Raw genomic sequence first — 115,343 nt, forward strand, 5'->3', positions numbered from 1 at the left:
ATTCTCGCGGCGCTGTCGGGACTGTCGCAGGAGAACATGAACCGCGTCGCCGGTTGGCGCTTCCTCGACATGGGCCGTCGCGTCGAGCGCGGCATCAACGCCTGCCGAATGGCCCGAACCTTCGCGCACGACGGTGCCACCACTGATGATCTCGATCTGCTGCTAGACCTCGTCGACGGCCAGATCACCTATCGCGCGCGCTATCTTGTAGGGCTGGCGCTGGTCCCGGTGCGCGATATGGTCGTGCTCGACTGCTTCAATACCCGCGCGCTAGCCTTTCAGGTCCAGACGCTCAAAGATCATTTGCGGGCGCTTCCGGCCCTGCTCGACGACGGTATGCTCGAAGAACAGGAGCGCATCCTGCTGCCGCTCGCCACCGAGGTCGAAACCAGCGAAGCGGCAGCGCTGACGGTCGCGACCATCCTGCGCTTTGAACAGATGCTGATGCGTCTGTCGGGGGCGATTGCCGACCGCTACTTTCTGCAGGGAGCCAAGGCCGTACCGACGATCAAGCTCGCCAGCATGGGATGATCTACACGATCCGCCATTGCACGACTTACGCCTATCAACAGCCGGTAGGTTTCGCGCGCTGCGTACTGCGGCTAACCCCCGGGACGTCGCTGACGCAGACGTTGCTCGACAGCGCGGTCCGCGTTCTGCCTGAACCCGCCAGCATCGTTGTCGGTCGCGGGCCGTTCGGCGAACGCACCCAGACCATCGTCATCGACCGTGAGCACGACGCACTGGTCATCGACGCTCAGTCTCGCGTCGATGTCGAGGCGGGCGAAGGCCGGCAATTGTTCGACGGTGCGGCTTGGGAAGACGTTCGGACCGCCGCGTTCGGAACGACCGCGTTAGAGGCCGATAGCCCTGCGGCGTACCTCTATCCGACGCGGCGGACGCCGCCCATTGCGGCTATCACCGACTATACGCGCGCCAGCTTCGCCGTCGGCCGCCCGATACAAGCCGCCGCCTGCGAGCTTATGGAGCGTATCTACGCCGACTTCACCTACGACCCAAACATCACGACCGTCTCGACCCCAGCGGCGCAAGCTTTCGAGGCGCGCGCCGGGGTCTGCCAGGATTTCGCGCACATCATGATCTCGGGGCTGCGTGGCCTCGGGCTGCCGGCGGCGTATGTCAGCGGCTATCTGCGCACCAATCCGCCGCCCGGCCGACCACGGCTTGCAGGTGCCGACGCTACGCACGCGTGGGTCTCACTCTGGTGCGGTGAGGAGCGCGGCTGGATCGGTTTCGATCCTACCAACGCGGTGGTGGCTCAGAACGACCATATCGTACTCGCCACCGGCCGCGATTACTCCGACGTCGCGCCGATCGACGGCATCATTCTTGCCCCCGGCGGGCAAACTCTGAAGGTCGAAGTCGATGTCGTGCCGGAAGGCGAGCAGGAATCTCGACGCGTTTTGGCGGCCGATCACGCGTGACCGCCCGGCCACGTCTGCTGGGAGCTGACGATCTTCCGCCGGTCGAAATCGTTAATCCTGACGGTTCGTCGAGGCTGCTGCTGATCGGCGATCATGCCGGTAACCTTGTTCCGTCGGCGCTCGGGACGTTGGGCGTCGCCGCCCATGATCTTGCACGGCATATTGGCTGGGATATTGGGGTCGACGCGCTCGGCCGAAGTCTTGCCGCGCGCCTCGACGCCGTGTTCGTGCGCCAGCGCTATTCGCGGCTCGTGATCGACTGCAACCGCGATCCGGCAGCGGCGGCCGCGATACCTGCCGAGAGCGACGGCACCGCTATTCCGGGCAATGTCGGCCTCGATCCCGCCGCCCGGCGCGTCCGCGTGGCCGAAATTCACGAGCCCTATCAGTTCGCCGTAGGGTCGGCACTGGCAGGCCGGCCAGCTTCGGACGTTCTCGTTTCGCTACACAGCTTCACACCGGTTCTCGCCGGCCGCGCGCGTCCCTGGCATCTCGGTGTGCTGCACGCCGGGCACAATGATGCGTTCGCCCGCCGTCTGCTCGATTGGCTAACTCGGTATACCGAGCTGACGATCGGCGACAACGAACCGTACAGGATGGACGCGACCGACCATACCGTGCCCCGTCATGCCTTTGACACCGACCGACCGTACGTTGAGCTGGAGATTCGGCAAGATCTCCTCGAAGGCGCAGCCAACGTGGAGATAGTGGCCAGTTTATTGACGGCTGCACTTGCCGCCACAGTATCCTGATCGCCACTTTCAAATTGAACACTTCGATTGCGCGATCGTTGGGTGCAGGACGGCGCGGCGTCCGGTCACGTTTCCTGCAAGTGCGACGTATCACTGCCTCCGGCGACTATTGGAATTGTCGGGTAATCGGACGGACGCAGGGCGCCCCGCGGCCTCGTGCACTGGCTGGGGCCGACGCCGGATTACCCGCAGACCGGTGACAGCGCGGTGCCCAGCTTCATCGCGGCAACTCGCGACCGGGCCACTGTCAGGCAGCAAGAGCGGCGACAGGATTATCGCCTCGACGTGCTGCGCGCAGGTCCAGCGCCGCGATAATTCGGCCTCAGTGACGGGCGCACCACCAGACCGTCGCGCCGCAACGGCCAGCGCCGTAAGGCACATGGCGATGTTGGCGGCCTCGTCGCGCGCCGGTACCGCGACCACGACGCGCGGCCAGCAGGCCGCACGCTGCAATGCGGGCACGGTGATCTTGTCGACGGCCAGCCACATTGCCGTCAGTGCCGCTGCGCCATAAATTGGGCTATCAATAGACGGTTCGCACGCTCGGCTCGCGCGCCCAGATGCGCCCCGCTGCAGCCGTGTCGGTCAGGGTCGCGGCGTCGCCGCCCTTGGCCAGCGCGACGATCCCCGCATCGGGCTCGACACCTGCCGCATCAAGCAGCGGCTGAGCGGCGGCGGTGTGGCCGATGACCTTCAAATGCGCGAAGGCGTCGTGGACCCAGGACACTGCTGCCGCCTCGCCGAGCAGCGCCGTCGTTCCCGCTTCCGACGCGATAACGGCGACGGTGTCGAACAGTACCGATGGCGCGCCCGCCATCTGAAAATCGGCGGCAAGCGTGCTGCCGTCGTCGAGGACGACGCCGCCAAGGCGCGGGCAGACGATCTTGATCGAGGCACCCGCCGCCTTCGCTGCCTTGATCAGGCCGCCGACGACCTTACTGTCGGCGCCGTCGGTGACCAGCGCGCCGACCAAGCGACCGACGAGGGTGGGCGGGCCCTGCCCGATGATGCTGAGCTTGGGCGATACAGCCAAGTCGGTGCGCGCCGGGATATCGGTCGGCGCGGGCACGATCTCGCCCCGGTGGCCGAGCCCCGCCGCGACCCGCTCGCCGAGGCTGACGTCGATCCGCACGAGGTGACCGAGCATCGTCGAGCGGATGATCGGCAACTCGACCTTGCTCAGCTCGAAGACCAGCGCGGCGACGATATGGTCCTGCTCGGGTTCGGTCTGACTCATGAAGAATTGCCGTGCCTGACTGTAGTGGTCGCCAAACGTCGCCGAGCGCACGCGCGCCTTCGGTTTCTCGACCGCGGCGGGGAAACTGCGGAAGCCCTCGGTGTGGCTTTCGCGCGGGCCGGAGGGGTCGATCAGGCTTGGCGTATAGGCGACGCGGGTCGCCTGCGGGTGCGTCTGCATATGGCCGTCGCGCTGCATGTTGGCGAACGGGCACTTCGGGGCATTGATCGGGATCTGGTGAAAGTTGGTCGATCCGAGCCGGCTGAGCTGCGTATCGAGGTATGAAAAATTACGCCCGTGCAGCAGCGGATCATCCGAGAAGTCGATGCCGGGCACCATGTTCTGTGTGCAATAGGCGACTTGCTCAGTTTCAGCGAACACATTGGCCGGGTTTCGGTCCAGTACCAGTCGTCCGATCGTGCGAAGTGGCACGACCTCCTCAGGGATGATCTTGGTCGAATCGAGGTGATCGAAGTCGAAAGCCGCCGCCTCATCCTCGGTGAAAAGCTGGACGCCGAGTTCCCACGCGGGATGCTCGCCGTCGCGGATCGAGGTGTAGAGGTCGCGGCGGTGATAGTCGGGGTCGGCACCGTTCAGCTTGACCGCCTCATCCCACACCACCGACTGCATGTTGAGGACCGGCGTCCAGTGAAACTTGACGAAGGTTGACTGACCCTCGGCGTTAATGAGCCGGAAGCTGTGGACGCCGAAGCCCTGCATGAACCGCACCGACCGCGGGATCGTGCGGTCAGACATCTGCCACATCACCATGTGCATCGCCTCCGGGGTGCAGGCGATCCAGTCCCAGAAGGTGTCGTGCGCCGACTGGGCCTGCGGGAAGCCGCGATCGGGCTCTTCTTTCACCGCGTGGATCAGGTCGGGAAACTTGATCGCGTCCTGAATGAAGAACACCGGGATGTTGTTACCGACGATGTCCCAGTTGCCCTGCTTGGTATAGAACTTGACCGCGAAGCCGCGCACGTCGCGCGCGACATCGGCCGAGCCCTTGTTGCCGGCGACGGTCGAGAAACGGGTGAAGACGGGCGTGCGCTCGCCGACCTCGGTCAGCACCTTGGCGGTGGTAAAGTCGGCCAGACTGTCGGTCAGCTCGAAATAGCCGTGCGCCGCTAGGCCGCGGGCGTGGACGACGCGCTCGGGGATACGCTCGTGGTCGAAGTGGAAAATCTTTTCGCGGAGAATGAAATCCTCAAGCAGCACCGGGCCGCGCGGCCCGGCCTTCAAGCTGTTGTGGTCATCGCTGATCGGCAGGCCATGGTTGGTGGTCAGCAGCGGCTGCCCGGGGGCTGCGACTTGATGGAGCTCGCCGCCATCGCCGACCACGAATTCCGCAGCGGGCATCGCAGTTTTGGTATTTGGCTTGGCGGCGGCGCGGGGGGCGGTCTTCTTGGATGATGCCATGCTCGTCGATCCTCTCGATTTGAAGACGCAACGCGTTGCGGCGAGCTTTGCCCCGTGCTCGTCGCAGAAAATCATGGAAGTTGGCTTATCCACTCGGACAAGCTCGTGGGCGGTCCGAAATAGGCGAGCTGCATGCAGGCTCGCCAACTTAGAGTGAATGGGGGCGAGCAGATCTGATATGGGGCATCGCCGCTCGCGGATCGGCCAGTTCTAGAAATAGCGTGTCCGCACCAAGCGCTGAGCCGTATCTGATCGGAGTAGTCGATCGCCGCCAGCGCTTTGTGCCGACGGCCCACAATCCGGAAGCAAATCGCTGCGCATCGTCTCGTCGAGCTCGGCGCCGGGGACAAGACGACGGTCGGCGGCGTGGTCAATGATGGCAGCATCGACCTCCACAATCGTTGCTTCCGGTGGAGTTATGGGCTGCATGATGATCCGGCACGCAGTCGGAGCTTGGTGCGGCAGGGAGGCTGGGCTCATCATCAAACCGTCGATCTGGTCTATGATAGGCTCGTCGGCGCGCGAGAACTGCCGCGTGACGAAGTTGATCGAGTCCGACAGGTGCATGAACAATTGGCCGTTCGCAATCATTGCGACGAGTGGCCAGCGATACGAGAAACCTAGTGCGTAGCCGGTTAGCCAGTCCCCATCCTTTTGGATGACCGTGTGCTCGCAATGAAAGTCGTTGGGGCGCCCGAAGGTTGGCATCCAGCTGCGCCATAGTCCGCAATAGCGCGACCCGCGTGTTGCCGTGTCGTGCGTTGCTGCGGCGAAAGCAGGGAGAATGCCGAAATCGGGCACATTTGCGAAGGGCGGGACTGATGGCAGTGTGTGAATAGGCGCTGACAGCGGACCAGAACTGACAGCGTCATCGATACCGAGTCTGCTTGCTAGCCGAGCTGTATCGCTTTCCCAGTCGAACATCGTGAAACCGGGAACTTGCGCCGCGACGAATGCGGTCAGCCGCGACAGATTATGATTGCCGGGGACGGTACCGCCCGACAGCCAGCGCGAAACCAGTGATTTGTCGATCTGCAACTCCGCGGCAAGCTGACCACGCGAGATCGCGCGTGCCTTCAAGACGAGCGCGAGCCGGTCGGCAAACCCTGTCGTCAACGGCCCTCGGCCTCCCGATGCAACTCCGTTCATCATGTTTCACCATGCGGAAGGGCGTTGCAACTCCCGCCGCAGCGCACTTGCGACGATAAGCCCCGACATCGGCTGGCCAGTCCGGTCCGCCAAACAGGGAAAATATTCAGATGCTTAAATCAGTCATTGTGGCTGCCGCCCTCGCTCTGGCCGCCGCCACTCCAGCCAGCGCCGGCATCACGTGGAACGGCATCACATTCAACGGCATCTCGCTTCAGGGCAAGGCGTTCAACGGCATCACCAGGAACGGGATCCTGTTCAATGGTGTCACCCTGCAGGGCAAGTATCTGAACGGTGTCCAGTTCAACGGTCCCGGTGTCGTCCTGCAGGGCAAATTTCTGAACGGCGTTCAGCTCAATGGTCCCGGCGTCGTCTTTCAGGGCACGGCCTCGAACGGAGCGCAGATGACCGACCGGACCGCCGCGCTCGCGCCCGAGCGCATTGACCTGACGCTGGCCGTCCGCACCGTTACGCTCGCCACCGGCGAGACGATCACCGTCGATTGAAGCCCTTGTGGCCGGGGCGCCAGCCTCGGCCGCAACCGGAGACCGTTATGCGCCGCCTCGTGCTTGCCATCGTCACTTTGCTCACTGTCTGGCCCATTTCCGCTACTGCCGCGGCGCAACTGACGGTCGAAGGCGAGCAGTTTGTCCTGATAACCGCTGACGGCCGCCGCCTGACTTCGCCCGATCTGGTTGGCGCGATCCTCGATGTCGACGGCCCCGACGGTATGCCGGCGACCATTCGTATTGACGCGGTATCGCCTGCTGCCGAACGCGCGACAGCGCTGTTGCATGCGCTGAGCATCCGCGACCCGGAGGGTAAGTGGGTGCCGCTATGCGACGCCGACGCGCACGGCCGCAAAGTCGCGTTTCCCGTGGCGGGACGTTGGGAAGCAGGCGGACGTTACGTGCGCGATCCGGCGAAGTGGTTCCTGACCTGCACCTCGGGCAGTCAGGCAAAATGCGTGCTGTGGGGTTACGATCCTTGGGATCCACGCCCCGCGGTCGCAGCGATGTACCAGGCATGCCAACACGTCGCACGCGCCGACTATGACGGCCGGGGCACCGCACACACCCGCGACGGCACCGCTATCGACATCTGGGACAGTCTCGCCATTCAGACCCCCGACCCGAAGATCGGCAACGAGTACCGCTTCGAAGCGGGCTGGGGACCCGGCGGTGCCGTGTGTGTCGCGCGGACGCGGTGGGCCGACCTGCTGCCACTTGACGTATTACTCACGTCCGCGCCGCGTTTGGCTGCGACCCCATGCGACGAGGCAGAAGCGCGGCGGCGCGGAGCAGTCATCTTCACGCGCATTAAGCCTACAGGGACCGCGACTCACTAAACAACGTCAGTATCCGCTATCGGCCGGCAGCCATCGTCAGGGCATCGGTCGGCTCAATGCCACACGCCGACGGGATCCTTGGCGCAAAGCCCGCAGCGTCTCGTCGTCGGCGAACTGTCGCGTATGCAGACGGCAGCCCCGACGATCCAATCCTAGTCGGCAGCGAAAGCACGGACGTAGACGAGGCGGGCTGGATTGGCCTCAACTGCTGAAAGCATGTGCTGTTCTAGACACGCTGACCCTCGATGCGCACGCCAGGCTTCTTCCGGTACCGGAGGAGACGGGAATGCATAATATCCTGAAAGAGCGACCTGCCATCTAACGCCCTTTATAATTTGAGGTTTTCGGCGACGCCGCACGCGGCTTGCTACTCGAGAACGCGTTGGCGGACCCGCGCTGCGCGGCCGGCCTTGGTGTTGACGTCGGAGCTGCACTGGATTTGGCTGAGCGGACTGAGGTCTGGTAAACCCACAAATGGGACGTTCGCGCCACCACTTTTGTACCCAAAACCGACAGTTGCGGCGTGGGCGTGAAGTTTTAGGATCGGTCCGGCGGAGCAAATTTCCGTTGCTGCGTGGGGGAAGATGATGAAGCTGCTGATTCCGACCGCCCTCGCCCTGATACTCGTGCCGCTACTGCCGGCCGCCGCCGCGGCGCAGGCTACCACTGCGCCTGTCGTGCAGGCCGAAGCAGGCCCACCGCGCGGCCGCGGCAGCTATCAGGATCTGCTCAAGCTGTGGGGCGAGTTTCTTGCCTGGCGCGACACCGCACCAGCCGACGGCGTCGGCGACTGGAGCGCGGCGACGATCGCTGCGCAGCGGCAGGCGATGGGCGATTACCTGCGTCGCATCGAGGACGTGAACGTCGCCGCGATGCCGCGTGCCGAGCGGGTCGACTGGCTGGCAGCGCGGTCGAAGATGCTGCAGCATCAGTTCCTGCTCGACGTCGCCAAGCCCTGGGAGCGCGATCCCGGCTTCTACGTCGACCAGATGCTCGACGTGTCGTTCGCCGAGCTGCCCGCAAGCGGCGATAAGCTCGAAAAGTTGCGCAAGGAGCTGCGTGCAATCGCCCCGCTGGCCGCCGCGGCGCGGCGCAACCTGCGCGATGTTCCCGGCGATTTCGCCGATCTGGCGCTGCACAACCTAAACACCGCCGACGGCGTTGGGCACGGCCATCCATATCGTACGGTGCCGCCCGCCGGAGTCATCGGCTGGTTCGACGATCTCGCGGCGCGCGCCCGCACCGCCCAACCGGTGCTGCTGCCCGATATCGCTGCCGCACGGACCGCCGCAGTCGAATTTCAAGCCTGGCTGAAGGCCGGGCGCTCGAAGATGACCGCCAGCGCCGGTGTCGGCGAAGCGCGATTCGACTGGTACCTGAAGAACGTCAAGCTGCTGCCCTATACCGCCCGACAGCTCGAGGTGCTGGGCGCCCGCGAGACGCAGCGCCTGTGGGCGGCTCATGCGCTCGAGGAGCACCGCAACCGCAAGCTGCCGCGGCTCGAACTTCCCTCTACCGAAGCCGAATACGGTCGCCGCAAGACCGATTCGCTGCAGCGCATTCGCGCCTGGATCGCAGCGGAGGAGATCATCACGGTCCCCGAGGACATCGGCGACCTCTACATTAACGTGCCGTGGATCGTCCGGCCGGGCGGCCCGAATTTCTGGGAAGAGATCCAGTACCGCGACCCCAGCCCGGACCTGCTGCACGCAACGCTTCCTGGTCACGCCTTCGACGGCCGGATGGCGAAGCGCGACAAGCGGCCGATTCGCGGCAGGATCGACGATGGGGTGCGCGCCGAGGGCTGGGGCGTCTATCTCGAAGACGCGGCTCTTCGGCTTGGCTTCCTCGAAGATCGCCCGCGCGTGCGCGAGCTGATCGACATCTTCGGCATCTTCCGTGCCGTCCGGATCGCCGGCGACATCGACTTGCAGCTTAACCGCAAGTCGGTGCCGCAGGTGGTCGCCGACTGGCGTAAGCAGACGCCGTGGCTGGATGCCAATGTCGCGCGGGTCGATGCCGAAATCTACCTGCGCCGCCCACCCGGGTACGGCCTTGGCTATACTGTCGGGATGATCGAGATGCAGAAGCTGGTCAGCGACCGGCGCCAGCAGCTTGGCGACAAGTTCGTTCTGAGGCAGTTTCACGACGAGCTGATGGCGACAGGCCGCGTGCCGATGTCGCTCGTTCGTTATGACATGACAGGCTTCGACGACGAGGTTCGAACATTCTGGACGCGCGACCCGCTGCCACCGCGCTGAGCCACTACAGACTGCGGGTTATCGTCTGCAAAGCGAGCTTCATCTCAAGAAAGATGCGTTGCTGCATGTGCTCCATCGACGAACGCCATGACCGACGCCATCGGACGAGCTTTCGCCAAGCTGGCAAGTCTGAGCGATCGGACTTCAACGTCCACGAAGGACATTGTCGAACATTCAACTCATCCGTATCGATTTCGTCGCGACTTGCACCACGGCTACAAAGATCAAGGAGTGACCGTGGATTTGCCTTGCCTCAGCCCCCGCTACCGACATTCATCCGGGAAAGTTAGTACGCTGCGGGCAACGCTGGTTTCATTCACTTTGTCGCGCGATCGCCCGCTTCACCTGCGTGCAAGGCTTTCGCCACGAACTCTCCGCCAATGCGCAGGCCGACGGGGTCAACTGAGTGACCCCCGCCTGGCGAGACGTGCGCTGTCACGACGATGCCAAGATGCTCCAAGTCGCGCTTTGCCGCGTGCAGGGCAGCCACCGGCACCACCGGATCCGCCGAACCATGGACGAGCAGTACGGGTGGCGTGGTGATGGAAGCATGCGATAGCTCCGGCGCGCCGGTCAGCATGCCTGCATAGCCGACGACTGCGGCAACTGGTCGGGTGCGGCGGAGACCGACATGGAGCGCCATCATCGTTCCTTGGCTGAACCCTACGATCGCAAGATCGCTCTCGGTCAAATCATATTGGCCCAGCTTGCGGTCGATAAACGCGTCAACTGCCGGTGCTGCTGCTTTTGCTCCTTGGGCCAAGGCTGCGGGCGTGAAGGCAGACAACGGCCACCATTGATAGCCACCGTTGCCGCACCGCTGCGGTGCGTTCGGTGCTAGGAACAGCGCATCGGGCAACCTTCGCTGCCAATGTGGCGCCAGCGAGATCAGGTCGGCGCCGTTCGACCCGTAGCCATGCAGCAGCAGCACGATGTGCCTCGGCTTGCTGCCGGAAAATGGCTGCAGGCTTGAGCCGTTTACGATCTTGGACAAGTTTGAGGCCTTCATCTTCCGCGCGCCGCCTACGTCAGGAGAGCTACGCGCTATTAATATGGAATGGGAATCATCCCCTTGAAGAATGCCGGCAACAGGATCGGTCCAGATGCCGGCCATTTCTTCGCAAATGTCTGCTAGTGCGAGCTCTGCGCATTTTGCGGCGATGGTGATCGTCACCTGTTCTGAGGAGTGTGACGCTGGATCAAGAACATACGGCGCACTCCGACGATCGCACGCGCGAATGCGGCGATCGTAATTTGACGCAGCATGTCGACACGGCCGTCATGCTCGGCTCGAGCTTGCCAGATGGATTATCCGAACGAAAAGGCAGAGCATGGATAATCTAGCACACACGCTCACCGGTGCCGCGCTCGGCTACGCTGGGCTGAAGGACAAAACCGGGCTCGGTCTGGCGACGCTGATGATCGCGGCCAACCTGCCCGACATCGACGTGCTTGGGCTGCTCGTCGGCGAGAACCTCGCGTGGCGGCGCGGTTGGACGCATGGCCCGATTGCGCTGCTTGTGCTGCCGGTCCTGCTGGTGGCGGCAATGCTTGCCTTCGACCGCTGGCAAACACGTCGGGGCACCAGACCCGAAGCCAGGCCGCCGGTGCGGCCCTACTGGCTCCTGGCGCTCGCCTATGTCGGCATCGTGTCGCATCCGCTGCTCGACTTTCTCAACACCTACGGCATTCGCTGTCTGATGCCGTTCTCTGACCGCTGGTTCTATGGCGACGCCGTATTTATCGTCGACGTCTGGATGTGGAGCGCGCTGGCGGTCGGCGTCTGGCTTGCGCGGCGACGTCAACGGCGGGGGAATGCGCATGCCCGCCGCCCCGCAGTCGCGGCGCTCGCTGCGGTTACCCTGTACGCCGGCGCCATGGGGGCGGCGAGCGCCGCTGCAGAGGACATCGTAGCGCGCGAGGTCGCGGCGCGCGGACTGGGCGTCCCACGCCTCGTGGTGGCAAGCCCCGTCCCGATAGACCCGTTCCGCCGCTTGGTGGTCTTCACCACCGGTACTGCGCTTGGATTCGGCGAACTAAGCTGGCTGCCGACGCAGCACCTGTCGCTCTCTCCCCGCTTGGTCGCGACCAATATGTCGGACCCTGCGGTAGCCGCCGCCGCCGCCCGGGACGGGCGCGTTGCCGACTTCCTCTACTGGTCGCGGCTACCATTCGCCAAGGTGACGCGGCGACCCGGCGAGGCGCGCGTAACGGTGGGAGACGCCCGCTACAATAAGACACCTGAAGGGCGTTTCAGCGTGCATGCGGTCGTGCCGGAATGAGCGACGCAACAAGCAGTGACTGACGAAAAGTGTGTTGCGTAACATCACCGGACAACGCGGACGCTCATGGCGGCACCTTGGCGTGCTTAAGGCTCATCTCCGGACGTTGATCGGCACATCTGCCGCCCCAACTTTGAGCATCATTCATACGCGATCTCTGGCTGGATTGGGCGACATGCCGCATAAGGCGGCTTCTAACCTGCAGGGAAGGCCGACTAACTGACGTCACTGTTCGAGGGTGTGCCGCTCGTGCCGCGCCGATGCAACAACCGAGCTGGCATCCACAGCAGAAGATGGCGATCGTCTAGAAAAGCTGCACGCCCGGCGCGTCATAGCGAGACCAACACGACACGAGGGAAACTTGCCGCTCCTAAGCTGCGTTACACTCGTCCGATCGGAGCGAATGAATGTGTCACGTATTGATGATCGAAGATGAGCCGTTCGTTGCTATGATCATCCAGGATATGCTGGAAGAGGAAGGGGCAACGTCCTCCACGTTCGCCGTAACTCAGGCATGAACCTTCCGCGTGAACGTTCGAAGCACGATAAGTGAACAAAAGACGCCTCGTGATCGCTATGAATCACCGTAAGTAACTGACAATCACGAGGAGATACGCCCTCCGAAGGCAGGGGTCAGGGGTTCGAATCCCTTCCGGTGCACCACCCCTGTTAAGCGATCGTCTTCCACACCGGATCGAGGAACGCCTGGGGATTGCCGAGCAGTTCGGGCTGCGTTGCCGCCGTCGCCTTCAGCCAGGCAGCCGGCAGGTCTGCGACGCGGGCAACGAAGGCGCCTGAGCCGACTGCCAGCATGTGGCCGGGGTGGTCGGCCATTCCCATCCACGACCGCCAGCTGACCGTATTCGTGAAATTGATATCGCACGGCACCCGATTAGCGCCCGGCTTTCTCAGGTCCGCCACCCGCGCACGGTAGGTCACCATTTCGTTGTATAGCGACGCCTTGCCGCCGGGCAGCGGGACCTTCGACGCGTTTCGCTCGAACATCCGGGCGTCGTCGCCGGTCACCTCGATGTCGTGGATGGCATTGGCGAATTCCATGCCCGGCATCTCCTTGATCGAGATGCTGCTGTCGGCCTCGATCCGCACCGGGCTGGGCGGATAGCCGCGCGGCGGCGGCTCCATGATGCGGCCGTCGTACGGGTTGCGGACGCTGCCCACGACCTCGCCGGTGTCGAAGTCGGTGTAGTGCGAGACCTCGCCGCGCGCGCCGATGAAACCGCCGTCCGGGTGGGCGCGGTAGCGCGAGAAGCAGGCGTTGACGACGCCGAACAGCGGCTTCACCTCGCCGTCGACAAGCCCGAAATAGCGGCCGCGCAGCCAGTAGATGACCAGCCGGTCGTCGAGTGCCCCGCGCATCAGCATCAGCGCGCGCAGCTTGTCGGCAGGTGCGGCGAAGGTGGTGGCGGCGGCGGCGGGCGCGACCGCCAGCGCCGCGGCGGTGCCGATCAGGCCGCGGCGGCCGATGATCATCGTCACAGGCCCAGCACCTCGACCGCCGCACGCTCGGCTGATTCGAGCGCGGCCTCCAGCCCGCGCGCGGCGGTCGCGGTATGCTCGCCGCAGAAATGCACGCGCCCCGACGGCTGCGCCATGGTCGGGACGAAGTCGGCGATCTGGCCGGGCCCGAAATAGGCCCAGTCGCCGGCGTTGAAATACTCCTGGGTCCAGCTGAACATGCGGTGCGCCTTCAGCTTGCCCTTGGCTGCGGGGCGCATCTCCTCCAGCTTCGCGACGATGCGTGCCAGCGCGGTCTGCGGCCCCAGCCGGTCCCACACGTCCGACAGCTGCCCGCGCGCCTGGACGACGAAGCCGCTGATCTGGTCGACCGAGCTGCCATAGCGCTGCGGCGTCACCGACCCGAGGATCGAGTCGGTCCACATGCCCGGCGAATGGCCGTCGGCATCCCAGAACGGCGCGCTGGCGGTGATGAAGGCGATCGACAGGCGCTGGTACGGCAGGCTGGCGACGGCGCGCGACTGCAACGGCGTGAAGCCCGGCGTGACATGGACGTTGCGCAGCGTCGAGAAGGGCAGCGAGCAGATGACGCGCGGCGCTTGGTACACGCTGCCGTCGGCGCAGCGCACCTCGGCGACATCGGCACGGCTGTCGATCGCGACGACCTCCTTGCCGAGCAGGATGTCGCCCTTCAGCGTTGCCGCCATCGCCTTGGGCAGGCGCTCGTTGCCGCCCTTGATGCTCCACGAGTTCGGACCCGCCGACAGCTGGTTCTTGACGAAGCCGACGCCGAATTCGAGCATCAGCGCCGAGACGTCGTGCGCCGTCGTGCCGTGGAACGGCGAGACGTCGTTGGCCAGCCGGATCGCGTCCTGGCTGAAGCCCTGCGCGGTCAGGAAGGCGTTGAGCGAGATGTCGAGCGGGCGCGCCGAGGGCTCGAGCCACGTCGTGTAGTCGGTCAGGCGGTTGTGCTTGGCGACCGCGACGCTCGATGCCTCCCACGGCATGAAGGCGCGGTAATCCTTGGGGAAGGGGTTGAGCGGCGACGCCGCCCACTGGTCGCGCGGGATCGGCTTGCCGCCGAGCCACAGGCCCTGCTCCTTGCCCATCCGGTAGCGCTGGCCGACCTCGACCAGTTCGAGCCCTGTGCGCTTGGCCCAGCCGATGCCGCGGCCATAGCCGTCGCCCATCGAGTTGAACCCCATCTCCGGATAGCCGGGCAGGTCGAACAGCGTGTGGACGCGCCCGCCGACGCGCTGGCGCCCTTCGAGGACGAGGACGCGCAGTCCCTCCTGCTCCAGCGTCCACGCGGCGTTCAATCCGGCGACGCCGGCGCCGAGCACGATGACGTCGATCTTGCCGGGGCGGGTGGCGGCACGCAACGGTGCGGCGACCGCGGCGAGGCCCGCCGCTCCAAGCGCGAATGTGAACTGGCGGCGGTGCATGTCGACCATCGAAATTCCCCTGAACCGCCAAATCAGACCAAGTCGCGGACAAGGTCGAGGCGAACTTCGAACCGTATCCGACAAGCGGATAGCATCCGCACGACGAGGATCTGTCCGCCAGTCGGACACCGGACCAAGCAGGGTTACGGTGTGCGCCGCACGCGCTAGTCTGGCAGCGAAACAGAAGGTCACGCCCGTGCTCAACACCTTCCAGCAAGCGATGCACCCGGCGCTGGCGCAGCCGACGCCCGACGAGGGCGCGCGGCAGGAGTTCGCGAAAAGCCTGAAGCAGTTCGTCCAGCAGGGCATCCTGCCGGGGCTGGGGCCGGTGTTCCGGGCGCGCGCGGCGCGGCGCTTCGAGCGCGAGGCCGGGCGCGCCCCCGCCGACCGCCACGACATCCGCAAGGCGATGGTCCCCGATCCGTATTTTCAGCACTACGCCGCGGTGAACCGCGTCGCGCAGGAGTTGCTGTGGGACAGCGTCATCGACAGCGTCGACCGCGACCTGCCCGCGCTCGAGACCCGCACTGCTGCGAACTCGGCGCGCAACCGGGGCAAGCTGCTGATCCCCGACGATTTCGAAGTGCCGCGCTATGTCGCGGCGCTCGACATCCACTGCATGCCCGGCGGCTATTCGGGACGCGGCGCGGACCGCGACGGCATCGCGCTGGGCGCGCTCTACGACCGCGGCGTCTACCTCTATTCGATGGGCTATACCGGCCCGAACAACGACGACATGGGCCGGTCGGTCTGCAACTATATCAAGCGCCGGCTGGACGGCTTCACGCCGAAGCGCATCCTCGACATGGGCTGCACGGTCGGCCACTCGACCCTGCCCTACAAGGAGCTGTTTCCCGACGCCGAGGTGTGGGGCATCGACGTCGCGGCGCCGCAGATCCGCTTCGCCCATGCCCGCGCCGGGGCCTTCGGCCTCGACGTCAACTTCGCGCAGATGAACGCCGAGGCGACCGACTTCGACGACGGCTATTTCGATCTCGTCGTCAGCCACATCATGCTGCACGAAACGTCGGGCAAGGCGATGCCGAAGATCTTTGCCGAATGCCACCGCGTGCTGGCGCCGGGCGGCCTGATGATCCACGCCGACTTGCCGCCGTTCGACCTGATGGACCCGTTCACCCAGTTCATTCTGGACAACGAAACCTATTACAACAACGAGCCCTTCTGGGGCGCGATGCGCGACCTCGACCAGATCGCGCTGGCGAAGGTCGCCGGGTTCCAGGCCGACACCATCCGCTTCGACACCGCACCGATGGCGGTGATGGAGTTCGCAGCCCAAGCCGCCGCCGGCTACAGCGAAGCCGCCGCCGATGCCGTCGCCGACCGCGAGTTTACCGCGGGCGAGTTCGCACCGGGCGGCGGCTGGGAAGTCCTGATCGCGCGCAAGGCCGCTGCGGCATGAGCGAGGGCATGACGCGCAGCGCGCAGGGCAAGCGGCCGCACTTCTACGAGACGCCCGCGCTCGACCAGATGATGTCGATGATCATGGTGCTGGCGGGCGAAGTCTCGGTGCTCGCCGATCACATCGACTCGATCGAGCGGGTCGCGGCGGCGAACGGCCTCGACCTGCGCGCCGGCATCGCGAGCCTCGCCCTCGACCAGGTGGCGCTGGAGGAGCGCGAGGCGCGGCGCCAGGCGCTGCTCGGGCGGCTGTTCTACCTGATGCGCAAGGAGGCCGCGGAGGCCGAAGCCGCGGAGACCGCCGAGGGCTATGCCGCGGTGATCGACGAAATCGCGGTCGGGTGACGCTGCTCGCGACCCGTACCGACGTGCGCGCAGCGCTGGCGGAGATCGTCGGCGATGCGCACGTCCTGACCGGCACGGCCGCGCTGCCGTTCGCGGGCGACGTGTATCGCACGCTCGAACCGCCGCTGGCGGTGGTGCGGCCGGGTTCGGTCGAGGAATTGCAGGCGGTGGTACGCGCGACTGCGGATACCTGCACGCCGCTCGCGGTGCGCGGCGGCGGGGCGTCGTACACCGATGGCTACCTGTCGCAGGGCAGCGGCCATGTGCTGATCGACACGGGGCGGCTCGACCGCATCGTCGCGATCGACCCCGAAGCCGGTTACGTCACCGTCCAGGCGGGCGTGACCTGGGCGGCGCTGCGCGAGGCGCTGGCAGCGCACGACCTGCGCACCCCGTTCTGGGGGCCGTTCTCGGGGCTCGCGGCGGCGATCGGCGGGTCGACGTCGCAGAACAGCACCAGCCACGGGTCGGGCGCCTACGGCATTTCGGCGGAGTCGGTGCTGTCGTTCGATGTCGTGACTGCCGACGGATCGCTGCTGAGTACCGGCTCGGCCGCAGCGGGGCTGGCACCGTTCAGCCGCCACTTCGGGCCCGACCTGACCGGGCTGTTCACCGGCGACTGCGGCGCGCTGGGCATCAAGGCGCGGATCACGCTGCCGGTCATCCGCCGCCGCGCGGCGCACCGGCCGATCTCCTTCGCCTTCCCCGATTTCGCGGCGATGCACGAGGCGATGCGCCGCGTCGCGCAGGAGCGGATCGAGGACTCGCATTTCGCCCTCGATGCGGCGCTGTCGCAGGGCCAGATCGCGCGCCAGGACCGTGCCGGGGCGTCGCTGGCGGTCGCGTGGTCGATCCTCAAGAGCTCGCCGTCGCTCGCGGCCGGCGTCCGCCAGCTCGCCCATGCCGCGACCTCGGCGCGGCGCGTCATCGGGACGTCGGCCTTCATGGTGCACTATATCGTCGAGGGCTTCGACGATGCCGAGGCGCGCGCGCGGCTGCACCGCATCCGGACCCTGACCGCGGGCCTGGGCAGCGAAATCCCGGCGACGGTGCCGGCGGTGGTGCGCGGCATGCCGTTCGCGCCACTGTTCAACACGCTGGGCCCGGCGGGCGAGCGCTGGGTGCCGCTGCACGGCGTGCTGCCGCACGCCGCGGTGCCGGGCTTTCACGTCGCGCTCGAGGCCTTCTACGCCGCGCGCGCCGAAGCGATGCAGGCCCACGGCGTGTGGACCGGCGGCATGTTCGCGACGATGGGGGCGAGCGGTTTCCTGTACGAGATCGCGCTCTACTGGCCCGACGCGTACACCGCCTACCACGAGGCAGTGATCCCGCCCGACTATCTCGCCGGGCTGCCGCGCCACACCGAGAACCCGGCGGCACGCGCCTATGTCCACCAGCTCAAGGCCGACCTGACCGCGCTCTTCGTCGCGCACGGGGCGATCAACTTCCAGCTCGGCAAGGCCTATCCCTATGCCGGGCGGCTGGGTGCCGCACCGCTGGCGCTGCTGCGCGCCATCAAGGCCGAGGTCGACCCCCACGGCCGCCTGTCGCCGGGCAACCTCGGCCTCTGACCGCCAGATGGCCAGATCGCGGCTGGGCCCTCCGTCGCGCGCCGCTGCGGCCTAGGGTCCGTTCCAGATTTCAGGTTCGGGGCTGGAAACCATGACCGACTCGCTTGGCTACCGCATGAAGTTCGCGGTCGTCGCACCGTCGACCAACACCAGCGTCGAGCCCGAATATGCCGCGATGCAGCCGCGCGGCGTGACCAATCATTTCTCGCGCATCGCGATCCCCGACACGCGGGTCACCGACGACGCCAGCTTCATGGTGATGCTCGAGACCATCCGCGCCGCGACCTTCGACGCAGTCGACGTTTCGCTGTCGATGGACCCGGGGTGCATCGTCATGGGCATGTCGGCGGAGACCTTCTGGGACGGTGCCGAGGGCGCCGAGCGGCTGCACCGCAGACTCGTCGAGCGCGCCGGCGGGCTGCCGGTGATCATGGGGTCGACCGCGGTCGACGCGGCGATCAAGGCCTATGCCGCGACCCACGGCGCGATCCGGCGCATCGGCATCATCACCCCCTACATGCCGGTCGGCGATGCCAACGTCCGCAAGTTCTTCGAGGACCAGGGCTATGAGGTGGTCAACCTCGTCGGCCTCAAGTCGCCGTCGCCGATGCTGATCGCGCACGAGAGCAGGCAGGTGCTGAAGCGCGCCGCGATTCAAGTGTCGGAAGGGGTCGATGCGATCATCCAGGCCGGCACCAACCTCGCCTTCGCCGAAGTCGCGGCGGCGGCCGAGTTCTGGCTCGAAAAGCCAGTCATCGCGATCAATACCGCGACCTATTGGCATGCGCTCAGGACCATGGGTATCGCCGACCAGATGGACGGCTTCGGCCATCTGCTGGCCAATTGCTGAGGGGTGCGGGCGATGGACTATGACTATATCCCGCTGCCCGAGCGTCTGCCGCTGCGCTGGCCGAACGGCGCGCGGGTCGCGCTGATCCTGACCTTCAACCTCGAAACCTGGGACCTGACCAAGGATACCGACCGGCCCTATTACGCCGGCGGGCCGTCGATCCTGCCCGATATCCTACCCGGCAACGTGCCCGACTTTCCCAACTACAGCTGGCGCGAATACGGCCAGCGGGTCGGCATCTGGCGGCTGTTCGAGCTGTTCGACGCGCTCGGCGTCAAGGCGTCGTGCACGACCAACGCGGTCACCTTCGAGCGGCGCAAGGCGATGACCGACGCGGTGCTGGCGCGCGGCTGGGAGCTGCTGACCCATAATTGGGAGCAGGGCGAGCTGCTGACCGATTTCGCCAGCGACCCGGCGAAGGAGCGCGAGGTCGTGCTGCGGACGCTCGACCAATTCGAACGCTTTACCGGGCGCCGGTCGAAAGGCTGGCTGTCGTCGTCGCTGCGCGGCACGCTGCAGACCGCCGACATCCTCGCCGAATATGGCGCGACCTTCTACTGCGACATCATGAACGACGATCAGCCGTACCTGCTGCGCACCCCGCACGGGCCGATCGTCTCGGTGCCCTATTCGAACGAGATCAACGACTTCACCTTCATCACCCGCAAGAACTACACCACCGACCAGTTCCGCGACGCGCTGATCGAGGAGCTCGACGTGCTGTACGCCGAAGGCGCCACGACGGGGCGGATCATGAACGTCGGACTGCATCCCCACGTCTCGGGCCGCGCGCACCGCATCCGCGCGCTGCGCGAGTTCATCGAGCACGCGAAGTCGCTGCCGGGCGTGTGGTGGGCGACCCGCGAGGAGATCGCCGACTGGTATCTGGCGAACCACGAGAGCCACATCCCGGGGCAGCTCGGCTGATGCGCGTCCTGATCGCCGGCGGCGGCATCGGCGGACTGACCGCGGCGATCGCGCTGCTCAGGCACGGCTTCGAGGTCGACGTCTTCGAGGCGGCACCCGCCTTTGCCGACATCGGCGCGGGCGTGACGCTCGCCCCCAATGCGATGACCGCGTTCGCGTATCTGGGCGTGGCCGACGCCATCGCCGCGCAGTCGGTCGAGCCGACGCGGCAGCAGGTGCGCCACTGGCAGGACGGCCGCGTGCTGATGACGCTCGATCGCGGCACGCGGATGCGCGACCTGTACGGCGCGCCCTATCTCTACACCCACCGCGCCGACCTGCACGCCATCCTCGTCGACGCGGTCGCGGCGAACGGCGGCCGGCTGCATTGCGGAGCCGCCGTCGTCGCGGCGGGGATCGACGGGGACGAGGCCCGGGTGACGCTGAGCGACGGGGGCGTCGTCGGCGGCGAACTCGTCGTCGGTGCGGACGGGCTCAAGTCGGTCGTCCGCCAGCTGTTCGATCCCGCGCCCGCCCATTTCACCGGGCATGTCGCGTGGCGCGCGCTGGTGCCCGTCGACGCCGCGCTTCGCGACCTCGCCGACAATCCCGGCAACTTCATCGGCCCCGGGCGGCTCGCGGTCTGGTATCCGCTGCGCGGCGGCAGCCTGCTCAACCTCGTGTTCTTCGGACGGCAGGCAGGGTGGAGCGACGAGGGCTGGACGATCCCCGCGCGCCGAGCCGAGCTGGAGGCGCTGTTCGCCGGCTGGAACGACACCCTCCAGCTGCTGATCGCGCGCACCGACGAGGCGCGGCTGTTCAAATGGGCGATCAACGCGCGCGCACCCCTGACCCGCTGGACGATCGGCGACCGCATCACCTTGCTCGGGGATGCTGCGCACGCGATGACGCCCTTCATGGGCCAAGGCGCATCGAGCGCCATCGAGGACGCCGTCGTCCTGGCGCGCGCGCTGGCGGCCGCGGGCACCCGGGCCGAGGGGCTGGCGCGTTACGAAGCCGCGCGGATCGAACGCACGAGCATGATCCAGCTCGAATCGAACGCCAACGCCGACCGGCTGCAGGGCAGCGACGCCGACCTGTTCGGCATGACCAAGCTGCGCAACGAGGAGACGCTCGGCCTGTTCGCCTATGACGCGGGGACCGTAACGGTCTGACGGAGCCTATCCGACTGACGACAAGTTTCGCGGCGGCCGGTGCGGCACCGGTACGGATCGGGTCAGTTTGGCGACAGTCTCCCGCTTCCCGCGAAAGCCCCCTGCCCGCATGTTCGACCCGCAAAGCCCGCTTTCGGACCAGGTCGGCGCGGCGACGCGGGCGTTCCTTGCCAAGCCGCTGCGCCTGCTGATCGGCGGACACTGGGTCGACGGCACGGCGGGCGAGACGCTGGCGACGTCGGACCCCGCGACCGGCCGCGTGCTGGCGCGCGTCGCGATCGGCGATGCGCAGGATATCGACCGCGCGGTCGCGGCGGCGCGCGCGGCGTTCGAGGGGCCGTGGAGCCGCCTGTCGGGGTTCGAGCGCGCGCGCCTGATGCGGCGGCTGGCGGCGCTGATCGAGGCCAATGTCCGGACATTTGCCGAGCTCGAGGTGCTCGACAACGGCATGCCGATCGCGCTGGCGGAGAGGACCAGCGGCATGGCCGCACAGATGTGGGACTATTACGCCGGCTGGGCGGAGCGCATCGAGGGGACCACCACCACACCCCCGGCCTTCGTCGGCGAGGCGCTGACCTATACGCTGCGCGAGCCCGTCGGCGTCGTCGGCCAGATCATCCCGTGGAACGTGCCGCTGTCGATGGCGTGCCTCAAGCTACCGCCGGCGCTCGCGGCCGGGTGCACCGTCGTGCTCAAGCCCGCCGAGGATACGCCGCTGTCGGCGCTGCTGCTCGGCGAGCTGATCCAGCAGGCGGGCTTTCCCGACGGGGTGGTCAATATCGTCAACGGGCGCGGTGCCACCGCCGGCGCGGCGCTGGTTGCGCACCCGGACGTCGACAAGATCAGCTTCACGGGGTCGAGCGACGTCGGCAAGGCGATCGTTCGCGCGGCGGCCGACACGCTGAAGAAGGTCTCGCTCGAACTCGGCGGCAAGTCACCGGTGATGGTGTTCGGCGACGCCGACCTCGACCTCGCCGTTCCCGGCGTCGCGGCGGCGACCTTCTTCCTGCAGGGCCAGAACTGCATGGCGGGGACGCGCATCTTCGTCCACGAGAGCATCCACGACCGGCTGGTCGACGGCCTTGTCGCTCATGTCGCGGCGATGCGGATCGGCCACGGCCTCGATCCCGCGACCGATGTCGGGCCGCTGATCTCCGCAAGGCAGCGCAGCCGGGTCGAGGCCTATATCGCCGACGGCATCGCCAGCGGCGCGACGCTTGCCGCTGGGGGCGAGGCCCTGCCCGGCCCCGGCAATTTCGTCCAACCGACGATCTTCACCGACTGCCGCCCCGACATGAGGATCGTGCGCGAGGAGATCTTCGGCCCCGTCATGGCGATCCAGCGCTTCGGCGACGACGATCTCGACACACTGGCGGCGCGCGCCAACGACAGTATCTTCGGCCTGTCGGGCAGCGTCTGGACGCGCGACCTGTCGACCGCACACCGCATGGCGGGGCGCATCCGCTCCGGCCACGTCTCGGTCAACTGCCACGGCGCGGTCGGGCCCAACATCCCGTTCGGTGGCTACCGCCAGTCGGGCTGGGGTCGCGAGTTCGGCCGCGAGGGGCTCGATCAGTATCTCGAGACCAAGGCCGTCACGGTGAGATTGTAGAGGGAGCTGGGCATGACGTACCGCCTTGGGGTCGATGTCGGCGGCACGTTCACCGACCTGCTGCTGTTCGACGAGCAATCGGGCGCGTTCTGGCGCCACAAGACGCCGTCGACGCCCGCCGACAGCTCGGTCGGCATCCTGACCGGCGTCGAGGCGGTGTGCGCCGCCGCCGGGATCGGCCCCAGCGACGTCGAGATCTTCCTGCACGGCACTACCGTTGCGACCAACGCCGTGCTGGAGGGCAAGGGGGCGCGCGTCGGGCTGATCGTCACCGAAGGCTACCGCCAGATCATGCAGATCGCGCGCAGCTTCGTTCCCGGCGGGCTGGCCGGCTGGATCGTCTGGCCCAAGCCCGTGCCGCTCGCGGCGCTCGAGGACACGGTCGAGGTCGGCGGGCGCATGGGCGCGCAGGGCCGGGAGCTGCGACCGCTCGACGAGGCCAGTGTCCGCGCCGCGCTCACCCGCCTGAAGGATCAGGGCGTCGAGGCGATCACCGTGTCGCTGATCAACGCCTATCTCAACGGTGCGCACGAGAGCCGCATCGGGGAGCTTGCCGCCAAGATCCTGCCCGGCGTGTCGGTGTCGCTGAGCCACGAGGTCCTGCCCGAGATGCAGGAGTACGAGCGCACGCTGACCACCGTCGCCAACGCCGCGGTGCGCCCGATCGTCAGCCGCTACGTCCGCAACCTGCGCGACAAGCTCGCGGCGACGGGCATGGCGGGCAAGCTGTCGCTGCTGCGCTCCGACGGTGGGCTGATGTCGTCCGAAAAGGCCGAGGCGCACCCGGTGTCGCTGCTGATGTCGGGTCCGGCGGGCGGCGTGACGGGCGCGCTGTGGGTCGGCAGGAACAGCGGTCTGCGCAATATCCTGACGCTCGATGTCGGCGGCACCTCGACCGACGTCGCACTGATCGAGAATCTCGAGCCGCGCCGCGTGCGGACGACCGAGGTCGGGCACCTGAGCGTGCGCGCCTCCTCGCTCGACGTGAAGACGGTCGGCGCGGGCGGCGGGTCGATCGCCTATGTCCCCGAACTGACGGGTGCACTCAGGGTCGGGCCGCAGTCGGCGGGCGCGGTGCCGGGCCCGGTCGCCTACGGCAAGGGCGGCGTGCTGCCGACGGTCACCGACGCCAATGTCGTGCTCGGCTATCTGCCCGAGGCGCTGCTTGGCGGCACCTTCAAGCTCGACCGGCCGGGGGCGACGCGGGCGGTGCAGACCATCGCCGACGCGCTCGGCATCGACCTGATGGCGGCGGCGCGCGGCATCATCGATATCGTCAACGAAAACATGTTCGGCGCGCTGCGGATGATCTCGGTCCAGCAGGGCTATGACCCGCGCCACTTCGCGCTGATGGGCTTCGGCGGCGCCGGTCCGCTCCACGTCAACGCGGTCGCGCGGCTGATGGGGTCGTGGCCCGCGGTGTCGCCGGTGTCACCCGGCGTGCTCTGCGCGCTCGGCGACGCGACGACGCGGATGCGGACCGAGACCGCGCGGTCCTTCTCGCAGCTCGCCTGCGCGACGAGTGCGGCGGCGATCATCGCGGCGCTCGACGAGATGGCGGCGCTGACGGGCGCCGAGCTCGCCGCCGACGGGATCGCCGAGGCCGACATCACCAGCCTGTTCGAGGTCGACGTGCGCTACGCCGGCCAGGCGTTCGAGGTGCCGATGACGATCGATGCCGAGACGCTGCGCCGCGACGGGCTGGAGGGGCTGATCGCGCGCTTCGACGCCGAGCATCGCCGGCTGTTCACGTTCAACATGGCGAGCGAGCACGAGATCGTGAACCTGCGCGCCGTGGCGCTCGGCCAGGCGCTCGACTTGCCGGCGGCGCAGCTCGAGCAGGGCAATGGGGACCCCGCCGCGGCTAAGCTGCGCGACCATGAGGTGTGGATCGGCGGCGCGCTGCGGCCGGCGGTGATCTACGACCGCGCCCGGCTGCGCGCCGGGGACAGGATCGCGGGGCCGGCGATCGTCACCGAGATGGACTCGACGACGCTGATCGAGAACGACTGTGTCGGGGTGGTCGACGCGGTCGGCAACATCCTGATCAATCCGGCCTGAAGGGGAACTGCCATGCCGACCCGCATCATCGAGACCGATCCCCGCCCGTTCGTCCATGTGCCGATCGATCCCGTCACCCTCGACATCATGGAGAACGCGCTGCGCAACGCGCGGGTCGAGATGGACACGACCCTCGTCCGCACCGCGATGTCGCCGGGCATCCGCGAGCAGGGTGACGCCTTCCCGCTGATCGCCGACCACCAGGGCCGCATGATCGTCGGCCAGTTCGGCAGCTATATCGGGCCGTTCCTCGAAGGCTATGACGGCACGATCGAGGACGGCGACATGATCTTCCTGTCCGATCCCTATTCGGTCGGCGGCGCGATCAGCCATTCGAACGACTGGCTGGTACTGCTCCCCGTCTTCAAGGACGGCCGGCTGATCGCCTACACCTCGATGTTCGGCCACCAGTCCGACATCGGCGGCATGGTGCCCGGATCGATGCCGATCGACGCGACGACGATCTATCAGGAGGGGGTGCGCATCCCGCCGGTCAAGATCTGGAAGGCGGGCGTCTACAACGAAGACCTGATAAAGCTGGTGATGACGCAGACGCGCACGCCGGAATGGTGCGCCGCCGACCTCAACGCGCTGATCGCCGCGTGCCGGGTCGCGTCCCGCCGCCTCGTCGAGATGTGCGAGCGCTTCGGCGACGACGTGTTCGTGTCCGCAACCGAGGAGCTGCTGGCGCGCAACCACCGCGCGATGAAGGCACTGATCGAGACGTCGATCGGCGAGGCACCCGTCAGCTTCGAGGATTATATCTGCGACGACGGGCTCGGCTACGGCCCCTACAAGATCCGCTGCACGATGTGGCGCGAGAACGGCCGGGTAGTGCTCGATTTTGCCGGCACCGACCCGCAGTCGTCGGGGTCGATCAACTTCTTCCTCAACGAGAACATGATGCGGATGTTCTTCGGGATCTACATGATCATGATCTTCGATCCGCAGATCCTGTTCAACGACGGCTATTACGACCTGATCGACGTGCGGATTCCGGAAGGCTCGCTGCTCAAGCCGGCGTTTCCAGCGGCGCTGTCGGGGCGGACGCATGCGCTGGGGCGGATCTTCGACGTGCTCGGCGGGCTGCTGGGGCAGAAGACGCCCGAGTTCCTGAACGCCGCGGGCTTCTCGTCGTCGCCGCACCTGTTTTATTCGGGTGTCGACGCGCAGGGGAAATATTTCCAGCTGTTCCAGATCGGCTTCGGCGGCATTCCAGGGCGGCCGCTCGGCGACGGGCCCGACGGGCATTCGCTGTTCCCCAACTTCACCAACGTGCCGAACGAGTTCCTCGAGCGCTATTTCCCGCTGGTCATCGAGCGGTACGAGACGCTGGCGGACTCGGGCGGGGCGGGGCTGCACCGCGGCGGCAACGGCATCGACATGGTGTACCGCTTCCTCGAACCCGGCATGATCGCGATCCACGACGACCGCTGGTTCGTCCACCCCTGGGGCGTCAACGGCGGCGAGCCCGGCGCGCGGGCACGCAAGCTGCTCGTCTCGGCGGACGGGACCGAGCGGGTCGTCGGCAACAAGGTCGAGAACCTGCCCGTCGCGGCGGGCGACGTGCTGCACTTCGTCACCTGGGGCGGCGGGGGCTGGGGCGATGCGCTCGAACGCGACCCCGCGCTGGTGCTGAAGGAGGTCGGGCAAGGACTGGTGACGGTTGGCGGTGCGCGGCGCTACGGCGTGGTGATCGCGGGCGGAGCCGTCGATGCGGCCGCGACCACGGCTTTGCGGGCCGACATGCGCGCCAGCCGCCCCGCGGTGCTGCCGGTGTTCGACCATGGCAGCGATATCGAGACGCTGCGCGCCAACTGCCTCGCCGAGACCGGCCTGCCCGCGCCGAAGCAGCCGGTGTGGCGCGTCGCGGCATGACCGGCGACCTCGCGGCGAACTATGCCGGTGCCTTCGACGGGCATCTGCAGCCTGGCAAGCGCCCCGCGCTGCTGATCGTCGATGTCGTGATGGCGTATCTCGACCCGGCCTCGCCACTCTACGCCGGGGTCGAGGCGGCGCTGGCGTCGAACGAGCGGCTGCTCGCGGCGGCGCGCGGGGCGGGGATCCCCGTGGTCTTCACCAACGTCGTCTATGCGCCGGGCGGCGTCGACGGCGGGCTGTTCTACCGCAAGGTGCCGGCGCTCAAGGCCTTCGTGCGCGGGTCGCCGATGGGCGCTTTCCCGCCGAGCCTGCAGCCGCTCCCCAGCGAGATCGTCGTCTCCAAGCAATACGCCTCGGCCTTCTTCGGCTCGTCGCTAGCGTCGACGCTGACCGCGCTCGGGGTCGACACTTTGTTCATCACCGGCTTCTCAACCTCGGGCTGCGTGCGCGCGACGGCGCTCGATGCGCTCCAGCACGGCTTCGTGCCAATGGTCGTCGCCGATGCGTGCGGCGACCGTCACGCCACGCCGCACGACGCCAACCTGTTCGACCTGCAGGCCAAATATGCCGAGGTGATCGACGAGGCCGCCGCGCTGGCGCTGATCGCCCGGCGCTAGCGAGCAATGATTACGCCCGCACAAAATTCGGTCGCGCGCCGAAATATTACGGATAGACTACCAGCCCAGGCTGGAGAGTCGCTGACGATGGAAAAAGGCGTCCCGATCCGATCGTTGAGCCGCGGCATCGCCGTGCTGCAGGCGGTCAATCGCGGCGGCTCGCTGTCGATGATGCAGATCGCGCGCACGTCGGAGGTGCCCTACCCGACCGCCTGCCGGATCGTGCAGACCTTGCTGTTCGAAGGCCTGATCGAGCGCGAGCCGGCGCGCAAACGCTATCGCCCGACGGCGCTGATCCAGACGCTTGCGTACGGCTTCCAGGGCCACGCCCCGCTGGTCCAGGCGGCGCGCGCGCATATCGTCGAGCTGACGCGACACGTCGGCTGGCCGATCTCGCTGTCGACGCACATCGGCCACTCGATGGTCATCCGCGATTCGACGCACGCGCTGACCTCGCTGACCTTCAACCATTATTATCCGGGCTATACGCTCCCCGTGCTCGAGTGCGCGGCGGGGCTGGTCTATCTCGCGCATCTGCCGCCCGAGGAGCAGAGCAACATCCTCCAGTCGCTCAAGCTGATGCGCAACGCGACCTCGACGCACATCATCACGCTGCTGGAGAAGGAGGGCCTTGCGGCCGAAATCCGCGCCCAGGGCTATGCGACGCGGGGCAACAACACCTTCACCGCGAACCCGGGCAAGACCTCGTCGATCGCCGTGCCGATCTTCGAGGGCGGGCATGTCGCCGGGTGCCTGACGCTGGCGTTCTTCTCGTCGGCGATCAAGATGGCCGACGCGGTGCGCCAGTTCGTCGATCCGCTGAAGGCATCGGCCGCGGCGATCGAGGCCGAGTTGTCGCGCGGGAACGTCGCGGTCGCCGCCTAGACGATCTCCGCCTCGCGCTGCAGGCTGAGGATCATCGCCTGGCGCATCAGGTAGGTCCGCCGCCGTTCGTCGTCGCCGAGCAGCGCCTCCAGCTTTATCTCCTGCGCGGTCTTGCCGCCGCCGTTGAGCGCTTCCATCGCCGCCTTGTTCTGGATCGTCTGCTCCTGCACGAATTCGGACGCGATGGTCCGGCGCTGGCGGTCGTAGAGCGACAGCCGCTCCTCGGGCTCGGCGCCGTCCAGCAGGATGTCGCGCAGCTTGGCGGTCAGGTTCCACGCGTCGTGCAGCCCCGAATTCATGCCGAAGCCGCCGAGCGGGTTGTTGAGGTGCGCGGCATCGCCGACCAGCAGGACGCGGCCGCGCCGGAAGGTCTCCGCGACGCGCTGGTGCACGCGATACAGCGTCCGGTGATAGGTCGCGACGCCTGCGCCGTCGCCGACCAGCCCGCTGAACACCCGCGACTTCTTGGCGTCGGACAACAGGCCGGCGTCGGTCTCGCCCGCGTCCGCTGGCACCAGCACGCGCCACAGCGTGGGCACGCGCAGCAGGACGCACCACTCGTCGGCGTCGGCCATGTAGTTGACGTTGGCGAGGTCGGTGAAATGCGCCTCGATCGGGAAGGCGGTCGACAGCGTCAGAAAGCGTTCGGGATAGGTGAAACCATCGAAGCTGATGTCGAGCCACTTGCGCACGGTCGAGTTCGCGCCGTCGGCCCCGACCAGATACTCGCACTCGAAGCGCTCGACCGCCATCGGCCCCTCGACATGGACGACGACGCCGCCCGCCCCCTGCTCGATGTGCAGCAGCCGGCGGTTGAACAGCACCTGGCCGTGCGGGTGATCCGCCAGCCGATCGCTGAGCAGCCGCGCCAGCTTGTACTGCTCGCACTGCAGGCGGAACGGGTGGCGCGTCACGTCGGCGATCTCGGTCAGATCGAGCTGGATGATGTTGCCGCTGCGCCGGTTGCGATACTGGTAGATCGGCGCCTTCAGCCCCTGCGCCAGCAGCGCGTCGAGGATGCCGAGTTCCTCCATCATGTCGAGCGACGGCGGGTGGAAGGTCGAGGCGCGCATGTCCTCGGGGCAGTCGGGGCTCGCCTCGATCAGGACGACATCGACGCCCATCTCCGCCAGCCGATAGGCCGCGACGGCTCCCACGGGGCCGGCACCGACGACGAGCACGCGGGTCCTGACGGTCATCCTCAGGCCGGGTCTTCGAGCAGCCGGATTGTCACGGTCGCGGCATCCACACGGTGCACGCTGGCGGCGCGATAGTCGGGCGACGCGATATAGGCGCGCGCTGCCGCGCCATCGGGAAAGCGGGTGACGACGACGCGCTCGCCGACCGCGGCGTCGCCCTCCAGCACGGCGGTGACGCCGCCCTTGACCAGCGCCTCGCCGCCGAAGCGTTCGCTCAGGCCCGCGATGCCCTTCGCATAGTCGGCGAAGCGCACCGGATCGGTGATCGTCACTGTCGCCACGATGTAAGCCGCCATGTCGCCACCCTGAATGCGATGGCCCGTCATAGGCCGGGGGCGGGCGGGCAATCTTCGCTCGCGCCGGGTTTCTCCGCCTGTCGATAAGTCGCGTCCGCGAAGGCTTGGATTGCGGCGATCCGCGCCCAAGCATGGTCGGGGTCGTCGTAGCGCGGCAGCTCGGTGAAGGTCGCGCCCGACACCAGCGGGGTGAGCGCCCGCGTGTCGTCGCACAGCGGATCGTCCGCCGCTGCGATCAGCAGCGCCGGGATCGCAACCAGCGGCAGGCGCGCCGCCGCCTCCCAGCGAAACGCAGCGTGATAGTTGCGGTGATAGGTCTCGCCCGCCTTCAGCACCTCGGTAACCAGTGCGCCGAGGGCCTCGGCGGACGGCAGCCCGCCGCTGCGCCGCGCGGCACGGCTGCGCTCGTACCAGGGGTAGAATAGCGACTGGTCGCGGCAGAACTGAAAAGCGCGCGCCAGCCAGGCGCCGTCGAGGTCGGGCGTAAACGGGTCGGCATAGCGCGCCAGCATCTCGGCCCGCGCGGCGTCGGTCAGCCGCTGGACGCCGTCGAGGATCAGCCGGTCGATGCGGCCAGGTGCCAGCACGGCGAGCTCCGCCGTGATCGCCGCGCCGGTGTGCGACCCGTAGAGCGCGATCCGGTCCAGCCCGAGCGCATCGATGAAGCCGAGCATGGCGTGCGCCAGATCGACGATCGTCGGCTCCGCGACCGGCAGCGCGGGACTGTCGCCGTTGCCCGGCGTGTCGGGGGCATGGACGGTGAAGCGGTCGGCGAGCCCGGCGATCAGCCCGAGCTGCTGGCGCGAACTGCCCGGCGACATGTGCAGGAGAACGAGCGGCGGTCCCGAACCGGCGCTGCGGTAATGCATCTGGCCGTGCGCCAGGTCGGCGAAGCCGCGTCGGATGATCATCGCGCTTCCCTCGTGGTGCGGGAAGCCGGTCTAGCGCGCCGTGCCGCCCGGCCGGGACGCAGGCTGGCGAATGTCCGACACGCGAGTACATCGCCGCGCAACACTGGCGTCGCCGGCTTCCATGGCGTTTGATCGGGACCGTAACTGTCTGCCGACAAGGGTTCTGGCCGATGAGCGTTTGCGGATATCCTGACAGGTGCGCGTGGCGATGACCGCCGCGGCCGGCAGCATCCGGCCCGCCAGCACGCTGGGGCTCGGCGCGCAGCTCGGCTACGGCGTCGGGCAGATCGCGGGCCAGATCTTCCGCGACGTGCCGTCGCTGCTGCTGCTGTTCTTCATGACGACGGTGCTCGGCATCGCGCCCGCGGTCGCGGGGGTGGCGATCTTCGTGCCCAAGCTGGTGTGGGGCGTCGGTTGCGACATGCTCGTCGGGGTGTTCTCCGACCGCTGGCGGCACCGCATCGCGCGCCGCTACTGGCTGCTCGCCGGAGCCTTCGGCGCACCGGTGGCGATGGTGCTGCTGTTCCACGTGCCCGAAGGCTCGACGGGGCTGCGCGTCGCCTATGTGGCGGGTGTGTTCAGCCTGTACATGGCGGTCTTCGCCAGCTTCTCGGTGCCCTATCTGGCGATCTCGGGCGAGCTGACGTCCGATCCGCGGCAGCGCAATGTCATCATGGCGTGGCGGCTGGTGTTCACTGCCGCAGGCGTCCTGATCTCCGGCATGCTTGCGCCCGCGATCATCCAGGCGCAGGGCGGCGGGCAGGCGGCGTACGAGACGATGGCGCTGGTGCTCGCCATCATTTGCCCGGTCGCGCTGGTCATCGCCTTCTTCGGGGTCGGGCATGCGTCCGCGCAGAGCGCCTATGTCGCGCCAGCGGAGACGCGCACCCGCCTGTCGCCCCGCGCGGCGCTCGGCGTGCTGCTCGTGCCCCGCTTCTCGGTCCTGCTGTCGGCGAACCTGCTGCAGCTGACGGGTGCGGGCATGGGCTATGCCTCGCTGCTGTACTTCCTGACCTACAACATGGGGCGGAGCGACGCCTTCCAGCTGATCGGCGGTATCGTGATGGCGGCGTGCGTCGGCATCGTCGTGTCGCAGCCGCTGTGGGTGCAGGTCGCCGCGCGCATCGGCAAGCGCCGCGCCTATATCGCGGCCACGCTGCTCTTTGCCGCAACCTACGCGGTGTGGGCGTTCGCCGCCGGCTGGGGGACGCTTGCCGCGTACGCCCTGTCGTTCGTCATGGCCGTCGGCAACGCCGGCTGGACGATGCTGGGCTTCTCGATGATGTCCGACATCGCGAGCGACGACGATCGCCACGCCGGGCTGTATTCCGCGGCGTGGATCGCCAGCGACAAGATCGCCTTCGCGCTGGGCGGCACCCTCCTCGTCGGGCTGATGCTCTCGGCGTTCGGGTTCGACTCGGCGAAGGCGGTGGCGGGCCTGCCGCAGTCGCCAACCGCGCTGATCGGCGTGATGGCGGCGTTCGGCCTCGCGCCCGCCGCGCTCAACGTCATCGGCGCGCTGATCATGACGCGCTGGAACAGGAACTGAGATGATCGGCCACCTCCTCCTGCTCGCCGCGGCGTCGGTGCCGGTGGCCTTCGCCGAGCAGACCCCGCCGCCTGCGCCCGACTATGCCCTCGCGGCCTTCTGGGCGGCCGGACCCGCGGGTCCCGGGGCCAGCGCGGCGGTGCCCGAGGGTGCGACGCCGGCTGCCCGCCGGCCGCCGGCCGACGTGTTCTTCATCCACCCGACGACGTTCCGCACGACGACGCAGTGGAACCAGGATGCCGGCGACGCCGCGACCAATGCCTGGACCGACGCGAGCAGCATCGCGCGCCAGGCGAGCGCCTTCAACGCCTGCTGCCGGGTGTTCGCGCCGCGCTACCGTCAGGCATCGTTCCTCAGCAAGGACGACGGCCGCGACCGCGCGCTCGACCTCGCCTATGGCGACATCGAGCGCGCCTTCGACGTCTTCCTGCGCGCCAATCGCGGCCGCCCGTTCATCCTCGCAGGCCATAGCCAGGGCGGGCTGATGGTGGCGCGGCTTGTCGAGCGGCGCATCGACGGGACGCCGCTCGCGAAACGGCTGATCGCCACCTACGCGGTCGGCATGAACGTCGCCGAGGGCGAATTTGGTCGAACGATCAAGAAAGTGCCCATCTGCGACCGCCCGGCGCAGACGGGGTGCATGGTGCAGTGGAACGCCGTGCTGCCGAGCACAGATCTCGCGGCAGCGGCAAAGCGGTCCGAACAGGCCTATCTCGACCGCTTCCACGCCGAGGCGGGCAAGACCACATTGTGCGTCAACCCGCTGACCTTCGACCGCGCGCAACCGTCGGCCGATGCCGAGCGCAGCCGCGGCGCGGTGCCCGGCGATCCGGGTGCAGGCCCGATCCGGCCGCTGGTCCCGCACGCCGTCGCGGCACGGTGCGAGCAGGGGTTTCTGGTCGCCACGCCGAACCCGGCGCTCGAGCTGAAGGCGCTGCCCGGGGGCAGCCTCCACTATCACGATTTCGGGTTGTTCTATGCCGACGTGCGCGCCAACGCGGTGCTGCGGACGCAGGCGTGGCTGAAGGCGCGGCGTTGAAGCGAGCGGTTGTTCTGCTGGCCCTCGTACTGGCGCTGGCGGCCGGGGTTCTGGTCGCGGCGCGGCAGGGCTGGTTGACGCCGGGCGAGGCCGACTTGCGCGCCCGCTATGGCAGCGCGCAGTCGAAGTTCGTCACCATCGATGGCCAAGCCATCCACTATGTCGATCAGGGCGAAGGGCCGGCGGTTATGCTGGTGCACGGCTCGTTCGGCAGCCTGCGGATGTGGGACGACTGGGTGCGCGCGCTGACCCCCGGCCACCGCGTCATCCGCTTCGACCGCCCGTCAAATGGGCTGAGCGGGTCCCCGCCGGGGGGCAGGAGCGACGAGGCGAAGCTGATCGGCGACCTCGCGACGCGCCTTGGCATTGAGCGCTTCGACCTCGCGGCGACGTCGAGCGCGGGGGAGGCCGCCGCGGCCTTCGCGGCACGGCACCCCGAGCGGGTGCGCCGCCTGATCCTCTCGAATATCGCCGCGGGTCCGATGGGCGCGCGCGAACCGGATCATAGCTGGCGTTTCCGCGTGGCGCTCTGGGTCGACCAGTATCTCGGCGGCTGGCACATGCGCATGTTCTGGCGCGAGATCCTGAAGAAGAATTTCGCCGAGCCGGCGAAGGTCACGCCCGCGCTCGTCGCGGAGTGGAGCGACCTCAACAACCGCACGCAGTTCCATCGTCGCGCGCCGCGTGAACAGGGCGTCGTGCCGTTCGCGGGAACGCCCGCCGATCTCGCCGCGATCCGCGTGCCGACGCTGGTGCTGTGGTCGGACCGCGACCCCGAGACGACGCTCGACGTTCACGGGCGCGCCACCTTGCAGCGCCTAGGCTCGACCGACAAACGGCTGCGGGTCGTCGCGAACTGCGGGCACATGATGCCGATCGAATGCGGACCGCAGTCGGCGGCCGAGGCAAAGACATTCCTGGACGAAGGACGGACCGGATGAAGACCCTGATTATTCTGGCCCTTGCGACCGCGACCCCGGCCATCGCCGCCGGGGACCCCGCCGTCGGCGCGCGGCTGTTCCTGCAGTGCCGCGCCTGCCACACGCAGGGCGACCGCAACGGCATCGGGCCGAACCTCAGCGGCATCGTCGGGGCGAAGGCGGCGCAGCGCAGCGGCTATACCTACTCGCCGGCGCTGATCGCCTCGGGTCTCACCTGGACCCCTGAGAACCTCGACAAGTTCCTGACCAAGCCCGGGGTGCTCGTCCCCGGCAACAAGATGACCTTCCCCGGCATCGCGACGCAGAAGGGCCGCGACGACGTGATCGCCTATCTCGCGACCCTCAAGGCCAAGTGACGGCCGTCAGTCGAGCTTGATCAGCACCTTGCCGACGTGCGCCCCGCCCTTCAGGTACGCATAGGCGGCAGGCGCCTCGTCGAAGCCGAACACCTTGTCGACCACCGGCGCGATGCCGCTCGTCTCGACCGCGCGAAGCAGGCGCACCAGCATCGCCCGGCTGCCCTCGGCGATGCCCTTGATCGTCAGGTTCTTGCCGATGATCGTGCCGAAATTGGGCAGGCCGCTCGTCGCCGCCCCGCCCAGCCCGCCGATCAGCACGATCCGCGCATTGGCGGCAGACGCGGTGATCGACTGGCTCAGCGTCGCCTGCCCGCCGGTCTCGACGATGATGTCGGCGCCCTTGCCGCCGGTCTGTGCCAGCAGTTCGGCCGCCCAGTCGGGCGTCGTCCGGTAGTTGATGCAGATGTCCGCCCCCAGCGACCGCGCGAGGTCGAGCTTCGCGTCGCTCGACGAGGTGATCGCCACCCGCGCACCAGCAGCCTTGGCGATCTTGAGCGCATAGATCGAGACGCCCCCCGTGCCGAGGGCCAGCACCAAGTCGCCGGGCTTCATCGCACCGACCTCGACCAGCGCATGCCATGCCGTGAGGGCCGCCGACGCGAGGATCGCCTGCTCGTCGCTGACTGCGTCGGGCACCGGCATCAGCGCGACGCCTGGCACCTTGATCTGCTCGGCGAGCCAGCCGTCGTGGGTTATGCCGAGGTCGGTCGCGAAGGCGGACGGCGAGAAGTCGCCGTCGAGCCACGTCACGAAATGCGCGAAGATCGCCCGGTCGCCGGGCTTCACCGTCGTCACGCCCTCCCCCACCGCGACGACCTCGCCGATGCCCTCCGACATCGGGATCCGGTCCTCGGGCCGGCGCGCGCCGTACGTCCCTTCCAGCACGAGTAGGTCGCGGTGGTTGAGGCCGACCAGCCGTACCTTGAGCACGACCTCGCCGGGCCCCGCGACGGGGTCGGGCCGCGTCGTCGCGGTCAGCGAGGCGAGACCCGTCTGCGGGCCGATCTGATAGGCTCTCAACGTCGCGCTCCTCAGTTCCGCGGGGCCGCCGTGTCGGTGAAGTTCGCCCAGTCCTTCGTCACGAACCGCTCGTCGATCAGCGTGCGCTGATAGCATTCGCCGTCGCGGAACCACTGCCACGTGCGAGCGCGCTTGGTGCGGTCCTCGTTCACCTGGATCATCTCGTACAGATAGATCCCGGGCTCGGCCTGGCGCGTCCAGTTGAGGCAGGTCGAGCGGTTGTAATCGTCGGGCTGCATCGCCGCCGCCCAGCCGGTGATCAGCTCGTTGTCCCACCAGATCCGGCCATTCTCGTACCACGCCGGAAAGTCGCGGACCTCGACGCGGCCGTCTTCCCAGAAATAGTGATTGGTCTGGTGATATTCCTCCGCGCCGGGCTCGCCGATGAAGCGGCAGAACAAGCGCGAGCGGTGCTGGTCGGTCATCGCGCCGGTGTGCGCGTCATAATAGCGGTACCAGCCCTCCCACACGCCCTCGTTGCTGACGAGCAGCGGCATGGCTTCCCGGATGCCCGGCTGCGAGACCTTGTTGACCATGTGCTTTCCCCTTCGCTCAAAGATCGACGACGACCTTGCCCATCGATTGTCCGGACAACAATCGCTCGCTCGCGTCGTAGATTCCGGCAAGCCCCGTGAAGCGCGGTTCGTCGAAGGTGACCGCCAGCCGGCCTTCGGCATACAGCTGGAACATCTCCGCCCGCGCGGCGGGCCACAGCGGCGTCAGCAGGCCGTTCATGAAGCCGCGCACCGATGCGCCCTTGTAGTAGATGGCGTGGGCAATGCGGGGCGCGGTCACCACCTCGGGCCGCCCCTCGAGGTCCGACGCCGCGCCGCCGACGACGAGCCGGCCGTGCGGTGCGAGGTTCGCGAGGAAGGCGTCGAAGATCGTGCCGCTGACGGTGTCGATCGCGACGTCGAGCCCGCGCGGATATTCGGCGGCGAGAACCGCGCCAAGGTCCTCGGTCCGATAGTCGACGACGCGCTCGGCCCCCAGCGAGCGCACGAAATCGCCCTTCGCCGCGCCGCCGCAGACGCCGATGACGCGCGCACCGCGCAGCACCGCGAGCTGCACGCAGAAATGGCCGAGGCCCCCGGCGGCGGCCGAGACCGCGACGGTCTCGCCCGCCTGCACCTGCCCTACATGGTCGAGCGCGAGCAGCGCCGACACGCCGGTCGACGCGAGCGCCAGCCATTCGCGCGTCGCGGCGGGCGCCTTGATGAACTGCGCCTCGGGTCCGACGTTCGCCTCGCGGTAGCCGCCGCTGAAGCGCACCGTTGCCGCCGCATCACCGACCGCGAAGCCGGACACGCCGTCACCGACGGCGTCGACGATGCCGATCGCCTCGACTCCGGTAAAACTGGGCGGCGCGACCTTCACGTAATCGACCGCGTTGCGCGCGATCTGCGTGTCGAAGATCGCGTTGACCCCGCAATGCCGGTTGCGGACGCGGATCTCGCCGGGGCCGGGCAGTGTCAGCGGCAGGCGGACGATATCGACGGCGTCGCGGAAGGTCGGTGCGAAGCGTTCGAGCCGCAGCGCGCCATAGGTCTCGGTCATGGGCCGAAACCCAGCCCGCCGGGGTTGAACTGGCGGTCGGGGTCGGCGAACGCCTTGACCGTGTCGAGCAGCTCGCACGTCGCCTCGTCGCGGCTGGCGCGATAGTCGTAGGCACGGCCGATCTGGAAATGCGCGCCGCCATACTTGCGCGTGATCGCCTTCACGCCGGCGCGGGCTGCCGACACGACCGCGGTCGCGGCAGGATTGGCCGCCAGTTTCGGCAGGCCGGCGATATAGTTCGCGTCCATCAGCGAAGCATGCACCGGGCGATAGCCGTGCGGCCAGAAGAACACGGGCTCGATCGTCAGCGCGTTGGTGCTGAGCGAGGTGAACAGATAGCCCGTGGTGATGCCGTGCGCGGCGAACTCGGGCGCCATCGCGGCGAACATCGCCTGGATGTCGGCGAACATCGCCGGGCCGTTCGACAGCGACACCATGCCGTGGACGGGTGCCCAGCTTTCGCCGTCGGGGCCGAGCATTGAGTTCGGCACGGGAAAGGGCATCGCGCGGATCACGCGGGCGATGCTGTTCGGGGTCTCGACGCCGTCGAAGCGCTTGGCGATGGCGCGCGCTGCAGCGATGTCGGCGGCGACGCCCTCCTTCGACCGCCCCTCGGCGACGATGTGCAGCGGGTAATCGTCGGCGGCGATAAAGTTGCGGCCGCCGAGCGCGACCTTGGCGGCGGCGAGCAGCCCCTTGCCCAGATTGCCCTGCTTGCCGAGCACCGCGCCGAGCGTCTTGACGTCGCTGAGCAGCGACATGCGCCGCATCCGCACCTTCGTCAGCCCGGGGTCGAAGCCGCAGGTTTCGCACGCGATGCCGGCGCGTGCGATCTCGGCGAGCGCCCGCAGCAGCGCCTCGCCGCTCTTGAACGAGAAGGACGCATAATCCTCGAACGGCGGGATACGGATCAGGCGCAGCGTGACTTCTGCCTTGATACCCAGCGTGCCGCTGTCGCCGCAGAACAGCCCGGCGACGTCGGGGCCGTAGTGGCGGTAGAAAGGCGTGTCGCCGTCGGGACCGCGCGCGCCCGTACGCAGCACGCGCCCGTCGCCGAGCACCATGGTCAGCGCGATCATGCTCTCGGTCGAGGTGCCGTAGTGGCCGGCGCCGAACATCGCATTGCCCTGGCTCAGCCCGCCGCCGATCGTCGAGTAGATCCCCGACATCGGCCCCCAGAACGGCGTGCGCAGCCCCAGCGGCTTCAGCGCCTCGTTGAGCGCCAGCCAGGTGCAGCCGCCCTCGACGGTGACCGTCATGTCCTCTGCGCTGATCGCCAGCACGCGGTTCATGCGGCGCATGTCGAGCGAGACAGTCGTGTCGGTCTGCGGCAGGTACGACGCCGTATAGCTCATCCCGCCACCCCGCGGCGCGATCGCGACGCGGGCCTCGTGCGCCGCCGCGACGACGTCGCTCAGTTCGTCGAGCGACCCCGGGGCGACGATCAGCATCGCGGTCAGCGCGGCGGCTTCGTAGATGTCCTCGCTGTGCAGGCGCAGGCTGGCCTCGTCGTCGCGGACGTGGTCCGCACCGACGATGGCCGCGAACACGGCCTTCAGCGCCGCGGCGGGGCTGTTGGGCAGCGGCGCGGTGGCCACCGCGTGATCCTGTCGGCTGGTCATCGGCGAGCCATAGGCCGCACCACGCGCGCCGACAGGTCAAGAGGCGTTTCTATCCGCAGGTCGGATTGCATGCGGCGCGCCCTTGCCGCGCCGGCCCGGCCGGGGTCACGTTGCGCAGTCAGAACGGGATTAGCGCGACATGGCCAGCAGCATCGCTCAGGACACCGAAGCACCCGCCGATTTCGGCGAGTTCCGCCGCGGCTGGAAGGTCGTGCTGGCGTCGCTGCTCGGCATCGGGCTGGGGCTGTCGCCGATGCCCTTCTACACCATGGGCGTCTTCGCGCCGCACCTGTCGAAGGAATTCGGCTGGTCGATCGGGCAGATCATGGGCGGGCTCGCGGTCACCACAATCACCGTCCTCTTCGCCGCCCCCCTGGTCGGCGTGCTGGCGACGCGGATCGGCGTGCGGCGCGTCGCGCTGGCGTCGATGCTGTTGTTCGGGCTGGCGTTCATGACGATGGCGCTGTCGACCTCGTCGCTGACGCAGTTCTACGTGACCTGGGCGATCATCGCGCTGGTCGGCGCGGGCACGCTGCCGATCACCTTCACGCGCGCCGTCAACCACTGGTTCGACCGGCGCAAGGGATTGGCGCTCGGCCTGTCGCTGATGGGCACCGGGCTATTCGCGATGATCTGCAAGCCGTTCCTGGCGATCATCATCGCCGATCATGGCTGGCGCGCAGGTTATCTGGCGCTCGGCGCCCTGCCGCTGCTGATCGCGCTGCCGACGGCGTACCTGCTGCTCCACGATACCGACGACCATGAAGATGCGGCGGTGCGGACGACGACGCCGGGCGGCCTGACGATGCGCGAGGCGCTGCGCGACTGGCGCTTCTGGCTGATCGCCATCGCGCTGCTGCCGATCTCCTTCGCCCTGGGCGGACCGGTGCCGAACCTCGAGACGATGCTGAGCGAAGGCGGCATCGACGCCGGCAGCGTCGTCGCGCTGACCCCGCTGATCGGCCTGTTCGCGCTGATCGGGCGGCTGGTCGGGGGCTGGCTGCTCGACCGCTTCTGGGCGCCTGCGGTGGCGTTCGTCATCCTGTCGCTGCCGGCACTGTCATGCTGGCTGCTGGCCGGCGGCGGGCTCGACATGACGACCGCGGCCATCGCGCTCAGTCTCGTCGGCTTCGCATTGGGGGTCGAGTACGACGTCGTCGCATTCTTCGTGGCGCGCTATTTTGGGCTGCGCAGCTATTCGGCGATCTACGGCGCGCTGTACGTCTCGTTCGCGCTGGGCGGCGGTATCGGGCCGCTGGTGTTCGGCTGGGCTCATGACCGGCAGGGCAGCTATGACGCCGTGCTGATGGGATCTTTGGTCGTGCTGGTCATCGCATCGGCGTCGCTGCTCCTGCTCGGCCGCTACCGCAGCTATGCCGAGGAGGCCATCCGCCCATGATCGCCCTCGACAACGGCTTCGACGAAGCGACGGCGATCGTCCTCGACCTCGATGCGAGCATCGAGCGCCTCTGCCGGGTGTTCGGCTATACGCTGGTCTGGCGCGGCGATGCCGACCCCGGCGCATGCGCGCTGATGGGCATCGCCGAGGGCTGGACGGGGCACGAGGCGCTGCTCGGCGACCCTGCGCAGGAACGCGGGTTCATCCGCCTGTTCGACTTTCCGGGGCGCGAGCTGGGCGTCATGCGCGACGGTGCGCAGCCGTGGGACGCGGGAGGGGTGTTCGACATCAACATCCGGGCGCTGGGGCCGCTGGAAGCGCTGCACGCCCGGATGACCCGCGCCGGCTTCTGCGCCTTCGGGCCACTGACCGCGTGGGAGTTCGGCCCGCTCAGCGTCAAGGAAGTCGTGTCGCGCGACGCCGACGGGCTGGCGATCGCCACGATGCAGCGCGTCGCGCCCCCGCTCGAAGGCTATGAGAACGCCAGCGGCGACACCTCCTATGTCTTCAACTCCACCCAGGTGGTGCCCGACTTCGACGCCGCGAAGGCCTTTTTCGTCGATGCGCTCGGCTGGCAGATCGTCATGGAGTCGGCGTGGACGCACGAGGGCGGCCGCAACTGCCTGGGGCTGCCGATCGACCTCGCGCGCACCCGCGAGCTCCGCGTCGGCATCTACCAGTCGAACGGCCTCAACGAAGGATCGGTGGAGATCCTCTGCTACGGCGGCGAGGCGCTCGACTTTTCCGCTGCCCCCATCGGCCGCGGCTGGGCAGCGCTGCGTTTCCCGATGCGCGACGTCGAGGGGTTCATGGCGCGCGCCGAAGCCGGCGGGTGCACCATCGTCGCGCCGCGCCGAATCACCGTCGCGCCCTATGGCGAAGCGGTGGCGGGCGTCGCGATCACCCCATGGGGGGCGCGGCTGGAGGCCTATTGCCTGTGACCTGCCGCCCCGCAGCCGTGCCGGCGAGCCATCCCAGGGTCACCGCGGTGCACAGGCCCATCGCCGGCAGATAGCCCCAGTGCGCCGGCCCCGAGACGCTGCGCGCCGCGCCGCCGCCGGCGAACAGGTTCGGCAGCGCGCTGCCGTCGCCGCACAGCACGCGCGCCTCGCCGTCGATCTGCAGCCCGCCCTGGGTGTGATAGATCGCGCCGACCACTTTCAGCGCGCGGAACGGTGCCGAGGGGGGCAGGTCGCTGCCCCAGTCGCGGCCTAGCGGATCCGGAACCCCATCGCGCTGGGCGCTGCGTGCGGTGTCGAGCGTCGCCGCCAGCGCTGCCCCATTCACCCCGATCTGCGCCGCCAGCCCTGCAATACTGTCCGCCGTCCGCGCCGCGTTGAGCGCAACCAGCGCGCGGAAATCGGGGATATGTGCGCACCGCGCCTCGATACCCGCATCGTACACCAGCCAGCAGTAGCCGCCCGGTTGCGCCAGCACGGGGCGGACCATGCCGGCGATGTCGGCCATCTCGTCGGTGAAGCGCACGCCGTCCGCATTCACGATGAAGCCGCCCTCCATCAGCACGTTCGGCGGCACGCTGATCCCCTGCGGATCGGTGAGCATCGCATAGCCCTGGTACGCCCCCATGTCGGCGAGCTCGGCGCCGAGCCGGCGACCGATCGTCATGGCGATGCCCTGGCTGCCCTCGTGCCCGATGTTCCGCGCGTCGGCGACCTCGGGCAGGAACTCGGCGACCATCGCCCGGTTCGCGGCAAAACCGCCGCTGGCGAGGATCAGCGCGCCGCAGCCGATGCGCTCGATCGCCCCGCCCGGCCGCGCGATCTCGACGCCCATGACGCGCCCGTCGGGATCGGCGATCACGTCCGCCAGGCGGGCCTGCAGCATTACGTCGACGCCAGCCTCGCCGAGCCGCTGATGCAGCAGCGACACCATATCCGAGCCGCTGTGGTCGGGCCAGCCGTGCACGCGGAGGCGGCTGTTGCCGTAGGAAGGGCGAAAGGCGCGGTCGACCGTCCACGGCAGGTCGTGGGATTCCTTCAGCCAGTCGGCCGCCGGTCCCGAGCCATGAGCGATGGCGCGCGCGACGACGGGGTCGGCGAGGCCGCGTGATTTGGCCATGATGTCGGCGAAGAAGGTCTCGGCATCGTCGTCGATCCCGGCGGCCGCCTGGGCTTTCGTCCCCGCCGCGCAGAACATGCCCTGCGACATGCCCGTCGACCCCATCGGCCGGGCGTCCTGCTCGATCAGCAGCACCTCCGCGCCGGCATCGCGCGCCGCGAGCGCCGCGACACATCCGCAGGCGCCGCCGCCGACGACGAGCACCGGCACATCGGCGTCGAACGTCACTTTGCGCCTAGGCGCGCGGTCCGGCGGGCGGCGGCGGCACGGGCGGCGTCCAGCCCACGGGCACCGGTGCCGGCTGCTGGAAGCGCGCGTAATTCTCGAGGCTCGACAGCGACGGGCCGTAATCCTCGGTCGGCGCGCTCAGCCATTTCGCGTCCATCGCCCGCGCCTTCTCGCGCACGTCGGTGGCCACCCCGGCAACGCTCGGCACGGTGAAGAAACTGCAGTTGTAGACGACATGACCCTCGGCCTGGCCCATCAGCATCCACGGCAGCCACGGCGTGATGCGCGACCATGACCCGACATGGGGAACGTGCGTCAGGCGCGGGTTCGCCACGTCCTCGCGCTTGGCGACATAGGTGAAATGCTCCGACACGCGGTTCATCCAGCCCGACGATTCGCGCGGCCATTTGTCGGGGCGCAGCGCGTTCGGATACATCATGTTGATCCCGGTCTGCAGGACGATCGTGTCCTCGGGGCCGTAGCTCCAGTCGAGCAGATAGGGCCGCTTGGGCGGCTTGACCGTCTGCAGCCCGCCGTACGACGGCGGATCGGGGTAGAATTCACCGATGGTGAAGTTGAACGGGTCGTTGGCGATCGGCACGACGCGCACCGTCTCGTTGCTGTACGGGTTGAGCCAGCTGTCCATCAGCTGCCCGGTTTTCAGGTCGCGGTAGAAGACGATCTCGCGCAGCATCCGGCGCCAGCTGCCGTCGGGCAGGCGCTTGGTCCGGACGACGCTGAATCCCTCGACCCCGAACAGCGGGCGCACCGCCTCGTTGGGCCGCACCCCCATCGCCTGGCCCTTGATCCAGCCGACCTTCTCCTTGGTCGGGTCGAGATCGGCATCGAGCCGCACGAAGGTGTCGCGGTTCCACTTCGGGTCCTTGAAGTCGATCTTCGAGACGAAATCGACCTTGGGCGCCCCAAGCGCGGGCGCGGCGGCGAGCCCTGCGCCGAGCGCGGCCAGCCCCAGCCCGGCACGGCGCGTCAAAAGCAGTTCGGTCATGCGCGGCGCTCCTGTTACGCGATCCTTGCCAGACTGCGGCCGAGACCGTGACGGCGGCAACGTCGATCGCCAACAGTCTCCGCCGTGCGGATAGTGCACGCGCCCAAGCTGGGCACGAAGGCGGATTTGCTGTTCCTGAGCGCATGCATCGGCCTGCCGGACCTTCGCTGACCCGCCGCTCGGTCCTCGCCGGGCTGGCGGTCGCGAGCACTGCGGCGGCGGCACCCGCGCCACTGCTGCTGACCACCGCCGACGGGCGCATTTCGAGCGTGACGCGCTGGCCGGCGCGCGGGCGGCACCGTGGGGTCATCGGCTTCTCGCACGGAGCGCTGTCGGCGCCGTGGAAGTACGCGGCGCTCGTCGAGCCATGGGCGGCGGCGGGGTTCGAAGTGCTGGCGCCGCTGCATGTCGATTCGAGCGACCATCCCGACACCGCGCGCTATCCGGGCCTTGCCAGCTGGGCGGCGCGGATCGCCGACATGCGCGCGCTGGGGGCGCACATCGGCGACGTGCCCTGGGTTGCCGCGGGGCACAGCTATGGCGGACTGACCGCGCTGACGCTCGGCGGTGCGGCGGCGAGCGTGCCGCCGGGCGTCACCGGGCCGCTGCGCGCTAGCGGAGTCAATGCGGTGATCGCCTTCTCGCCGCCCGGCCCGATCCCCGGCCTGATCGATGCGCCCGGCTACGCGCAGCTCGGTGTGCCCGCGCTGATCCAGACCGGCGACCGCGACGTGCCGCCGGGGAGTACCGCCCCCGACGCGTGGCGCACCCATCTCGCCGCCTATGAGGCGAGCGCCGCAGGTGGCGACCGCTACTCGCTTGTCCTCGCCGGGGCCGACCATTATTTCGGCAACCTCATCTGCCGCCCCGAACGGACCGAGGCGCCGCAACGCGCCCAGCTCGACGCCGCCACCCGCGTCGCCGGGCTGTTCCTGCGCGGCTTCGGCGACGGGGACGCCAAGGCGCGCACCCGGCTCGACGGCCAGTTGTCGCCCACCCTGCCCGTCATGCTGATGCGCAAATGAGGCGCGCCTGGCTCCTCGCCGCGGCGCTGCTGCTCGGTGCCGCCGCCCCCGAGGGCGAGGCACTTTACCAGCAGCGCTTCGCCGACCTGATGCGCGACGGCGGCATCGTCACGCGCTACGACCCGATGGAGGCGGTGCCGGGCGCGCGTGGCTGGCGACCGATGGCGGTCACCGCATCGCCGTCGATCGACCCGGCGGCGCTGACCGCGGCCGCCGAGTACGCTGCTGCCAGCAAGGCGAGCGCCTTCATGGTGTGGCGCGGCGGCAAGCTGCAGGCGGCACGCTATTTCGGCGATGTCACCGCGGCCACGCCGCTGCTGTCGAAGTCGCTGTCCAAGCCGCTGTCGGCGATCGCCATCGGGCGCGCCATCGCGCTCGGCAAGATCAAGTCCCTCGACCAGCCGGTCACCGACTTCATCCCCGAATGGCGCGGCACGCCCAAGGCCGGGATGCTGGTGCGGCACTTGCTCGACATGCGGTCGGGGCTGTTGGAGCAGATGTTCAGCAATGACCCCGACCATCCGATCAACCGCGCCTATATCGACCCCGATCACGGCCGCTACATCGTCGATCATTATCCGCTGACCAGCCCGCCGGGGACGAAGTACGGCTATGGCAACGCGGTCTCCGAACTCGTCGCGCTGGTCATCGAGCGGGCCACCGGGCGCCGCTATGCCGACTTCATCGGCCGCGAGATCCTCGCGCCGATCGGTGCGCCGGGGGGCGAAATCTGGATCGACCGGCCGGGCGGGCTCGCGCATTCGGGCTGCTGCATGCGCCTGCCCGCCGAAAGCTGGCTGCGCCTCGGCATTCTGCTCGCGGACGACGGGGTCGCGGGGGGCAAGCGCCTGCTGCCGCGCGGCTATGTTGCCGCGATGGCGACGGGCACGCCGCAGAACCCGCATTTCGGCGCCGGCGTGTGGGTCGCCGGGCCCTATGTCGAGCGTCGCGGCTTCGCCGCGCCGGCGCGGCCCGGGCCGAAGATTCTGCACGGCGAGCCCTATCTCGACCGCGACCTGTTCCTGTTCGACGGCAACGGCTCGCAGGTCGTCTATATCTCGCGCGCGACGCGGCTCGTCACGATGCGGCTCGGCGATGCGCCGCCCAAGTCGCCCGAATGGGACAACAGCGTGCTGCCCAACCTGCTGATTCGAGGGCTTCGGCTGCGGCCGGGCGAAAGCCTGCCGCCGCCGCAAACTCCCTAGCGCTTCGCCGGCCGGACATAGCCCGGCGTTTCGGGCGGGACCGTCGCGGCGTAGTATTCCAGCGTGCCGAGCACGCCTTCGTCGGGGCCGTCGGTCGGTTCGCCGAACAGGTCGGGCCGGTCGCGCTCGACGCGCTTCAGCACGACCTTGGGTACGTCCTCGACGCCGCCGGTGATCTTGTAGCTATGCATCCGGCCCATCAGCACCCCGGGAACTCCGCTCTGTCCCATGCGCATCCACGGCCACCACGGCGCCTGCCTCATGAAGCCGGCGTGATAACGCGCCGATGTCACCGAGCGATCGTCGATCTCCGCAGTCGGCGTGAAGATGGTGAAATGCTCGGACGATTCACCCGCTTGCCGGTCGACGCCTTGGGCCAGCCTTCGGGCGTGACGGGATTGGTGTACTCGTGCGCGTAATCCCAGCCGAGCAGATACTGGTCGCCGATGCGCTGCCACGGCAGCAGGTAGGGATCGTCCGCCTTGACCTTGCCGCCGATGTCGTTGTTGGCGGTCACGCCGTCGCCGACTTTGAACACCTTGCGCGTCAGGCCCAGCGTGCCGCGGAACCTGTCGTTCAGGAACGGGAACACCTCGACGCGCTCGCCGGTCCAGGGATTGTCCCAATGGTCGATGATCTCGCCGGTCGCGAGGTCGGTGAAATAGCCGCACTCCTTGCCGGTGACCTTGACGCTGCCGTCGGCCAGGATGGTGTTGCGGATGTTGCCGAAGCCGCAATAGCCGAACAATGGCTTGGCACGCTGTGACCCGACGATCGCGTACTGGGTGCCCTGATAGCCCGAGAGTACCGCCTTCGGGCCAATCGTTCCCCACATCTTGGCAAAGCCGTAGAGGTTCTCGCGCGGGCTGAGGACGTCGAGCGGGACCACGCCTGGGCGAGATGTCGCGGCAGCGAGCGCCGGGGCCGCAAGCATGCCGCCGAGCGCGCTGCGCCGGCTAAGCCCGGCAAACCGGCGATTGAGGCCGTTATGAAAATCCTCGTAGAACATCGTGCGGCCCCCTTCGCTCGCCCGACGTGAGCCCCGCAGGGCGACGATGGAGAGAGGTTTCGCGGCTTTGGCCACGCTTCGGATAGTCCGTCGATAGCGCGGCTGGGCGGCGGCGATTGCTGGCACCTTGGCCTCCAGGGGAGAGTGCGATGACAAATATCGGACGACGCGGCGCCATCGGCCTGATCGGAGCGGCAGCGAGCCTCGCCGCCACCCGCGCCCCGGCCGCCACGGGCGAGGCGGACCGGCTGCGGACCTATATGCGGATGCGCGGGGCGCTCGACGACCGGCTGGTCATCGGCTGGATCGACGGGCGTTACAGCGGCATCGTCGACGGCGAGCCGACTCCCCTCTACGGCGTCGTCGCGGCGACCTTCGCCCGGCACCGCGCGCGCCCCGGCGGCGGCTTCGAAGCGGTGACTTGGGAGCTGGCGTTTTTCACCGATCTCGCGACGGGCAAGGTGCTGAGCGACTTCCGCAATCCCTACACCGGCGAGACCGTCACGGTCCCGGCCGGCGGCCAGCCCGCGGCGAAGATCGCCTTCCTGCCCGACCTCAGCCTCAAGATCATGCGCGAGATGCCGGGCTTCGCGTTCGATCATCAGGTGCTGCCGTTCGTGACGAGCGGCGACGACCTGTGGATCACCGAGGTGACCCGCACCGCGGCGCAGATTCCCGGCCAGCCGCGCCCGTTCCGCTACAACGAGACGACGATCCTGCACGCGCGGCGCAGCGACCTCGCCGGGCCGGCCAAGCGGGTGCCCTGCCAGACCACGTTCAACGGCGTCGTCAGCTGGCGGCCGTGGCTGATGATGGGCGACCGGCCCGGGCATCTGCTCGGCGTCGGGGCCGGCGTTTATGGCGCGAAGCTCGAGGCGCTGCCGCCGGCGTGGCTCGCGGCGACGCGCGAGCGACGGCCCGAATTGTTCAAGGACCCTGCCGCGGTCCTCGAGCCCCTGTGGAGCAAATCATGAAGCCTCGTGCGATCCTCGCTGCAGCCGCCCTGCTGCTTGCCGCCGCAGCCCCGGTCCCGCCGCAGCTGACCGTGCAGCAGCTGCGCGCGCAATACATGACGCCCGCCGACAAGATCGTCACCATCGGCGGCGTCGAGGTGCGCTACCGCGACCAGGGCAAGGGCCCCGTGCTGCTGCTGCTCCACGGCTCCAACAGCACCCTCGATACCTGGGACGGCGTCGCGGCGAAGCTGGTGCGGAAGTACCGCGTCATCCGCTTCGACCTGCCGCCCCTCGGCCTGTCGGGTCCGATCTCCGACGCGGCGAAGGCGACGCTGTCCGGCCCCGATGCGCTGATGACCGGCTTCCTCGACCATCTGAAGGTCAAGTCGGTCGTCGCGATCGGCGTGTCGAGCGGCGGAACCATGGCCTATTATCTTGCCGCCAAATATCCCGAGCGCGTCCGCGCGCTGATCGTTTCCAACTCGCCGTCGGACCCCGTCGATACCAGCGGCGTCGTCAACTCGCCCGAGCTGGACGCGGCGATCGCCCGCTCCAAGGCGGCCGGCGGCTACCGCGACCGCGAGTATTTTCGCGCCTACTTCCGCTTCCTGTACGGCGACCCGGCGCGCCTGACCGAGACGCAGATCGACCGCGTCTACACGATGATCCGGCGCCAGACCGAGCCGAACTTCCTCCATCTCCACGCGCTGGCCGGTAATAACGCCGAGACGCTGTCGCGACTGGGCAAGGTCAAGGTGCCGACGCTACTGATCTGGGGCACGACCGACAAGGTCCTGCCCCTCAAGGCGGGCTTGCGGCTGCGCGACCATCTGACCGCGACGACACCGTCGATACTGTTGCTCGACGATGTCGGCCACTATCCGCCGATCGAGGTGCCCGACCGTTTCGCAGCGATTGTCGAGGCTTATCTGTCGCAGGTGCTTCCAGCGCCGCAGTAACCGGTGCTCGTTTGTCCGCTTAGTGGATAATTCGAATCGAGCCCCACCGGCCGTCGCGGATTGTGTCATTTTGACGCTGAGGAGCGGGCGAAGACCCGCTGGGACGGCACGATGATCAGCGGCGCGACGGCGGCGGCGGCGGCGAGCTCATGGCTCCCTCACCGCGCACTGCGGCGTCGCATTCAAGGGGGTTGCAGATGCACGGCTTCAAATCCAAGACGCTCACCACCACCGCGCTGATCTCGGCCGTGCTGATGGCCCTGCCCGCGGCTGCCGCAGCGCAGACCGCGGTCGTCGCCGATGCCGCCACCGCCGAAACCACGAGCGCCGAGGACGGCGACATCATCGTGACGGCGCGCAAGCGGGCCGAGGACCTGCAGTCGGTGCCGATCTCCATGAACGTCTTCACCGCGGCCGACCTCGCGGCGCGCAACATCAGCAATTTCGCCGACCTCGCGAATTCGACGCCGGGCGTCGCAATCACCTCGATCTCGGGCGGCACCGTGCAGAACATCTACCTGCGCGGCCTGGCGCCCGCCAACACCGCCAACGACCTCAACGTCGAGGCCAATGTCGGCGTGTTCATCGACGGGATCTATCAGACCAGCCGCAACACGCTCGACATCATCTCGGTCCTCGACGTCGGCCAGATCGAGATCGCCAAGGGGCCGCAGAGCGCGCTGTTCGGACGGTCGACCTTCGCCGGCGCGCTCGCCATCGCGACCAAGCGCCCGTCGCGCGACCTGAATGCCAGCGCGTCCGCTACCGTCGGGGTCGACGATGACTACCGGGTGCGTGCGTCGGTTTCCGCGCCGCTCGGCGGCGGCGTCTACGCGCGGATCGGCGGCGGCTATCTGACCTACGACGGTTTTGCCAAGAATGTCGCCGATCCGAAGAACAACCTCGGCGGGACCGAGAAATACGCGGTGTCGGCCGCGCTCGAGTTCGTAGCCAGCGACAATTTCACCGCGCTGCTGTCGGGCTTCGTGACGCACTCCGAAACCGAACTGACGCCGGCCTATGTGCTGCCGCTCGGCAGTTTCAATTGCGGCACGACCAACGCCGCGACCGGCCTGCCGACGCTGTTCTGCGGGACCCTGCAGAGCCGTGAAGACACCGACACGACCGCCAATGCGCCCGATACCGTGGCCAAGACGCGCCAGCTGTCGCTGGAGCTGAACGCCGATCTCGATGGCGTCACCGTGGTCAGCATCACCGGCTACACGGCGGCCGAGAACCGCGCCTTCAATGACTACGACGGTTCCAGCGGCGGCACGCTGTTCGGCGTTTGCACGCTGGGCGCCGCCTGCTCGCCCGCCGGTGCCTATACCCGCCTGGCGCGCGCCAGCCTGCTCAGCTCGGGCGTCGAACGCGTCCGCACCTTCAGCCAGGAGGTGCGCCTCCAGTCCGACAACAACTCGCCCTTCCAGTGGCTGGTCGGCAGCAACTATTTCAACTCACGCATCCCGGTCGCTGCCGGCGGCATCGGCACCAGCGTCCCCGGCCTCGCCGCGAACGAGCGGCTGCTGCAGGTGTCGCAGACCACCACCCCCGCGGCGACCGGCATTGGCGCCTATGACTTCACCGCCAACCCGTTCCTGGTCGCCGTCTCGTCGCAGTCGCAGCTGTTCAGCAGCTACAGCCGCGCCAGCACCCAGACGATGTCGGTGTTCGGCTCGCTCGGCTATCGCTTCGGCCAGCTGCGCGTGAATGCCGAGGGGCGCTACAACATCGACCGCAAGCGCGCGCAGGTGTTCTCGGTCAGCAATCCGACCAGCCAGCCCGGCTTCAACCAGCCGATCGACGGCACCACGGTGCCCGATACGGGCGTCTTCCCCGTCAACGGTCCGAAGTTCGCGCGCACCTTCGAAAGCTTCGCGCCGCGGATCACCGTCGACTACCAGGCGACGCCCGACATCTTCCTGTTCGCCAGCGCCGCCAAGGGCGTCCGGTCGGGCGGCTTCAACACCGCGAACGCCGTCAGCGCGACGGGCATCCTGGCGAGCGAGGTTTCCTACGAGGAGGAGACCAACTGGACCTACGAGGCCGGCTTCAAGACGCGGCTGTTCGAGGAGCGGCTGCAGCTCAACGGCTCGTTCTTCCACGTCGACTGGGCGAATGCGCAGGTCTCGGCGTTCACCGACAATCCGACCGCGGTCAATCCGGTGCGCATCGTCCGCAACGCGGGCGACATCAAGGTCAACGGCTTCGAGCTCCAGTCGAACCTGACGCTGACCGACATGTTCAGGGTCGGCGGTAGCGTCACCTACTCCGATCCCAAGTTCCAGGCCGGTGCCTATGACGGGTCGACGGTGACCCAGTGCCGCCTCGGCACGACGCCCGCGACCTTCACCTCGGCGCCCGGCTGCCCGGCGATCATCGCGGTCACGACCGGAAGCGGGTCGGTGCAGTACGTGCCGTCGCTGGAGGGCAACCGGCCGCAGCGCGCCGTGCTGTGGCAGTGGAACGTCCACGCCACCGCCGACGTGCCGATCAACGACGCGTGGAGCGCCACCGGCCGGGTCGACGTCAACTATACCGGCCCGGTCTTCAGCAACCAGATCAACACCACCGCATTCGGCAAGCGCACGCTGACCAACCTTCGCCTCGGCGTCGAGAACGAGCGCTTCAGCATCGCGGTCTTCGCCAACAACCTGTTCGACAAGAAGTATATCAGCAATTCGATCAACCAGCCGCGCGCCGGCGTGCCGTTCGCGTTCAGCGTTCCCGAGGTCTATTTGGGCGAGACGCGCCGCGTCGGGGTGACCGCGACGGTCAAGTACTGATGCCCGGCTACAGCTCGACCGCCTCCGCATAGACGACGCGGCCCTGGCGCCGCCCGGCGCGGCCGTTGACGGCGGGTTCGGTCTCGTAGCTTTCGCTTTCGGTGATCAGCAGGCGCAGCCGTTCGCCCGTGCCGCGCTGCGGCAGGTGGAACGTCTCGCGGTGGATCAGCGGCGGGCGGATGATCTCGAGCAGCCCGGGTTCGATCAGCACGCGCTGGAACTCGCCCAGGTCGATCAGGCGCTCGGCCTCGATCAGCCGCGCCTGCGACGGCGCGTCGAGGCGGGCGATGCGCTCGACTTGCTCGAAGCGCTGGGTTTCGAGCGCGCGCGGGATGGCGATCTTGGCCTTGGGGATCGCGACGCGCGCGCCTGCTCCGCCGATCCCGCCCGGCTGTCCCTGCCCGCCGGTCGGCGGCGGTGGCGCCTGATCGGCGGTCTTCCAGCCGAGATCGGGGTCGGCGCCTGCCGGCAGGCGCTGCAGCGTGACGCGGACGTCGCCAGCCCGCGCGCTCACCGCCTGTTCGGGCAGATGGCCGTAGACCTCGACGATCCGCATGTCGCCGCGCTCGCCGCGCGTCACCAGCGCCAGCCGGTCGGGCGTCAGCTGCGCAAAGTCGGCGAGCACCGCGGGCGACAAATGATGCCCCGGGATCGACGCCGGCTGAAAACGCGCCAGCGCCAGGCGGATGAACGGGAAATAGGTTTCGCCCGGACTGACGACGATATCGGCGTACCAGAGGTTGCGGTCGTCGTCGTAGCCGACGGCATGCGGCACGATGTCGACCTGCACCGGCGATCCGGGCGGGCTGTACGGGCCGGCGGCGAAGCCGGGCAGCACCTTGCCGTCCGAAGCCGGGTCGGCGGCGTCGGGGTGATCTTCCGCCGGCAGGTCATAGGCAAGCTGGTTGCCGCTGCGCACGCGTAGCGGGAAATGCACGGCGGCTGGCGCGATCGTCTCGATCCGGTCGGAGACCCAGCCGGGGTCGGCGCCCCATTGCGTGACATGGTTGCGCGCCGGCGTGTTGCCCGGGTCGGCCGCACCCTCGCGCGGCAGGCAGACCGCGAGCATCTCGTTGCTGCCCGAACTGAACCACGGGCGGTCGAGATAGACGCGCAGGCCCCCGCCGCGCCGCCAGCTGCGCCGCCCGGTCGAATCCTGCGTGCGCGTCCAGCCGAAGGTCGGCACGACATAGCGGATGCCCGGCGCGGGCGGCCGGTTGCTGCTCGGCACCCAGATGCCCTTGGGCGCCGAGGTGACGCTGACCAGATCGGGATCCTGGCGGATGTCGAGCGGCATGAATTCGCGGAATCGCGTCGTCGCGACGGCGCGGTAGGTGACGTACCGCGCGCGGGTGTCGGCAAAGACGTGGTTGCCGACGACTTCGAGGCTGTTGGCCGGCGTCTCCAGCCGCGCCAGCTTGCGATCGAAGGCATGCGCACTGAGGCGCCGGACGTGCGGCTTGTCGGGCGTCGTGTCGTCGATCTCGATCCAGTCGCCGTCGATGTCGAGGCGCACGGTCGACTTGGCGTGGAGCGGGGTGCGGAAGGTCAGCCGCGACCGGATCGCCCCAGGGTCGCGGTCGACGAACGGCTTGATCAGCTGCGGCACGATCAGCGGCCGCTGCACGGCATGGACCAGCTCGACCATCCGCGACGGGGTGAACATCCAGTGCTGCCCGGCCTTCACCCGCGGCTCGATCTTGCGCCAGGCATCCAGCCCCTCGCGCACGATGATCTGCTCGCGCAGCTTGAACAGCTCGATGCCCTCATCGGGCACGACCGCGCTGATATACAGCCGCGCACGCTCGGCCCTGGGCAGCGGCACGTGGAAGGTGCGCCGGTCGGGATCCCAGCCGAACTGGCCGCCGTCGGTCGCCACGACCTCGAAGCTCTCGTCCTTGAGCCAGTCGAGCTTGGCGACCGGGTCCCACTCCTTCGCGTAGAAGGGGATGAAGTGCAGCTTTTCGGGATCGATCGACGGCACGCCGGTGACCCGGATCGCGACGCCGCCGGTCAGCGGGTCGGCGGGATACGGCGTCGGCTGACGGCTCGGAGCGTGGCTGAAGACCGTCCTGACCTTGGCCGGCGGTGCGTTCTCGTCGGGGTTCCACGCGTCGGTGATCGCGACGTCGGATTCGAAGTCGTTGTCGCGGTCGGCGAGCGTCTGCCACAGCTCGGCCCGCGGGCGGCCGTCACCGTCGTCGAGCACACCGTGCGTCTCCGCAAAGCGCGCCGCGACGCGCGCCGGGTGCAGGTTGCGCCGCGTCGACATGGTGTTGCGCGCCGCGTCGTCCATCGTGCGCAACGCGGCGCGCGGCATCGACTCGCCGTCGGCGGGGGCGGCGTCGCCGTCGGGCACGGTCAGTACCGGCGTCTCGACGGGTTCGTAGCGCCCGAAGAACAGCTTGTCGGTCGCAACCCCCGGCGCCGCCACCTCGTCGCCCGACTGGCCGGGCCCCCAGCCAGCGAGGTCGGCCGAGCGCAGCCGCGCGCGATAGTGGTGCCCGAAGCGCAGCGTCGGCAGCGATTTCGGATGCGCGGCGAACTCGGTTTCGAGCGGCAGGCCCGCCGGCGCGGTGTTGGGCGCGACCTCGTGGCTGGTGTCGTCGGGCATGATGACCTTGCCCGGCAGCGGCGCCGCGAGGCTCCACCCCGTCCAGCCGAACAACGCCTCGCTCGCCTTCAGGATCTTCTTCAGGGGGTCGGGTGCATCGTCGTCGGCGGTGCCCGTCGCCGACAGGCGCGCGATGCCCTCCTCATCGCGCGTCGCCACCGCGTCGCCGGTATTGCGCAGCCCGTAGCGGCCGTCGAAGCGCATCAGCGACTGCCACTTGCCCTGCTTCTCGGCGTCGTGAATGTCGATGCGCCAGCCCTTGATCAGGTCCTCGGCGAACAGCTCAACAGTGCCGCCGGCGTTCAATTTGTCGTCGAGGCCCCCGGCGCTGGCGAACAGTCCGCGGATCGCACGGTCGCGGCGCACCTGCGCGAACTGGATGCCCGCGGTGCGCAGGCGCGGCGTGCCCGTCGTGTCGACCCTGTCGTGTCCGCCTTCGTCGTCGAAACGCTCCTCGCGGATGCGCGGCAGCTGCGTCGCGAAGTTCTTGATGCTCAGGCCAGCCCCGTCGACGTCGAGCTGGACCAGCGTGAAACTGTCCGACCCGGCGCGCAGCCAGCCGTCGACGACGGTGTTGGTCCGCGGCCGCGCCATGAAGCCGTTGCCCTGCACCGTCGCGTGCGTGACGCAGAAACCGTCGTCGAGCGCCGGGACCGCGCCGTTCTTCCACTGCACGATGACCTGGACCTGCTTCTGGCCGGGGGCGATGCCATCGGCAGGCACGCGCAGCGGCACGACCAGCCCGGTCAGACGCATCAGCGCCGGATGCTGGCCGATCGCCGCGACGATGCGGTGGAAATCGATGACCTCGCGCAGCGTGTCGGGGTCGGGCAGCGGCACGCGCTCGACCGTCCGATAGGTCGTCGCCTCGTGCGGATCGCTGAAATCGGGGGTGCCGTCGTCGTTCAGCCGCTTCTCGGTCTTGCGCATCACCTGCGTCGCGAGCGGCCGGTGATAGGCTTCGAGGAAGGCGAGCATCAGGTCGGGGTCGCTGACCTGCCCCACGCCGTCGCTGCGGCGCAATATGTCGAGCAACTGCGGCAGGTTCGGCTTGGGCTTGTCGTCCTTGGCGCTGGCGAACAGCGGATGGCCGTTGAGCAGCTCGCGCGGGCGCGGCAGCCCCGGCGTCGGATCGGTCGCGAGATCCACGTAAGCGGCCTCGATCGAGTCGGCAAGCGCGGCGAGCGGATAGGTCAGCACGTCGTGGTCGCGCAGGTCGTCGAAGGCGTGCGGGATGACCGGCGTGTCGGTCGGGAACAGCGCCTGCCACACCCGCGAATCGGGCACGAAGTCGCCCTGCACGTCGCGGGGCGGCCAGAAGTCGCCGTCGGGCCTGGCGATCTGCGCCTTGAGCGGGTCGGGGCCGAGGCCCCTGACCGTGAAGCGCGCGCTCGCCAGCGTCGCGGGCCAGTCGTGCCACGCGTCGAAATGGCTGATATCGGTCGGCGCGATTCCGGCGGGCAGGTCGAGCCGCGGTGAGACGTGGAGGTTGATGTGCAGGAAACGCTTGTCGCGGCTGAAGCCAGCCGGGCAGGCGGTCCACACGACGCGTTGGGTGAGGTCGGCCATGCTCAGTCCCCCGTCACGCGTACGCGCTGCAATAGTCGGTCCACGCATCCCGATCGATGAGCTGCGCGAAGCTCGGATCGGCGTCGGACCCGACGAAGGTCTTCTCGACCTTGACCTTGACCGACGCCGAGAAGAACAGGATCTCGATCTCGACGACCAGGGTCGCCTGGCCGAACAGGCGACTGCGCTTGGCGGGAGTGCCGTCGGACTTGGTGCCGTCCTCGATCGCCTCGTAGGCGAGCGACAGATGGAAGGTCAGGCTGACCGAGATCAGCCCGAGGACCGACAGGCGCCCGCCGAGCTCGACGAACCCCTCGAACTCGATCCGTTCGGGCGACAGGGCATAGTGGAAGTAGAAGCCCGCCTTGATGTAGACCGACCCCGACGCGACGCCGAGGTCGATCGCTACCTGCGCGCCGAAATCGAGCTGCGCCTCGATCTCCTTGATGCCGTCGGCGCCGACGACGATCGCGAAGAAGCCGCCGCCGCCGAGCAGTGACACGGTCAGGTTGAAGGTGTTGTGGCGCTCGGCGAAGTTGAAGCGCGCGGTCGGCGCGCCGCCGGTGAACGGCAGGCTGAACGCCGCCCCCAGCGTGATGTTCGACAGGCTGAGCACGCCGACCTGCACGTTCGGCAGGCCGAGGCTGTACCCCGCGGTGATGCCCTGCGGCGTGACCTGCAGGTCGGGCGGGTCGGAAAAGCCGTTCGCCGGGATGAAGTCCTTCAGCCGGTTCATGAACTCGAGCGGGCCGCCGAAGGTGACGCCGGTGTCGGGGTTCAGGTCGACGTCGACATCGGGCTTCGCGCCGCTCTTCTTCAGGAAGCGCAGCCGGTCGAAATGGATAATGATGCAGCCGGCGAGGTTGATCTTGAAGTTGGTGATGATCCCCTCGACCGACTGCTCGGGCGGCACCGCGCCGGCATAGACGCGCATCACCGAGGTCAGGTCGAGGCGGCTCTTGGCGCCGTCGGCGTTGGTGATCAGCGCCGGGATGGAGCTGTTGGGCAACTGCTGACCCAGGCGGAAGATCGTCTCGACGCCCGCCGGCTTGGGCGCGACCGCGGGGAAGTCGGTCGAGGTCAGCTGCGGCGACTCGGGACCGAGGGCGACGACGGGCTTGAGGATGTCCTTGAGGCTGAAGAAGCCGAGAAGCTTGGCATCGGGGAAGAAATCGACGGGTTTGAACAGCCCGTCGGTGAAATCCGACAGACCCGACATGACGCCGTGCGCCGCCGACAGCTTCGACGGATTGAGCGACGGCGCCGCGACCCCGCCGACCGCATCGCTGCCCGTCCCCGACGCGCCGAAGCCCAGCACCTTGGGCGTCGTGAGCTTGAGGAACAGCTCGCCCTTGTTGGCCTCGCCAAAGCCGTGCGCAATGTAGACCGGGTCGAACTCGACCTCCGGGATGATCGCCTGGCCGGTCAGCCGCTCGGCACCCGCCAGCCGGATCGTCGCCGATTTGACGATGGGCTGCTGCTGCAGCGTCGTGCTCTGCCCGGGCGGCACGCCCGTCGACGGAAGTTCGCTCTCGAAGACGATCGCGTTCGTCGGCATGTCGACGTCGGTCGCCCCGCTGCGCGCCGGGGCAAAGCGGATCAGCGCGCCGCGCGTGTCGGCGGTGCGCCGCGCCAGTCGCGGTGCGCCGTTATAGTGCGAGCGCACCTGCTCGATCTTTCCGGCTATATTGACGACCTCCGACACGAACATCAGCGGCATCGCGAACGACACGCGGTTGCCCGCATCGTCGACGCCGACCAGCGGGAAGTTGAACACCACCGACGGATTGGAAAGCGGCGCCGGCCAGAACGCCATGCGCTTGAGGATATCGGCGTTGTAGAAGCCCGCGACGAGCGCCTGGTCGGCCGCCTTCCCCGGCTGCGCGAGATCGGGGGTCACGTCGAGCATCACGTCGACGCGCGCGAACGGCATGGTGCGCCCCTGCTCGGGCTGCGGCGCGCCGTCGGGGTAGGTCCGCGACTTTTCGCGGATGATCAGGAAGAAGCGCTGGCGCAGCACCGCGACGCGGTCCTTCGCCGCCGCCCCGCCGCGCCATTCGAACTTGCGCTCGCTGATCTTCACCAGCGTCGCGGCGTGCCCGAACGGAAACAGGAAGCCCGCGTATTCGACCCGCACGAAGCTGTCGCGACCCTGCGACAGCTTGTGCGTCCACGCCATCATGTCGACGCCCGGCGGCCGCGTCGTCCAGCGCCGGTCGGCCTCGAGCTGCCCGCCCAGCGCGCTCAGCATGACCCGCCGGGCGTTGACCGCGCGCGGCTTGAAGTCGGCGCCGCCGATCGCGTTCTTCTCGTCATAGCCCGCCGTCAGCTTGACGATCATCTGACGGTCCTTGCCGTCGAGGCTGAAGGTCGGGCCAAGCGACGGGGCCGGATAGTCCGGCGACCACAGATAGCGGAATTTCGACGTCGCGCGCTCGTCGATGCGGACGCCGCCGCGGGTCGGGCTGCGCTCGCCCATGCGCGTGTGCCACAGCTCGGTGCGGTTGCCGTGCGTCACCGGCTGCGTCGCGTGGGTGAAGCCCGCATCCGCCAGCGGCGACCCGATCAGCCGCCACGGCATCTCGATCGCGGTGCGATACTTGCTCGGCTCGTGCGGCTTCTGAAGCAGCGCCACCAGCCCCGGCGCCAGCAGCGTCGCCTCCTCGAGAGCGATTCCCGCCCGGGCGAACTCGGTCGCCGAGCGCGCGCCGCTCGCGAGGTTCAGGTACAGGGTCGCCGCCGCCCGCGTGTTCTCGACCGCTTCGCCGGTGCCGCTGACCAGCGCGGTCACCTCGCGCGTCGTCGCGGCGTCGAGGGAGCGCCGCACGAACGGGCGCTTGGCGCGGACGCTCGCGACCTGCTCGCTGGCGATGCGCCCCGCCGCGGCGTCGAGCCCGGCTATCAGGCGCGGCGGCAAGGCGCCGGCCAGCGCCTCGCGCGCGCCGCGCAGGGTGAAGTCGAGCCCCGTGCTGACCGTCGCCCATTGCTCGAGGATGGTCAGCGTGCCCCCATCGGGCCGCGCCGCGCCGTCGAGCGCCAGCGGCCAGCGACGACACGCATCGAGCAGCGCGTCGAGGGTCAGCGGCAGCGACTCCTCGCTGGCGGGCATGGTGAAGGCGAGGCGGCTGGGCCCGGCGGCGCGCAGCGGCACCGGTGTCGTGTAATTCTCGGTGCCGGGCGGAATGACCGGCGGATTTACCGGCGGCACGGACGGGGGGATCGTCTCGCGGCCGCTCAGCTTCGTGTCGGCCGAGTATTCGGGCTGCCCGGTCGTATCGAGATAGGCCCCGTCGGCAATCGACTGCGGCTGATGGGTGACGATCAGGACGCCGGGCTGCCCCGCCTCGCTGCGGATCAGCTTGTCGCCCTGCCGCCGCAGTCCGCGCGCGGTGAAATCGAGGACGACCATGTCCTCGGGCCGGACCGCCCTCGCGCGCCACAGCGCGGCGGCGACATCGGGTCCGTCGTCGATGGTGAAATCGCCAAGCTCACCGAAAAGCCGGGCATCGGAGACCAGAGTGCCCTGCCGCACGGAGCGGATCAGATCGGCGATCGATGCGAAACGTCCTGCCATCGCCGTCTCCCGGAAGAGCTCAACGCGACCCGTTTTATCGTTGCCCGGAGGATGCAGGGATTCGGCTACACTTGCAACCCGGCTTCAGGACATTGGCGCGTCGCCGCCGCGACTGCGCGGAACCGCCGCCGCCGACACGTCGATTGCGACGTTTCTGCAGCAGAACGGCACGTCCGGATTGCGCCGGCGCAGTGCGCCCGGCTACTCAGAAATCGAATTGCGCGCGGGTCACGAACACGTCGACTCCATAATCACGATCGATCAGCGACGCCGGGCTGAGCGGCTCGACCTGCCCCGCGCCGGGGCCACCGTCGATCTCGGCGCGGGTGTACTGGGCTGAGAAACGGATGTTGTCGGTCGGCCACCAGTTGACGCCGCCGAGATAGCCGGTCTGCTTTCCGCCGTTGAGGACGCCGTTGACGATCCCTGCCCCAGTGCCGCCGACACGGTCGGTCAGGTCGAGGTGATCGACGCGCCCGACGAGCTGGAAGGCACCCGGGCCCCCCTTGTGGACGGGGTTGCGGACGCGCGTGCGGTCGAAGCGGCCGCGGGCATAGCCGCGCGTCTCCCCGGTCAGCCAATAGCCCGCCTCGACATACGCCGCCTTGAACGCGGGATTGCCCTCGAGCCGCTGCCCGGTGCTGGCGCGGCCATTGCCCAGCACCTCGCCGGGGGCGATCGCATCGACCTTCACGTAATTCGCCTCGCCGACGACGTGCAGCGGACCGAAGATACCCGCCGCCTCGACACCGAAGACCTGGTCGCCGCTCGCGGCGATGCCGCCCGACAGCGCACCCGTCGCGCTCGCGCCCGCCGTGCCGATGAAGCGCACGTTGCTGATCTGCGCGAACGGCCGCGCCTGGTACAGGAAGCCCTGCGACTGCACGGGGAAGCGCCGGTACTGGTAGTTCGCCGCAAGGTGGAGCTGGCCACCAAGCGCCTTTGGTGCCCAGACGCCGCGCGCCGACACCAGGTAGTTGGTGTTGTTGAAGTTGGCGTTGATGTCGCTGTTGAACAGCCCGGCGTTGAAACGCAGCGTTCCCGACTTGTCGACGAGCCCGAACGACGCGCCCAGCCGCCGCCCGTTCTGGCCCAGCGCGTCGTTGATCTGCGCCCGCTCCGAGAAGGAGATCAGCTTGTTGCTGGTCAGGATGTCGAGGCTGACGAAGGGATAGTGAAAGCCGATCTTAGCCGAGAACGGCGAGCCCTTGGGCTCCCACGCCAGCGACACGTCCTCGTAATCGACCGCCTGCCCCGTCAGGTTGAACTCGATGATGTAGCGGAAGTCACCCGGCAGGTCGCCGTGCGCGCCGATGATGATGCGCCGCGCGCGCCCGTTATAGCCGAGGTTGGTCGTCGCCACCCGCTCGCCGGGGTTTTCGACATAGCCGAAGTCGAACTGCGCCTCCCCGGTCAGCCGGAAGATGCCGCCGCTGCCGGGCTCGCGAAACTCCGGCGAACCGCGGGTCCATACCGGGGGCGGCGCGGCCGTGTCGTTCTTGCGCAGGCTCGCGACCTCGGCTTCGAGCGCACCGATCTTGGCTTCGAGCGCCTCGAGCCGCTTGGCCGAGCGCGCCTCGGCGGCGGCGACGGCCTCGGCGACGGGATCCTGCGCCAGCGCGGGCGCGGCGACCGACAACAGCAACACGGCTCGAAGCATCATCAATCGATCCTGATACCAAAACGCACGATCCGCCCGGGCAGCGGTAGCCCGAGCTGCGGCACGACATTCGCGTCGGTGATGTTGTCCGCCGCCGCGGTCGCCGAGACGCGCATCCCGCCGGGTAGGCGGAACAGCGTCAGGCGGCCACGCACGTTGAACTCGGTCGACGACGGCAGGCGCGCCTCGGTGTTGTCGATGTCGAGGTCGGTGGCGCTGCCGGTCTGCAGCACCTCTCCGGCGATCATGAACTTGTCGTCGATCTTGTAGTCGAGAACCGCGCTGAGCTCGTGGCGCGGGCGTTGCGGCAGGCGGCGGAAGGGGGAGTCGCCCGCGTCGGCGCGTGCGCTGAGTGCAGTACCCGCTAGTGCCAGTCCGATGCGATCGGTCAGCGCCGCCGAGACAGCCGCATCGACGCCATAGGTCTTCGTGCCCTGCAGGTTGAAGCGCTGGCGCAGCGTCGCATTGCCGACGCGCACCATGCGCTGCCCCAGCGTATCCTCGCCGCGGCTGTAGAACGGATTGACGACGATGCTGAACTTCGGCTGGCGATACGCGAGCTCGGCGTCGAACAGCCAGGCGCGCTCGGGCTTGAGGCCGGTGTTGATCAGGAAGCGTCCGAGCGCTTCGCCGTACAGTTCGCGGGGCGTCGCGAAGCGCGTCCGCCGTCCACCCGATACTGTCAGCGTCAGGTCGTCGCCGAAGGCGTGGCGCAGCGAGGCCGAGAACGCCGGGGCGTCCTGCGTCGGCTGGTCGGGCTTGTCGCCGGTCAGCGGCGTCTTGGCGCGGTCGTAGGCGGCGCCCAGCGTCAGCTTCGTCGCGTCGCCCAGCGCGACATCCCCCTCGACGCCCAGGCTGAGCAGGTTCTGCTCGTACTCCAGCCGCGGCCCCGCGACCCCCGGCACCGGCGTGTCGATCTGCTTGTGATTGGCGCGCTGGTACGAGGCGCTCCAGCGCAGGTCGACCGGCCCGATACGGTTGCTCAGCGTCAGCCGCCCGCCGAGCGTATTGTCGTCGTCGAACTGCTGCGTGCGCAGCGCGGTGTAGGCGACGGTCCGATAGGCGTCGATCTGCTGGTCGAACCATTGCCGGTATACCACGCCGGCGAGCACGACATCGTCCGCCAGCTCGGCGCGCACGTTCAGATTGACCTGTGTCAGCAGTATCTTGGGGTAGCGCCAATAGCGCGGCGCGGCGACGTTCGGATCGCGGTCGGATTCGGGGGCAATGCCGCGGCTGGTATCGTTGTGCAGGATGCTGACCCGCGTCTCGACCGCCCCAAAGCGCGCGCCGAGCGCGCCGAAGATGCTGAAGCTGTCGAGATCGGTATTGGTCCGCGAGTCGTCGCCGACCTGGCTGAACGGCAGCGCGTCGCGATCGGCGACGGGCACCGAATCGCGGCTGACATAGCCGCCCGCGATGGTTGCGTCGAAGCGCTCGTCGCCGACCGTCGCGACGCCGCTGGCGTTGATATAGCCCTGGGTGCCAGCCTCGACCGCGCCGGTGAAGCCGCCGCCGCCTTCGCGCGCCGCGCGCCGCGCCTGGAAGTCGACGACGCCCGCGACGGCATTGGTGCCGTATTCGATCGGCACGGCGCCCTTGGTCACGGTGACGTTGCCGATCAGCCCGGCGGGCAGCACGCCGAGGTCGATGCGTCCGTCCCACGCGACGCTGAACGGTGCGCCTTCGAAGAAAACGGCGGTCTGGCGCTCCTCGGCGCCACGGAGGCGCGCGATCGTCTCGCCCCGCGAATTGGTCTTGACCGATACGCCCGGCAGGCCCCGCAGCGCGTCGGCCAGGCTGGTCGGCTGCTTGTCGAGCAGTTCGGCCGAGCCCAGCACGATTTGCGGCGGCAATACGCGGCGTTCGGTAGCGCGCGCCGTGACCACGATATCGCCGGGCTCCGCGGTCTCCTCGGCCCGGGCGAACCCCTCCAGCGACAGCGATGCCAAAGCCCCGATCAAGCTCGGCCGCATCGCACCTGCACATCGCATCATATCTGGCTTGCCCCGCTCCGCCTCGACGACAGGGTTAGCAGGGTCGTTTCGGCAGTGTCGAGCCGCTAAGTCGCTGGCGTTGACGCCTGCTTTGCCTTCCGGCGGGAACGACGGCGTAGGTGCCGGCACCGGCGACGCGCTTTTCGCGCTTCACGACCGCCGGGTCGCATCTGTCGCGCGTCACGCAGCTTGCGGACTCAACCGACGGAATTTCATGTGGTTTTCTGCAATCTTCCCCGGTCGTTCACGACCGGGGAGATGGTGCCGCGTAGAGTTCAAAGACGGGCACTCAGATCATTGGATAATTTTACTGTCGCGCTCCTAGACCGTGTTCGTGTCTGCACCAGCTGTCCGAGCCGGTCCTGATCCTGGGTCGCGTAGCCTTGATGCTCCCCAAGTGACGCGCCGCGACTTCAGGCATCCCCGCGTCGCCCCGAGTGTGTCTTTAACGAGGAGCCGTAGCGATCCTGAAACGAACAGATTGCCGCATCTGCAGCAATCAGTCGCCGCTCGCCTCAATCGCGTCGCAACCGTAATCCTATTGAGCAAGCCTAGTGCAATGTCACGAGCGACAACAGAAGACCGATGCAAGCTTTGTCGCTCTTTGAAGACACGGCTCAGCGCGGGAAAAATTAGTGTGCCCCTGCTGTTCAAACATCTTCGACAGTCGCCAACCAGTCGTCGCCCCAACAACGCACGCCGGTATAATCGATGTGCCTTCTTGTGGACGTGTAGACGGCACCCCATTTATCTTTTGGGTTACTGATGCATACCACCGAGCGGTGGTCTGGAGAAACTAAGTGAAGAAGATTGGCTTTCTTTCGTTCGGCCACTGGTCCGATACTCGCGGTTCAGCCACGCGTTCCGCATCTGACGTGCTGCTCCAGTCGATCGACCTTGCAGTTGCGGCGGAGGAATTGGGCGCCGACGGCGCCTATTTTCGCATCCATCATTTCGCGCGCCAGCTCGCCTCGCCGTTTCCGCTGCTCGCCGCGGTCGGCGCGCGGACCAACCGGATCGAGATCGGCACCGGCGTGATCGACATGCGCTACGAAAACCCATTCTACATGGTCGAGGACGCGGGATCGGCCGACCTTATCAGCCGTGGACGCCTCCAGCTTGGCCTCAGTCGGGGTTCGCCCGAGCAGGTTATGGAGGGATGGCGCCATTTCGGCTATGTGCCCGCCGAAGGCGAGAGCGATGCCGATATGGGCCGGCGCCATGCCGAGACGTTCCTCGACCTGCTTAAGGGGGAGGGCTTCGCGCATCCCAACCTGCGCCCGATGTTCGCCAACCCTCCCGGATTGCTGCGCATCGAGCCGCATTCGGACGGCCTGCGCGAGCGCATCTGGTGGGGATCGGCGTCTGACGCGACCGCGGTTTGGGCGGCGAAGCAGGGCATGAACCTGCAAAGCTCGACCCTCAAGGCGGATGAGACCGGCGAGCCATTCCACGTCCAGCAGGCTAGGCAAATCCGCGCCTATCGCGCCGCATGGGCCGAAGCCGGGCACACGCGGACACCGCGCGTCTCGGTATCGCGGTCCATTTTCGCGCTGACCAACGACACCGATCGCGCATATTTCGGACTTGGCGACGGTTCCGACAAGATCGGCGTCATCGACGACATGCGCGCGGTATTCGGCCGCACCTACGCCGCCGAGCCCGACCGGCTGATCGAGCTACTCCGCGCCGACGAAGCGATTGCGGAGGCTGACACGCTGCTGCTCACGGTGCCCAATCAGCTTGGTGTCGACTACAACGTCCACGTGATCGACAGCATCCTGACGCATGTCGCGCCCGCACTTGGGTGGCGCGACGACGCCGTAAGGCTCGCTGCGGCGGCGTGATCGGTTCTTGCACGTGGCGAGCATCTCGGATGCCACCGGCTCGCGAGAGCGGTGCCTTTCTGCAGAATAAGCTTACTTCAAGCCAAGAATTACTATCTGCGCCGTCGCCTTGGGAGTCGGCCAGATTTTTGAAGTCAGTCCGGTTGATACAGCGACCTTTTGGCCAGCTCCTGTGTCATAGGTGATCACGCCACCAGCAATTGCACCTTTCAGGTTGGTCTGAAACAGCGTCTTGCCAGTGGCGCTGTTCAGCGCAAAAAAATTGCCACCTGCGTCGCCTAACAGGGTCACACCGCCCGCCGTTGGCGTCACCGCGCCCAGCACCGGGTTGGGCGTCTGAAAGCGCCAGTGACGCCTGCCCGAAAGTGCATCGACGGACGTCACCCAGCCAGACCATTTTGCAGGGTCATCCTGCTTGCCGACCCCGTCCGCCGACCCGGTCCAGAACTGCGCAGCTGCAACGGCCTTGGTTGCGTCGTCGGGGTCGAGGCGGATTGTCGAACACCAGTTGACTTGCCCGGAAACGATCGCGTCCCGGCTCGGATCGAAAGCCGGGCCATTCCATTGCGAACCACCTTGCCCGCCAGGACAAAAGCGAGTGCCGGTTGGCAAGATTTTCGCGCTCGATCGCAGCTGTTCGGCCATTGGTAGACGGTAAAGACGCTTCCCGGTCTTGCGTTCGAATGCGTAGATGAAGCCGTCCTTGGGCGTTAGGGCAATCACCTGGGTGCCGTTGCGCGTGGTAAATAGTGCCGGTGCGGACGACAGATCATAGTCGAGGAAATTGTCGGGACCGATCGAGTAGTGGCTGCGATAGTCGCCGGTCCGTGCATCGAGCACTACCAACGACCCTGCGTAGAGGTTTGCGCCCTTGCGCAGATGACTTGCGAACATCGGTGCGGGGTTGCCGCCGGGGATGTAGAGCAGCCCGGTGGCCGGATCGAGCGAATAGGACGACCAGGAGCCACCCCCAGTTATCTCTACGCCAGCGGTGTTTTGCCAAGTCACGGCAGGTGCGTCGACCTTTGCTTGTGGACCGCGGACGGGGTCGTTTGCGGCCTTGGGCACCAGATAGGCCTCCCAGACGATTTTGCCGCTGGCTGCATCAAGCGCGTACGTCCGGCCCTTCACTCCGCGATTATCGCCGCCCGCGATGCCGATGAACACCAAGCCATTCCAGGCGATCGGGGCCGATGGCGCGCTCTCGCCCTTCGATTTGTCGGCTATTTCGGTAGCCCATAGCCGCTTGCCGGTCTTCTCATCATAGGCATAGACAGAGCCGTTCCGGGCGCCGCGAAACACTCGGCCGTCCGCGACGGCGACGCCACGCTGGGAGCTAAGATAGTTTTCGGGGAAGTCCTCGCGCGTGCGCCAGTTCAGCGCGCATGTGTCCGGATCGATCGAAAAGGTATCACGTTCGGTCGTCGCGAAGAGCGCGCCGTTCACCTGCACAAGGCCCGACTGGAACGCCGTCGCCTCGCCGGTATCGAACCGGCAGACTTCACCAAGTTTCGCCGCGTTGGTCGTGCTGATCGATCTGACCGGAGAAAATCGTTCGGACGTTAGCGTCCTGTTGTAGCTTGCCCAATCAGCCTGCTGGGCCAGTGCCGGCCCCGCCGATATTGTCAGTGCCCCACACGCTAACATCAAGGTCTGAGAGATCGACATTGAAGTTGTCCTCTGTGTTTGTTAAGCAATGACGCCTCGATCGGCCCGGAAGGAATGGGTTACGGCGAATGTTGCTCGCAACGTTGGCGTTCCGCGTACGAGTCCGCTGTGGTCTCGCCTTCGTCGGCACTAACGCGACTTGTGCCGACCCGTGCAAAGCATTGCGGTGGTTTGGCCGATACGCCGTTCTTTCGCTGTCTTAATAAATATTGGCGCTGCGTGCGTCGACCAGATTTCCGCCCAAGAAGCTGCACGATGCGTTCAACACTTCGTACGACAGTGCATGATCCGGTTCGGCGGTAGGTTAGCCGATGGTAAGGCCGGATATTGGAGAGGTGCTGTCCGGTTCGAAGTCAATTGTGCCAATCGCCGTTTCCCCGCTAACGACGCCGCATGATTGCGCACGCTGCCTGCGACCGCACCGCTGCCGAAGCTATATCGACCGGCGGCGGAACGGCGCGCCCGCGGCTGGTGCTGGCGGCTACGATCCTCGGCTCGAGCCTGGCATTCATCGATGGCTCGGTGGTCAATGTGGCCCTGCCTGCCATCGGACGCGAGTTGGGCGGCGAAGCCGCTGAGCTGCAATGGGTCGTCAACGCGTACCTGTTGCCGCTCTCGGCGCTGTTGCTGCTTGGCGGCGCGCTGGGCGATCGATACGGGCGGCGACGGCTCTTTCTGCTCGGCATCGCGCTTTTTACCCTCGCGTCGGTGCTGTGTGCGGCGGCGCCAGGCCTGACGGCGCTGCTTGCCGGGCGAGCTTTGCAGGGCGTCGGCGCGGCGCTCCTGATGCCGAACAGCCTCGCGATTCTAGGAAGCGCGTTCAGCGACGAGGAACGCGGCAAGGCAATCGGCACCTGGGCTGCGGCCGGCGCCGCTGCGGGTGCTCTGGGTCCGCTACTCGGCGGCTGGCTGATCGACGATATCGGATGGCGGGCGATTTTTCTCATCAATTTGCCGATCGCCACCGCAGCCGCCTGGCTCGGTTGGCACTATGTCGTCGAGAGGTCCGATGCCGGACGCAGCGCGCTCGACTGGCGCGGTGCGGCGCTGGCCACCGCAGGCCTGGGTGCGCTGACATGGGGGCTGACGACGGGATCGGGTCCAGGCGGCTTTGCCCCGGCGGCAGCCCTCCCGACACTTGCGGGAGCCGCCTTGCTCGCGCTGTTCGTGTGGGCCGAGGGCGCGCGCGGCGAGCGGGCGATGGTGCCCTTAACGCTGTTCGGCTCGGCGAGCTTTGTCGGACTGACACTGCTGACGTTCTTGTTGTACGGCGCGCTCGGCGGACTGCTTGTCCTGCTTCCATATCTGCTGATCGAGGCGGCGGGCTACTCGGCGCTCGAAGCGGGCGCGGCGCTGCTCCCGTTCGCCGTCGTACTGTCTCTTTCGTCGCGCTTTATGGGGCGGCTTGCGGCTAGGGTCGGTCCGCGACTGCCGCTCAGCATCGGGCCGTTGGTGGTTGCCAGCGGTTTCCTGCTGGCAACGCGAATTGGCACGAACGCCAGTTATTGGACCGAGGTGCTGCCCGCTGTCATGGTGATTGCGATTGGCATGGCCGGTGCGGTGGCGCCATTGACCACGGCGGTTCTCGGCTCGATCGATGCCAGGTTTGCCGGCACCGCGTCGGGCTTCAACAGCGCCGTTGCCAGGACCGGCGGTCTTATCGCGACTGCCTTGTTGGGGACGGCGCTCGCGATACGCGGTGAGGCCCTGGCCGAAACTTTCGAACGGGCAGTGCTGGCTGGCGCGGGATTGGCTGCTGCAGCCGGGCTGAGCGCTGCGATGCTGCTGGCTCAGACCAAGCGGTAGCTGCAGCTCTCAGGAGCGGCCAGGTCGTCGGGTGCGTCGACTCGAATTGCCCTCATCGAACTGTCCAATGAATGGTGGAAAGATGACTTGGTCAAACCTTGTCGATCCACGTCACGAGTGCGGCGTTCACGTCCTTGAGACGATCCTGCATGATGGGTACGGAAGGCTATTCGTGACTAGATAGCCGGTATTTTGGTGGAGCAAATGTGAAGCAGTCGCGTCGGGGCGAGCGGCATCGCGACAAGGTGGACTAAGCATCCAACCGCAATCCGGTCAGCAGTGCACGTAGGCCGGCAATGGCCTTGACCGAAGCAGCGTCCGGATCGTTAGAGGTCGCGATCCAGAGCGACGCGTTAAGCGCCGCTCCGTTCACGAGATACGCCGCCGCCTCCGGATCGATTGGCTTAACTATCGCCTGTTCGACCAGTCGCTCGATAGTGTGCTGAGTATCTGCGAGGCACGTACTTTGGTTTGCCCAGCGCGCTTGGTCGCCGAGGACGGCAGGGCCATCAAGCAGCACGATCCGTCGCACCTCCGCTTCGAGCGCCAGCTTCACCCACGCCACATTCTCTTCGACAAAGCCTTCCCATAGCGTCGGCGCCTGCTCCAGAATGTCCTTCAGGCGCTGCGACGTCTCCGCGTCGATCTGCGCTATCACAGCTGCGAGGAGGCCTTTCTTGCCACCGAAATGATGGTACAGCGCGCCACGCGTCAGCTCTGCGTCGGCGGTCAGGTCCTCCATTGCGGTGTCGGCATAGCCCTTGCTCGCGAAGGCCCGTCGACCAGCCGCAATCAGCTTTGCGCGTGTTGCCACGATCATGTCCGCTCGTCGTTGCCGTGTCACACACCTCGCCCCTTAATTCATTGACATACACTGTGCATGTCATTAGCTACTCGCATACACAATGTATGGCGCCCGATCCTTTGCGCAATCCGAAGGAGACTTTGATGAGCACACTCCAGAACCAGAGGGTCGTTCTCGCTTCCTCTCCCGACGGCGAGCTGAAGCCGTCCGACTTCGGCCTCGAGACCGACGCGATGCCTGTGCCCGGCAAGGGCGAACTTCTCCTTGAAACGATCTTCCTATCGATCGATCCGTATATGCGGTTCTGGATGCGTTCCGAGAAATCGTACAATAATCCTATCAAGCCCGGCGACCTGATCGTGGGCGCCACCGTGTCACGCGTCCGCCAGTCGCAGAATCCGGGTTGGCACGAGGGTGAATGGGTGCTGGCATTCTCGGGTTGGCAGCGCTTCGCCATTTCCAATGGCTCTGGCCTGCGTCGGATCGACCCGGCGATCGCACCGCCCTCGACCGCAGTTGGCATCCTCGGCATGACGGGCTTCACCGCCTATGCAGGCCTGCGCAATGTCGGCCGACCCAAACCAGGCGAGACGGTGGTAGTGGCTGCGGCCAGCGGCGCCGTTGGTTCCGCGGTCGGCCAGATTGCCCGCATCCAAGGCGCTCGTGCAGTCGGCATCACGACAGGCGCTCAGAAGCTCGCGTATGTAAAGGACGAGCTCGGCTTCAATGCCGTGATCGATTACAAGGCGCCGGACTTCGCTGCCCGGCTTACAGACGCGGTTCCCGACGGGATCGATGTATATTTCGAATTAGTCGGCGGGCCGATCTGGGATGCGGTGCTGCCGCTGCTAAACACCTATGCGCGTGTTCCGGTGGTCGGCCTCATCGCCGACTATGAGGCGCGCGCCGGAGAGCAGGCGGCTCCCGATCGCCTCGCGAATACGATGGGGCAGATCATGGGCAAGAGCCTGACGCTGCGCGGCTTTATCCAGACCGAGTTCGCCGACGAGCAGCTAGGCGATTTTCTGCGCGAGGCGGGCACGTGGTTTGCCGACGGACGGCTGCGGCACCGCGAGCATATCGTGGAAGGTCTCGAGAATGCTCCAGATGCTCTCATCGCGCAGCTCAAGGGCGGCAACTTCGGCAAGATGTTGGTGAAGGTCGGGGAATCTTGAACTCCTGTCCAGCCCGGCTCGACCACGGATCGGCTTTTGTTACCTACTTGCGGTCAAAGGTGTCCATGCTGCCAGCGCAGCCCGAGCGATATCCTTGAGCGCGGCCTGCTCCGTGCCATCGCGGGCCTGGATTGACATACCCTGCTGCACCGTGACGAAGAAGCGCGCGATGGCTTCCAGATCGGCTGTCGGTGCAATTTCGCCGCGCTCAACACCCTTTTTAAGTTGGCGCGCCAGATCCTGCGTGTTTTGCGCGCGTCGCGCGATCAGCTCGGCGCGCCACGCCTCGTTCGAATCATTGGCGTGCAGACCGGAAAGCGTAATAAGGCAACCACTTGGCCGGTCCGTCCTGCTGAATACGCGGGCGGTCGTCATGAGGAACGCTTCCACGGCTCCGTAGGCGGTGGCAGCGTCCTTTACGGCTTTCCAGATCTCCGATCCGTCCCCCGCAACATAATGATCGACGGCCTCGCGGAAGAGCGCCTCCTTGGATCCGAATGCCGCATACAGGCTCGGCGATCCTATCCCCATTGCATCGATCAGGGCGTTCATGGACGCGCCTTCAAAGCCCTTTGCCCAGAATATCTCCATTGCGCGGCCGAGCGCTTCGTCGCGATCAAACGTCCTTGGTCTTCCTCGCAATGCCATCCCACGCCTTTCTGTGCCGACCGACATATATATCGGTTGACACAGAACGCAATTCTTGCATTTATGTGTCGATCAACACAGAAAGGCTCTCGATGTCATCCCTCACTGGAAAGCGCGCTTTCGTCACCGGAGCCAGTCGTGGTATCGGCGCCGCCATCGCCCGTCAGTTGGCCGACGAAGGCGCTGCGGTGGCGATCGGCTACGAACGGTCGGCCGCCGCTGCCGACGCTCTGGCCGGCGAGATCGAGGCGAACGGCGGTCGCGCTGTCGCGGTCCAGATGCACGCGGCGGATGCCGCCTCGATCCCGCAGGCGGTCGAGCGCGCCGCCGCTGCGCTCGGCGGGCTCGACATCCTCGTCAACAATGCCGGCATCTGGCGCGTCGGCCCGATCGACGAGGTCACGCTGGAGGACATCGACGCCACGCTCGCGGTCAATATTCGCGGTGTCATTCTCGCCACCCAGGCGGCGTTGCCGTACATGTCCCAAGGTGGCCGCATCATCTCGATCGGCAGCAGTCTCGCGACGCGCGTGCCCAATGCGGGCCTGAGCCTCTATGCGGCCAGCAAGTCGGCGCTGATCGGCTGGACCAAGGGCTTGGCCCGCGATCTCGGCCCGCGCGGCATCACTGCAAACCTTGTCCATCCCGGCTCAACGGACACCGACATGAACCCCGCCAACGGCCCGCACGCCGACGCGCAGCGGCAGCGCATGGCGATCAAGGAGTATGGGCGTGCCGAGGACGTGGCGGCGCTCGTCGCCTTCGTCGCGAGACCAGAGGCGCGGTCGATCAACGGTGCCGAACTCACCATCGACGGGGGGGCGAACGCATGACGTCCGCCGGCGCCGTGTCCGACAAGGTGCTGAACCGGGTTCTGCTGCTGCTTGCGCCGGCAATCACGATCGTGGTCGCGACCGAGTTCATCGTCGTCGGGCTTCTGCCGCTGGTCTCGCAGGAAATGCATCTCCCGCTTGCGAAGGCGGGGCAACTGGTCGGGTGGTGGGCATTTTCGGCGGCCGTTGCCGGCCCTTTCGTCACGCTCGTTGTCAGCCGACAGTCACCGCACCTGACTCTGATCGCGACCCTCATCCTGTTCGCGATCGGCAACGCGATTATCGCCGTTACCACCAGTTTCGATGTGATGCTTCTGATAAGGATTATTCAGGGCGCGATGCTGCCCGCCTTTGTCAGCGTCGGTGCGTCCGTCGTCACGCGGCTGGCGCCGCCAGCAGAACGGGGCAAGGGCCTTGCCCGGGCCAATATCGGCTTCGTCCTGGGCGTGCTGCTGGCATTGCCCGCCGGGGTGGCGTTAGCCCAAGGCGGTGACTGGCGGCTGTCGTTCGTAGTGCTAGCGGTCGCCTCGCTGCCGATGGCTGCGCTTATCGCAATCTTTTTCCCCGCGATCCCCCAAGGCGAAGCGCCCAGCATCCCCAGCCAGATCGGCCTGCTACGCCGGTCCACGTTTCTGGCCAACCTTGCGCTATCCGTCCTGCTCTTCGCCGCGATGTTCGCCGCCTATACCTACCTCGGCGCGTGGATGGAGGGGGCGCTTGGCCTGTCGGTCTGGTCCGTCACCCTGACGCTCTTCCTGTTCGGAGTCGCTGGGCTCGTCGGCAACGTCGTTGCCGCCCGCATCGCGGACGGCGCGCCGCTCCGCGCGACGGCGATCGCGATCCTGATGCTCGTCGCCTCGATCAACCTCGCCGCGCTCGTCCAAGGGTCGATCTTCCTGGCCGCTATCCCGCTAGCCCTGTGGGGCATCAGCCACACCGCCTCGGTGACGCTGAGCCAGGTGCGGGTCACGCTGGCCGGCAACGAGGCTCCCGCCTTCGCCATGACCATGAACATATCCGCCGCGAACCTCGGGATCGCGATCGGCGCTTTCGGCGGCGGTTGGCTAATCGACCAAGAAGGTGTGGGCGCGATCGGCTTGGCGCCGATCGGCTTCGCCGTCTTCGCAATACCGCTCACGGTCTTCATCGGCCGAAATGTTGCGCGTCGCGCGACCCCCACGCCGGCGTCCGGTTCCGCCCACCGCTGGTCACCGCCCTGATCCGGATGCAGCAGCGGAAGGCGGCTACTCGCCATCGCGCCCGGCGTTTGTGCCATCGGCTCATGAGGCCGTGTCGTGATGTGAGAGGCGCGACCTGATTAAGGCACCGCGAGGAGACCTCGAATAAGCGACCCATAGCAGAAGGCACGCCTGCACCGTATTTTCCAAGAGCCATGCCAGATCCTGCGCCGGTGACTGACGAGTGCTGAGTGACACCGCCCGCGGCGCACCGCATTGGATGCAGCGTCCAAGGCGTCGGCCGAATTGTCGATCGTCCAGACCTCGCTATTCTTGTATCTATGACACCGATCGTGGAGTCTGCACCATCGGGCAAGTTGCCCGATACATCCTACAGTTTACCCAAGCCGCCGAAGTAATCGTCCCTTGATTGAATCAGTTTACAAAACCTGTGGCTAGTCGAATTATACTAGAGAGATACCGTTCCCATTGGGAGAGTGTTATGAAAAGGCTTGCTTTAGCTTCTTTCGCGGCTTGCTTACAATTGATTTCCACATCGTCAGCCGAGGCGGCCCGGCTCGAAATTCTCGTCCCAGCCTATTTTTACCCCGGCACCGGGACAAATGATTGGGGCCGTCTTACTGAAGCTGTCGCATCGGGCGTGCCGGTAACGGCGATCATGAACCCCAGTAGCGGCCCGGGCGCCACCCCGAATGGCGACTACGTTGCAGCGATCTCGGCATTCCGCTCGGCTGGCGGAAAAGTACTGGGATACGTCCCTTCGGGTTATGTCGGACAGCAAGTGAGCGCCGACTCATCCTGCCAGCCTGCGTCTGGCGCAACCTACAGTCCAAGTGACGTCGTTGCCTGCGCCTCACTATACCGATCGCTGTACGACGTGGATGGTATCTTCGTGGATGAGAAGGGTCCTCTAACGCCCACTACGGCTGAAGCCGACGTGCTTTCATTTTATCAGTTGGTATACCACGGCATCAAGGCGGTCGACGCCGCGTGGGAGATCACGGGAAATCCAGGTACGGCCGCGTCGGAGGCCCTGCTGTGGACGGGCGCTACAGGCGCTGCCGATAACCTTGTCACGTTCGAGAATGTCGGGTCGGAGTTTGCCTCGGTCGGACCTCCACCCTACCAAGCAGAATATGACGCCTCGAGATTTGGCGCCCTGTTGATCGAGACTGATCCAGGCTTTGATCTAGAAAACAGCCTTGCTTTGGCCTCATCACGCAACTTCGGACAGATATACTTTACGGACGACGCGAGGCCAAATCCTTACGACCGACTGCCAAGTTACTGGGATGAACAGGTATCGGCCGTGAAAAAATTCAATGCAGCGTCCGCTGTCCCCGAGCCAGGATCTTGGATGATGCTGATCGCAGGTTTCGCAGCACTAGGGTTTGCAATGCGACGCCGTCCATTCCTGGGAAAATCAAAGCTCGTTGCAGTGCAGCGCCGCGACGAACAACGAAGTCAAGTGGCTGACAGGTCGGTCAGCGGGGGGCTCGCTGCATGACTTGGGTCAAGGAGACGTTGATGGTCGAGACGCCTGCCGCCGCGCCTTTCTATGCACAAGGCAATTTCGCCCCCGTCGACTTGGAGGTGTTCCAGGAACATCTGCGCGTGGAAGGCTCAGTCCCACCGGAGCTTGACGGGCTGTACCTTCGAAACGGACCAAATCCACTGGACCATGACTTTACCAGGCACTGGTTCGTCGGCGATGGCATGCTTCACGGCGTCGACCTGTCCGGTGGCGCCGCCCGCTGGTACCGTAACCGTTATGTCCAGACGGATAGGCTTGCCGATAAGCGGGGCGGGAAAGTGGCGCCGGACGCGCACCGCCTTGGCCGCAGCGAGGCCAACACCAACGTCATCGCGCATGCCGGCAGGATCCTTGCGCTGGTCGAAGACGCGGTGCCGACGGAGGTCGCGCCCACGCTCAGGACCGTCGGCGCCTACGACTTCAACGGGCGCTTGGCGACCCCGTGCACGGCCCATCCGGTCATCTGCCCACTGACGGGCGAACTCCACTTCTTCGGCTATTCGGCCCGGGAACCGGTGGTCACCTACCATGTGGCAGACCAGGCAGGGGAGCTGATACGCTCCGTCGAGATCGCGGTTGGCGCACCCACGATGATGCACGGCTTCGCGATCACTGCACGCAAGGCAGTGTTCATGGACCTGCCGGTCGTCGCCGACGATAGCCTCCTCACGACAGGGATCCCGTTCCGCTGGGCGGACGACTACGGCGCGCGGGTCGGCCTGATCGATCGCGGCGCGCTGGAGGACTCGGTGCGCTGGTTCGAAGTCGATCCCTGCTACGTGTTCCACCCGCTCAACGCCTACGAGGACCATGACGGCTCCACGGTAGTGGATGTCGTGCGCTACGATGACTTCTGGCGAGGAGGGCCCGGCACGAAGGGCATCGAGCCCGCCTATCTGCACCGGTGGCGCATCGATGCTGACGGACAAGTGTCCGAGGAGCGAAGAGACGACCGCACCATCGAGTTTCCCCGGGGGGACCCGCGCTATATCGGGCTGCCCTACCGCTTCGGCTACGCCATCCGGACCGACGAGACCGGCAGCGGCATCGGCTCCCGGACGATGATCACTTATGACGTGGTGTCGGGCCGAAGCAGCGAGTTCAGCTTCGAGGAAGGCACCATCCTCAGCGAGTTCGTGTTGGTGCCCGCGTCTGCGGACGCGGCCGAGGGGGAGGGGTGGCTGGTCGGCTACGCCTACTCGTCGCGCAACGACACCAGCGCACTCGTTATCATGGATGCAGAGCGCATCGAGAAGGGGCCGGTTGCGCGGGTGTGGCTGCCTCAACGGGTGCCGCAGGGCTTCCACGGTAACTGGATACCGCGACAGGCTATAGGGGCGTGACGCCGCCTTGGGCACGCGAACCGGGCGCCGGTCATGGATACGACCGAGGATCCGGTGGCAGGTCTCGCTCCGGTAGTATCCCGACTTCGGCCGATGACTGATCGGTCAGTTGCCTCCCGCGCCGCTGGCGGTGCCACGCGCAACGCTGGGCTCTCGCCGAGCGCGATCGCATGGTCGTTGATGGAGGCCGGACGGACGACCTACGTCGTCCTGGTCCTCATCTACGTCTTCGTCCCCTATCTTGCGTCCGTGCTGTCCCCGGATCCGGTCGCGGGACAGACACTTATCGCAAACGTCAATCTCGGCGCGGGCATCGCGGCCGCGATGGCGGCGCCGCTGCTCGGCACGACCATCGATCACCTTGGCAGGCGCAAGCCGCTGCTGATCGGCCTCACCCTGCTGACGGTCCCGGTCGCCTGCGCGCTCTGGTTCGCAGCGCCGGGCATGCTGTCGCTGATGCAGATTGCCGCTCTGCTCGCGGTCTCCGCGGTCCTGTTCAGTCTCGCCGAGGTGGTACAGAACTCCCTCCTCGTCCACGCCGCGAGGCCCGACGAGCGCGCCCGTGCGTCCGGCCTTGGTTTCACGGTTGGCCATGCGACCTCGGTGGCGGCGATGCTGTTCGTGCTGTGGGCGTTCGTGCTTCCCGCCTCCATGTCGTCGTCATGGCTGCCCGATCGTCCGTTGTTTGGGCTCGACGCCGCTTCGCACCAGCCGGAGCGGCTCGTCGGGCCGCTGTGCGGCCTTGTCATTCTCACCTGCGTGATACCCTTCATCTTGCTGACGCGGGACGCCCCCGCCCGGCGGACCACGGTCGGCCAAGCGCTACGCGCGGGCTTTGCCGACCTGCGGGGCATGTTCGCGATGCTGCGGGAGGCGCCGGAAGCCCGCACGTTTCTCATCGGCCGCATGATCTTCGCCGACGCGCTCGCCGGGATCATCGTCTTCTCCGGTGTCTTCGGCGCAGGTGTGCTGGGGTGGGGCCCGCGAGAGCTGATGATCGAGGGCCTGCTGGCCAGCGTGTTTGCCGCCGGCGGCGGCATCTTCGCCGCCAAGCTCGATCTGGGCCTTGGCGTGAAGCGATCGCTGCTGATCAGCCTCGTGGGCTGCTTCCTGTGCATCGTGACGAAGATGAGCATCGGGCAGGACCATATTCTCTTCGTCCTTCCCTACGATCCTGCCGTGCAGGGGCGCCCGTGGAGCCTAGCGCTCTTCGATACGTGGCCCGAATGGATCTATATCGGGGCCGATTTTTGCATCAGCGTATTCCTTACGGCCGCCTTGTCATCAAGCCGAACGATGATGGCGGAACTCGCGCCGCCCGAGCGGACTGCGGCTTTCTTCGGCCTGTTCGCGCTGACGCCGCGCTCGGCGCCGTGGATTTGCCCGCTGCTGGTTGGACTTGCCACCACAACCTTCGGCTCGCAGCAGATGGGCTTCTTGCCCATCGCCGTCATGATCGCGATCGGCATCGCGGTGCTGATCAGGGTCAAGGCGCCGGGGCCGCCCTGATGAACAATGCCGACGACATTGTCTTCGTAAGATTGGCGAGAAAGAGTCATGACGCTGTCGCAGGCAATAGGTTTGTTCGTGTTCTTGCTCGTCTCGCCTGCGGGAGTGTCGGCGCAGAATACCGACGAGGCAGTCGTCGAGCGCGCGCATCAGTTAAGGCTTGGCGGAGAGCTGCTGCGCTACAAAAGCTACTCGGGCCGCATCCCGATCCGCGTGGGCGGCACGGATACCCCGCGCGCGCACATGTTCTACGTCGCGTATCGCGTGACACCGAAGATCGGCGAGGTGCGCCCGTTGACCATCATCTGGAACGGCGGTCCGGGCGGTTCGATGATGTCGATGCTGATGGGCGGGCAAGGGCCCAAGCGTACCGACGCCGGCACCGTCATCGACAATGACGACACGCTGCTCGGCGACACTGACCTGCTCTACATCGATGCGGTCGGCAGCGGTTTCAGCCGGCTGGCGACGCCGGACGATGCGGCGGCCTTCTATCAAACCAGGGGTGACAACGATGCCTTCGTCGAGTGCATTCTCGGCTGGCGTCGGCTGTTCGCTGCCGAGGACCAGACAATCTATCTCGCTGGTGTGAGCTGGGGCGCCTATCGCGTCGCTGCTGTCGCGCATGCATTGACGATCCGTGGCGTCGCTGTCGGTGGCGGCGCGGCGATGGCGGGGCGCAACGGTCTCGCCCGCCCTGGCGCGGAAACGCGGTTCGCGCCGCTCGGCATCGTCCATTATCCGCGTGTCGCTGCGCTGCACGGCCGGCTGGCCCCGTCGTTGGGTCCGGACATCGATCGTGTCGAAGCCGAGGCGAGTCGATGGGCGACGACGGTCTATCTGCCCGCGCTCGCACGCAGGTCGACGCTGCGTCCCGACGAGCGGGAGGCGATCGCTGCGCGTCTTTCTCTCTACATCGGGCTATCACTCGAACGGATCGACCGCAGCCGGCTGACCGTGACGCCGAAGGAGATGACCGAGGGGCTGCTGGCGGATCGCTCCCAGAAACTAGCGGCGTTCGACATGCGACGGATCGTTTCCTCCGCGCTTGCGCAGCCACCCGCTCGCCGGTCACCGGGCGAGCACTATGTCCGAACGCAACTAGGATACCGGACAAGCCTGTCGTATCTGCCTCTGGTCTGGGACGCGGCGCGCATTGACGGGTTCGTCCCGACGTCGCCGCCCGAATGGAACTACCTCGACGGGTATCATGCCGACGGACTCGACCGCGCATCGCATGCGGCAGCAGATCGCGCGACGATGGCGCAAGGATATCCTCCCGGTGGCCAGGAGCTTCCGCTGGCGGCGGATGCGATGCGTGCTAACCCCGCCATGCGTATGCTGGTCGTCCACGGACGATACGATGCACTTCCGGCCAGTTGCGCCAGTACCGAGGCGCAACTGGCTGAGATCGAGCCTGCGCTGCGTCGACGCGTTACATTTGTCTGTGTCGATAGCGGCCATGCGTTGTTCGTAGGCGATGCCGGCATCCGGAAGCGCGTCAACCGGGAGTTGAAGGCGCTCATACTTAGTCAGGGCCGAAAAACCGGCTGAAGGACGGCTAGATGTCACGCATCGCTGCGATCAGTGCGTCCACTGCGGCCGTGGTCGTGAACAGATGAGGCGCGATCCGTACGACACTCGCCACCCCGCGCGCATCCATGTCCAGAGGGGGCGTAGAGGCGATTGGGGGTGCTGAATCCGCGATGCCCGCGAAGCCATTTGCGGCCGCTGGCAGCAAGCCCGTGGCAACGAATGCGCGCAACGGCTACCGGTCTTTGGCCGAGCACCTGGCAGGCTTTCGAAGAGCCGCCTTGCCCGGTTCGGCAGGTTGCCTTCGGGCATCGCAACGACTCTTGATGTATATGGCGCCTGCTGCATTTCCGGTCGGATTGGCGCAACGACCGGCTGCGAGCCCTTCGGCCATTATTCTGTACGCTGCGGCCAAGCCAACAGATCTTGACCTCGACTATAGCTGAGGTTCTAGAGAGTGTGTCGGCACGCTTCTGCGAGCCTCCCGCTGGTCAGCCGGCGGGGTCTCGTTCGCGGAGCCGACATGGATCTAACCCCCAGCCAGAGCCCTCAGCGCCGACGATCGCGCAGACCCATGCTGGTAGCGGTCGTGGCGCTCTTGGTGATCTTCGCTGCGGTCTTCGCGTGGCGCACCACGCGGGCGGCATCTGGCAAACCCTACGCGCCGCCTCCCGTCGAAGTGTCCGCCATGACGGTGCGCGCCGAGACATTGCCGCAAGCTCTGGAAGCAAACGGTACGCTTCAAGCGGTACGCGAAGTGCTTCTTGCCCCGGAGGTGCCGGGCCGTGTGACCTCCATTCGCTTTGAGGCAGGCCAGCGCGTGGGCCAGGGAGCCACGCTCGTGCGCATGTTCGACGCCCCCGAACGCGCCGATCGGTCGGCCGCTGTTGCACGCGTCCGCTTCGCCGAAATCCAGTTCGAGCGTTCGCGCGAGCTTGCGCCCACCGGTGCCGAGCCGCGCCAGTTGCTCCAGCAGCGCGAAGCGGAACTGGTGCAGGCGCGCGCCGCGATCGAGCAGCTGGATGCTCGCATCATGCAGAAAAGCGTGCGTGCACCATTCGCGGGGCAGATCGGTATCCGGCAGGTGAACCCCGGCCAATATGTCAACGCCGGCGATCCGATCGCGACATTGACGGCGCTCGACCGGCTCTACGTGAACTTCGGGGTCCCACAACAGGAGCTCGCCAAGCTGCACGTCGGCGGTACGGTTTCGGTCCGCAGTGATGCGGCACCGGGCCGGGCGTTCACGGCGCGCATCAATGCGATCGAACCGCGCGTGGGTGGCGATACGCGCAATGTCTCGGTGCAAGCGGTGATGACAAACCCGGGTGACCTGCGTCCTGGCCTGTATGTGACGGTCGGCGTCGCGCAGGCGTCACGCGGCAATGCGATCCTCGTGCCGTCGACGGCGATCCAGACTTCAGCGTCGGGTGACAGTGTCTATGTCGTGCGAGGTGGCAAGGCGGCACTGCTGCCGGTCACTGTCGGTTCCGAAGTGGGCACGCGCACAATCGTCGAGAGCGGCGTGAAGGCCGGCGATGTCGTCGTGACAACCGGCCAGCTGCGGCTTCAGCCGGGCGGCGCGGTCACGGTCGCACAACCGTCTCCTGTGTCGGGCGGGCGCTGAGCCATGCGCTTCACCGATCTCTTCATTCGCCGGCCAATCCTGTCGGTTGTGGTCAGCCTGCTGATCCTGCTGGTCGGGCTCGCCGCGTTGTTCGGTCTGCCGGTGCGGCAATATCCTGACCTGCAAAGCGCCACGATTACCGTAGACACGCATTTTCCCGGTGCGACCCAGGACGTCATGCAGGGCTTCGTCACCCAGCCCATCGCGCAGTCGATCGCGACGGCGAGCGGCATCGAATATCTCACTTCGACCTCGACGATGGGGCGCAGCCAGATAAAGGCGAAGCTGGTCCTGAACGCCGATGCCGATCGCGCGCTTACCGAGATTCTCGCCAAGGTGCAGCAGGTGAAGTACCGGCTGCCGCAAGGCGCGTTCGATCCGGTGATTGCCAAGATCACCGATGGGGCCTCGGCGGTCCAGTACATCGCGTTCCGCGGTGACCGATACACGCCGTCGCAGCTGCGCGACTTCGTAACGCGCGTCGCGCAACCGCTGTTCACCTCGATCCCGGGCGTCGCTTCCGCCGAGATATCCGGCGGCAGCCCGCTCGCGATGCGTGTGTGGATCGATCCGGTGAAGCTCGCTGCGCGCGCCCTGTCTGCCGGCGATATCGCCGCAGCTCTGCGCGCCAATAACGTGCAGGCCGCGCCGGGACGGTTGAACGGCGGATTGACTGTTACGGACATCACGGCCGCGACCGACTTGCGCAGCCTCGACGACTTCCGCGACATGGTGGTGAAGACCGGCGACGACGGCTTGGTGCGGCTTCGCGACGTCGGGACGGTCGAGATCGGCGGGCAGAACTACGACAGCTCGGCATGGTCCGACGGCAAGCGTTCGGTGATCATCGCGATCACGCCGACGCCCGACGGCAACCCGCTCGATATCGTCAAAGCGGCGATGGCGCTGATCCCGCAAATTCAGCGATCGGCCCCGCCGGGGGTCGTCGTCAGGAGTCAGTTCGATGTCGCGCATTTCGTCGAAGCGTCGATCAGCGAGGTCGAGCACACCCTGGTCGAGGCGATCATCATCGTCGTCGTCGTTATCTTTCTGTTCCTTGGTTCGCTCCGCGCGGTCATCATCCCGGTGGTGACGATACCGCTGTCGCTGATCGGCACGGCGGCGCTGATGCTGGCGTTCGGCTTTTCGATCAATCTCCTGACGTTGCTCGCGATGGTGCTGGCGATCGGGCTTGTCGTCGACGATGCGATCGTGGTCGTCGAGAACATCCACCGCCATATCGAAGACGGCCTCTCGCCCTTCGACGCGGCGATCCTGGGCGCGCGCGAGATCGTCGCACCGGTTATCGGGATGACGATTACGCTTGCGGCCGTGTATGCGCCGATCGGGCTTATGGGCGGCCTGACCGGCAGCCTGTTCCGCGAGTTCGCCTTCACGCTGGCGGGCGCGGTTGTGGTGTCCGGCGTCATCGCCTTGACGCTCTCCCCGATGATGAGCGCGAAACTGCTCAGCCGGAAGGTCACCGAGGGTCGCTTTGCCAAGCGTGTCGAGCACGTGTTCGAGCGCCTGTCAGGAGCCTATGCCCGTGCACTCGGCCAGACGCTGGTGCAGAGGCCGGTCGTCGTACTGATCTCAGTGGCAATGTTGGGCGGCACCGTCGTCATGTTCCTCGGCGCACAGCGCGAACTCGCACCGCAGGAGGACCAGGGTTACGTATTCACCGCCACGCGCGCTCCACAATATGCCAGCATCGACTATACAGATCGCGTCTCCGACGACGTTCAGAAGCTGTTCCGGGCACTCCCCGAATACGAGAGCAGCTGGTTCGACAATGGCGGCGGCGGCCAGAATCTCGGCTTCGGCGGCGTAATCCTCAAGGAGTGGGAGGATCGTGCGCGGTCGGCGACCGACGTGCAGGGACAGCTGTTTGGCACCGCGAACGGCGTTCATGATGCCTCCGTCACACCGTTCCAGCCGGCCGCGCTGCCTGCGGCAAGCTCCGGACTGCCGTTCCAGATGGTGCTGCGATCGCCCGCCGATTTCAGCGCGCTCTATCAAAGCATGGAGGCGTTGAAGGGCGCGGCCTGGAAGAGCGGGCTTTTCGTATTCGTCGACAGCGATCTCGCCTTCGACAATCGTACCGCGCGCATCCGCATCGATTCAGCCAAGGCGGGCGAGGTCGGCGTCACGATGCAGGCCGTCGCCGATACGCTCGCTACTCTGGTGGGTGAGAACTACGTTAACCGTTTCAACTTCCATGATCGGTCCTACGACGTCATTCCGCAGGTGCGTGGGCAGGACCGGCTGACGCCGGAGAACCTCGGCCGCTTCTACGTGCGGTCACGCTCAGGCCAGATGATCCCGCTGTCGACGGTCATGACCGTCGATGTGAAGCCGGGCGCCAATCGCTTGCCGCAGTTCAACCAGATGAACGCAGCGACCCTGTCGGGTGTCCTCGCGCCCGGGGTCACGATGGGGCAGGCGGTGGCGTTCATGGACGCGCAGCCGATGGCGCCGGGCATAACGGTCGACTGGTTGGCCGACAGCCGCCAATATGTACAGGAGGGCAACCGGCTGACCGTGTCTTTCGGTTTCGCGCTGATCGTGATCTTCCTCGTGCTCGCTGCGCAGTATGAGAGTTTCCGCGACCCGCTGGTGATCCTCGTCACCGTGCCGCTCGCGGTCTGCGGCGCGGTGCTGCCGCTGTATCTCGGCTTCACGACCCTCAACATCTACACGCAGATCGGGCTGGTGACGCTGATCGGGCTGATCTCGAAGCACGGCATCCTGATGGTGGCCTTTGCCAACGACGTGCAGCGCGAGCGAGGCTTTGATCGCGCGAGCGCGATCGTCGAGGCGGCGCGGGTGCGTATGCGACCGGTGTTGATGACGACGGCGGCAATGGTGGCCGGGCTGGTGCCACTGTTGTTCGCCGGCGGCGCGGGTCAGGCGAGCCGGTTCGCGATCGGGATCGTCGTGGTCATGGGCATGATGATCGGCACATTGTTCACGCTTTTCGTGCTGCCGACCTTCTACACGCTGCTCGCACGCGATCACCGCACGCGCAATGAACACGAGACTGCCGACCCAAGCCTTTCGCCGGCGATGGTGGGGGCTTGATGTCCATGCGCAAGATAATCCTCTGCACGCTATTGCTCAGTACGGCCGCATGCACCTCGGGCCCGAACTATGTCAGGCCTCGCCCCGCCTCGGCCGATCAGGCGACATTTGTCACCGCCTTGCCGAGCGCGACGGCGACGACCGCGCCGGATTCGACCTGGTGGAGAATATACGAGGATCCGGTGCTCGACGCGCTGATCGAGCGAGCGCTTGCAGCCAACACCGACCTGCGGGCAGCGATTGCCAACCTGAAGGCGGCGGATGCCGTACTCGGAGAGGCTCGCAACGCCCGCCTGCCGCAGACGATGATCAGCGGCCAGGCGACCTATGGCCGTACGCAGCCGCCACTGTTCCTGCAGGGCGATCGGTTCACGGGGCAAGGCGGAATCCAGCTCGCATACGAGGCTGACCTGTTCGGCCGCGTCTCGCGCTCGATCGAGGCGGCGCGGGCGGACGCGGCGGCGACGGATTTCGCGCGCGCCGCGGTTCAGGTGCGCGTCGTCGCCGCGGTCACCAATGCCTATCTATCTGCCTGCACTGCCACCCGAGCGATTGCGGCGGTGCGTTCCTCGATCGATCTGACGACGGAGAGCGCGCGTATTATCGCCTTGCAGGAGCGGGCTGGATCGGCGGCCGTGCTCGATGTTGCCCGCGCCGAAGGCCAGCGCGCGGAAGCCCGTGCGGCGCTTGCGCCGTCCGAAGATGCGCGCCAGTCGGCGCTCTACGAGTTGGCGGCACTTCTAGGGCTCCCCCCGGCCCAAGTACCAGAAGCTGCCGCCCGGTGCGGGTCTGCCCCCGGCCCGCACCGACCCATTCCCGTCGGCGATGTCGCCGGCCTCCTCCAGCGACGCCCTGATATCGCGGAGTCGGAGCGCCGACTGGCGGCCGCTACAGCGCGGATCGGCGTTGCCACAGCGGAACTCTATCCCAGGATCAGCTTCGGCGCGTCGGTTGCGCAGGCCGGAGGCGAGGGGATCAGCCAAAGCCGGGGCCTCGTCTATGGGTTGGGTCCGCTCCTGTCCTTCTCGTTCCCGAACACCAGTGCGGCTCGGGCCCGTATTCGTCAGTCGGAGGCCAGGACCGAGGCAGCGCTGGCAGATTTCGACGGGGTCGTTCTGACCGCGTTGAAGGAAGTCGAGCAGGCGTTGAGCGGCTACGGCACTTCCGTGCGGCGGCGGGAAGACCTCGCCGTCGCCGAGCAGCGCACCGAACAGGCGTTTCGCCTGGCGGACCTGCGATACAGGGCGGGCTCGATCGCCTATGTCGACGTCATCCTGGCGCAGTCGGAGCTGGTTCGGGCCCGGCTCGCGCTGGTCGAACAGGACCGGCTTGTTGCCTCGAACCTCGTGATCCTGTTCAGGGCGCTGGGAGGCGGCTGGACGCCAGCGCCGTCGAGGTGAGGACTGTTTCATGCTGGACGTGACGCGTGAACTGACGGTCGGGGATGTGGCGCGGCGTAGCGGCGTTTCCGTCTCCACCTTGCATTTCTACGAGGAAAAGGGGCTGATATACGGCCGCCGGACCAGCGGAAATCAACGCCGTTATGGCCGGGACGTGCTGCGGTTCGTCGCGGTCATCAAGGTCGCGCAGCGCGCGGGCATCCCTCTCAAAGACATCAAGAGTGCGCTCGCCCAGCTTCCGAACTCGCGGACGCCGACCAAGGAAGATTGGGCCAGACTTACCCGGTCGTGGAGCGATATGCTTCAAGCCCGGATCGACTCGCTGACCCAGCTACGTGATCAATTCGAAAGCTGTATCGGATGCGGCTGCCTGTCGCTCGCGGTCTGCCCGTTGCGAAACCCCGATGACGCCCTGGCTCAGTCTGGTCCAGGCCCGCGGGTGCTCATCGATACCAACGAAGCGGAGCGGGTGTTGTCGTGAAGATCTATTTCGACGGCGGCTGCAGACCGAACCCCGGCCGCATTGAGGTTGCGGTGGTAGCGGCGGGCATCTGCTACTTCGAGCCCGATCTTGGCTTCGGGTCCAACAACGACGCCGAGTGGCTCGCCGCTATCTACGCTTTGAACATGGCGGGCACTCTGGGCGTTACCGACATTCAGCTCCTCGGTGACTCAGCCCTGGTCGTGGGCCAGGCGAACGGCACAACTCGCTGCCGAAGTCCAAAGCTCGTGCGGCACGGCGCGGCCTTCGACGGCTTGCGGTCAAATTTCGTGCGAGTCCGCGTCCGGCGCATCACCCGCACCCAGAATCTGGCGGGCATCTTTCTGTCGAAGCGACATTCCGGCCGGTAGCGGGGCACCGCAGTCTCGTCAGGCGAGCGCTTCCGCCTCGGACAGCAACCAGCGGGCAGCGGCGTTGACCGCCGCATTCGCTTCGCCTTCGCGGGTCAGCATATGGTGGCGAAAGCCTGCGATCGACGGGCCGAAGGGCTGAACCAGCTGGCCTGCGGCAAGCTCGTCCCTGACCAGCGCTAGACTCACTAGGGCGATACCCTGACCCGCAACGGCGGCCTGGATGGCATGACTCTCGTCGGAGAAACCCAGCGACGGCTGCTCTTCCGGTTCCGGCAATCCGGCCGTGGCGAACCAGCGCGCCCAAGTCGGATTGTCCGGATGCCGCCGCCGCCACCGAAACTCGATCAGTGGCCGCCGTGTGAGATCCTCAGCGGTCTCCACCGCCAGCATGGGATTGAAGACCGGCGCGAAGCGATCGGCCAACAGCGGAACGACATCGAAGCCCGGGTAAGGACCGGTCCCGTAGCGGATCGCGATATCCACACCCGTGTCGAGATCGACCACCTCGTCAGCCGCATGAAGCTGCAGATCGACCCCAGGGTTCTGCGTACGGAAAGCGGACACACGCGGGACAAGCCAGCGCGCGGTGAACGCGATCGTCGCGGAGATCGTCACCTGGGTGCGGCTGCGGCGATGTGTGAGGCGCTGCATGGCGTCCGCGAAAGCATCGAACCCGTCGCGCAGTACGGGGTACAGTAGTACGCCGGCGTCGGTCAGTACGACCTTGCGGGTGCGCCGCTCGAACAGAGGGCGGCCGGCATGTTCCTCGAGCGCGCGGACCTGATGACTGATCGCCGTCGGCGTGACGGCGAGCTCCGCCGCGGCCTGCTTGAAGCTGCCGTGCCGTGCTGCCGCCTCGAATGCTCGAAGCGCGGACAGCGGCGGAAGGCGTCGGTACATGGCTGAAGGCACCTCATGCGTCGGGTGACGATTTAGCGTTTGTCGTGAACACCCGCAGCACCAATCTTCCGGGCATCAACCCGGGCATCTGCAAGTCATGCTTCGCGATAGCCCCAAGCAACGGATCAAGACAATGAAGCTGCAACGTGTCGTTACAACGCCTGACAACTACGCACCTTTCCTGCTGTCGCAGGGGATCAAGTTTGGCAATTTGCTCTTCATTTCCGGACAGGCCGGCGCCGGTGACGATGGCAAAATCGTCGAGGGCGGCTTTCGCACCCAGGGCGAGCAGGCGTTCGCCAACCTGCGCCGCGCGCTCGAGGCTGGCGGGTCGAGCCTTAACGACGTCATCAAGGTAACAATCTTCGTCACCGACATGGGCAATTTCCAGGAAGTCGTCGCGCTGCGCCGCCAGTTCTTCTCGGAGCCGTATCCGGCGGACACGATCGCCGAGGTGAAGGCGCTGTATGACCCCGCCGTCCTGATCGAGATCGAGGCGATCGCCGCCGTTCGTGACGGCGAGGCGAACTAAGATGCACACGGATGTGACGAGTGAGAATCGTATCGCAACGGCGCGTCTCTTCGAGCCGTTGACGATCGGCGGGCGCGAGTTTTGCAACCGTCTGGCGGTCGCGCCGATGACCCGCGTCAGCGCCACCGAAGCGGGGCATGCTACCGCCCGCATGGCCGACTATTACGGCGCCTTCGCCGAGGGCGGATTCGGACTGGTGATCACCGAAGGGCTGTACCCCGATCAACTCTGGTCACAGGGTTACCTCCACCAGCCGGGACTGTCCGACGACGCGCAGCGCGATTCGTGGCAGCCGGTTGTCGACCGCGTTCATGCGGCCGGCGCACGCATCATCGCGCAGCTCATGCACGCCGGCGCCGTCTCGCAGGGCAATCGCTTCCGTCCCGGCACTCGTGGGCCTTCCGCGGCGCGCCCGGCCGGGCATCAGATGCCTTTCTATCGGGGTTCGGGAGAGTATCCGGTCGCTGCCGAGATGACTAAGTCCGAGATCGACGAGGCAATAGCCGGCTTTGCGGCGGCAGCGGGTCGGGCACGCGAAGCCGGGTTCGACGGTGTGGAAATCCACGGAGCCAATGGCTATCTGCTCGACCAATTCCTGACCGAAGGCGTGAACCGACGTACCGATGCCTATGGCGGGGAGGTCGCCAGTCGGCTGAGGATCACGATCGAGGTTGTGCAGGCTGTTCGCGCGGCGGTCGGGCCGGACTTCATCGTCGGCGTCCGTAGCTCGCAGGCTAAGGTCAACGACTTCGTCCACAAGTGGCGCGGGCCCGAGGAGGCGGCGGAGACGTACGCGCGGCTCGGACAGCTTCCGCTCGACTATCTCCACACGACCGAGTTCGAAGCGTGGCAGCCAGCCTTCGGCAAGGGTCCCAGCCTTGCGGCTCTTGCCAAGCGCCACAGCCGCCTAACGGTGCTTGCAAACGGATCACTTCACGATCCAGCGCGCGCGGCCGATATGCTGTCGGCGGGGGAAGCGGATATGATCACGCTTGGCCGCGGCGCCCTCACGCATGCCGACTGGCCGAGGCGGGTCGCAGAGGGGAGTCAGATCGGCGAGTTCGACCGCCAGATATTGTCACCGCTCGCTACTCTCGAGAATGACGATCAAGTTCGGGCGCGAGGCGCTTCTGCATGAAAATTCGACTAAACCCGTCCTGCTCGCCACGGCCGTACTCTTCCCAGCCGAGCCTCGTGTAGATCGCCAGGTTCTCGTGCATGAGCTCGTGGGTGTAGAGCCGCAGTTCGTGGATGCCGCTCCGGCGGGCATGCGTCTCGGCATGGTCAAGTAGCGCGCGACCCAGCCTAAGGCCCTGTTGCGCGCTGCCTACGGCGACGTTGCTGACGAGCAGATGGTCATCGGCCTGCCGCAGCACGATGAGCCCGGTGACGTCGTCCTCTGCGGCGAGAACCCAGACACTCCCAGCCTCAATCAGCTCCAGATAGTTTGCTGTCATCGGGGCGGGCAGGCGGCCCATCCGTTCGATGTAGTGCCCATAGGCGTCTCGCACGAGCCGCTGGATGGCCGGCGCGTCTGCGGCCTTGGCTAGGCGGATCTGGAAGCTCACGATGGACGGCTCGCTCTTGTTGCAGGCTGGCAGTGCTCGAGCGGGTCGCTGGAATCGCAGCCGCTCGTGCTCCCCTCAAAACTTAGGGCGCGTCGACGGGTCCGGTCGTTCGGGGTCTGGTCAAAGCGTGGTTAGGACAGCCGCGCACATCAGTCCGCCGACGACCGCGACGTGCTCCAGTGCGATCTGAAACTCCTCCATGTTCTTTGGCGGCGGGTACTTCCAAAAGGGGTGCCCCAGCGGGATCGACAGGAAAGTGAAAACACCGAGCCAGCCGGCGCCCAGCCATCCGAGCGACCGGTAGTCGGTGATGAGGAGGATGGAGCCGCCGAGCTCCGTCACGATCATCGCGGCCACGATTGCTGCCGGCTTCGGCAGGCGGCGCGCCTCGATGACCTTCACCATCATGCCGAACTTTGCGATCCCGAAGATGCCGGCGATCCAGAAGAAGGAGGTCAGGACGACGCGTGCCGCCACGTTGAACCAATCGGCCGAGAGGAGGTCGCTGATGATCGACGGCATGTCTCGAATTTCTCAGTTGCGGCCCGCGGCGAGCCTCCGTGCCTTTCGCCGATGCCAGCGGGCAGGCGTGCTGAGGCGCGCTGCGCGCAGCGATGTGCACGCGGCTATTGTCAGGCGGCGCAAGCAAATAGGTCAGCGCTGGATGCGCAGGGAAGACCTGCCGGTTGGATGCAGCGTCCAAGCGCTTGTCCGAGTTGTCGGTCGTCGTCATCTCAACGTTCGTCTATGCGCATTGTTGCTGGCGGAGCCGCTTCGCGCCGCCCCATCTTCTGAAACGTTCTTTTGCGAGGAGGAAGTCATGCCCGGACCACAATCCCGGTTCATCACTGCTGCCGATACTGCGCTGCTGCTCATCGACTATCAGCCGCAGATGCTGATGGGCATACGGAGCGACGATCCCGCATCCGTGCTCAACAACGCTCAGATCATCGCCAAGGCGGCGGCCCTGTTCGGCATGCCCACCGTGCTCACGACGATAACGGCGGATAGCTTCGCCGGACCATTCGTGCCGGAGATCGCTGAAGAGGTTTTCACAGACAAGATCGTGATCGACCGCTCCTCGATCAACGCGTGGCTCGACGAGAACTTCGTGAAGGCCGTCGAGGCGACGGGACGCAAGCGCCTCGTGATCGCAGGTCTCTGGACCGGGGCGTGTGCAACCTTCAATGCATTGGAGGCGATCTGGCGCGGCTACGAGGCGTACTTCGTCGCCGACGCATGCGGCGACACGACGCCCCAGGTGCACGAGCGCTCGGTCGACCGGATGATCCAGGGCGGGGCTGTGCCACTGACCGCGCAGCACTTCGTCTATGAACTCCAGCAGGACTGGGCGCGCTCCGAGACCTACCAGGGCGTGGTGGACCTCCTGCGGCCTCATTCCATCTTTGGGAACGTGCAGGTCCCTTATGGCAAATGGGCGCTCCGTGCCCACGAGCTGGACGGCGCCGTCGCCTGAGGGCCGAAGAACGTCGGATGGGTGCGAATCCTCGCGCTTGCTCGGTCTAACACCCGTCCTCGGCGGCGCTCGGCACGCTGCCTGTCCCCGTGCGGGTCTCGGCGGTTGCGGGGGACGCGCGCGTCGCCGTCATGGACGCGGTCGCCATGCCGGGGGTTTTGAACCGAATGCAATCGAAGGAGCATGAGATGACTGGACTGCTTGAGGGAGCCGTGGCCCTGGTGACTGGCGGCTCGAGTGGCCTAGGGCGCGCCATCACGCTGCGGTTCGCCGAAGAAGGCGCCAAGGCGATCGTCGTTGCGGATTTGCAGCCGGAGCCACTGGAAGGTGGGCGCCCGACCGTCGAGCTTGTGGAGGAGCTTGGCGCCGAAGCCGTCTTCGTAAAGACCGACGTAACCCGAAGCGACGATGTCCATCAGGCCGTCGAGGCCGCCGACCAATTCGGCGGGGTGACAAGCGTGGTCACGAGTGCCGGCATCTTGCGCAACGCCGCTCTGTTCGACATCACGGAGGCCGACTTCGACCGGATCATGGCGATCAACGTCAAGGGCACATTCTTGATCGCACAGGCCGCGGCGCGATCGATGGTGGACGGGGCCCGCGAGGGCTCGATCGTGCTCGTTTCTTCGATTGGTGGCGTTCGCGCATCCGGCCTGAACGTGCCCTACGGCACCAGCAAGGGCGCCGTGAACCTGATGGGGTTCGCTCTGGGAGATGCGCTCGCGCCCCACGGCATTCGCGTGAACGTGCTTCAGCCGGGCGTCATGAACACCGCCATGACCAAGGGCGTCGGCCTTGAGGAACTCGGCTGGAAGGTCGCTCTTAACCGGGCTGGCGACCCGCGGGAGGTTGCCAACGGCGCAGTGTTCTTGGCGAGTCCCCTGGCGAGCTATGTTACCGCAACGGCCTTGCTTGCCGACGGCGGGATCGCAAACCTTATCGGGTGAGAGATTAAGTTCGGCAAAATCCGGAGGCGCTGCGAACCACTTGGAGACAGACGATGACAATGAGGCAAGCCATTTTCCCCGCCAACCGGCATGCCCTTTATCAGGAGCATCGCTACTCGGCTGCGATACGCTCCGGCGACCTGCTGTTCGTGTCGGGCCAAGTTGGGAGCCGCGACGACGGGTCGCCCGAGCCTGATTTCGAGAGGCAGGTCGAACTGGCCTTCGCCAACCTGAAAGCTGTTCTGGCCGCCGCGGGATGCACCTTCGACGACGTCGTGGACGTGACCACCTTCCACACCGACCCGCAAGCGCAGTTCGATACCGTGATGTCCGTCCGCGCCGCTGAGATCGGCGAGGCTCCGTATCCAAACTGGACCGCGGTGGGCGTCACCTGGCTTGCCGGCTTCGACTTCGAGATTAAGGCGATCGCGCGGATCCCGACAGCCTGAATCGATCGCGCCGGGTGCGGCATGGCGCCGGTCAGTCGGTCGCGTGCTGCGCGCGAAACGGCTCGCATGCCGCTGTGGCAGGATTTCTGCTCAGGCGCCCGCTCGGTGTAATCAAGGCGGTCGCTAAATGCGCCTTTGAGAAGGTAGACGGATGGATCGGATCGACGCGCTGCGCCTGCTGCTCGACGTGTCGGAGGCGGGCAGCTTCTCAAGCGTCGCCCGGCAGCGTGCGATTGCCACCTCGACTGTCGCGCTTGCCGTGAGCCAGCTCGAGGACGAGCTCAGAGTTCGCCTCCTGGTGCGCTCCACACGAAAGCTGGTGTTTACCCACGAGGGCGAACTGATGCTGGAGGACGCGCGTCGCATCGTGTCCGATTGGGATACCGCCGTGAGCGGACTGCGCGAGAATGGTCCACTCACCGGACCGATCCGGATAACAGCCACAAACGACTTCGGCCGGGTCCGACTGCGTCCGCTTCTCGACAACTTCCAGGATCGCCATCCGGGGGTCGAAGTGACCCTGCTCCTCAGCGACAGTTCCATGGACCTGATCGAGGAGCATATCGACCTGGCGATTAGGAGCGGACCGCTGCCGGACTCCGCAATGCGCGCACGGTTGCTGATCAGGGGGCCGCGCGTGGTGTGCGCGTCCCCCGACTACTGGCGCCGGACGGGCGTGCCGGCGCATCCGACCGAGCTCGCGGACCACAATTGCATCGTGCTCGCCCGGCCAGGAGCACCGCTGTCGGCGTGGCCGTTTCGCGATGCTGGCAAGCTTCTGAACGTCAAGGTGCGGGGCGACCGGCAGGCCAGCGACGGCGACGTACTCCGGGAATGGGGCGTGGCGGGGGCCGGGGTCATCTTCAAGAACCAGTGGGACATTCGCAAGGAACTCGCGGCAGGCACCCTCACGACGGCGCTGGATGGGTTTGTTCCTTGGCAGGTCGACCTGTTCGCCGTCCACGCGGGTGCGCCGCCAAGCCGGCGAGTTGCGGCGCTGATCGAATTTCTTGCAGATGCCCTGCGCGAAGGTTCTTCCCTGGAATGATCCAAATCTTAATTTCGCGGCAGGGCTTGGTGCTCGCGTCAAGGTGTGTCGCCAGCGCCGCGCGCCGGATCGTCGAAGCGCAGCGCCTTGGGTAATTCGGCCGCGAGGAAGTCCAGCAGCGCGCGAACTCCTGGCGGCACCCCCAGCCGGTAGGGGATCAGTACGGAGAAGGATGCGTCCATCACCCGCCAGTCCGGCAGTACCGGGACGAGTGAGCCGTCCTCGATCTCGCGGCGACAGATGTAGCCAGGTAGCGCCGCTATCCCGAGATTGGCGCAGGTGGCCATCTTCAGCGATACCATACTGTTGGTTCGGAAGCGGGGCGTCAGCGGGACGGAACGTGTCTCGTGCCCCGGTCTGGTCAACTGCCAGACTGTCATGCCAGGTCGCGAGAGGGCGAGCGCCGTTTGCCGCTCGAGCTCACCCGGTTCGGTGGGTGCACCCATGTCCTTCAAGTACCGGGCACCTGCGAAAAGGATCCACGGAGCCTTCGCAATGTGCCGTTGGATCAGCGACGAGTCGGCAAGTGCGGAATTGTGGCCGCGTATCGCGACGTCGAAACCTTCGGCGATGATGTCGACTATGCGATCGGTTGCCTCCTCCGTTATTCGCACCTTTGGATGGCGGGCGAGGAACGCCGGGAGGAGATCGCACAGGACGTATTCCGAGAGCTCGGTCGTGGTCGTAACCCGGATCACGCCGCTTGGCTCCTTGAGTCCGCTCCGGATCACTTCCTCGACCTTCGCCGCGTTCGCGATCAGGTCGCTTGCATGCCGATAGAACTCCTCTCCAGTCTGAGTGAGCGCAACCTGGCGCGATGTGCGGTTCAGCAGCCTGACGCCCAGTGCAAGCTCGAGCTCGCCAATCCGGTGGCTGAGCGTGGACTTCGGAAGATCGAGCTTCCTCGCGGCTGAAGCGAAGCCGCCCTGATCGACCACTTGGACGAAGTAGTAGGCGTCGGACAGATTCAGCATCCCGAGTCTCCAGGCAGCCAGCGCTGTTTTGACACCCGACCTCGGTGTCCTCTTACCTCTATCCAAGCCGCAGTTGCCGGCTCTCAGCTTCTCCGCAGCACCCTGACGTGGATACAGCCACGGCTAGCATCGATCCGCAACAAGCGGACGTCCACGGTCTTGAACGCAGCGTTCAAATCATTGCCGGAACGACCAGCGTCGCCACGGGTCATCAGACCGGACCGTACGGGCGAACTGATGCCCGAACTCAATCGATCCAGGCGCAGCGCCGATCCATCGCGATCGTCGGGCGCGCCTCGAAATCGCGGGGGAACACTGCATGAAACCGATCTTCGCACGGGCCGACGCTTCGGACGACCCGCCGTCGCGCAGGCATCAACTGCTCTCGCGCCGGGCCATCCTCGGCGCGGCCGCGGCAAGTGCTGCGATCCCGATCTTCGCCGACGCCGTCCACGCCGCGCAACAGTCTCCGCTGCGCGCCCAGAACGAAGTAATTGCGCCGTTCCGCATCTCTATACCGCAGGAGGAGCTCGATGGACTTCGCTCCCGGTTGCGCCTGACGCGCTGGCCTGAGACCGAAACGGTTCGGGACTGGTCGCAAGGCGTACCGCTGATCAAGGCGAAGGCTCTGATCGACGCCTGGAGCCGCCACGACTGGCGCGCGTTCGAGCGGCGCGTAAACCAGCTGCCGCAGTTCCTCACCAGCATCGACGGACTGGACATCCACTTCATCCATGTGCGCTCACGGCATCCCGGAGCCCTGCCGATCCTGCTCACCCACGGCTGGCCCGGATCGTTTGCGGAGTTCCTGGATTGCATCGGTCCGCTGACTGACCCGGTCCGCCATGGCGGACGGCCGGAGGATGCATTCGACGTCGTCATCCCATCGCTGCCCGGCTACGGCTTTTCGGGCAAGCCGACGGCGCCAGGTTGGAACGTCGACCGGACGGCCTCGGCGTGGGGCAAGCTGATGAAACGCCTCGGCTACACGCGCTGGGTGGCGCAGGGCGGCGACTGGGGCGCGAGCGTGACGACTACACTCGGCAAGATGCGGCCCGAGGGACTCATCGGCATCCATCTCAACTGGGCCTTCGTATTTCCGGAGAGCATCCCCGCCGATCTCGACACGGTTCCACCAGGCCTGTCGGCAGAGGAGATGCGGGCGGTCGAGCAGGCGCGGGTCTTTCGGACGCAGGGGATCGGCTACTTCAAGGAGATGTCTACCAAGCCCCAGACGATGGGCTACGGGCTGCTGGACTCGCCGGTCGCGCTCGCGACCTTCATCTACGAAAAGTTCCAGACTTGGTCGGACAACGAGGGGGATCCGGAGCAGGCGCTGACCATGACGGCGATGCTCGACGACATCTCGCTCTACTGGTTCACCCGCAGCGGCGCTTCGGCAGGACGCTTCTACTGGGAGAACCCCGGAAACAGCTTCGCGGGGCCCCGGATCGAGCTGCCCGTCGCGGTTAGCGTCTTCCCGCGCGAGATCTACCAGGTTCCGCGCAGCTGGGCCGAGCAGACGTTCCCGAAGTTGATCCACTTCAACGAGTTGGACCGCGGCGGGCACTTTGCCGCGATGGAGCAGCCGAGCCTGTTCACGGCCGAGTTGCGGAAGGCGTTCGCAACGCTGCGACGGTGAGGCGGGGAGCGGGCGCAGCAATTACGTCAACTCTGCAGGGCATTCTTCCAGGACAAGGCAGCTACGCCAAGCAAACGCGCCGTCGACAAAAAATCGTCTGGTATCTTGGACGCATCTTCCAACGTCCTACCGGAACACTTGTTGAGACGGATGGTCTCGCACGATTAGTAAGCTGCGTCCCGAGTTTCACCCCCACTCTACTCGTTGAGCAACGGATGCCAAGAATCTGCCGGAGTGTTCGATGATCTCGAAAGATCTTTTCGAAAGGGTGGGGATTATTTCTGCGGCGCTGCTGCTGCACATCGGACGGGCAATGATCGAAGTGATGGCATGAACATCGATTTTACCGACAAACGAGTACTCGTGACCGGTTCCACGGCCGGGATCGGCTTCGCCGCCGCAAAGGGTTTCTTGGCCGCAGGCGCTAGCGTCGTCATCAACGGCCGCAGCGAGGATAGCGTCGAGGCTGCTGTCGCATTCCTCCGCAAGGTGAGACCGAAGGTCGACGGCTTTGCCGGTGACCTCGGCACCGCCAAGGCCTACGAGCGTTTGGTCGCGCGGCACCCCGACTTCGACGTACTCGTCAACAATATCGGCGTCTACGGGCCCCAGGACTTCTTTGTCACGCCCGACAGCGAATGGGACAGGTTCTTTCAGACCAACGTGATGTCGGGTGTCCGGCTCTCCCGCGCCTATGCACCCGGAATGGTCGACCGGGGCTGGGGTCGGATCGTCTTCATCTCGTCGGAATCGGCGGTAAACATCCCTGCCGACATGATCCACTACGGCTTCACCAAGACCAGCCAGCTGGCGATCTCGCGCGGCCTGGCCAAGCGGCTCGCCGGAACCGGGGTCACCGTGAACGCCGTGCTGCCCGGCCCGACCCTGTCCGAAGGCGTCGCCGGCATGCTCACGGCGGGCAACACGTCCGGCGACAGCGTCGAGCAGATCGCAGCCAGCTTCATCGCCGAGCATCGCAGCTCGTCGATCATCCGACGCGCCGCCACGGTCGACGAGGTCGCCAACATGATCCTCTACGTCAGCTCGGCGCAGGCCTCCGCGACAACCGGCGCCGCGCTACGCGTCGACGGCGGTGTCGTCGACAGCATCGTGTGAGCACTGGTCTCTGCTGACCTAAACCACCGAACATCAAAACTTCAATTAGGAAGGAAATGAAATGACCGACGTCATCACTGCCATCGAGGAGCGCCGCACGACCGTCCTCTTCGACACGACGCGCGACATCGAGGACGCGCAGGTCACCGAACTCGTTCGCCTGGCCACGCGCGCGCCGACCTCGTTCAACCTGCAGAACTGGCGTTTCATTGCCGTACGCACGCCCGACGCCAAAGCACGCTTGCGCGCGGTTGCCTGGGACCAGGCAAAGATCACCGAGGCTGCAGTGACCTTCATCATTATCGGCACGCTTGCTGATGAACAGACCCTGCCAGCTCGGCTAGCGCCTGCGGTCGAAGCCGGGATCATGCCTGCGCAGATGGTTGATGGCTGGGTCGGCGCCGCCGGCAGCCTGTACAAGGACCAACCCTGGCGTCAGCGCGACGAGGCGGTCCGGACCGCAACGCTCGGGGCAACGACGCTTATGCTCGCCGCGCATGGCATGGGACTGGGTGCGGGACCGATGATCGGCTTCGACCCCGAGGCGGTGGCGAGCGAGTTCGGCCTGGCCAACAACGAGATCCCCGCGATGCTTGTGGCGGTTGGCTACGGCACGCCGGAGAACTGGCCGCAGAAGCCGCGCCGCCCGCTGGAGCAAGTTCTCAGCTTGGTTTGACAGGAGGGATCGATGCCGCATGTTATTGTAAAATTCTACTCCGGCCGCAGCGACGAGGAGAAGCGGGTCATGGCAGATGCCATGGCAGCGACCCTCCACGAAACCATGGGCTACGAGGTAGGCAACGTATCCGTCTCGGTCGAGGAGGTAGAGAAGGCGGACTGGATGGGGAAGGTCTACGAACCGGACATTGTCCAGCGCCAGGACCAGTTGGTGAAGCGGCCGGGTTACGGCCACCTTGCTGGATGAGCTAGGCCGCTATGGTGGCCCGTGCCGTGACGGATCGGATCCGGCTCAGCACGGGCGTCATTTCTAACGTGACGAAGATTCGGCCAACATGTCTGGACGCTGCACCGCGCGTCCAGCATTCCGCCAGAACTGCGGAGATTTTCGCGATCATGGTTCGAACGCTAGCGATACCCAGATCGCATCGAGTTATGAACTGCCACGCCAGGTGACGCGATCGTGACGACGCGGGCGCGTAGGCGGCAGACTGCTCCCGGGATGCGATGGCCGATGGCGCGCCGCAGGGTGAGTAACTCGCCATCAACAGATATCCGGATCGGCGACCTGCCAGACTCCAGCCTGATCGCCACTCGGGTCAGCCAGACTGGCTTCGTGCTGTGCAATTCACCAGAGTATCTGGCTACCAACTGGGCGCCAGTGCACCTGGACGGCCTCCACCGCCACATCTTTAGCTATGTTTACACACGGCACGGCAGTTCGCTTAAACTAACGCTTCCTGATCGGTGGCGTCGCAAGGATCATGAACCTTTCATCGCGTATGACGGGGGACGATGGTGAGGCGCTTGTCGGCGCTGGCGCGCGATCGGCCGGCCTAGTGATGGCCGACGAATGATTAATGGAGCAGCACCTCGCGGATGGCAGTCTTGTCCGAGTGTTGCGCGTTCGAGAAGCCGCTCGTCCCGGACACCGTCGTCCAACTGCCGACCTGAAACCCTTTGCCGGCCGCTCGAGCGCTTACCGTCGTGCTTCGTCGCCGCCTAGCAGGTGACGCAGCCCGAACATGTCTCATGAAGTAAGCCGCGCTGGGTCGGGCAACACGTCACCTGTTTCGGACGGACGCCTACTGTCGAGACTGCGCACGGGTGGCTGATGTTCCAAGCATCGATTTCGCCTCGGGATCAGGCTCGGAAGCTCGCCGCACGCCGTTACAGACTGCGCCCCCCGAATCGCAGTTCGCGACGCGGGTATCGAGATGGCCTCTGCAATACAGGAGGTTATCCAATGTCTCTCCCTACCAAAACCATCGACGAACTGAAGAACATGATCGACGAGGCTCGTGCCGATCCCGTCACGTCGTCTGAGCCTGCCAAGCCTGAGCTGGTGAAGTTGTTTTGGGTGAAACCGCACCAGTGCACCGTCTGGAGTGGCAACACGCGCGATGTGTCCTCAATGGATGCCGCTCGGTTCGACGCGCTCAAGGCTTCGATCATGGCAAAGGGTCAGCAGATCGCTGTCATCGGACGGCGGATCGGCACATCGAATGACATCGAGGTCATCGCAGGTGCCCGTCGCGTCGCGGTGCAGAAGGACCTCGCTCGCAACAACCCGGATGTCATGATCTTTGTCGATGTCCGCGAGATGGACGACGCGGCGGCTTACGCGCTCGTGGCGGCCGAGAACGAGGGCCGGCAGGCGTTCGTCCCGATCGAGTCTGCGCGCTTCTACAAGCACGCTCTGCAGGCCGGGACCTACAGGGACCAGACGACGCTTGCCGATGCCCTCGGCCTCCACAAGGCCACCGTTGGGCGTACCCTCGCGATCCTCGACCTGCCGCACGAGGTGCTCAACAAGGTCGTCGATCCGCGCGCCATCTCGGCGGCACAGGCCAGCAAGTTCATGACGCACTGGAACGACGAGACGTCGCAGCTGGTCATGGAAGCCTGCCTCGCTTCGCTGAAGCCGGCGAACGCGGCGGCTACGTTCAAGGCGGTCTTCGCGTCGGTCGACCAGACGAAGTCGCGGAACGAGTTGCAGACCATCGACGGTGCGATCATCGGCACGCTGCGCAGCACGAAGGCGGGGCTGAAGATCGAGCTGAACCCGGCTGCCGACGCCGTCGAACTCGACGACATCGTGGCGTCAATCCGCAGCCGCATCCTCGAACTCCGTACGCCGAACTAACCGAAGGCGGGCGGTTGCGCGCGCGCAACCGCCCGCTGCTGGCCGGTTCAAGGCCAGCGACGAAATACGCAGCAGCAATTGGAAGAGCAGGGAGAAGGCAGGTTTGAGAGGGTAGTAAGTTGTGGGTGCGCGATAAAGTGTTCGCATTTACCCCCCCCGGGGGGGCGGTCTGGCGAACCTCTGACCCACAACTTCCTCGACGACCTGGCAACCAAGCGGGACTGGGGGGAGCAGGATGCAAAGCATCTCATGGACGGTTGCCAACCGTCGTGCCGATCTAAGCGCAATCAGGGCTGCCCTTGCCGCCGAGCGTCGCGAGACAGTGGCACGGCACGAGAAGGAGCGTCAGCGCGTGCTGGACGCGAACCAGGCCGACCGCGATGCGAAGAAGGTTGGGGCTGCCATTCGCAAGGCCGTGCGCGAACAGGACCGGGCGTCGCGCCGCATCGGAGCGATCGTTGCCGCGAAGAAGCTGGGTAGTGACAGCGGCCGCACCTGCAAGCGGTTCGAAGCCATGCTGCACCTGAACCCGCCGAAGCCGTCAGCGCAAGGCCGCGACGGCCTGTCGTCATTTCACTTCAAGTGGACCTCGCGCGGCTACGGCGGAGCGACGGGCTCACGACGCTACCGGGCCGGCGAGGCGGTGCGCCACCTCAAGTACATCCAACGCGAACAGGCTCGCGAGATCGAGGGTGGCGGTCTCGTCTCGAGTATCAGCCGCGACACCGCCGAGCTCGCCGGTTTCTTCCAGGCGCTCGAGACCCTCGAAGGCCAGGACCGGGCAAACGCGAACGTCTACGTAACGTTGGTCATCTCGCTGCCGCACGAACTTGCCGTCGTTGAGCGCGAGCGCGTGCTCGGCGAGATCTGCGAAGTACTCGCGAAGCTGGATCTGCCGTACGTGGGTGTACTTCATGCCCCGGGGCCCTTGGGCGACCCTCGCAACTATCACGCGCATGTGATGCTGGGCCTGCGGCCGACGAAGGTGATCGCGCCTGGCCAGTATGAGTTTTCGCCGGTCAAGAGCTCGGACCTCAACGACGGCTCGTTCATCGTAGAGTACCGGCACACCGTCGCGACCCTGCTCAATGCAGCGATGGAGCGTGGCGGCCACGATCGTCGGTTCACGGCGCTCAGCAATGCCGAGCGTGGTCTCGCGCCGACCGCGAAGGGAACCGGCAAGTCGACACCGGGCAAGAAGAACATCTCGCGCCGCGCGCAGAGGCTGGCCGAGGCTCGTGCCGCGCTGGCGCAGAACCATCATCGGCAAGAGGTTATCATTCAGCTTCGCGAGAAGATCGTAGCATTCCTGGCGGAGCCGTTCCGTGATTTCGAGGCAGAGCTCGCCACCCGGCGGGCTGATCTGCAGCAGCGGACTGAACAGCGCCGGGCACTTGCGGCCAGCAATGTTGCTGCGACCTTAGCAGCGCAGCAGACAATGGCTTCCGCCGACGTCGTTCAGTCAGCACCTGCGACCGGCAACGAGGCGGACCTTGCAGACGGAACAGCATCGCCACCCCTGCGCCCGGTTGCGCGCGCGCAACCGTCTCCAGCCGTTACCGATCTGCGGGATGCAGCTGGTCCGACACGGAACGCCGATACTCGTGCCCCAGCCCGGATCGCCCCGGCACCGTCTTCCGCTGCTGTACCAGTCGATACGCCGGTAATGCCGTCGGCTGCATTTCTCACACCAGTCGCCGAGGCGGCTGCTCAGTCTGCGATCGCTGCTATCACTGCGGTCGAGCCGGCACCTGCACCTATTGCAGCCACGGCTCCAACAGCACCAACGGTTGCGCGCGCGCAACCGCCGGTGGCAACCGTGACGGAAAGCAGCGACGTGCCCTCGGACTGGCCCACGCACGCCAGCCAGGCGGTGGCAACAGACAACGTTAGCGGACCTACGCCATCGGAGGCGCTGCAGCCGACCCAACCCCTGGTTGCGCTTGAAGCCGGAACTCCGGCCGCGACTGCTCCTGATCCCCCTGTGCCCGCCTCTCTCGCAGGCTCTCAGGCGGCGACAGTTACCATCGCAGGCGGGCAACGGAAGCGGGGCCGTGGCGCGATCACGGCGCGACTGAAGGAGATGCTCGCGGCCTCGCAAGGTCAGCCGCCGCGCGAACCCGAGTTTGTTGTGACATCAAATGCGGTGCCGCCGGGCGAGCACGTGGAGAATGCGGTTGTGAGTGCAGGCTCGTCCATATCGGGAGGGAGCGTCGAGCCGGCCGCAACATCGTCACACAGTCCGACACCTATCAGGATTTCCGGACCTGACGGCGTTCCGCGCTCGGTCGCCTCGGCGGAGCGGGCACCTTCTCCGGTGCGCAGGGAGGTTCGTCCCAAGCAGGACGAAAATCTCCTCGCGGCTGTTTGGCGCTTCCAGGAGAACATCCGTAAGAAGCATGACGAGGAAGATGGACCGGATCTTTCAGGCAAAGGCCTTCGCAGCCTGCGCGACATCCTCAGCCTCAGTCAGATACCGCTCGCCTCTGAACTCCAGTTGCTCAGCATAGGTGTGAAATTCGGTGACCAGAGGCGGGAACCGAAAACCAGTGATGGCGTAGGACAGCTGACAGCAGATGGTCGCAGAGCTGAAACGACGGCGGTAGCTCCAGTCGACGGCACGCAGAACAGCACAGTTGCCACCGCGAAAGCGCCCGTTCTTCGGAATCCGGTGCGCAAGCAGAACGCCGCCATGCTGCCAGCGGGTCGCATGATCGCGCCGGTCGATCCGGCTCGAACTGCTGCGATCGAGGCGGTTGTGCAGGATTTGCACAAGCGCACCTATCTGCCGCTGATCAAAAGGCCTGACGGGACGCTTAAGCTCGTGCTCGCGGCTGTGACGGACAAAGTTCTGATCGCCGCAGACTGGTTCGATAGCGACCCATCGATACAGGCGACTTTCCAAAGCGTGCGACGAGCTATGCTCAGCGACCTCGCGGTCTTCTTTGAGACCTGCCGGGTATCGCCCTTCGAAGTCCGTGGCGGGACGAGCGTACTGCAGGTCTCGAGGCTCGACGCTGAGCTCAAAGAGGCGGTCAAGGTCGCGAAGGGCGATACGGACGTGATCGCGGTTGTGCAGGCCGGCGCCGAGCTCTGGCGGCAGCGTGAGAAACGCGCACGCCAAGACGAAAAGCTGAAGCAGCAGCGCGTAGCAGCGAAGCGCAAGCAGCAGGGTGAACGCCAGGATCTCTTGAACGCTATCCATGCGGAGATAGTTTTTGGGACACTGCCGGGGGCATGGGAGAGTGCAGAGCTCGAGGCGGCCGAGCCGCCTGTGGCGGATCTTGTCTCGTCGCTTGCAAGCGAAGGCGTTTGGCTGGAGCGCACCGACGCTGGCTTTGCCGTCTACGGCAAGGACGAAACCGCGCAAGCTGCAGTCACCGAGCTCGCCAAGACCCGCATTGGTCAGGCTATCCTCGAGCGACTGGCGACGGCAGTCGCAGAGCCTCGACCTGAACACGGGAAGGGCTCACCGCTTCTCGTGGTCCAGCGCACCGGGATCCGTGCCGATCATGATCCAGATTGGCCGCCAGCGTGGGCAGGACGTGGTGGGCGTGGTGGGCGATAGCCGCTCGGCGCGTCTATCTGCCCATCGAGACTGAGTGTGGATTGGACGGTGACGACGACCCACGCACGCCTCGAGGACATGGCCAGCAAAAAGTTGGAAATCGAAGGATAGGGCAGGTGAGCGAAGCTTCTTGAAGGATGAAATTCAGGAGCTTTTCGCGACCGGCAGTGGTCGGCGCGACCCTCAAGTCGAGTGCAGATCATGATCCATCAATTACCACGACGGCGCAGGGCCGACCCGCTGGGTACGCCGCTGCTGCGGCTGTTTCACACAGCGCTGGCTCCCCAGCTGCTCCCGCGCGGGGACGAGAAAGGCGTCATGTCGATCGACAGCGGAGCCTGCGTCTGGTTGCCCGATGCCAAGCTCGCGATCACGACGGTCGGCGCGGAAAGCCCGATCGAAGGGTACGGCCACGCCCAGGCTGCCGAGCTGTCGGGCGTGGATATTTTGGCCATCGACTTCGACCCCGCTGGCGCCCTCGTCGCATGTGAGCTGGCGCTGTTTGGAATGCATCGAGCGGAGAAGTTCTTGGTCGCGCGTCTGGCGCTCTGGATCTCGCCGCACGGGCTGGCCGCGTTGGTGCCCGTCTCGCCTCGCAATGCTGTCGACCGGCTGCCCCCATGTTTCGCGTTGACCCCAACGGGGGTCAGGTTCCTGGCCGACCCGTTTTTCGATGCCGAGGAGTGGCAGGCTGGGATAACCCGCGCCGTCGTTGCGACTGGCAGGGCGCCGCTCTTGCAGCCGTCTAGGCAGAAGCCCAAGTTGAGGCTTGTCCGATGACGGCGACGCAGCCGCCACGAATGTTCGTGCTGCCGCCGGTTCGCCCCGATTTCATTTTTTCTGTCCTGCGACGCAACTTCAAGACCGTCACCAACGACACCGTCGCGTTTGTGCGGTCGAAGCTGCATCCTTTCGCAGCAGCCTTGGACGCCGACCCTGCCGGAACCTGGAAGCCGACGGCGGCGCGCCACGAGGTGCTCCTTCCAGCTTCAATGCCGGATCTCCTGGCTGACCCGAGGCTGCTGACCGAAACATTCGAGGCACAGGCGCGGCCAGACCAGACGGACCTGGCGATCGTCGTCAAGCTCGTGCTGCCGACGGGATGCCCGATCCATGTGGCGTGGGAGCTCGCTCGCCAGTTCACGCGAGAGGCCTTTGTTATCGAGCATCGACTGCCCGCTGTTCTCGTACTTCATGCCCCGGCGATCAGCGGGGTGCGCGATGCGAACCCGATGCACGCCCACATCATTGCCCTCGCCCGAACTTGGGAAAACGCCTTCACGGGCTTTGCGACCATCGCGTGCGATGCAGCCCATGCACCGCTGGCGGAGCGGTGGAAGGCGCTGCGCGGTGACGCCTAGGGCCCTTTATTGCGGCGGGGATGTCCACCGGCAGTGCCAGTGGCGCAGCTTTCTATGCCGAGCCCGAACTCGCTGGCGTAGGCATCGGAAGTCGGGAAGACGAACAGATTCGAGGTGATCTCGCCCTCGGCGACCTTGCGCGCGCAGGTCCAGCGGTCGAGATGCCCGCCAAGAACGCTAACTTGCTGCATTTGTTGCGTAAACCAGGTCGGCGCCGGTGTTTGATCGGGGCCGGATAGTCGGGAAACACGCCCGTCAACGGTTGCAGGTTGCCAGTAATGTCGCGTCGGCAGCGAACGTTTGACGATCGCCTAATGACCCTTTGTCACCGAGTAAGATTGCGCACCGCTTTTCTCGCTTATCCACATGATGAGGTCGCCGCTGATATCGCGCTTCACCATCGTGCCGCGTGGAGATAGCAAGCCACCGTCGCACACAATCCACAAGTTTGTTCACTGCATGTTCTTGTCGGCGTCGAGGTCTCCGACTAAGCCGCGCGGATGGCAGGGCCGGTCCGATCCCTCGACGATTTGAGCACGAAGGGCGCCGACCTCGTCATCGCTTGCCGCGCCTGCGGCCACGATCGCACCGTTGCGATCGAGCAGGTCATGGCCGTGTTTCTCAGGCGCAGATGGTCAACCGACTGGTCGGCCGCGCACCAGCGTTTCAGGTGCCGCAAGTGCGGCTCGAAGGACGTCCAGCTCGGCGTCGATTTCTACGGCTACGCACTAAGACACCAGCGCCGACCAGCAGCCTTGGCTGCGGTCCCCGTGACCCTGAAGCCTGGGCTGCATCCCCCGCCGCCTGGTGTGTCAGTGTCCGAGTGGAACCTTGCAACTGAGCGAGAACGGAAGAGGCTGGTCGAACGGGCACGGTCTTAAGGGCTCGGGCATATGACCCGGTCGACCATTCAGGTAGACGCGGCCTTTCGCGAGACGCTTTTCGTGACAACGCACGCAAGCCATTGAGCCGAATGCGATCGCGGGTCATGATGCAGTATGAATGTCGCGGAGTTTCTGTCGAACTACGCTGATCGAGACGATCGGGTTGAGCTTCTCGACGGCGTTCCCGTCGCCCTCCCAGTTCACACTGCCAGGATCTCTCGGATAGCCATGAACATAACAACCCAGATACACCGGCACCTTGAAACACGCGGTTGCCAGGTTTTCGGCGAAAGCCTGTATCTGCGGGTAGACGATCAAAATCTCTTGGCGCCGAACGCAGCAATCTATTGCGATCGTGCAGAACTCGACGGGCCTGATGACGTCTACTTTTTCTGCAAGCCCAGCGTCATCTTCGTCATCCTGACGCCGGACGAAGGTAGCCGCGAACCGAAGAGACGCGCAAAATTCCAGGCTATCCGCAGCGTGAGCACGATCGTTGTCATCGAGCCAGCGGCGAAAACGTTCATGCAGTACGAGCGGGCTTCAGACGGCTGGAGTGTCGTCGAGAAGCCGTATGGATCAGCATTGGAGCTACGACATCCTGCGATCACGCTGGAGGCCGACGAAATGTTTCGACACATAGGACCGAGGACGCAAATCGACGGATACGCTATAACCGGAGCCGATTAAGCCCCGCCGGAGACCTGATCACTGGGGGTCAATGCCGCTGGTCGAGATGAGCTATAATCCGCAGATCAGACGCGGGTTAACCAGCTTCTAAGCAGCGCCGCTTCGACCGTCACTTTCAAACATCGTGGCTCGGTGATCTCCGAACCACAATTCGCTCATTCGTAAATCGCAACACGTGCAATGGTGGGTGGACCGGCTGCTTCGAAGCCAAAAAAAGTGGTGGATTACGGTCCGGCCGCTTTGGAGCCTCGACCGACCGAAGCAGACATTAGTTTAGGTAAGAATGCAGGGCGCGTGAACGCTGCTCGGGTAGATTATGGCCCTGCCGCTTTCATTCAGACCGAGAAAACTGACCATTCATGTATGGGGGCTGCTGCCGCGAAGCCAAGCTGAGCAGCTCAGCGCGATTGCACAACGAATGCGTGGCGCTGCGGCGGGCGACGGCTTTTTCTCACGCGCCGGGGCTTTCGCGGACCGATGCAGGTTGCGTCTCGATGCATCACAGTTATTGGTACTCTCTCGGGGGGGCTCGCATCGCAGTGACGAAGGTCGTCTTTTCGCTTGCAAGCTGAAGCGATTGCGGGGGGCGAGGACGATGTCGAAGCGCGGGTTGTTTACGCGATTGCTCGCGGCGCACACCGAGAGTGAGGTCCAAAGCATTCTGGACGCCGAGGGCCTGACGACCGATCCGACCAAGTGGACGCCCTACGGGGACAACGAGTCCTTCTACGGTGTCGTGGAGAATCAGCAGGCCCATCCCGTCCCGGCACTCGTTGAGAAGGTAACCAATGGGATCGACGCGATCCTCGAGAAGAAGGTGCTTCAGGCCGGCCTGGACATACGTTCGCCCGAGGCGCCGAGAAGCGTGCGCGAGGCATTGGATCGCTATTTCCCCAACCACCGCAACTGGGATCTCGGCGACGCGCGCAGCGCTCAGGCCCGCGAGCTCCAGATCGTCGCCAGCGGTCCCCGGCGCGACACGTCGCTCCTGGTCTACGACGACGGCGTTGGTCAGGCACCGAAGGACTTCCCCGGTACGTTTCTGTCACTGCTGCGCGGCAACAAGAACGACGTTCACTTCGTGCAGGGCAAATACAACATGGGCGGGGCGGGGGCGATCGCCTTCTGCGGCGATCTGCGCTTCCAGCTAGTCGCGAGCAGACGCTATGATGGCGCGCACCCACTAGGCTTTACCCTTCTGCGTCGCCATCCGCCGGCGCTGGCGGAAGCGGCCAACCGCAAGAACACCTGGTACGAGTATCTCGTCTTCGACGGCGAGGTCGCGTCGGTCGATGTCGACGAACTGGACATCGGCCTGGACGGCCGGAGCTTTCGCACCGGTTCGCTGTTGAAGATGTATTCCTACCGCCTACCCGAGGGTGCGCGGTCGATTATCTCCCGCGACCTGAACCTCAGCCTCAACGAGTTCCTGTTCGAGCCGGCGCTGCCGTTCCTGACAGTCGACAACAACGAGCGGTATCCTGACAACCGTGCGCCTGTGACGCCGGTCTACGGGTTGAAACGCCGGCTGGAAGCCGACAACGAGACCGTCGAGACTCGCTTCTCCGAGGTTTCGCGAACGGCCGAACTGGGTGAGCTCGGCGTGACGGTATACGTATTCAAGCCGCGGTCGCGTGGCCAAGGGGTCAAGGAGACGAAGCAGTACGTCCAGCGCGAGTACTTTAAGAACGGCATGACCGTGCTGTTCTCGCTGAACGGCCAGGTGCACGGGTCGTACAGCTCGGAATTCGTCACGCGTGCTCTGAGGATGCCGCTGCTCAAGGACTACCTGCTGATCCACGTCGACTGCTCAAACCTGCATCTCTCGGTCCGCAACGAGCTGTTCATGGCTTCCCGCGACCGCCTGAAGGCAGGCGACAAGGCCGATACGATCCGCAAACATCTGCGCGACATGCTGCTCGCGAGCGAATTGAAGGAGATAGCGAAGCGTCGGAAGTCGAGTCTGGGTGTCGACACTGGGGACGCCGGTCAGATGCTACGCGACATGACACGCAACATGCCGATGAACGACGCGCTGGCGAAGATCCTGCGCCAGACGTTCAACATCGCCGAGCAGAGGCCCGGCACCTCGGACAAGAAGCCTCGGCCGAACCCGGAGCGTCCGAAGCGCGCACCGAAGGAGGCGCCGCCCTTCCACCCTCAGCGCTACCCTTCCGCGTTCCAAGCGAAGGGCGGTGACGCGCAGGAGTGCGGGCTGAAGCTCTATCGCCTGCCGGCTGGCGGAAGCAGGACGATCGCGTTCGCGACAGACGTCGAGAACGACTTCTTCGATCGGACGGATGATCCCGGCGACATGTCGCTCGCAGTAATGCGCCCGTCCGCGACCGGCAGCACAGGCGGCGGGAAGCCCGATCCGAGCTCCGAGGGCGATCTGCTCGACGTGGTCCGCACCAGCCCCTCCGAGGGCACCATCCGCGTCGGCGTGCGGGCGAGCGGCGAGACGAAGGTGGGCGACACGATCAAGATGACGGCCACACTTACCAGCCCGCATGGCGACCTTACCGAGACCGTGCTGGTGCGCATCACCGACCCAGAGCGCACGCCGCCGCGGAAGGAGCCCGACGTTGAGCCGCCACTAGGGATTCCCGAGCTCGTGCTGTGCTCGCAAGAGGGCGGTCCCGGTCTGAAGTCGTGGGAGCAGATCGCAGAGGCTGGCATCGAGATGAATCACGACGTCGTGGTCTATCCCTTCGTCGACGAAGACAAGCTCGCGCGCATCTACGTCAACATGCACAGTCGCGTGCTTCGCGAGTTCAACTCTGGTGCACGCTCGCCGGAAGCGGTGGAAGTCGCCGAGCGGCGCTACATCAGCGCCGTCTACTTCCACACGCTCTTCCTGTTCGCGACGACGAAATCCAGGAAGTACGATTTGCGGCGCGGTGGCGATGGCGACGCGGAGGGCACCGATGTGGAGATCGCTGAGTATGTTTCCGACGTCTTCAACTCGTCCTATGCGCAGTTCCTGCTGAACTTCGACACCACGGACCTGATCGATGCAATGGGTTGAAGCTCCTGAGGCGCGGACGAGCGGTCGCTCGACGCCTCTTCTAGCCCTATGCATTGCAGGGAGCGGGCGCCTGAGTGAAGCCGATCAGCTGGTGCGGGCATGTGCGCCGCTTGGGGGATGGGTTTGAACTTCAGGGTCTCGGCGCGGACAATTTTGCACCTCGGATCGGAGCTCATCAGCTCCGACGGCGTCGCCTTTTACGAGCTCATCAAAAACTCGCTGGATGCAAAAGCGAGCCGAGTGACGGTCGATGTCTTCTATCGGCTCGATTACGTCGTCTACTCGGAGATACTTCGGGAGCTCGGCGAAGATCGTGACACCCCGGAAGTACTGCGCGAGCGGTACATCCGTTCGCTTCGACGGCCCCGGACGTGGCAGCAGCTCCGGGACTACGCGCTGGGATCTATCGTCCAGGGCGCCCCTGGGGTCGACCGCCTGGTACGGCGTTTGACCAACGCCAGTACGAAAGCCAGATTCCTGGAGGCACTGCGCGCTGCGAACCAGATCGAGATCGACGACGACGGAGAGGGCATGTCGCTCGACATCCTCCGCGACGTCTACCTGACGATCGGCACCTCATATCGGGCCGACCAGAAGCGAGACCAATACGCAGCCGAGGAGGATGACGAAGTCGAGGCATCCGCTCCCGAGGTAATCCTAGGGGAGAAGGGCCTAGGTCGCCTCTCGGCGATGCGCCTGGGAGACGAGGTACTGGTCGTCACCGGTCAGGCGGGTGACTCGAACTGGAATCAGTTGGAGATCGACTGGAATGACTTCGCCGACGCGGCGAACGACGATCTGGACAGCGTCGAGGTCGAACCGGAGGTCGGCAATGCTAAGGAGGAAGAGGAACGCGGCACCCTGATCCGCATCTCGGCGCTCAAGTCGGAATGGTCGGCCGACAAGCTGGCGGGGCTTGCGATCGAGCAGTTCTCGAAGCTGTCCGACCCGCTTGGCGGAACGCCGGCGCCGCCACTGACTCTCAGATTCAACGATATCGAGGTGGAGATCCCGCGCTTCGCCGACTTCCTGCTCGAACAGGCGCACGGTCGCCTCCGCGCGGCGCTGCACGTCGCCGGCCCGGGTGCTCCACGGATCGAGGGGACCATGGAGTACCTTCTGCACAACCGCAGTCGTCAACTGCGCCTGTCGACGCTCGAGTTGAAGACGACGACGGAGCTGGATGTTCCGACCGTCGAGCGGATCGGCCCCTTCAATCTAGACATGTACTGGTTCAACAGGCGCCTGCTGACGAAGATCGAGGGTATCGGCAACCTGACGGTGGTGCGCCGCATCCTGGCAGAATGGTCCGGCGGCGTGTCCGTCTACCGCGACGGCTATCGCGTGAACCCGTATGGTGGTCCCAACGACGACTGGCTGGACCTGGACCGGGACGCATTTTCGACCAGCGGGTTCAAGCTCAACCGCGGTCAGATCGTCGGCCGGGCGCGGATTACCCAGCGCGGCAACCCCTACCTGATCGACCAGACCAACCGCGAAGGACTGAAGGAGAACCCGGAGAAGCAGGCGTTCGTGAAGGTGCTCAGTGCGGTCATGGAAATCTACCGTCAATACCTCAACGAGATCGACCGGGATGTCGACAGGGCGCGCCGAGTGACCGCCGCCGAGGCGCTCGAGCGCTTCAGCGTTGAGGACGAGCGGTTAGCCTCCCTCCTGCCCGCGCTGGAGGATGCGCTGCGTGGCAGCGAGGACGGCCGCGACCTCACTAGGAAGCTACGCGGCACGATGAGTGAGCTGCGTGCGGCAGCCGAGGTCGTGCAACGGGCGGCTGGCGCGCAGGAGAAGGAGCGTAGCCGCGTGCTTCATCTGGCCAGCATCGGCCTGATGATCGAGAGCTTGGCGCACGAGTTGTACCGGGCGACCTCAGCAGGTCTGGAGACGATCGCGCAGGCGCGGCGGTCCAGCAATCCGGTCAACGCCGGCACTTCGCTGCGCGTGCTGGATAGCCAACTCCGTACCCTCCAGAAGCGGCTGAAGGTGCTTGATCCGCTCAGCACGAACGCGCGCCAGACGAAAGAGGCGTTCGAGCTCGTCGACTGGATCGAGGACATAGTGAACGGCTTCGCCAGCCGTAACGAAGGCCGCCGGATCGCTATCGAGACCAGCGTCCTGCCGGACGACGGGGAACTGAACGTGAAGGCGGTGAAGGGGATGTTCGTCCAGGTCCTGGAGAACCTGCTCACCAATTCCGTGTTCTGGGTTTCCGAGCAGCACAAAGAGCGGGTCCGGCTGAGGATCGCGCGTGACGGCGGGGACGAACCGGTCGGCCGCATAGACGTTGTAGTCGACCTGCCCAGCCGCCGCATCCTCGTCACTGATGACGGGCCCGGCATCCCGCAGGAACGCCGGGAAACCGTGTTCGAACCATTTTTCAGCACGAAGCGCCAGAAGCAGGGCAAGGGGCTCGGCCTCTACATCGCGAGGGAGGTCGCCGAATATCACGGCGGCACGCTCACGCTCGGCGCGGCCGACGAGCACGGCCAGATACACTCCGTCATCTTCGAGATTGGGAACGTGGATGTCTAAGACAGCGATCGGCGATGACGACGAGCCGAAGAAGCCGCCCGAGAAGCAAGCCGAAACGCCGCGTGTAGCGCCGTCCAAGCGAGAGAAAAGCGACGAGGCCGAGCCGGCTGTGATTGCGGGATCAGATGCTTTAATCGTTGAGAGCGCTGACGCGCAGGGCGGTGCGCTGCCGGAAGCGGTCGGGATAACTGACGCAGAGCAATGCCCCGGTGCCGCAGCGGCTGATGATGCAGCTGAAGCAGACGTCGCCACGCAGGAGGACACGTCCCCGGCGCCGCCCCCATGGAGCGGATTGACGGTGGCGATCATCGACGACGCGATGCATCCGCCCAGACTCGACCGGTTGGATCCCGCGGACATTGCTTCGGTAAGCGCCCTTCTCTCTACAAATTCGGAAGTGCTCGACGAACTCAGGGCACTCGGTGTCGACGGAGGCGCTTCCGTGGACGAGCGTCTTCGAGCGCTGGCCGAGAGTGACGAGCCCCTTCTTTCGTTGGCTAAGCTCGGCGCCGCATCCCGGGACGCGACTCGTATGGTGGAAGAGCATCGTTCGTTCCGGCGGCTCCGCGCGATCCTGGAAGCGGAGGTGCAAGACGTCGCGGTGTGCGACCCGTTCAACCAGCTGCCGGATCTGTCGCGGCACAATCTAATCCTGCTAGATTATTTTCTCGAGGGACCCGCCGGAGGGCGGACGTTGTCGGTCGCCGTTGCCAACGCTCTGCGCGCCCAGGCCAACCGCGAATCCGATCAGCAGATCGTGCTGATGTCATCACTGGAGACAGTTCGCGACGCTCGTGGCGATTTCCGTTCGGAAACCGAATTGACGGGGTCGGCCTTCGCGTTTGTCGGCAAGCCCGATCTAAACGAGCCTTGGAAGGTGAAGGCTCACTTGGGAATGCTTGAGCGTGCACGGCCATATGCCCCCGCCTTCAACGACTATCGCGCTGGCTTGGACGACGCTCTTTCGAAGGCGCGCGAGGAACTCCTCAAGCTGGTCGACGACCTGGACATAGGCGACTACGCCTTCCTACAAAGCCGCGCGCTTATGAAGGATGGCCACCCTCTGGGTGACTACGTCTTTTGGCTGCTCTCGTCCCAGCTGATGGCGCTCGCTTTCGAGCGCGACGAGATGCGGACCCGGCAGCGCGCGCTGGACGCGCTGGAGTTCGTCGGCGCGCCATTCGCGGCGACTGAGCCTTCAACCGTCGTCGCAAATCTGCTGCACAGCGCGCTCGTGTCGCGGAACATGGGACCTCTTGGCCCTCACCCCCGAGCGAAGACCGACAGCGCCTACGCCGCGTTCCCCTTAGTGCAACTCGGCGACGTCTTCCTAGATGAGGGCCGCACGAAGGCCGTCGTCGTGATGAGTGCCGATTGCGACCTGGCGTTCTCCCCAATGCCCGATCGGGAACCCGACGCGGACACGCCTGTCATGTTATTGCCCGGCGTACCCGTCAAGATGAAGGACGCCAAGGACGGGCCCGACCCGAACACCGACGGCCTACTACATAGGGAAGAGGTCTATCGGATAGTCTGGGACCTCGCGAAGTATCGAGCCGTGCCGCTCGGCCAGTTGAACGAGTGGTTCCAAAAAGAGGGCTACGACGTCTCGAACCGCGATCGACTGCGACCCCTTTTTGCTTTGAAGCTGCAGCAGGAGTTCGGGGCGCACCTCATGCGGGTGGGTCCACCGATCCTTCCGCCGACGACCGTCGGTGTTGGCGGACGCATGATCGTCTGCACTCCGGAAAAGACGGAGGTTGGCGAGTTCACGCCGGACGAGCTCATGGTCACGCGCTTGAAGGGGTCTGTATGGCTCCGCGTGACGACCAGGATAGCGGGAGCGCTGCGGGTCCAATGCGAAGCACTGCGCAGCGACATGGAGGAGCAACGCGACGCCGCGCCGCCCAAGAAAAAGGGTGATTGGCAGCGGAAAATCGATGCTTTGTCGAAGGAGCTCGACAACGACGACTACTGGATTGGCCTGCTGGAGAACATGGAACTCAATGCCGTGGGCAGTGTGAAGACAGTCGGGCCGATCGGCGTGGTTGTCGGTTGCGATTGGACCGACAACAAGATGCGCGTCGTTCTGGAGGTCGCCGAAGCCGCTCCACCCCGACGCGGGCGCGGCCGGCAGGCCGGCCCCCAAGACGTTCCGACACATAGCGAAACCAGCTCAGTGAGCGCCGCCGCCTAGAGAGTGCAGATGAGGCAGGCCTCGTCGTCTGCTTCATCAGTGCGCTCGGCTCTCGAGAACACCTGCTCGAGCGTCAGATTGTCGCCTCGCACCTCCTTCGCGAGTTGCCGGCGGCGATGCTCGTCCTTGATCGACTGCATCCGTTCCGGACGCTCCAGCTCTTCCAGACTCTCGCGCTCGCTCCAAGTGAAGGTGTTCCCGCTGCCTTCGTACACCTGCTCGTAGGCCTTCGCCTGGTCGTAGAGGTCCGGATAGGTCTCCTTTAGCCTGACCCATTCGATCTTCTGCTGGTAGAAGCAGAAGAAGCATCCCGACCGGCTGCGGCCCCACTTGGTGTACGGCGGCATGCCGACGCCCGAGACGCGCAGGATCTCCTCGATGTCCGGCAGCTTGAGGCCGTCCTCCTGGAATGGGTAGACGGGCGTGATGTTCGGCTTGTGGCTGATGTAGCCCGACCGGTTCTCGTCGGCGCGCAGTCCCACGTAGTTGAGCACCGGGTCCTCGCCGATGAAGTTCTCGAAGGGCTTCAACTTGAGCATCTTCGTGCACCAGCGGCGGTGGTTCGACGGGATCATCCCGCCGTACACGTCGAGCCAGTGGTCGAAGCCGAGCTCGGCGTTGAGCCGGTTGACCCGAACCCCCAGATAGTCCTCGATCCGCTCGAGGTACTCGTAGGTCTCGTTCAGCTCCTTTCGGGTGTCGGAGAAGATGTACTCCATGTTCGGGACGCGGTCCCGCATGTAGATCGCGAGCGCGGCGGAGTCCTTGCCGCCGGACAGGCTCAGGACGTGGCGCATCTTGGTCATGCCTTCACCTTCGCTTCCCTCTCGTCGATAAGTTCGCCGAGCAGTTCCGCCAATACGCCCGCCGGATCGTCGACGCCGGCCAGTGATCGCCGTACGCGATCGGCCTGCTTGGGGTCCACCCGGCCGGTCTCGACGACCAGCGCACGCTCGTCGCCGGAGGTCTCAACCATGTGCAGGCTGATCATCTGAGTCCGTCGCTTGGCCGCCCGCTCTTTGAGGAACAGCCATCGCGAGAGACGGCCCGCCATCTCGCGCGCCTTGAACGAGAAAATGTCCAGCGACCCGTCGTCCCAGTTCTCGATGCGCCGGCCGGCGATGAGGCCGGCGATGCCGTCGAGCCAGCGGCCGTCGGCCACTTCCCCTGCGAGCGCGCGGTCGACGAACTGCCGGAGCGGGTAGTCGGTTAAGTCGGTCCTGAGTGTGCCGAACTCGATCTCCATCCGCGTCCGGACAGCTGCCGCGTCGCGTTGCCCGAATGCCGACGCGAGCGAGGCGGCGGCCAGCCTGCGCCGGGTTGGATCGACGTCCGAAAGCTCCTCCAAGGTCGCCGACAGGCATTCCACGTAGGCCACCGGGTCGATGCGCCCGTTGGCGTCCACGGCCCCGCACGCCCGCGGAAGCTGGTCGAAGAGGGTGTCGAGAGGATCTCGGGCCTTGGCGAGCGCCGTGCGCACACGCTTGGCGGGCGGCGAGACCCGCTCGCTGATGCGTGCGTTCTCGGGTAGCCGCGCGAACCACCGGTAGAGGGCTTCGACGATCGACTTCACCTCGGCGGTAGGTCGTGGCACTCCCGGCGGGAAAGCCAGGCCTTCGGCCAGCCGCTCCAGCACTTCGATGCGCTCGTCGCCGCCGCCGATCGAGCGCAGCGCGAAGTTGCCTGGATTCTTCGCGAGCCGCATGAAGTGCGCGGGCGTCAGCTCCGGCACGAAGCTGTTGCGTTCCATGAGCGCGATCTCGCGGCGGTGGTGCAGCATGAACGCCGTTATCAATAGCAGCGATGGTCCCGCCCGTAGACCCCAAGGAGCTTCCGCCAAGAGTCCGGCGACGGTGTCGAATGCCACCGGCGTGCCGCTCTCTAGGATCTTGCCGAGCCGGTCCCAGACCGGCCGCCAGCGCAACTCGTGCCCGGGCACCGGAGGTGCGAACGCCCAGACGCCCGGGGAGACTTCCCGGTGCATCCCGCTCGCCGCAAACATCGACAGGTGGATGGTGCGCTCCGGCGGCGCA

At 66.3% G+C, this 115,343-nt stretch carries 90 protein-coding genes (2 of these 90 cut by a window edge); 61 read left to right on the forward strand and 29 right to left on the reverse strand.

Annotated features, from left to right (window positions below; genetic code table 11):
* The 3 genes in view from FMM06_RS11945 to FMM06_RS11955 are tightly spaced (each overlapping or abutting the next) and all read left to right on the forward strand, a layout consistent with a single transcriptional unit that may run on beyond the window.
* On the forward strand, positions 1-531 hold the 3' portion of the coding sequence (locus FMM06_RS11945) for a circularly permuted type 2 ATP-grasp protein (RefSeq protein ID WP_207790283.1). The gene continues 1,878 nt to the left of window position 1, outside the view; 531 of the gene's 2,409 nt are visible here — the last part of the coding sequence; its start codon lies beyond the left edge, outside the window; the stop codon is at positions 529-531.
* Complete coding sequence (locus FMM06_RS11950; protein WP_144237621.1) at positions 528-1,445, forward strand: transglutaminase family protein; 918 nt, start codon at positions 528-530, stop codon at positions 1,443-1,445. Before FMM06_RS11945 ends, FMM06_RS11950 begins: the two co-directional genes overlap by 4 nt.
* Positions 1,442-2,197 carry an N-formylglutamate amidohydrolase gene (locus FMM06_RS11955; protein WP_207790284.1) on the forward strand — a complete coding sequence of 252 codons (756 nt, stop codon included), beginning with the start codon at positions 1,442-1,444 and terminating at the stop codon, positions 2,195-2,197. The genes FMM06_RS11950 and FMM06_RS11955 overlap by 4 nt, the downstream gene beginning before the upstream one ends.
* 523 nt (positions 2,198-2,720) lie before the next feature.
* Here the strand turns inward: FMM06_RS11955 and FMM06_RS11960 are convergent.
* A complete protein-coding gene (locus tag FMM06_RS11960) occupies positions 2,721-4,793 on the reverse strand; it encodes a catalase (RefSeq protein WP_328591562.1) in 2,073 nt (690 codons plus the stop codon).
* 270 nt (positions 4,794-5,063) lie between these two features.
* Complete coding sequence (locus FMM06_RS11965; RefSeq protein ID WP_144237624.1) at positions 5,064-5,969, reverse strand: helix-turn-helix domain-containing protein; 906 nt, start codon at positions 5,967-5,969, stop codon at positions 5,064-5,066.
* A gap of 161 nt (positions 5,970-6,130) precedes the next feature.
* Here FMM06_RS11965 and FMM06_RS11970 point away from each other — a divergent pair, with 161 nt between their 5' ends.
* The 3 genes from FMM06_RS11970 (at position 6,131) to FMM06_RS11980 (ending at position 9,611) form a co-directional block, all read left to right on the forward strand.
* Positions 6,131-6,508, forward strand: a complete 378-nt coding sequence (locus tag FMM06_RS11970) for a hypothetical protein (RefSeq protein WP_144237625.1) — start codon at positions 6,131-6,133, stop codon at positions 6,506-6,508.
* Positions 6,509-6,555: 47 nt separating this feature from the next.
* On the forward strand, positions 6,556-7,350 hold the full coding sequence (locus tag FMM06_RS11975; RefSeq protein WP_144237626.1) for an ADYC domain-containing protein: 795 nt from the start codon (positions 6,556-6,558) through the stop codon (positions 7,348-7,350).
* A gap of 587 nt (positions 7,351-7,937) precedes the next feature.
* Positions 7,938-9,611 carry a DUF885 family protein gene (locus FMM06_RS11980; protein ID WP_185965168.1) on the forward strand — a complete coding sequence of 558 codons (1,674 nt, stop codon included), beginning with the start codon at positions 7,938-7,940 and terminating at the stop codon, positions 9,609-9,611.
* Between the two features lie 316 nt (positions 9,612-9,927).
* Here FMM06_RS11980 and FMM06_RS11985 read toward each other — a convergent pair whose 3' ends face one another.
* Positions 9,928-10,785, reverse strand: a complete 858-nt coding sequence (locus FMM06_RS11985) for an alpha/beta hydrolase (protein WP_235889291.1) — start codon at positions 10,783-10,785, stop codon at positions 9,928-9,930.
* 157 nt (positions 10,786-10,942) lie between these two features.
* Here FMM06_RS11985 and FMM06_RS11990 point away from each other — a divergent pair, with 157 nt between their 5' ends.
* Positions 10,943-11,893, forward strand: coding sequence for a metal-dependent hydrolase (locus tag FMM06_RS11990; RefSeq protein WP_144237628.1), 951 nt, complete (start codon positions 10,943-10,945; stop codon positions 11,891-11,893).
* Between the two features lie 669 nt (positions 11,894-12,562).
* Here the strand turns inward: FMM06_RS11990 and FMM06_RS11995 are convergent.
* Complete coding sequence (locus tag FMM06_RS11995; protein WP_328591563.1) at positions 12,563-13,384, reverse strand: DUF1838 family protein; 822 nt, start codon at positions 13,382-13,384, stop codon at positions 12,563-12,565.
* A 2-nt stretch (positions 13,385-13,386) separates the two neighbouring features.
* Positions 13,387-14,823 (reverse strand): flavin monoamine oxidase family protein, encoded by a 1,437-nt coding sequence (locus FMM06_RS12000; protein WP_235889292.1) that lies wholly within the window; start codon positions 14,821-14,823, stop codon positions 13,387-13,389.
* 187 nt (positions 14,824-15,010) lie between these two features.
* Here FMM06_RS12000 and FMM06_RS12005 point away from each other — a divergent pair, with 187 nt between their 5' ends.
* The 11 genes from FMM06_RS12005 (at position 15,011) to FMM06_RS12055 (ending at position 28,136) form a co-directional block, all read left to right on the forward strand.
* On the forward strand, positions 15,011-16,234 hold the full coding sequence (locus FMM06_RS12005) for a class I SAM-dependent methyltransferase (RefSeq protein WP_144237630.1): 1,224 nt from the start codon (positions 15,011-15,013) through the stop codon (positions 16,232-16,234).
* On the forward strand, positions 16,231-16,578 hold the full coding sequence (locus FMM06_RS12010) for a hypothetical protein (RefSeq protein ID WP_144237631.1): 348 nt from the start codon (positions 16,231-16,233) through the stop codon (positions 16,576-16,578). The genes FMM06_RS12005 and FMM06_RS12010 overlap by 4 nt, the downstream gene beginning before the upstream one ends.
* Positions 16,575-18,149, forward strand: coding sequence for an FAD-binding oxidoreductase (locus FMM06_RS12015; protein WP_235889293.1), 1,575 nt, complete (start codon positions 16,575-16,577; stop codon positions 18,147-18,149). The genes FMM06_RS12010 and FMM06_RS12015 overlap by 4 nt, the downstream gene beginning before the upstream one ends.
* Positions 18,150-18,240: 91 nt before the next feature.
* Positions 18,241-18,999: a maleate cis-trans isomerase family protein gene (locus tag FMM06_RS12020; protein WP_144237632.1), complete on the forward strand. Its 759-nt coding sequence runs from the start codon at positions 18,241-18,243 to the stop codon at positions 18,997-18,999.
* A 12-nt stretch (positions 19,000-19,011) separates the two neighbouring features.
* On the forward strand, positions 19,012-19,926 hold the full coding sequence (locus FMM06_RS12025; protein ID WP_144237633.1) for a polysaccharide deacetylase family protein: 915 nt from the start codon (positions 19,012-19,014) through the stop codon (positions 19,924-19,926).
* Positions 19,926-21,080 (forward strand): FAD-dependent monooxygenase, encoded by a 1,155-nt coding sequence (locus FMM06_RS12030; RefSeq protein WP_144237634.1) that lies wholly within the window; start codon positions 19,926-19,928, stop codon positions 21,078-21,080. Before FMM06_RS12025 ends, FMM06_RS12030 begins: the two co-directional genes overlap by 1 nt.
* Before the next feature lie 109 nt (positions 21,081-21,189).
* Positions 21,190-22,692, forward strand: a complete 1,503-nt coding sequence (locus tag FMM06_RS12035; RefSeq protein ID WP_144237635.1) for an aldehyde dehydrogenase family protein — start codon at positions 21,190-21,192, stop codon at positions 22,690-22,692.
* A 12-nt stretch (positions 22,693-22,704) separates the two neighbouring features.
* A complete protein-coding gene (locus FMM06_RS12040) occupies positions 22,705-24,753 on the forward strand; it encodes a hydantoinase/oxoprolinase family protein (RefSeq protein WP_144237636.1) in 2,049 nt (682 codons plus the stop codon).
* Between the two features lie 12 nt (positions 24,754-24,765).
* Positions 24,766-26,631 (forward strand): hydantoinase B/oxoprolinase family protein, encoded by a 1,866-nt coding sequence (locus FMM06_RS12045; protein WP_144237637.1) that lies wholly within the window; start codon positions 24,766-24,768, stop codon positions 26,629-26,631.
* Positions 26,628-27,251 (forward strand): isochorismatase family protein, encoded by a 624-nt coding sequence (locus FMM06_RS12050; RefSeq protein ID WP_144237638.1) that lies wholly within the window; start codon positions 26,628-26,630, stop codon positions 27,249-27,251. Before FMM06_RS12045 ends, FMM06_RS12050 begins: the two co-directional genes overlap by 4 nt.
* 87 nt (positions 27,252-27,338) lie before the next feature.
* Positions 27,339-28,136, forward strand: a complete 798-nt coding sequence (locus tag FMM06_RS12055; RefSeq protein ID WP_144237639.1) for an IclR family transcriptional regulator domain-containing protein — start codon at positions 27,339-27,341, stop codon at positions 28,134-28,136.
* Here the strand turns inward: FMM06_RS12055 and FMM06_RS12060 are convergent.
* The 3 genes from FMM06_RS12060 to FMM06_RS12070 are packed head-to-tail and all read right to left on the reverse strand — an operon-like array spanning position 28,133 to position 30,542.
* Positions 28,133-29,335: an FAD-dependent oxidoreductase gene (locus FMM06_RS12060; protein ID WP_144237640.1), complete on the reverse strand. Its 1,203-nt coding sequence runs from the start codon at positions 29,333-29,335 to the stop codon at positions 28,133-28,135. The genes FMM06_RS12055 and FMM06_RS12060 overlap by 4 nt on opposite strands.
* A gap of 2 nt (positions 29,336-29,337) precedes the next feature.
* Entirely contained in the window at positions 29,338-29,631 is a 294-nt protein-coding gene (locus FMM06_RS12065; RefSeq protein WP_144237641.1) for a DUF1330 domain-containing protein, read from the reverse strand.
* 26 nt (positions 29,632-29,657) lie between these two features.
* A complete protein-coding gene (locus FMM06_RS12070; RefSeq protein ID WP_144237642.1) occupies positions 29,658-30,542 on the reverse strand; it encodes an alpha/beta fold hydrolase in 885 nt (294 codons plus the stop codon).
* 208 nt (positions 30,543-30,750) lie between these two features.
* On the opposite strand from FMM06_RS12070, the gene FMM06_RS12075 reads away from it, so the two are divergent.
* Genes FMM06_RS12075 through FMM06_RS12090 form a run of 4 tightly spaced genes read left to right on the forward strand, consistent with a single transcriptional unit; the run spans position 30,751 to position 34,427 of the window.
* A complete protein-coding gene (locus tag FMM06_RS12075; protein WP_144237643.1) occupies positions 30,751-32,091 on the forward strand; it encodes an MFS transporter in 1,341 nt (446 codons plus the stop codon).
* Between the two features lies 1 nt (position 32,092).
* Positions 32,093-33,130 (forward strand): DUF3089 domain-containing protein, encoded by a 1,038-nt coding sequence (locus tag FMM06_RS12080; protein WP_144237644.1) that lies wholly within the window; start codon positions 32,093-32,095, stop codon positions 33,128-33,130.
* The gene (locus FMM06_RS12085; protein ID WP_144237645.1) at positions 33,127-34,071 is read left to right on the forward strand and encodes an alpha/beta fold hydrolase; all 945 of its coding nucleotides are present in this window, start codon (positions 33,127-33,129) and stop codon (positions 34,069-34,071) included. The genes FMM06_RS12080 and FMM06_RS12085 overlap by 4 nt, the downstream gene beginning before the upstream one ends.
* Positions 34,068-34,427, forward strand: a complete 360-nt coding sequence (locus FMM06_RS12090) for a c-type cytochrome (RefSeq protein ID WP_144237646.1) — start codon at positions 34,068-34,070, stop codon at positions 34,425-34,427. Before FMM06_RS12085 ends, FMM06_RS12090 begins: the two co-directional genes overlap by 4 nt.
* Before the next feature lie 6 nt (positions 34,428-34,433).
* Here the strand turns inward: FMM06_RS12090 and FMM06_RS12095 are convergent, their stop codons facing one another.
* The 4 genes from FMM06_RS12095 to FMM06_RS12110 are packed head-to-tail and all read right to left on the reverse strand — an operon-like array spanning position 34,434 to position 38,629.
* A complete protein-coding gene (locus FMM06_RS12095; protein WP_144237647.1) occupies positions 34,434-35,450 on the reverse strand; it encodes a zinc-dependent alcohol dehydrogenase family protein in 1,017 nt (338 codons plus the stop codon).
* 11 nt (positions 35,451-35,461) lie between these two features.
* Positions 35,462-35,986 (reverse strand): DUF3598 domain-containing protein, encoded by a 525-nt coding sequence (locus FMM06_RS12100; protein WP_144237648.1) that lies wholly within the window; start codon positions 35,984-35,986, stop codon positions 35,462-35,464.
* Positions 35,987-36,002: 16 nt separating this feature from the next.
* Entirely contained in the window at positions 36,003-37,007 is a 1,005-nt protein-coding gene (locus FMM06_RS12105; RefSeq protein ID WP_144237649.1) for a zinc-binding dehydrogenase, read from the reverse strand.
* The gene (locus FMM06_RS12110) at positions 37,004-38,629 is read right to left on the reverse strand and encodes an FAD-binding oxidoreductase (RefSeq protein ID WP_144237650.1); all 1,626 of its coding nucleotides are present in this window, start codon (positions 38,627-38,629) and stop codon (positions 37,004-37,006) included. The genes FMM06_RS12105 and FMM06_RS12110 overlap by 4 nt, the downstream gene beginning before the upstream one ends.
* Before the next feature lie 139 nt (positions 38,630-38,768).
* Between FMM06_RS12110 and FMM06_RS12115 the strand changes: the two genes are divergently transcribed.
* A complete protein-coding gene (locus FMM06_RS12115; protein ID WP_144237651.1) occupies positions 38,769-40,028 on the forward strand; it encodes an MFS transporter in 1,260 nt (419 codons plus the stop codon).
* Entirely contained in the window at positions 40,025-40,969 is a 945-nt protein-coding gene (locus tag FMM06_RS12120; protein WP_144237652.1) for a VOC family protein, read from the forward strand. The genes FMM06_RS12115 and FMM06_RS12120 overlap by 4 nt, the downstream gene beginning before the upstream one ends.
* On the opposite strand, the gene FMM06_RS12125 is transcribed toward FMM06_RS12120, so the two are convergent.
* Both FMM06_RS12125 and FMM06_RS12130 read right to left on the reverse strand, forming a co-directional pair.
* Entirely contained in the window at positions 40,929-42,335 is a 1,407-nt protein-coding gene (locus tag FMM06_RS12125; RefSeq protein WP_144237653.1) for an FAD-dependent oxidoreductase, read from the reverse strand. The genes FMM06_RS12120 and FMM06_RS12125 overlap by 41 nt on opposite strands.
* 7 nt (positions 42,336-42,342) lie before the next feature.
* A complete protein-coding gene (locus tag FMM06_RS12130; RefSeq protein WP_144237654.1) occupies positions 42,343-43,341 on the reverse strand; it encodes a DUF1838 family protein in 999 nt (332 codons plus the stop codon).
* Positions 43,342-43,484: 143 nt separating this feature from the next.
* Between FMM06_RS12130 and FMM06_RS12135 the strand changes: the two genes are divergently transcribed.
* Positions 43,485-44,366 carry an alpha/beta hydrolase family protein gene (locus FMM06_RS12135; RefSeq protein WP_144237655.1) on the forward strand — a complete coding sequence of 294 codons (882 nt, stop codon included), beginning with the start codon at positions 43,485-43,487 and terminating at the stop codon, positions 44,364-44,366.
* Entirely contained in the window at positions 44,363-45,571 is a 1,209-nt protein-coding gene (locus tag FMM06_RS12140) for a serine hydrolase domain-containing protein (protein ID WP_144237656.1), read from the forward strand. Before FMM06_RS12135 ends, FMM06_RS12140 begins: the two co-directional genes overlap by 4 nt.
* On the opposite strand, the gene FMM06_RS16835 is transcribed toward FMM06_RS12140, so the two are convergent.
* Both FMM06_RS16835 and FMM06_RS12150 read right to left on the reverse strand, forming a co-directional pair.
* Entirely contained in the window at positions 45,568-45,864 is a 297-nt protein-coding gene (locus FMM06_RS16835) for a DUF1838 family protein (RefSeq protein ID WP_235889294.1), read from the reverse strand. The two genes, FMM06_RS12140 and FMM06_RS16835, sit on opposite strands and share 4 nt — an antisense overlap.
* The gene (locus FMM06_RS12150; RefSeq protein ID WP_144237658.1) at positions 45,861-46,706 is read right to left on the reverse strand and encodes a DUF1838 family protein; all 846 of its coding nucleotides are present in this window, start codon (positions 46,704-46,706) and stop codon (positions 45,861-45,863) included. Before FMM06_RS12150 ends, FMM06_RS16835 begins: the two co-directional genes overlap by 4 nt.
* Before the next feature lie 23 nt (positions 46,707-46,729).
* On the opposite strand from FMM06_RS12150, the gene FMM06_RS12155 reads away from it, so the two are divergent.
* The 3 genes from FMM06_RS12155 to FMM06_RS12165 all read left to right on the forward strand — a co-directional run bounded on the left by FMM06_RS12155 (position 46,730) and on the right by FMM06_RS12165 (position 51,281).
* A complete protein-coding gene (locus tag FMM06_RS12155; RefSeq protein ID WP_144237659.1) occupies positions 46,730-47,554 on the forward strand; it encodes a DUF1838 family protein in 825 nt (274 codons plus the stop codon).
* Complete coding sequence (locus tag FMM06_RS12160; RefSeq protein ID WP_144237660.1) at positions 47,551-48,495, forward strand: alpha/beta fold hydrolase; 945 nt, start codon at positions 47,551-47,553, stop codon at positions 48,493-48,495. The genes FMM06_RS12155 and FMM06_RS12160 overlap by 4 nt, the downstream gene beginning before the upstream one ends.
* A gap of 197 nt (positions 48,496-48,692) precedes the next feature.
* A complete protein-coding gene (locus FMM06_RS12165; RefSeq protein ID WP_185965169.1) occupies positions 48,693-51,281 on the forward strand; it encodes a TonB-dependent receptor in 2,589 nt (862 codons plus the stop codon).
* Between the two features lie 7 nt (positions 51,282-51,288).
* Here FMM06_RS12165 and FMM06_RS12170 read toward each other — a convergent pair whose 3' ends face one another.
* The 4 genes from FMM06_RS12170 to FMM06_RS12185 form a co-directional block, all read right to left on the reverse strand.
* Positions 51,289-55,464, reverse strand: coding sequence for a hypothetical protein (locus tag FMM06_RS12170; protein WP_144237662.1), 4,176 nt, complete (start codon positions 55,462-55,464; stop codon positions 51,289-51,291).
* A gap of 13 nt (positions 55,465-55,477) precedes the next feature.
* Complete coding sequence (locus FMM06_RS12175) at positions 55,478-59,038, reverse strand: hypothetical protein (RefSeq protein ID WP_144237663.1); 3,561 nt, start codon at positions 59,036-59,038, stop codon at positions 55,478-55,480.
* 205 nt (positions 59,039-59,243) lie between these two features.
* Entirely contained in the window at positions 59,244-60,701 is a 1,458-nt protein-coding gene (locus FMM06_RS12180; RefSeq protein WP_144237664.1) for an OprO/OprP family phosphate-selective porin, read from the reverse strand.
* The gene (locus FMM06_RS12185; RefSeq protein WP_185965170.1) at positions 60,701-62,650 is read right to left on the reverse strand and encodes a TonB-dependent receptor plug domain-containing protein; all 1,950 of its coding nucleotides are present in this window, start codon (positions 62,648-62,650) and stop codon (positions 60,701-60,703) included. Before FMM06_RS12185 ends, FMM06_RS12180 begins: the two co-directional genes overlap by 1 nt.
* A gap of 845 nt (positions 62,651-63,495) precedes the next feature.
* On the opposite strand from FMM06_RS12185, the gene FMM06_RS12190 reads away from it, so the two are divergent.
* On the forward strand, positions 63,496-64,542 hold the full coding sequence (locus FMM06_RS12190) for an LLM class flavin-dependent oxidoreductase (RefSeq protein ID WP_144237666.1): 1,047 nt from the start codon (positions 63,496-63,498) through the stop codon (positions 64,540-64,542).
* A 72-nt stretch (positions 64,543-64,614) separates the two neighbouring features.
* Here FMM06_RS12190 and FMM06_RS12195 read toward each other — a convergent pair whose 3' ends face one another.
* Positions 64,615-66,210 carry an outer membrane protein assembly factor BamB family protein gene (locus FMM06_RS12195; protein ID WP_144237667.1) on the reverse strand — a complete coding sequence of 532 codons (1,596 nt, stop codon included), beginning with the start codon at positions 66,208-66,210 and terminating at the stop codon, positions 64,615-64,617.
* Between the two features lie 393 nt (positions 66,211-66,603).
* Between FMM06_RS12195 and FMM06_RS12200 the strand changes: the two genes are divergently transcribed.
* Complete coding sequence (locus tag FMM06_RS12200; RefSeq protein ID WP_144237668.1) at positions 66,604-68,016, forward strand: MFS transporter; 1,413 nt, start codon at positions 66,604-66,606, stop codon at positions 68,014-68,016.
* A gap of 250 nt (positions 68,017-68,266) precedes the next feature.
* Here FMM06_RS12200 and FMM06_RS12205 read toward each other — a convergent pair whose 3' ends face one another.
* Complete coding sequence (locus FMM06_RS12205; RefSeq protein ID WP_144237669.1) at positions 68,267-68,836, reverse strand: TetR/AcrR family transcriptional regulator; 570 nt, start codon at positions 68,834-68,836, stop codon at positions 68,267-68,269.
* A gap of 128 nt (positions 68,837-68,964) precedes the next feature.
* On the opposite strand from FMM06_RS12205, the gene FMM06_RS12210 reads away from it, so the two are divergent.
* Entirely contained in the window at positions 68,965-69,996 is a 1,032-nt protein-coding gene (locus FMM06_RS12210) for an NADP-dependent oxidoreductase (protein WP_144237670.1), read from the forward strand.
* A 39-nt stretch (positions 69,997-70,035) separates the two neighbouring features.
* Here FMM06_RS12210 and FMM06_RS12215 read toward each other — a convergent pair whose 3' ends face one another.
* Positions 70,036-70,671, reverse strand: coding sequence for a TetR/AcrR family transcriptional regulator (locus FMM06_RS12215; protein WP_328591555.1), 636 nt, complete (start codon positions 70,669-70,671; stop codon positions 70,036-70,038).
* 65 nt (positions 70,672-70,736) lie between these two features.
* On the opposite strand from FMM06_RS12215, the gene FMM06_RS12220 reads away from it, so the two are divergent.
* The 11 genes from FMM06_RS12220 to FMM06_RS12270 all read left to right on the forward strand — a co-directional run bounded on the left by FMM06_RS12220 (position 70,737) and on the right by FMM06_RS12270 (position 85,555).
* The gene (locus tag FMM06_RS12220) at positions 70,737-71,477 is read left to right on the forward strand and encodes a 3-oxoacyl-ACP reductase family protein (protein ID WP_144237672.1); all 741 of its coding nucleotides are present in this window, start codon (positions 70,737-70,739) and stop codon (positions 71,475-71,477) included.
* Entirely contained in the window at positions 71,474-72,697 is a 1,224-nt protein-coding gene (locus FMM06_RS12225; protein ID WP_144237673.1) for an MFS transporter, read from the forward strand. Before FMM06_RS12220 ends, FMM06_RS12225 begins: the two co-directional genes overlap by 4 nt.
* A gap of 460 nt (positions 72,698-73,157) precedes the next feature.
* Positions 73,158-74,183, forward strand: coding sequence for a spherulation-specific family 4 protein (locus tag FMM06_RS12230; RefSeq protein ID WP_144237674.1), 1,026 nt, complete (start codon positions 73,158-73,160; stop codon positions 74,181-74,183).
* A gap of 20 nt (positions 74,184-74,203) precedes the next feature.
* Positions 74,204-75,553, forward strand: a complete 1,350-nt coding sequence (locus FMM06_RS12235; protein ID WP_144237675.1) for a carotenoid oxygenase family protein — start codon at positions 74,204-74,206, stop codon at positions 75,551-75,553.
* Positions 75,554-75,586: 33 nt separating this feature from the next.
* Positions 75,587-77,062: an MFS transporter gene (locus FMM06_RS12240; protein WP_144237676.1), complete on the forward strand. Its 1,476-nt coding sequence runs from the start codon at positions 75,587-75,589 to the stop codon at positions 77,060-77,062.
* A 48-nt stretch (positions 77,063-77,110) separates the two neighbouring features.
* Positions 77,111-78,616, forward strand: a complete 1,506-nt coding sequence (locus FMM06_RS12245) for a S10 family serine carboxypeptidase-like protein (RefSeq protein ID WP_144237677.1) — start codon at positions 77,111-77,113, stop codon at positions 78,614-78,616.
* A gap of 553 nt (positions 78,617-79,169) precedes the next feature.
* Positions 79,170-80,222, forward strand: a complete 1,053-nt coding sequence (locus FMM06_RS12250) for an efflux RND transporter periplasmic adaptor subunit (RefSeq protein WP_207790285.1) — start codon at positions 79,170-79,172, stop codon at positions 80,220-80,222.
* Positions 80,223-80,225: 3 nt separating this feature from the next.
* Positions 80,226-83,303, forward strand: a complete 3,078-nt coding sequence (locus FMM06_RS12255) for an efflux RND transporter permease subunit (RefSeq protein ID WP_144237679.1) — start codon at positions 80,226-80,228, stop codon at positions 83,301-83,303.
* Positions 83,303-84,703, forward strand: a complete 1,401-nt coding sequence (locus tag FMM06_RS12260) for an efflux transporter outer membrane subunit (protein ID WP_235889298.1) — start codon at positions 83,303-83,305, stop codon at positions 84,701-84,703. Before FMM06_RS12255 ends, FMM06_RS12260 begins: the two co-directional genes overlap by 1 nt.
* Before the next feature lie 10 nt (positions 84,704-84,713).
* Positions 84,714-85,184 (forward strand): redox-sensitive transcriptional activator SoxR, encoded by a 471-nt coding sequence (gene soxR / locus FMM06_RS12265; RefSeq protein WP_144237680.1) that lies wholly within the window; start codon positions 84,714-84,716, stop codon positions 85,182-85,184.
* The gene (locus FMM06_RS12270) at positions 85,181-85,555 is read left to right on the forward strand and encodes a reverse transcriptase-like protein (protein WP_144237681.1); all 375 of its coding nucleotides are present in this window, start codon (positions 85,181-85,183) and stop codon (positions 85,553-85,555) included. The genes soxR and FMM06_RS12270 overlap by 4 nt, the downstream gene beginning before the upstream one ends.
* Before the next feature lie 18 nt (positions 85,556-85,573).
* Here the strand turns inward: FMM06_RS12270 and FMM06_RS12275 are convergent, their stop codons facing one another.
* On the reverse strand, positions 85,574-86,458 hold the full coding sequence (locus FMM06_RS12275; RefSeq protein ID WP_144237682.1) for a LysR substrate-binding domain-containing protein: 885 nt from the start codon (positions 86,456-86,458) through the stop codon (positions 85,574-85,576).
* Positions 86,459-86,591: 133 nt separating this feature from the next.
* Here FMM06_RS12275 and FMM06_RS12280 point away from each other — a divergent pair, with 133 nt between their 5' ends.
* Positions 86,592-86,990 carry a RidA family protein gene (locus FMM06_RS12280; protein WP_144237683.1) on the forward strand — a complete coding sequence of 133 codons (399 nt, stop codon included), beginning with the start codon at positions 86,592-86,594 and terminating at the stop codon, positions 86,988-86,990.
* A gap of 1 nt (position 86,991) precedes the next feature.
* Positions 86,992-88,128: an NADH:flavin oxidoreductase gene (locus FMM06_RS12285; protein ID WP_144237684.1), complete on the forward strand. Its 1,137-nt coding sequence runs from the start codon at positions 86,992-86,994 to the stop codon at positions 88,126-88,128.
* Here FMM06_RS12285 and FMM06_RS12290 read toward each other — a convergent pair.
* Entirely contained in the window at positions 88,079-88,558 is a 480-nt protein-coding gene (locus FMM06_RS12290) for a GNAT family N-acetyltransferase (RefSeq protein ID WP_207790286.1), read from the reverse strand. The genes FMM06_RS12285 and FMM06_RS12290 overlap by 50 nt on opposite strands.
* A gap of 120 nt (positions 88,559-88,678) precedes the next feature.
* Positions 88,679-89,080, reverse strand: a complete 402-nt coding sequence (locus tag FMM06_RS12295) for a DoxX family protein (protein ID WP_144237685.1) — start codon at positions 89,078-89,080, stop codon at positions 88,679-88,681.
* Here FMM06_RS12295 and FMM06_RS12300 point away from each other — a divergent pair.
* The 4 genes from FMM06_RS12300 to FMM06_RS12315 all read left to right on the forward strand — a co-directional run bounded on the left by FMM06_RS12300 (position 89,067) and on the right by FMM06_RS12315 (position 92,479).
* Positions 89,067-90,035, forward strand: coding sequence for an isochorismatase family protein (locus FMM06_RS12300; RefSeq protein WP_207790287.1), 969 nt, complete (start codon positions 89,067-89,069; stop codon positions 90,033-90,035). The genes FMM06_RS12295 and FMM06_RS12300 overlap by 14 nt on opposite strands.
* Before the next feature lie 188 nt (positions 90,036-90,223).
* Entirely contained in the window at positions 90,224-90,982 is a 759-nt protein-coding gene (locus FMM06_RS12305; protein ID WP_144237686.1) for an SDR family NAD(P)-dependent oxidoreductase, read from the forward strand.
* Between the two features lie 53 nt (positions 90,983-91,035).
* Complete coding sequence (locus tag FMM06_RS12310; RefSeq protein WP_144237687.1) at positions 91,036-91,431, forward strand: RidA family protein; 396 nt, start codon at positions 91,036-91,038, stop codon at positions 91,429-91,431.
* Positions 91,432-91,582: 151 nt separating this feature from the next.
* Entirely contained in the window at positions 91,583-92,479 is an 897-nt protein-coding gene (locus tag FMM06_RS12315) for a LysR family transcriptional regulator (protein ID WP_144237688.1), read from the forward strand.
* Between the two features lie 38 nt (positions 92,480-92,517).
* On the opposite strand, the gene FMM06_RS12320 is transcribed toward FMM06_RS12315, so the two are convergent.
* A complete protein-coding gene (locus tag FMM06_RS12320; protein ID WP_144237689.1) occupies positions 92,518-93,453 on the reverse strand; it encodes a LysR substrate-binding domain-containing protein in 936 nt (311 codons plus the stop codon).
* Between the two features lie 319 nt (positions 93,454-93,772).
* Here FMM06_RS12320 and FMM06_RS12325 point away from each other — a divergent pair, with 319 nt between their 5' ends.
* The 12 genes from FMM06_RS12325 to FMM06_RS12380 all read left to right on the forward strand — a co-directional run bounded on the left by FMM06_RS12325 (position 93,773) and on the right by FMM06_RS12380 (position 113,310).
* Complete coding sequence (locus tag FMM06_RS12325) at positions 93,773-95,095, forward strand: epoxide hydrolase family protein (RefSeq protein ID WP_144237690.1); 1,323 nt, start codon at positions 93,773-93,775, stop codon at positions 95,093-95,095.
* Between the two features lie 330 nt (positions 95,096-95,425).
* Positions 95,426-96,211 carry an SDR family NAD(P)-dependent oxidoreductase gene (locus tag FMM06_RS12330; RefSeq protein ID WP_144237691.1) on the forward strand — a complete coding sequence of 262 codons (786 nt, stop codon included), beginning with the start codon at positions 95,426-95,428 and terminating at the stop codon, positions 96,209-96,211.
* A 61-nt stretch (positions 96,212-96,272) separates the two neighbouring features.
* The gene (locus FMM06_RS12335) at positions 96,273-96,887 is read left to right on the forward strand and encodes a nitroreductase family protein (protein ID WP_144237692.1); all 615 of its coding nucleotides are present in this window, start codon (positions 96,273-96,275) and stop codon (positions 96,885-96,887) included.
* Between the two features lie 12 nt (positions 96,888-96,899).
* A complete protein-coding gene (locus FMM06_RS12340; protein ID WP_144237693.1) occupies positions 96,900-97,136 on the forward strand; it encodes a tautomerase family protein in 237 nt (78 codons plus the stop codon).
* Positions 97,137-98,135: 999 nt separating this feature from the next.
* Positions 98,136-99,035: a ParB/RepB/Spo0J family partition protein gene (locus FMM06_RS12345; protein ID WP_185965171.1), complete on the forward strand. Its 900-nt coding sequence runs from the start codon at positions 98,136-98,138 to the stop codon at positions 99,033-99,035.
* A 235-nt stretch (positions 99,036-99,270) separates the two neighbouring features.
* Positions 99,271-102,603, forward strand: coding sequence for a hypothetical protein (locus FMM06_RS12350; protein WP_144237695.1), 3,333 nt, complete (start codon positions 99,271-99,273; stop codon positions 102,601-102,603).
* Positions 102,604-102,795: 192 nt separating this feature from the next.
* The gene (locus FMM06_RS12355) at positions 102,796-103,383 is read left to right on the forward strand and encodes a hypothetical protein (protein ID WP_144237696.1); all 588 of its coding nucleotides are present in this window, start codon (positions 102,796-102,798) and stop codon (positions 103,381-103,383) included.
* Positions 103,380-103,964, forward strand: a complete 585-nt coding sequence (locus FMM06_RS12360; RefSeq protein ID WP_144237697.1) for a hypothetical protein — start codon at positions 103,380-103,382, stop codon at positions 103,962-103,964. The genes FMM06_RS12355 and FMM06_RS12360 overlap by 4 nt, the downstream gene beginning before the upstream one ends.
* Positions 103,965-104,962: 998 nt before the next feature.
* Positions 104,963-105,538, forward strand: a complete 576-nt coding sequence (locus tag FMM06_RS12365; RefSeq protein ID WP_144237698.1) for a Uma2 family endonuclease — start codon at positions 104,963-104,965, stop codon at positions 105,536-105,538.
* Between the two features lie 595 nt (positions 105,539-106,133).
* Entirely contained in the window at positions 106,134-108,566 is a 2,433-nt protein-coding gene (locus FMM06_RS12370; RefSeq protein ID WP_144237699.1) for a hypothetical protein, read from the forward strand.
* A 123-nt stretch (positions 108,567-108,689) separates the two neighbouring features.
* Positions 108,690-111,113, forward strand: a complete 2,424-nt coding sequence (locus FMM06_RS12375; RefSeq protein WP_185965172.1) for a sensor histidine kinase — start codon at positions 108,690-108,692, stop codon at positions 111,111-111,113.
* On the forward strand, positions 111,106-113,310 hold the full coding sequence (locus FMM06_RS12380) for a hypothetical protein (protein ID WP_144237701.1): 2,205 nt from the start codon (positions 111,106-111,108) through the stop codon (positions 113,308-113,310). The genes FMM06_RS12375 and FMM06_RS12380 overlap by 8 nt, the downstream gene beginning before the upstream one ends.
* Here the strand turns inward: FMM06_RS12380 and FMM06_RS12385 are convergent.
* Positions 113,307-114,116, reverse strand: coding sequence for a phosphoadenosine phosphosulfate reductase family protein (locus FMM06_RS12385; RefSeq protein ID WP_144237702.1), 810 nt, complete (start codon positions 114,114-114,116; stop codon positions 113,307-113,309). The genes FMM06_RS12380 and FMM06_RS12385 overlap by 4 nt on opposite strands.
* Positions 114,113-115,343, reverse strand: partial view of a hypothetical protein gene (locus tag FMM06_RS12390; protein WP_144237703.1) — the end only. The gene runs 2,135 nt beyond the window's last position; the window shows 1,231 of its 3,366 coding nt (coding positions 2,136-3,366); its start codon lies beyond the right edge, outside the window — the gene reads right to left on this strand; the stop codon is at positions 114,113-114,115. Before FMM06_RS12390 ends, FMM06_RS12385 begins: the two co-directional genes overlap by 4 nt.

Source organism: Glacieibacterium frigidum (genome assembly GCF_007097155.1).
Taxonomy (GTDB): Bacteria; Pseudomonadota; Alphaproteobacteria; order Sphingomonadales; family Sphingomonadaceae; genus Glacieibacterium; species Glacieibacterium frigidum.

Bases quoted from the DNA above. Each gene is read 5' to 3' on its own strand.
- FMM06_RS11950 (WP_144237621.1), top strand. From the start codon at position 528: ATGATCTACACGATCCGCCATTGCACGACTTACGCCTATCAACAGCCG.
- FMM06_RS11960 (WP_328591562.1), bottom strand. From the start codon at position 4,793: ATGCCCGCTGCGGAATTCGTGGTCGGCGATGGCGGCGAGCTCCATCAA.
- FMM06_RS11975 (WP_144237626.1), top strand. From the start codon at position 6,556: ATGCGCCGCCTCGTGCTTGCCATCGTCACTTTGCTCACTGTCTGGCCC.
- FMM06_RS11980 (WP_185965168.1), top strand. From the start codon at position 7,938: ATGAAGCTGCTGATTCCGACCGCCCTCGCCCTGATACTCGTGCCGCTA.
- FMM06_RS11990 (WP_144237628.1), top strand. From the start codon at position 10,943: ATGGATAATCTAGCACACACGCTCACCGGTGCCGCGCTCGGCTACGCT.
- FMM06_RS11995 (WP_328591563.1), bottom strand. From the start codon at position 13,384: ATGATCATCGGCCGCCGCGGCCTGATCGGCACCGCCGCGGCGCTGGCG.
- FMM06_RS12000 (WP_235889292.1), bottom strand. From the start codon at position 14,823: ATGGTCGACATGCACCGCCGCCAGTTCACATTCGCGCTTGGAGCGGCG.
- FMM06_RS12010 (WP_144237631.1), top strand. From the start codon at position 16,231: ATGAGCGAGGGCATGACGCGCAGCGCGCAGGGCAAGCGGCCGCACTTC.
- FMM06_RS12020 (WP_144237632.1), top strand. From the start codon at position 18,241: ATGACCGACTCGCTTGGCTACCGCATGAAGTTCGCGGTCGTCGCACCG.
- FMM06_RS12025 (WP_144237633.1), top strand. From the start codon at position 19,012: ATGGACTATGACTATATCCCGCTGCCCGAGCGTCTGCCGCTGCGCTGG.
- FMM06_RS12030 (WP_144237634.1), top strand. From the start codon at position 19,926: ATGCGCGTCCTGATCGCCGGCGGCGGCATCGGCGGACTGACCGCGGCG.
- FMM06_RS12035 (WP_144237635.1), top strand. From the start codon at position 21,190: ATGTTCGACCCGCAAAGCCCGCTTTCGGACCAGGTCGGCGCGGCGACG.
- FMM06_RS12040 (WP_144237636.1), top strand. From the start codon at position 22,705: ATGACGTACCGCCTTGGGGTCGATGTCGGCGGCACGTTCACCGACCTG.
- FMM06_RS12045 (WP_144237637.1), top strand. From the start codon at position 24,766: ATGCCGACCCGCATCATCGAGACCGATCCCCGCCCGTTCGTCCATGTG.
- FMM06_RS12050 (WP_144237638.1), top strand. From the start codon at position 26,628: ATGACCGGCGACCTCGCGGCGAACTATGCCGGTGCCTTCGACGGGCAT.
- FMM06_RS12055 (WP_144237639.1), top strand. From the start codon at position 27,339: ATGGAAAAAGGCGTCCCGATCCGATCGTTGAGCCGCGGCATCGCCGTG.
- FMM06_RS12060 (WP_144237640.1), bottom strand. From the start codon at position 29,335: ATGACCGTCAGGACCCGCGTGCTCGTCGTCGGTGCCGGCCCCGTGGGA.
- FMM06_RS12065 (WP_144237641.1), bottom strand. From the start codon at position 29,631: ATGGCGGCTTACATCGTGGCGACAGTGACGATCACCGATCCGGTGCGC.
- FMM06_RS12070 (WP_144237642.1), bottom strand. From the start codon at position 30,542: ATGATCATCCGACGCGGCTTCGCCGACCTGGCGCACGGCCAGATGCAT.
- FMM06_RS12075 (WP_144237643.1), top strand. From the start codon at position 30,751: ATGACCGCCGCGGCCGGCAGCATCCGGCCCGCCAGCACGCTGGGGCTC.
- FMM06_RS12080 (WP_144237644.1), top strand. From the start codon at position 32,093: ATGATCGGCCACCTCCTCCTGCTCGCCGCGGCGTCGGTGCCGGTGGCC.
- FMM06_RS12090 (WP_144237646.1), top strand. From the start codon at position 34,068: ATGAAGACCCTGATTATTCTGGCCCTTGCGACCGCGACCCCGGCCATC.
- FMM06_RS12100 (WP_144237648.1), bottom strand. From the start codon at position 35,986: ATGGTCAACAAGGTCTCGCAGCCGGGCATCCGGGAAGCCATGCCGCTG.
- FMM06_RS12105 (WP_144237649.1), bottom strand. From the start codon at position 37,007: ATGACCGAGACCTATGGCGCGCTGCGGCTCGAACGCTTCGCACCGACC.
- FMM06_RS12110 (WP_144237650.1), bottom strand. From the start codon at position 38,629: ATGACCAGCCGACAGGATCACGCGGTGGCCACCGCGCCGCTGCCCAAC.
- FMM06_RS12115 (WP_144237651.1), top strand. From the start codon at position 38,769: ATGGCCAGCAGCATCGCTCAGGACACCGAAGCACCCGCCGATTTCGGC.
- FMM06_RS12120 (WP_144237652.1), top strand. From the start codon at position 40,025: ATGATCGCCCTCGACAACGGCTTCGACGAAGCGACGGCGATCGTCCTC.
- FMM06_RS12130 (WP_144237654.1), bottom strand. From the start codon at position 43,341: ATGACCGAACTGCTTTTGACGCGCCGTGCCGGGCTGGGGCTGGCCGCG.
- FMM06_RS12135 (WP_144237655.1), top strand. From the start codon at position 43,485: ATGCATCGGCCTGCCGGACCTTCGCTGACCCGCCGCTCGGTCCTCGCC.
- FMM06_RS12140 (WP_144237656.1), top strand. From the start codon at position 44,363: ATGAGGCGCGCCTGGCTCCTCGCCGCGGCGCTGCTGCTCGGTGCCGCC.
- FMM06_RS12155 (WP_144237659.1), top strand. From the start codon at position 46,730: ATGACAAATATCGGACGACGCGGCGCCATCGGCCTGATCGGAGCGGCA.
- FMM06_RS12160 (WP_144237660.1), top strand. From the start codon at position 47,551: ATGAAGCCTCGTGCGATCCTCGCTGCAGCCGCCCTGCTGCTTGCCGCC.
- FMM06_RS12165 (WP_185965169.1), top strand. From the start codon at position 48,693: ATGCACGGCTTCAAATCCAAGACGCTCACCACCACCGCGCTGATCTCG.
- FMM06_RS12170 (WP_144237662.1), bottom strand. From the start codon at position 55,464: ATGGCCGACCTCACCCAACGCGTCGTGTGGACCGCCTGCCCGGCTGGC.
- FMM06_RS12175 (WP_144237663.1), bottom strand. From the start codon at position 59,038: ATGGCAGGACGTTTCGCATCGATCGCCGATCTGATCCGCTCCGTGCGG.
- FMM06_RS12180 (WP_144237664.1), bottom strand. From the start codon at position 60,701: ATGATGCTTCGAGCCGTGTTGCTGTTGTCGGTCGCCGCGCCCGCGCTG.
- FMM06_RS12195 (WP_144237667.1), bottom strand. From the start codon at position 66,210: ATGTCGATCTCTCAGACCTTGATGTTAGCGTGTGGGGCACTGACAATA.
- FMM06_RS12200 (WP_144237668.1), top strand. From the start codon at position 66,604: ATGATTGCGCACGCTGCCTGCGACCGCACCGCTGCCGAAGCTATATCG.
- FMM06_RS12205 (WP_144237669.1), bottom strand. From the start codon at position 68,836: ATGATCGTGGCAACACGCGCAAAGCTGATTGCGGCTGGTCGACGGGCC.
- FMM06_RS12210 (WP_144237670.1), top strand. From the start codon at position 68,965: ATGAGCACACTCCAGAACCAGAGGGTCGTTCTCGCTTCCTCTCCCGAC.
- FMM06_RS12215 (WP_328591555.1), bottom strand. From the start codon at position 70,671: ATGTCGGTCGGCACAGAAAGGCGTGGGATGGCATTGCGAGGAAGACCA.
- FMM06_RS12220 (WP_144237672.1), top strand. From the start codon at position 70,737: ATGTCATCCCTCACTGGAAAGCGCGCTTTCGTCACCGGAGCCAGTCGT.
- FMM06_RS12225 (WP_144237673.1), top strand. From the start codon at position 71,474: ATGACGTCCGCCGGCGCCGTGTCCGACAAGGTGCTGAACCGGGTTCTG.
- FMM06_RS12230 (WP_144237674.1), top strand. From the start codon at position 73,158: ATGAAAAGGCTTGCTTTAGCTTCTTTCGCGGCTTGCTTACAATTGATT.
- FMM06_RS12235 (WP_144237675.1), top strand. From the start codon at position 74,204: ATGGTCGAGACGCCTGCCGCCGCGCCTTTCTATGCACAAGGCAATTTC.
- FMM06_RS12240 (WP_144237676.1), top strand. From the start codon at position 75,587: ATGGATACGACCGAGGATCCGGTGGCAGGTCTCGCTCCGGTAGTATCC.
- FMM06_RS12245 (WP_144237677.1), top strand. From the start codon at position 77,111: ATGACGCTGTCGCAGGCAATAGGTTTGTTCGTGTTCTTGCTCGTCTCG.
- FMM06_RS12250 (WP_207790285.1), top strand. From the start codon at position 79,170: ATGCTGGTAGCGGTCGTGGCGCTCTTGGTGATCTTCGCTGCGGTCTTC.
- FMM06_RS12255 (WP_144237679.1), top strand. From the start codon at position 80,226: ATGCGCTTCACCGATCTCTTCATTCGCCGGCCAATCCTGTCGGTTGTG.
- FMM06_RS12260 (WP_235889298.1), top strand. From the start codon at position 83,303: ATGTCCATGCGCAAGATAATCCTCTGCACGCTATTGCTCAGTACGGCC.
- soxR (WP_144237680.1), top strand. From the start codon at position 84,714: ATGCTGGACGTGACGCGTGAACTGACGGTCGGGGATGTGGCGCGGCGT.
- FMM06_RS12275 (WP_144237682.1), bottom strand. From the start codon at position 86,458: ATGTACCGACGCCTTCCGCCGCTGTCCGCGCTTCGAGCATTCGAGGCG.
- FMM06_RS12280 (WP_144237683.1), top strand. From the start codon at position 86,592: ATGAAGCTGCAACGTGTCGTTACAACGCCTGACAACTACGCACCTTTC.
- FMM06_RS12285 (WP_144237684.1), top strand. From the start codon at position 86,992: ATGCACACGGATGTGACGAGTGAGAATCGTATCGCAACGGCGCGTCTC.
- FMM06_RS12300 (WP_207790287.1), top strand. From the start codon at position 89,067: ATGATCGACGGCATGTCTCGAATTTCTCAGTTGCGGCCCGCGGCGAGC.
- FMM06_RS12295 (WP_144237685.1), bottom strand. From the start codon at position 89,080: ATGCCGTCGATCATCAGCGACCTCCTCTCGGCCGATTGGTTCAACGTG.
- FMM06_RS12305 (WP_144237686.1), top strand. From the start codon at position 90,224: ATGACTGGACTGCTTGAGGGAGCCGTGGCCCTGGTGACTGGCGGCTCG.
- FMM06_RS12310 (WP_144237687.1), top strand. From the start codon at position 91,036: ATGACAATGAGGCAAGCCATTTTCCCCGCCAACCGGCATGCCCTTTAT.
- FMM06_RS12315 (WP_144237688.1), top strand. From the start codon at position 91,583: ATGGATCGGATCGACGCGCTGCGCCTGCTGCTCGACGTGTCGGAGGCG.
- FMM06_RS12320 (WP_144237689.1), bottom strand. From the start codon at position 93,453: ATGCTGAATCTGTCCGACGCCTACTACTTCGTCCAAGTGGTCGATCAG.
- FMM06_RS12325 (WP_144237690.1), top strand. From the start codon at position 93,773: ATGAAACCGATCTTCGCACGGGCCGACGCTTCGGACGACCCGCCGTCG.
- FMM06_RS12330 (WP_144237691.1), top strand. From the start codon at position 95,426: ATGAACATCGATTTTACCGACAAACGAGTACTCGTGACCGGTTCCACG.
- FMM06_RS12335 (WP_144237692.1), top strand. From the start codon at position 96,273: ATGACCGACGTCATCACTGCCATCGAGGAGCGCCGCACGACCGTCCTC.
- FMM06_RS12340 (WP_144237693.1), top strand. From the start codon at position 96,900: ATGCCGCATGTTATTGTAAAATTCTACTCCGGCCGCAGCGACGAGGAG.
- FMM06_RS12345 (WP_185965171.1), top strand. From the start codon at position 98,136: ATGTCTCTCCCTACCAAAACCATCGACGAACTGAAGAACATGATCGAC.
- FMM06_RS12350 (WP_144237695.1), top strand. From the start codon at position 99,271: ATGCAAAGCATCTCATGGACGGTTGCCAACCGTCGTGCCGATCTAAGC.
- FMM06_RS12360 (WP_144237697.1), top strand. From the start codon at position 103,380: ATGACGGCGACGCAGCCGCCACGAATGTTCGTGCTGCCGCCGGTTCGC.
- FMM06_RS12365 (WP_144237698.1), top strand. From the start codon at position 104,963: ATGAATGTCGCGGAGTTTCTGTCGAACTACGCTGATCGAGACGATCGG.
- FMM06_RS12370 (WP_144237699.1), top strand. From the start codon at position 106,134: ATGTCGAAGCGCGGGTTGTTTACGCGATTGCTCGCGGCGCACACCGAG.
- FMM06_RS12380 (WP_144237701.1), top strand. From the start codon at position 111,106: ATGTCTAAGACAGCGATCGGCGATGACGACGAGCCGAAGAAGCCGCCC.
- FMM06_RS12385 (WP_144237702.1), bottom strand. From the start codon at position 114,116: ATGACCAAGATGCGCCACGTCCTGAGCCTGTCCGGCGGCAAGGACTCC.